Annotated in this window: 115 protein-coding genes and 1 pseudogene (2 of these 116 only partly in view); 64 read left to right on the plus strand and 52 right to left on the minus strand. The window is 64.5% G+C overall.

Features of this window, described 5'->3' with window-relative positions:
- Window positions 1-1,523, plus strand: partial view of a M1 family metallopeptidase gene (locus tag Q9K01_RS02475; protein ID WP_305928618.1) — the 3' portion only. The gene continues 370 nt to the left of window position 1, outside the view; only the last 1,523 of its 1,893 coding nucleotides appear in the window; its start codon lies beyond the left edge, outside the window; its stop codon occupies window positions 1,521-1,523.
- Window positions 1,524-2,312: 789 nt separating this feature from the next.
- Entirely contained in the window at window positions 2,313-4,166 is a 1,854-nt protein-coding gene (locus tag Q9K01_RS02480; protein ID WP_305928619.1) for a M2 family metallopeptidase, read from the plus strand.
- Between the two features lie 460 nt (window positions 4,167-4,626).
- Here Q9K01_RS02480 and Q9K01_RS02485 read toward each other — a convergent pair whose 3' ends face one another.
- Window positions 4,627-6,204, minus strand: a complete 1,578-nt coding sequence (locus Q9K01_RS02485; protein ID WP_305928620.1) for a L,D-transpeptidase family protein — start codon at window positions 6,202-6,204, stop codon at window positions 4,627-4,629.
- A 120-nt stretch (window positions 6,205-6,324) separates the two neighbouring features.
- Between Q9K01_RS02485 and Q9K01_RS02490 the strand changes: the two genes are divergently transcribed.
- Complete coding sequence (locus Q9K01_RS02490; RefSeq protein ID WP_305928621.1) at window positions 6,325-7,038, plus strand: hypothetical protein; 714 nt, start codon at window positions 6,325-6,327, stop codon at window positions 7,036-7,038.
- A gap of 37 nt (window positions 7,039-7,075) precedes the next feature.
- Here the strand turns inward: Q9K01_RS02490 and Q9K01_RS02495 are convergent, their stop codons facing one another.
- Complete coding sequence (locus tag Q9K01_RS02495; protein WP_305928622.1) at window positions 7,076-7,555, minus strand: hypothetical protein; 480 nt, start codon at window positions 7,553-7,555, stop codon at window positions 7,076-7,078.
- Window positions 7,556-7,821: 266 nt separating this feature from the next.
- Here Q9K01_RS02495 and Q9K01_RS02500 point away from each other — a divergent pair, with 266 nt between their 5' ends.
- Window positions 7,822-8,943: a serine hydrolase gene (locus Q9K01_RS02500; RefSeq protein WP_305928623.1), complete on the plus strand. Its 1,122-nt coding sequence runs from the start codon at window positions 7,822-7,824 to the stop codon at window positions 8,941-8,943.
- Window positions 8,944-9,045: 102 nt separating this feature from the next.
- On the plus strand, window positions 9,046-9,636 hold the full coding sequence (locus Q9K01_RS02505) for an exopolysaccharide biosynthesis protein (RefSeq protein WP_305928624.1): 591 nt from the start codon (window positions 9,046-9,048) through the stop codon (window positions 9,634-9,636).
- Between the two features lie 214 nt (window positions 9,637-9,850).
- Here Q9K01_RS02505 and Q9K01_RS02510 read toward each other — a convergent pair whose 3' ends face one another.
- Entirely contained in the window at window positions 9,851-10,915 is a 1,065-nt protein-coding gene (locus tag Q9K01_RS02510; protein ID WP_305928625.1) for a class I SAM-dependent methyltransferase, read from the minus strand.
- A 291-nt stretch (window positions 10,916-11,206) separates the two neighbouring features.
- Between Q9K01_RS02510 and Q9K01_RS02515 the strand changes: the two genes are divergently transcribed.
- Window positions 11,207-12,463 (plus strand): M24 family metallopeptidase, encoded by a 1,257-nt coding sequence (locus Q9K01_RS02515; RefSeq protein WP_305928626.1) that lies wholly within the window; start codon window positions 11,207-11,209, stop codon window positions 12,461-12,463.
- 921 nt (window positions 12,464-13,384) lie between these two features.
- Here the strand turns inward: Q9K01_RS02515 and Q9K01_RS02520 are convergent.
- Genes Q9K01_RS02520 through Q9K01_RS02530 form a run of 3 tightly spaced genes read right to left on the minus strand, consistent with a single transcriptional unit; the run spans window position 13,385 to window position 15,290 of the window.
- Complete coding sequence (locus Q9K01_RS02520; RefSeq protein WP_305928627.1) at window positions 13,385-14,260, minus strand: DUF3618 domain-containing protein; 876 nt, start codon at window positions 14,258-14,260, stop codon at window positions 13,385-13,387.
- Window positions 14,257-14,715, minus strand: a complete 459-nt coding sequence (locus Q9K01_RS02525) for a phage holin family protein (protein WP_305928628.1) — start codon at window positions 14,713-14,715, stop codon at window positions 14,257-14,259. Before Q9K01_RS02525 ends, Q9K01_RS02520 begins: the two co-directional genes overlap by 4 nt.
- A complete protein-coding gene (locus tag Q9K01_RS02530; protein WP_305928629.1) occupies window positions 14,712-15,290 on the minus strand; it encodes a hypothetical protein in 579 nt (192 codons plus the stop codon). The genes Q9K01_RS02525 and Q9K01_RS02530 overlap by 4 nt, the downstream gene beginning before the upstream one ends.
- A 935-nt stretch (window positions 15,291-16,225) precedes the next feature.
- Here Q9K01_RS02530 and Q9K01_RS02535 point away from each other — a divergent pair.
- A complete protein-coding gene (locus Q9K01_RS02535; protein ID WP_305928630.1) occupies window positions 16,226-17,413 on the plus strand; it encodes an Nramp family divalent metal transporter in 1,188 nt (395 codons plus the stop codon).
- 11 nt (window positions 17,414-17,424) lie between these two features.
- On the opposite strand, the gene Q9K01_RS02540 is transcribed toward Q9K01_RS02535, so the two are convergent.
- Entirely contained in the window at window positions 17,425-18,264 is an 840-nt protein-coding gene (locus Q9K01_RS02540; RefSeq protein ID WP_305928631.1) for a S1/P1 nuclease, read from the minus strand.
- Window positions 18,265-18,290: 26 nt separating this feature from the next.
- On the opposite strand from Q9K01_RS02540, the gene Q9K01_RS02545 reads away from it, so the two are divergent.
- The 3 genes from Q9K01_RS02545 (at window position 18,291) to Q9K01_RS02555 (ending at window position 19,104) form a co-directional block, all read left to right on the plus strand.
- Window positions 18,291-18,413 carry a hypothetical protein gene (locus Q9K01_RS02545; RefSeq protein ID WP_305928632.1) on the plus strand — a complete coding sequence of 41 codons (123 nt, stop codon included), beginning with the start codon at window positions 18,291-18,293 and terminating at the stop codon, window positions 18,411-18,413.
- Between the two features lie 13 nt (window positions 18,414-18,426).
- Complete coding sequence (locus Q9K01_RS02550; RefSeq protein WP_305928633.1) at window positions 18,427-18,618, plus strand: DUF6961 family protein; 192 nt, start codon at window positions 18,427-18,429, stop codon at window positions 18,616-18,618.
- A gap of 267 nt (window positions 18,619-18,885) precedes the next feature.
- A complete protein-coding gene (locus tag Q9K01_RS02555) occupies window positions 18,886-19,104 on the plus strand; it encodes a hypothetical protein (protein WP_305928634.1) in 219 nt (72 codons plus the stop codon).
- Window positions 19,105-19,299: 195 nt separating this feature from the next.
- On the opposite strand, the gene Q9K01_RS02560 is transcribed toward Q9K01_RS02555, so the two are convergent.
- Window positions 19,300-19,656, minus strand: coding sequence for a PilZ domain-containing protein (locus tag Q9K01_RS02560; RefSeq protein WP_305928635.1), 357 nt, complete (start codon window positions 19,654-19,656; stop codon window positions 19,300-19,302).
- 678 nt (window positions 19,657-20,334) lie between these two features.
- On the opposite strand from Q9K01_RS02560, the gene Q9K01_RS02565 reads away from it, so the two are divergent.
- Window positions 20,335-20,928, plus strand: a complete 594-nt coding sequence (locus tag Q9K01_RS02565; protein ID WP_305928636.1) for a thermonuclease family protein — start codon at window positions 20,335-20,337, stop codon at window positions 20,926-20,928.
- A 539-nt stretch (window positions 20,929-21,467) separates the two neighbouring features.
- Here Q9K01_RS02565 and Q9K01_RS02570 read toward each other — a convergent pair.
- Genes Q9K01_RS02570 through Q9K01_RS02585 form a run of 4 tightly spaced genes read right to left on the minus strand, consistent with a single transcriptional unit; the run spans window position 21,468 to window position 23,388 of the window.
- The gene (locus Q9K01_RS02570; RefSeq protein ID WP_305928637.1) at window positions 21,468-21,965 is read right to left on the minus strand and encodes a group III truncated hemoglobin; all 498 of its coding nucleotides are present in this window, start codon (window positions 21,963-21,965) and stop codon (window positions 21,468-21,470) included.
- Complete coding sequence (locus Q9K01_RS02575) at window positions 21,962-22,303, minus strand: TehB family protein (RefSeq protein ID WP_305928638.1); 342 nt, start codon at window positions 22,301-22,303, stop codon at window positions 21,962-21,964. The genes Q9K01_RS02570 and Q9K01_RS02575 overlap by 4 nt, the downstream gene beginning before the upstream one ends.
- Before the next feature lies 1 nt (window position 22,304).
- Entirely contained in the window at window positions 22,305-22,673 is a 369-nt protein-coding gene (locus Q9K01_RS02580; protein ID WP_305928639.1) for a response regulator transcription factor family protein, read from the minus strand.
- 25 nt (window positions 22,674-22,698) lie between these two features.
- Window positions 22,699-23,388, minus strand: coding sequence for an alternative oxidase (locus tag Q9K01_RS02585; protein WP_305928640.1), 690 nt, complete (start codon window positions 23,386-23,388; stop codon window positions 22,699-22,701).
- A gap of 126 nt (window positions 23,389-23,514) precedes the next feature.
- Here Q9K01_RS02585 and Q9K01_RS02590 point away from each other — a divergent pair, with 126 nt between their 5' ends.
- The 3 genes from Q9K01_RS02590 (at window position 23,515) to Q9K01_RS02600 (ending at window position 26,447) form a co-directional block, all read left to right on the plus strand.
- A complete protein-coding gene (locus tag Q9K01_RS02590; RefSeq protein WP_305928641.1) occupies window positions 23,515-25,017 on the plus strand; it encodes a sensor histidine kinase in 1,503 nt (500 codons plus the stop codon).
- Complete coding sequence (gene fixJ / locus Q9K01_RS02595) at window positions 25,007-25,630, plus strand: response regulator FixJ (protein WP_305928642.1); 624 nt, start codon at window positions 25,007-25,009, stop codon at window positions 25,628-25,630. The genes Q9K01_RS02590 and fixJ overlap by 11 nt, the downstream gene beginning before the upstream one ends.
- Before the next feature lie 238 nt (window positions 25,631-25,868).
- The gene (locus tag Q9K01_RS02600) at window positions 25,869-26,447 is read left to right on the plus strand and encodes a hypothetical protein (RefSeq protein WP_305928643.1); all 579 of its coding nucleotides are present in this window, start codon (window positions 25,869-25,871) and stop codon (window positions 26,445-26,447) included.
- 330 nt (window positions 26,448-26,777) lie between these two features.
- Here Q9K01_RS02600 and Q9K01_RS02605 read toward each other — a convergent pair whose 3' ends face one another.
- A complete protein-coding gene (locus Q9K01_RS02605; protein ID WP_305928644.1) occupies window positions 26,778-27,206 on the minus strand; it encodes a nuclear transport factor 2 family protein in 429 nt (142 codons plus the stop codon).
- Window positions 27,207-27,789: 583 nt separating this feature from the next.
- Here Q9K01_RS02605 and Q9K01_RS02610 point away from each other — a divergent pair.
- Entirely contained in the window at window positions 27,790-27,981 is a 192-nt protein-coding gene (locus Q9K01_RS02610) for a MerR family transcriptional regulator (RefSeq protein ID WP_305928645.1), read from the plus strand.
- Window positions 27,982-28,299: 318 nt separating this feature from the next.
- On the opposite strand, the gene Q9K01_RS02615 is transcribed toward Q9K01_RS02610, so the two are convergent.
- The 13 genes from Q9K01_RS02615 to Q9K01_RS02675 form a co-directional block, all read right to left on the minus strand.
- Window positions 28,300-28,527: a hypothetical protein gene (locus tag Q9K01_RS02615; protein ID WP_305928646.1), complete on the minus strand. Its 228-nt coding sequence runs from the start codon at window positions 28,525-28,527 to the stop codon at window positions 28,300-28,302.
- A 2-nt stretch (window positions 28,528-28,529) separates the two neighbouring features.
- A complete protein-coding gene (locus tag Q9K01_RS02620; RefSeq protein WP_305928647.1) occupies window positions 28,530-29,045 on the minus strand; it encodes a hypothetical protein in 516 nt (171 codons plus the stop codon).
- Between the two features lie 2 nt (window positions 29,046-29,047).
- A complete protein-coding gene (locus Q9K01_RS02625) occupies window positions 29,048-31,036 on the minus strand; it encodes a BCCT family transporter (protein ID WP_305928648.1) in 1,989 nt (662 codons plus the stop codon).
- Between the two features lie 77 nt (window positions 31,037-31,113).
- Window positions 31,114-32,340 carry an MFS transporter gene (locus tag Q9K01_RS02630; RefSeq protein ID WP_422785276.1) on the minus strand — a complete coding sequence of 409 codons (1,227 nt, stop codon included), beginning with the start codon at window positions 32,338-32,340 and terminating at the stop codon, window positions 31,114-31,116.
- A complete protein-coding gene (locus tag Q9K01_RS02635; RefSeq protein ID WP_305928650.1) occupies window positions 32,333-32,848 on the minus strand; it encodes an L-lactate permease in 516 nt (171 codons plus the stop codon). The genes Q9K01_RS02630 and Q9K01_RS02635 overlap by 8 nt, the downstream gene beginning before the upstream one ends.
- 3 nt (window positions 32,849-32,851) lie before the next feature.
- Window positions 32,852-33,862: a 2-hydroxyacid dehydrogenase gene (locus Q9K01_RS02640; RefSeq protein ID WP_305928651.1), complete on the minus strand. Its 1,011-nt coding sequence runs from the start codon at window positions 33,860-33,862 to the stop codon at window positions 32,852-32,854.
- 652 nt (window positions 33,863-34,514) lie between these two features.
- The gene (locus Q9K01_RS02645; RefSeq protein WP_305928652.1) at window positions 34,515-35,588 is read right to left on the minus strand and encodes a UDP-glucuronic acid decarboxylase family protein; all 1,074 of its coding nucleotides are present in this window, start codon (window positions 35,586-35,588) and stop codon (window positions 34,515-34,517) included.
- Window positions 35,575-36,666 carry a CgeB family protein gene (locus tag Q9K01_RS02650; RefSeq protein WP_305928653.1) on the minus strand — a complete coding sequence of 364 codons (1,092 nt, stop codon included), beginning with the start codon at window positions 36,664-36,666 and terminating at the stop codon, window positions 35,575-35,577. Before Q9K01_RS02650 ends, Q9K01_RS02645 begins: the two co-directional genes overlap by 14 nt.
- Window positions 36,663-37,748, minus strand: a complete 1,086-nt coding sequence (locus tag Q9K01_RS02655; protein ID WP_305928654.1) for a CgeB family protein — start codon at window positions 37,746-37,748, stop codon at window positions 36,663-36,665. The genes Q9K01_RS02650 and Q9K01_RS02655 overlap by 4 nt, the downstream gene beginning before the upstream one ends.
- Entirely contained in the window at window positions 37,745-38,857 is a 1,113-nt protein-coding gene (locus tag Q9K01_RS02660) for a CgeB family protein (RefSeq protein WP_305928655.1), read from the minus strand. Before Q9K01_RS02660 ends, Q9K01_RS02655 begins: the two co-directional genes overlap by 4 nt.
- On the minus strand, window positions 38,854-39,960 hold the full coding sequence (locus Q9K01_RS02665; protein ID WP_305928656.1) for a glycosyltransferase family 4 protein: 1,107 nt from the start codon (window positions 39,958-39,960) through the stop codon (window positions 38,854-38,856). The genes Q9K01_RS02660 and Q9K01_RS02665 overlap by 4 nt, the downstream gene beginning before the upstream one ends.
- Entirely contained in the window at window positions 39,957-41,039 is a 1,083-nt protein-coding gene (locus tag Q9K01_RS02670) for an SDR family NAD(P)-dependent oxidoreductase (protein WP_305928657.1), read from the minus strand. The genes Q9K01_RS02665 and Q9K01_RS02670 overlap by 4 nt, the downstream gene beginning before the upstream one ends.
- Window positions 41,036-42,151, minus strand: a complete 1,116-nt coding sequence (locus Q9K01_RS02675; protein WP_305928658.1) for an SDR family NAD(P)-dependent oxidoreductase — start codon at window positions 42,149-42,151, stop codon at window positions 41,036-41,038. Before Q9K01_RS02675 ends, Q9K01_RS02670 begins: the two co-directional genes overlap by 4 nt.
- Window positions 42,152-42,435: 284 nt before the next feature.
- Between Q9K01_RS02675 and Q9K01_RS02680 the strand changes: the two genes are divergently transcribed.
- Genes Q9K01_RS02680 through Q9K01_RS02705 form a run of 6 tightly spaced genes read left to right on the plus strand, consistent with a single transcriptional unit; the run spans window position 42,436 to window position 47,870 of the window.
- Window positions 42,436-43,032, plus strand: coding sequence for a histidine phosphatase family protein (locus Q9K01_RS02680; RefSeq protein WP_305928659.1), 597 nt, complete (start codon window positions 42,436-42,438; stop codon window positions 43,030-43,032).
- On the plus strand, window positions 43,029-43,868 hold the full coding sequence (locus Q9K01_RS02685; protein WP_305928660.1) for a TIGR04290 family methyltransferase: 840 nt from the start codon (window positions 43,029-43,031) through the stop codon (window positions 43,866-43,868). The genes Q9K01_RS02680 and Q9K01_RS02685 overlap by 4 nt, the downstream gene beginning before the upstream one ends.
- Window positions 43,865-44,782 carry a glycoside hydrolase 5 family protein gene (locus Q9K01_RS02690; protein WP_305928661.1) on the plus strand — a complete coding sequence of 306 codons (918 nt, stop codon included), beginning with the start codon at window positions 43,865-43,867 and terminating at the stop codon, window positions 44,780-44,782. The genes Q9K01_RS02685 and Q9K01_RS02690 overlap by 4 nt, the downstream gene beginning before the upstream one ends.
- A 23-nt stretch (window positions 44,783-44,805) precedes the next feature.
- Window positions 44,806-45,912 carry an inositol-3-phosphate synthase gene (locus Q9K01_RS02695; protein ID WP_305928662.1) on the plus strand — a complete coding sequence of 369 codons (1,107 nt, stop codon included), beginning with the start codon at window positions 44,806-44,808 and terminating at the stop codon, window positions 45,910-45,912.
- A gap of 6 nt (window positions 45,913-45,918) precedes the next feature.
- Window positions 45,919-46,884, plus strand: a complete 966-nt coding sequence (locus tag Q9K01_RS02700) for an MDR/zinc-dependent alcohol dehydrogenase-like family protein (RefSeq protein ID WP_305928663.1) — start codon at window positions 45,919-45,921, stop codon at window positions 46,882-46,884.
- The gene (locus Q9K01_RS02705) at window positions 46,881-47,870 is read left to right on the plus strand and encodes a Gfo/Idh/MocA family protein (protein WP_305928664.1); all 990 of its coding nucleotides are present in this window, start codon (window positions 46,881-46,883) and stop codon (window positions 47,868-47,870) included. The genes Q9K01_RS02700 and Q9K01_RS02705 overlap by 4 nt, the downstream gene beginning before the upstream one ends.
- Before the next feature lie 40 nt (window positions 47,871-47,910).
- Here the strand turns inward: Q9K01_RS02705 and Q9K01_RS02710 are convergent, their stop codons facing one another.
- Entirely contained in the window at window positions 47,911-48,273 is a 363-nt protein-coding gene (locus tag Q9K01_RS02710; RefSeq protein ID WP_305928665.1) for a flagellar biosynthesis regulator FlaF, read from the minus strand.
- 173 nt (window positions 48,274-48,446) lie between these two features.
- Here Q9K01_RS02710 and motA (Q9K01_RS02715) point away from each other — a divergent pair, with 173 nt between their 5' ends.
- From motA (Q9K01_RS02715) to Q9K01_RS02725, 3 genes and pseudogenes are all read left to right on the plus strand, one after another.
- Entirely contained in the window at window positions 48,447-49,328 is an 882-nt protein-coding gene (motA, locus tag Q9K01_RS02715) for a flagellar motor stator protein MotA (RefSeq protein WP_305928666.1), read from the plus strand.
- Window positions 49,306-49,548 carry a hypothetical protein gene (locus Q9K01_RS02720; protein WP_305928667.1) on the plus strand — a complete coding sequence of 81 codons (243 nt, stop codon included), beginning with the start codon at window positions 49,306-49,308 and terminating at the stop codon, window positions 49,546-49,548. The genes motA (Q9K01_RS02715) and Q9K01_RS02720 overlap by 23 nt, the downstream gene beginning before the upstream one ends.
- A pseudogene (locus tag Q9K01_RS02725) lies at window positions 49,434-50,333 on the plus strand (methyl-accepting chemotaxis protein); the annotation flags it as partial. The gene Q9K01_RS02720 and the pseudogene Q9K01_RS02725, both read left to right, overlap by 115 nt.
- Before the next feature lie 28 nt (window positions 50,334-50,361).
- Here Q9K01_RS02725 and Q9K01_RS02730 read toward each other — a convergent pair.
- Entirely contained in the window at window positions 50,362-51,636 is a 1,275-nt protein-coding gene (locus Q9K01_RS02730) for an MFS transporter (RefSeq protein WP_305928668.1), read from the minus strand.
- 253 nt (window positions 51,637-51,889) lie between these two features.
- Window positions 51,890-52,729 carry a flagellin N-terminal helical domain-containing protein gene (locus Q9K01_RS02735; protein ID WP_305928669.1) on the minus strand — a complete coding sequence of 280 codons (840 nt, stop codon included), beginning with the start codon at window positions 52,727-52,729 and terminating at the stop codon, window positions 51,890-51,892.
- Between the two features lie 221 nt (window positions 52,730-52,950).
- Here Q9K01_RS02735 and Q9K01_RS02740 point away from each other — a divergent pair, with 221 nt between their 5' ends.
- The 19 genes from Q9K01_RS02740 (at window position 52,951) to Q9K01_RS02830 (ending at window position 68,748) form a co-directional block, all read left to right on the plus strand.
- Window positions 52,951-54,207, plus strand: coding sequence for a sigma-54 interaction domain-containing protein (locus Q9K01_RS02740; RefSeq protein WP_422785277.1), 1,257 nt, complete (start codon window positions 52,951-52,953; stop codon window positions 54,205-54,207).
- Window positions 54,204-54,569: a flagellar hook-basal body complex protein FliE gene (fliE, locus tag Q9K01_RS02745; RefSeq protein WP_305928671.1), complete on the plus strand. Its 366-nt coding sequence runs from the start codon at window positions 54,204-54,206 to the stop codon at window positions 54,567-54,569. Before Q9K01_RS02740 ends, fliE begins: the two co-directional genes overlap by 4 nt.
- Window positions 54,570-54,572: 3 nt before the next feature.
- Window positions 54,573-56,189, plus strand: a complete 1,617-nt coding sequence (gene fliF / locus Q9K01_RS02750) for a flagellar basal-body MS-ring/collar protein FliF (RefSeq protein WP_305928672.1) — start codon at window positions 54,573-54,575, stop codon at window positions 56,187-56,189.
- Window positions 56,186-57,199: a flagellar motor switch protein FliG gene (fliG, locus tag Q9K01_RS02755; RefSeq protein ID WP_305928673.1), complete on the plus strand. Its 1,014-nt coding sequence runs from the start codon at window positions 56,186-56,188 to the stop codon at window positions 57,197-57,199. The genes fliF and fliG overlap by 4 nt, the downstream gene beginning before the upstream one ends.
- Window positions 57,192-57,767 (plus strand): FliH/SctL family protein, encoded by a 576-nt coding sequence (locus Q9K01_RS02760; protein WP_305928674.1) that lies wholly within the window; start codon window positions 57,192-57,194, stop codon window positions 57,765-57,767. The genes fliG and Q9K01_RS02760 overlap by 8 nt, the downstream gene beginning before the upstream one ends.
- Window positions 57,755-59,086 (plus strand): FliI/YscN family ATPase, encoded by a 1,332-nt coding sequence (locus Q9K01_RS02765; RefSeq protein ID WP_305928675.1) that lies wholly within the window; start codon window positions 57,755-57,757, stop codon window positions 59,084-59,086. The genes Q9K01_RS02760 and Q9K01_RS02765 overlap by 13 nt, the downstream gene beginning before the upstream one ends.
- Complete coding sequence (locus Q9K01_RS02770; RefSeq protein ID WP_305928676.1) at window positions 59,076-59,459, plus strand: hypothetical protein; 384 nt, start codon at window positions 59,076-59,078, stop codon at window positions 59,457-59,459. Before Q9K01_RS02765 ends, Q9K01_RS02770 begins: the two co-directional genes overlap by 11 nt.
- Before the next feature lie 53 nt (window positions 59,460-59,512).
- A complete protein-coding gene (locus tag Q9K01_RS02775; RefSeq protein ID WP_305928677.1) occupies window positions 59,513-60,967 on the plus strand; it encodes a hypothetical protein in 1,455 nt (484 codons plus the stop codon).
- Window positions 60,968-61,002: 35 nt separating this feature from the next.
- A complete protein-coding gene (locus Q9K01_RS02780; RefSeq protein WP_305928678.1) occupies window positions 61,003-61,584 on the plus strand; it encodes a flagellar basal body-associated FliL family protein in 582 nt (193 codons plus the stop codon).
- Window positions 61,581-62,483: a FliM/FliN family flagellar motor C-terminal domain-containing protein gene (locus tag Q9K01_RS02785; protein ID WP_305928679.1), complete on the plus strand. Its 903-nt coding sequence runs from the start codon at window positions 61,581-61,583 to the stop codon at window positions 62,481-62,483. Before Q9K01_RS02780 ends, Q9K01_RS02785 begins: the two co-directional genes overlap by 4 nt.
- 1 nt (window position 62,484) lies before the next feature.
- A complete protein-coding gene (gene fliN, locus Q9K01_RS02790) occupies window positions 62,485-62,793 on the plus strand; it encodes a flagellar motor switch protein FliN (RefSeq protein ID WP_305928680.1) in 309 nt (102 codons plus the stop codon).
- Window positions 62,793-63,092 (plus strand): flagellar biosynthetic protein FliO, encoded by a 300-nt coding sequence (locus Q9K01_RS02795; RefSeq protein WP_305928681.1) that lies wholly within the window; start codon window positions 62,793-62,795, stop codon window positions 63,090-63,092. The genes fliN and Q9K01_RS02795 overlap by 1 nt, the downstream gene beginning before the upstream one ends.
- Window positions 63,093-63,130: 38 nt before the next feature.
- Window positions 63,131-63,859, plus strand: coding sequence for a flagellar type III secretion system pore protein FliP (fliP, locus tag Q9K01_RS02800; protein ID WP_305929162.1), 729 nt, complete (start codon window positions 63,131-63,133; stop codon window positions 63,857-63,859).
- Between the two features lie 5 nt (window positions 63,860-63,864).
- Complete coding sequence (locus tag Q9K01_RS02805) at window positions 63,865-64,137, plus strand: flagellar biosynthetic protein FliQ (protein WP_305928682.1); 273 nt, start codon at window positions 63,865-63,867, stop codon at window positions 64,135-64,137.
- Window positions 64,134-64,919, plus strand: coding sequence for a flagellar biosynthetic protein FliR (gene fliR / locus Q9K01_RS02810; protein ID WP_305928683.1), 786 nt, complete (start codon window positions 64,134-64,136; stop codon window positions 64,917-64,919). The genes Q9K01_RS02805 and fliR overlap by 4 nt, the downstream gene beginning before the upstream one ends.
- Window positions 64,916-66,079 carry an EscU/YscU/HrcU family type III secretion system export apparatus switch protein gene (locus Q9K01_RS02815; protein WP_305928684.1) on the plus strand — a complete coding sequence of 388 codons (1,164 nt, stop codon included), beginning with the start codon at window positions 64,916-64,918 and terminating at the stop codon, window positions 66,077-66,079. The genes fliR and Q9K01_RS02815 overlap by 4 nt, the downstream gene beginning before the upstream one ends.
- Window positions 66,076-67,494, plus strand: a complete 1,419-nt coding sequence (gene fliD / locus Q9K01_RS02820) for a flagellar filament capping protein FliD (RefSeq protein WP_305928685.1) — start codon at window positions 66,076-66,078, stop codon at window positions 67,492-67,494. The genes Q9K01_RS02815 and fliD overlap by 4 nt, the downstream gene beginning before the upstream one ends.
- 1 nt (window position 67,495) lies before the next feature.
- The gene (locus Q9K01_RS02825) at window positions 67,496-67,876 is read left to right on the plus strand and encodes a flagellar protein FliS (protein WP_305928686.1); all 381 of its coding nucleotides are present in this window, start codon (window positions 67,496-67,498) and stop codon (window positions 67,874-67,876) included.
- Window positions 67,877-68,097: 221 nt separating this feature from the next.
- On the plus strand, window positions 68,098-68,748 hold the full coding sequence (locus Q9K01_RS02830; protein ID WP_305928687.1) for a response regulator transcription factor: 651 nt from the start codon (window positions 68,098-68,100) through the stop codon (window positions 68,746-68,748).
- Window positions 68,749-68,812: 64 nt separating this feature from the next.
- Here the strand turns inward: Q9K01_RS02830 and Q9K01_RS02835 are convergent, their stop codons facing one another.
- From Q9K01_RS02835 to Q9K01_RS02870, 8 genes are all read right to left on the minus strand, one after another.
- Complete coding sequence (locus tag Q9K01_RS02835; protein WP_305928688.1) at window positions 68,813-69,538, minus strand: sigma-70 family RNA polymerase sigma factor; 726 nt, start codon at window positions 69,536-69,538, stop codon at window positions 68,813-68,815.
- A complete protein-coding gene (locus Q9K01_RS02840; protein WP_305928689.1) occupies window positions 69,535-71,637 on the minus strand; it encodes a flagellar biosynthesis protein FlhA in 2,103 nt (700 codons plus the stop codon). Before Q9K01_RS02840 ends, Q9K01_RS02835 begins: the two co-directional genes overlap by 4 nt.
- Window positions 71,634-72,488 carry a transglycosylase SLT domain-containing protein gene (locus Q9K01_RS02845; RefSeq protein WP_305928690.1) on the minus strand — a complete coding sequence of 285 codons (855 nt, stop codon included), beginning with the start codon at window positions 72,486-72,488 and terminating at the stop codon, window positions 71,634-71,636. The genes Q9K01_RS02840 and Q9K01_RS02845 overlap by 4 nt, the downstream gene beginning before the upstream one ends.
- 79 nt (window positions 72,489-72,567) lie before the next feature.
- Window positions 72,568-72,903, minus strand: coding sequence for a hypothetical protein (locus tag Q9K01_RS02850; RefSeq protein ID WP_305928691.1), 336 nt, complete (start codon window positions 72,901-72,903; stop codon window positions 72,568-72,570).
- Window positions 72,900-73,184 carry a flagellar biosynthesis anti-sigma factor FlgM gene (locus Q9K01_RS02855; RefSeq protein ID WP_305928692.1) on the minus strand — a complete coding sequence of 95 codons (285 nt, stop codon included), beginning with the start codon at window positions 73,182-73,184 and terminating at the stop codon, window positions 72,900-72,902. The genes Q9K01_RS02850 and Q9K01_RS02855 overlap by 4 nt, the downstream gene beginning before the upstream one ends.
- Before the next feature lie 80 nt (window positions 73,185-73,264).
- Complete coding sequence (locus Q9K01_RS02860; RefSeq protein ID WP_305928693.1) at window positions 73,265-73,777, minus strand: flagella basal body P-ring formation protein FlgA; 513 nt, start codon at window positions 73,775-73,777, stop codon at window positions 73,265-73,267.
- A gap of 25 nt (window positions 73,778-73,802) precedes the next feature.
- Window positions 73,803-74,234 carry a hypothetical protein gene (locus Q9K01_RS02865; RefSeq protein WP_305928694.1) on the minus strand — a complete coding sequence of 144 codons (432 nt, stop codon included), beginning with the start codon at window positions 74,232-74,234 and terminating at the stop codon, window positions 73,803-73,805.
- Window positions 74,231-74,887, minus strand: coding sequence for a MotA/TolQ/ExbB proton channel family protein (locus tag Q9K01_RS02870; RefSeq protein ID WP_305928695.1), 657 nt, complete (start codon window positions 74,885-74,887; stop codon window positions 74,231-74,233). Before Q9K01_RS02870 ends, Q9K01_RS02865 begins: the two co-directional genes overlap by 4 nt.
- A 184-nt stretch (window positions 74,888-75,071) precedes the next feature.
- On the opposite strand from Q9K01_RS02870, the gene Q9K01_RS02875 reads away from it, so the two are divergent.
- The 14 genes from Q9K01_RS02875 (at window position 75,072) to Q9K01_RS02940 (ending at window position 87,983) form a co-directional block, all read left to right on the plus strand.
- Entirely contained in the window at window positions 75,072-75,419 is a 348-nt protein-coding gene (locus tag Q9K01_RS02875) for a flagellar basal body rod protein FlgB (protein ID WP_305928696.1), read from the plus strand.
- A gap of 2 nt (window positions 75,420-75,421) precedes the next feature.
- A complete protein-coding gene (flgC, locus tag Q9K01_RS02880) occupies window positions 75,422-75,826 on the plus strand; it encodes a flagellar basal body rod protein FlgC (protein ID WP_422785278.1) in 405 nt (134 codons plus the stop codon).
- Entirely contained in the window at window positions 75,823-76,113 is a 291-nt protein-coding gene (locus Q9K01_RS02885; RefSeq protein WP_305928698.1) for a flagellar hook assembly protein FlgD, read from the plus strand. The genes flgC and Q9K01_RS02885 overlap by 4 nt, the downstream gene beginning before the upstream one ends.
- Window positions 76,113-76,925, plus strand: coding sequence for a flagellar hook-basal body complex protein (locus Q9K01_RS02890; protein ID WP_305928699.1), 813 nt, complete (start codon window positions 76,113-76,115; stop codon window positions 76,923-76,925). Before Q9K01_RS02885 ends, Q9K01_RS02890 begins: the two co-directional genes overlap by 1 nt.
- A gap of 5 nt (window positions 76,926-76,930) precedes the next feature.
- The gene (locus Q9K01_RS02895; RefSeq protein ID WP_305928700.1) at window positions 76,931-77,671 is read left to right on the plus strand and encodes a flagellar basal body rod protein FlgF; all 741 of its coding nucleotides are present in this window, start codon (window positions 76,931-76,933) and stop codon (window positions 77,669-77,671) included.
- Between the two features lie 22 nt (window positions 77,672-77,693).
- Window positions 77,694-78,482 carry a flagellar basal-body rod protein FlgG gene (gene flgG, locus Q9K01_RS02900; protein WP_305928701.1) on the plus strand — a complete coding sequence of 263 codons (789 nt, stop codon included), beginning with the start codon at window positions 77,694-77,696 and terminating at the stop codon, window positions 78,480-78,482.
- An 11-nt stretch (window positions 78,483-78,493) separates the two neighbouring features.
- On the plus strand, window positions 78,494-79,147 hold the full coding sequence (locus tag Q9K01_RS02905; RefSeq protein WP_305928702.1) for a flagellar basal body L-ring protein FlgH: 654 nt from the start codon (window positions 78,494-78,496) through the stop codon (window positions 79,145-79,147).
- An 11-nt stretch (window positions 79,148-79,158) separates the two neighbouring features.
- Window positions 79,159-80,256: a flagellar basal body P-ring protein FlgI gene (locus Q9K01_RS02910; RefSeq protein ID WP_305928703.1), complete on the plus strand. Its 1,098-nt coding sequence runs from the start codon at window positions 79,159-79,161 to the stop codon at window positions 80,254-80,256.
- Window positions 80,256-80,573 (plus strand): rod-binding protein, encoded by a 318-nt coding sequence (locus Q9K01_RS02915; RefSeq protein ID WP_305928704.1) that lies wholly within the window; start codon window positions 80,256-80,258, stop codon window positions 80,571-80,573. The genes Q9K01_RS02910 and Q9K01_RS02915 overlap by 1 nt, the downstream gene beginning before the upstream one ends.
- Window positions 80,573-81,913 carry a flagellar hook-associated protein FlgK gene (flgK, locus tag Q9K01_RS02920; RefSeq protein ID WP_305928705.1) on the plus strand — a complete coding sequence of 447 codons (1,341 nt, stop codon included), beginning with the start codon at window positions 80,573-80,575 and terminating at the stop codon, window positions 81,911-81,913. Before Q9K01_RS02915 ends, flgK begins: the two co-directional genes overlap by 1 nt.
- Window positions 81,910-82,821: a flagellin N-terminal helical domain-containing protein gene (locus Q9K01_RS02925; RefSeq protein WP_305928706.1), complete on the plus strand. Its 912-nt coding sequence runs from the start codon at window positions 81,910-81,912 to the stop codon at window positions 82,819-82,821. The genes flgK and Q9K01_RS02925 overlap by 4 nt, the downstream gene beginning before the upstream one ends.
- Window positions 82,822-82,849: 28 nt before the next feature.
- Entirely contained in the window at window positions 82,850-83,713 is an 864-nt protein-coding gene (gene motA / locus Q9K01_RS02930; protein ID WP_305928707.1) for a flagellar motor stator protein MotA, read from the plus strand.
- A 1-nt stretch (window position 83,714) separates the two neighbouring features.
- Complete coding sequence (locus tag Q9K01_RS02935) at window positions 83,715-84,539, plus strand: flagellar motor protein MotB (protein WP_305928708.1); 825 nt, start codon at window positions 83,715-83,717, stop codon at window positions 84,537-84,539.
- A 111-nt stretch (window positions 84,540-84,650) separates the two neighbouring features.
- Entirely contained in the window at window positions 84,651-87,983 is a 3,333-nt protein-coding gene (locus Q9K01_RS02940) for an amidohydrolase family protein (protein WP_305928709.1), read from the plus strand.
- 24 nt (window positions 87,984-88,007) lie between these two features.
- Here the strand turns inward: Q9K01_RS02940 and Q9K01_RS02945 are convergent, their stop codons facing one another.
- The 8 genes from Q9K01_RS02945 to Q9K01_RS02980 form a co-directional block, all read right to left on the minus strand.
- Window positions 88,008-89,876, minus strand: coding sequence for a methyl-accepting chemotaxis protein (locus Q9K01_RS02945; protein ID WP_305928710.1), 1,869 nt, complete (start codon window positions 89,874-89,876; stop codon window positions 88,008-88,010).
- Complete coding sequence (locus Q9K01_RS02950) at window positions 89,873-91,411, minus strand: putative bifunctional diguanylate cyclase/phosphodiesterase (protein ID WP_305929163.1); 1,539 nt, start codon at window positions 91,409-91,411, stop codon at window positions 89,873-89,875. The genes Q9K01_RS02945 and Q9K01_RS02950 overlap by 4 nt, the downstream gene beginning before the upstream one ends.
- A gap of 139 nt (window positions 91,412-91,550) precedes the next feature.
- Window positions 91,551-92,429: a CheR family methyltransferase gene (locus Q9K01_RS02955; protein ID WP_305928711.1), complete on the minus strand. Its 879-nt coding sequence runs from the start codon at window positions 92,427-92,429 to the stop codon at window positions 91,551-91,553.
- The gene (cheB, locus tag Q9K01_RS02960) at window positions 92,420-93,562 is read right to left on the minus strand and encodes a chemotaxis-specific protein-glutamate methyltransferase CheB (RefSeq protein WP_305928712.1); all 1,143 of its coding nucleotides are present in this window, start codon (window positions 93,560-93,562) and stop codon (window positions 92,420-92,422) included. The genes Q9K01_RS02955 and cheB overlap by 10 nt, the downstream gene beginning before the upstream one ends.
- A gap of 14 nt (window positions 93,563-93,576) precedes the next feature.
- Window positions 93,577-93,942: a response regulator gene (locus tag Q9K01_RS02965; protein WP_305928713.1), complete on the minus strand. Its 366-nt coding sequence runs from the start codon at window positions 93,940-93,942 to the stop codon at window positions 93,577-93,579.
- Window positions 93,943-94,004: 62 nt separating this feature from the next.
- Window positions 94,005-94,439, minus strand: a complete 435-nt coding sequence (locus tag Q9K01_RS02970; RefSeq protein ID WP_305928714.1) for a chemotaxis protein CheW — start codon at window positions 94,437-94,439, stop codon at window positions 94,005-94,007.
- Complete coding sequence (locus Q9K01_RS02975) at window positions 94,436-96,553, minus strand: chemotaxis protein CheA (RefSeq protein WP_305928715.1); 2,118 nt, start codon at window positions 96,551-96,553, stop codon at window positions 94,436-94,438. Before Q9K01_RS02975 ends, Q9K01_RS02970 begins: the two co-directional genes overlap by 4 nt.
- Before the next feature lie 63 nt (window positions 96,554-96,616).
- On the minus strand, window positions 96,617-97,960 hold the full coding sequence (locus tag Q9K01_RS02980) for an MATE family efflux transporter (protein WP_305928716.1): 1,344 nt from the start codon (window positions 97,958-97,960) through the stop codon (window positions 96,617-96,619).
- A gap of 145 nt (window positions 97,961-98,105) precedes the next feature.
- Here Q9K01_RS02980 and Q9K01_RS02985 point away from each other — a divergent pair, with 145 nt between their 5' ends.
- Together Q9K01_RS02985 and arsC are read left to right on the plus strand one after the other, a co-directional pair.
- Complete coding sequence (locus Q9K01_RS02985; RefSeq protein ID WP_305928717.1) at window positions 98,106-98,654, plus strand: (2Fe-2S)-binding protein; 549 nt, start codon at window positions 98,106-98,108, stop codon at window positions 98,652-98,654.
- Window positions 98,655-98,739: 85 nt separating this feature from the next.
- Window positions 98,740-99,084, plus strand: coding sequence for an arsenate reductase (glutaredoxin) (gene arsC / locus Q9K01_RS02990; protein WP_305928718.1), 345 nt, complete (start codon window positions 98,740-98,742; stop codon window positions 99,082-99,084).
- A 10-nt stretch (window positions 99,085-99,094) separates the two neighbouring features.
- On the opposite strand, the gene Q9K01_RS02995 is transcribed toward arsC, so the two are convergent.
- On the minus strand, window positions 99,095-100,477 hold the full coding sequence (locus Q9K01_RS02995; RefSeq protein ID WP_305928719.1) for an MFS transporter: 1,383 nt from the start codon (window positions 100,475-100,477) through the stop codon (window positions 99,095-99,097).
- Between the two features lie 144 nt (window positions 100,478-100,621).
- Here Q9K01_RS02995 and Q9K01_RS03000 point away from each other — a divergent pair, with 144 nt between their 5' ends.
- Window positions 100,622-101,215, plus strand: a complete 594-nt coding sequence (locus Q9K01_RS03000) for a class I SAM-dependent methyltransferase (protein WP_305929164.1) — start codon at window positions 100,622-100,624, stop codon at window positions 101,213-101,215.
- Between the two features lie 3 nt (window positions 101,216-101,218).
- On the opposite strand, the gene Q9K01_RS03005 is transcribed toward Q9K01_RS03000, so the two are convergent.
- Window positions 101,219-102,049, minus strand: a complete 831-nt coding sequence (locus tag Q9K01_RS03005; RefSeq protein WP_305928720.1) for a glycerophosphoryl diester phosphodiesterase membrane domain-containing protein — start codon at window positions 102,047-102,049, stop codon at window positions 101,219-101,221.
- Between the two features lie 67 nt (window positions 102,050-102,116).
- On the opposite strand from Q9K01_RS03005, the gene lipB reads away from it, so the two are divergent.
- Both lipB and Q9K01_RS03015 read left to right on the plus strand, forming a co-directional pair.
- Window positions 102,117-102,788 carry a lipoyl(octanoyl) transferase LipB gene (gene lipB / locus Q9K01_RS03010; RefSeq protein WP_305928721.1) on the plus strand — a complete coding sequence of 224 codons (672 nt, stop codon included), beginning with the start codon at window positions 102,117-102,119 and terminating at the stop codon, window positions 102,786-102,788.
- Window positions 102,785-103,093 (plus strand): hypothetical protein, encoded by a 309-nt coding sequence (locus Q9K01_RS03015; protein ID WP_305928722.1) that lies wholly within the window; start codon window positions 102,785-102,787, stop codon window positions 103,091-103,093. Before lipB ends, Q9K01_RS03015 begins: the two co-directional genes overlap by 4 nt.
- A gap of 26 nt (window positions 103,094-103,119) precedes the next feature.
- Here the strand turns inward: Q9K01_RS03015 and Q9K01_RS03020 are convergent, their stop codons facing one another.
- Window positions 103,120-104,211: an alkene reductase gene (locus Q9K01_RS03020; RefSeq protein WP_305928723.1), complete on the minus strand. Its 1,092-nt coding sequence runs from the start codon at window positions 104,209-104,211 to the stop codon at window positions 103,120-103,122.
- A gap of 54 nt (window positions 104,212-104,265) precedes the next feature.
- Here Q9K01_RS03020 and Q9K01_RS03025 point away from each other — a divergent pair, with 54 nt between their 5' ends.
- Entirely contained in the window at window positions 104,266-105,171 is a 906-nt protein-coding gene (locus Q9K01_RS03025; RefSeq protein WP_305928724.1) for a DMT family transporter, read from the plus strand.
- Here the strand turns inward: Q9K01_RS03025 and Q9K01_RS03030 are convergent.
- From Q9K01_RS03030 to Q9K01_RS03045, 4 genes are all read right to left on the minus strand, one after another.
- On the minus strand, window positions 105,168-106,478 hold the full coding sequence (locus Q9K01_RS03030; RefSeq protein ID WP_305928725.1) for a DUF2254 domain-containing protein: 1,311 nt from the start codon (window positions 106,476-106,478) through the stop codon (window positions 105,168-105,170). The two genes, Q9K01_RS03025 and Q9K01_RS03030, sit on opposite strands and share 4 nt — an antisense overlap.
- Window positions 106,479-106,712: 234 nt before the next feature.
- Window positions 106,713-107,699, minus strand: coding sequence for a quinolinate synthase NadA (gene nadA, locus Q9K01_RS03035; RefSeq protein WP_305928726.1), 987 nt, complete (start codon window positions 107,697-107,699; stop codon window positions 106,713-106,715).
- 71 nt (window positions 107,700-107,770) lie between these two features.
- Window positions 107,771-108,463 carry a DUF4230 domain-containing protein gene (locus Q9K01_RS03040; protein ID WP_305928727.1) on the minus strand — a complete coding sequence of 231 codons (693 nt, stop codon included), beginning with the start codon at window positions 108,461-108,463 and terminating at the stop codon, window positions 107,771-107,773.
- Window positions 108,448-109,320, minus strand: a complete 873-nt coding sequence (locus Q9K01_RS03045; protein ID WP_305928728.1) for an MBL fold metallo-hydrolase — start codon at window positions 109,318-109,320, stop codon at window positions 108,448-108,450. The genes Q9K01_RS03040 and Q9K01_RS03045 overlap by 16 nt, the downstream gene beginning before the upstream one ends.
- A gap of 89 nt (window positions 109,321-109,409) precedes the next feature.
- Between Q9K01_RS03045 and Q9K01_RS03050 the strand changes: the two genes are divergently transcribed.
- Window positions 109,410-110,789, plus strand: partial view of a glycerol kinase gene (locus Q9K01_RS03050; protein ID WP_305928729.1) — the 5' portion only. The gene runs 84 nt beyond the window's last position; the window shows 1,380 of its 1,464 coding nt (coding positions 1-1,380); the start codon lies at window positions 109,410-109,412; its stop codon lies beyond the right edge, outside the window.

The raw sequence follows: 110,789 nt of genomic DNA on the forward strand, positions 1-110,789 counted from the left end.
GCGAGGCGCGTCGTATCACGATCGATTACAAGTCTGCGCCACAGGCCGATGCGCTGCAATGGCTTGCGCCTGAGCAGACGGCGGGCGGCGAGCATCCCTTCGTCTTCAGTCAAGGCCAGGCAATCAATAACCGCACCTGGATTCCTACGCAGGACAGCCCCGGTATCCGCCAGACCTGGCAGGCGCGGATCACCGCGCCCGCGCCGCTTGACGTCGTGATGTCGGGCATCCTGCAAGGGGAGCCGATCGATGCGGGCGGAAGCCGGCGTGCCTTTAGCTTCGAGATGGACAAGCCCGTGGCGCCCTATCTCATCGCCATCGCTGCAGGAGAAATTGATTTCCGCGCCCTCGGTCCGCGCTCGGGCGTATGGGCCGAGCCCGCGACCTTGGACCGCGCCGCGGCCGAGCTGGTCGATACCGAGGCGATGATCGATGCCGCCGAGGAACTCTACGGCGAGTATCGTTGGGGTCGCTATGACATGATCGTGTTGCCTCCTGCCTTCCCCTATGGCGGCATGGAAAACCCGGTTATGACCTTTCTCACCCCCACGTTCATCGCCGGGGATCGCTCGCTGACCGGGTTGGTGGCGCACGAGTTGGCGCACAGCTGGTCGGGCAATCTGGTCACCTACGCCAGCTGGCGCGATGGCTGGCTGAATGAAGGCGTGACCTCCTACCTCGAAAACCGGATTTCCGAGGTGGTGTTCGGCGAGACTCGCGCCGCGCAGGAACGGGCGCTGAGCTATGCCGGAGTGATAGAAGCGGTGGAAGAGTTGGGCACCCAAGCGCCTGAAACCACGCTACTGACCCCAGAGGCACTCGATCCGCTGAACTACAATTCCGCAATCACCTACGACAAGGGCGCGCTGTTTTTGCACACTGTGGAGAGCATCGTCGGACGCGAGCGGTTCGATCCGTGGCTGCGTAGCTGGTTCGACCGGCACGCTTTCGAGCCGGCGACCTCTGCCATGTTCCTGGCTGACATGCGTGCAAATCTCATCGGGGACGACCGGGCGCTGGAACAGCGGCTGATGCTCGACCAGTGGGTCTATGGAACCGGCATTCCGGCCAATGTGAAGCGGCCCGATCCGCAGGCCTTCGCCACAAGCGATGCAGCGGCCCGCGCCTATCTGGCCGATCGCACCCTCGACGCACGAGCATGGCAGGGCTGGAGCGCGGCCGAGCAGATGCGGTTCCTGCGCAGCCTGCCCGAAGCGCTTTCGGCCGAAGAGCTGGCGCTGCTGGACCGGACTTTGAGCCTGTCGACCACTGGCAACAACGAGATCAAATTCCTGTGGCTAGAGGCAGCGCTGCGCAATCGCTACGATCCCGCGGTTGCTCAGGCGGAGGCTTTTCTTTCCACCGTGGGACGCAACAAGTTTGTCGAGCCGTTGTTCAAGGCGCTCGTGGATGAGGGCGATTGGGGCTTTCCGATCGCCCGCCGCATCTATGACCGCACCCGGCCCTCTTATCATTCCTACACTCGCAGCAAGGTCGATCAGGTCCTGAAGGTCAAGGACTGAGCGATGAGGGCATCGGCCCATTTGTAGCGGGTGGCTGGAACTGTAGCCAGGCCAACTCCTGACGGGCGTGCTCCGCCGGTCAAAGGCTCCTCGTTTCTTCCGAGGGAAAACTTGAGCGGACATCGGTGATTTCGCAAGAGGATTTCGGCAGTGGTAACCTCTCCAGCTCCGATCGAGTGAATCTCTGGAAGCATCGTTGGCTATGCGCCTCACACCGCCGATAGCGGATGGGCAGCTTCCGCTCCGATTGCTGCCGGTCCGAATTGCGCCCCAAATTGCGGTCGTCGACGGAGCCGGCTAAAAATCCCGATTTTGGGACACGACTATCGATTACGGCCCGCCCGCTATCGGACAGTGCCCCAAAATAACTGCCGTTCATTTATTGCATCGATCACGGGAGCTGGGATTTACCTGCTGGTGAATAGCGAGAGGTAATGGACGAATATGCCGCTCGATGAATTGCAGCGTGTGACAATGCCGACGCTGGTGGTTTGCAGCGAGGAGGTCCGCGACAACGGCTCGGCGCAATAGTTGGCCGATATGCTTCCCGAGGCGACGTATGTCGAGGTGCCGGGAACCCAGATGAGCTCCGTGACCAAGCCCGATCCGGGAGAGGCGTTCGCAGAGTGGCTGGGCACGGCCTGATAGGTTGGTCTGCGGGGTCACGGCGCGCCGGCCGAAGGCGAGAATCAGCCCGAAGAGCTTGATTAAGCGCGGCCTCAGGGGCAATCCGGTAGTCAAAGTTACCAACCCACTCCCCCCGAGAGAATCGAACGAGAGGACGCCATTATGAAATTCGCACCGGTCGCGCTGTCCGCGCTCGCCATTGCCCTGGCCGCACCCGCCATGGCGCAGGGCGTCTCCGACGCGCCCGTCGCCGCCGAGCCGGGGCCGAGCTTCCCGATGACTCCCGCGGGTGCCGCCGCCTTCGTCGATGCAGTGGAAAAGGACCTGTTCGACTACTCGGTCGAGGCGGGCCAGGTCTATTGGGTCAACGCGACCTATATCACCCCTGACACGAACGCGATGGCCGCGCGGGTCGGTGCGCTCGGTACCGAAAAGTCCGTCGAATACGCGCTCGCTGCGGCCCAATACGCGCAAGTCGAGGGACTCTCCCCCGATGTCGAGCGCAAGCTCAATATCCTGCGCAACGGCCTCGTGCTACCCGCGCCGACCACCCCCGGCGCGGCTGAGGAACTCAACACGATCGCGACCGACCTCCAAGCGCAATATGGCGCAGGCAAGGGCACGCTCAATGGTCAGCCGATCAGCGGCTCCGACATCGAGGCCGAGATGGGCAACCTCGAGCACACGCCCGAGGAATACAAGGAAATGTGGGTCAGCTGGCACGACAATGTCGGCACGCCGATGAAGGAAGATTACGTCCGTCTGGTCGAGATCGCCAATCTCGGCGCGACCGAGCTGGGCTTTCCCGACACCGGCGCGATGTGGCGGTCAGGCTACGACATGGAGCCCGACGCCTTCGCCGCCGAGACCGAGCGGTTGTGGCAGGAAGTGAAGCCGCTCTACATGGCGCTCCACACGTATGTCCGCAGCCAACTCAACGAGAAATATGGCGATGCCGTCCAGCCCGCCACCGGCCCGATCCGCGCCGATTTGCTCGGCAATATGTGGGCGCAGGAGTGGGGCAACATCTATCCGCTGGTCGCGCCCGAAGGCGCGGGCGACATCGGCTATGATTTGACCGAGCTCATCGCGGCGAAAGATCTCGACGCCAAGGAAATGGTCAATATCGGCGAGGGTTTCTTCTCCTCGCTCGGGTTCAAACCGCTGCCTGAGACGTTCTGGGAGCGCTCGATGTTCCTGAAACCCGAGGACCGTGAGGTGGTATGCCATGCAAGCGCTTGGAACATCGACAATGTCGACGACCTCCGCATCAAGATGTGCATCAAGCCCAACGCGGACGATTTCATCACTATCCACCACGAGCTGGGTCACAACTACTACCAGCGAGCCTACAACGATCAGCCCTATCTCTATCTGAACGGCGCCAACGATGGGTTCCACGAGGCGATCGGCGACATGGTCGCGCTGTCGATCACGCCGCAATACCTGGTCCAGATCGACATGCTCGAGGAGGCCCAGGTGCCGAGCGCGGACAAGGATATCGGCCTGCTTCTGCGCCAGGCGATGGACAAAGTCGCCTTCCTGCCGTTCGGCCTGCTGGTCGATCGCTGGCGCTGGGGCGTGTTCGACGGTTCGATCACCCCCGCAGAATACAACAATGCCTGGACCGACATGCGGCTGGAATATCAGGGCATCGTTCCGCCCGCGACGCGGCCGGTCGATGCCTTCGATGCGGGAGCAAAGTACCACATCCCTGGGAACACGCCCTACACGCGCTATTTCCTTGCGCGGATCCTGCAGTTCCAGTTCTACAAGTCGGCATGCGAGCAGGCGGGATGGGACGGGCCGCTGCACCGCTGCTCGTTCTACGGCAACAAGGAAGTGGGCGAGAACCTCAACGCCATGCTCGAGCTGGGCGCGAGCGAGCCGTGGCCCGACGCGCTCGAAGCGTTCACCGGCACCCGCGAGATGAGCGCCAAGCCGATGCTCGAATACTTCGCCCCGCTGATGGAGTGGCTCGAAGAACAGAACGAGGGCGAGAAAGCGGGCTGGTAAGACGCTCGTGATGAGAGAGCTCGCGCATGGCCGGCAACGGGAAGAACCTTCCGTCGTCGGCTGGCGCGAGCTCGTTTCGATGTCGGAGTTGGGGCCGACCGGGGTGCCGGCGAAGATCGACACGGGGGCGCGGACGATCGCGCGCGTTTGCGGCAGGACCCCGGCAGCACTGTACTTCAACCATGCGCAGATTATCAGGCTTCCCCCTCTGGCAAGACAGGATCAGTGTACCCGCCAACCACCCAGATGAAGCTCCACAGGTCGATGATGTCCACAGGATGCAGATTGTGCAACACCCTCAGGAGTTCCGCTTCGCGCCCTGATTTCGGTCATCCCGATGAACACTGCGTGCTCCCAGAAGCTGCCGTTCGCGACGCGAATTGAAGTGGTGATAACCGACGCCTGCGCATGCAGCTGACGCTTTCAACCGGGTAACAATAGCGCTGCACGCTCAAGCACATTAAGGGCCAACGGCACTGATGTGGGTCTGCAATGTGGGCGATTGGCGCGGTTCGTATCCGAGCGCCTCGGCAACGCGGTCGTCCCAGCCGTAAGGGTCGGTACGGAACCGCACTTCACCCGAAGGCTCGACGAAGGCGGTGTGATAAAGCAGCCTAACGGGGATGTTCTGCGGGAGATCGACGAAGGTTTCTTCGCCGCTCGCCCGCGCCTGGTTGAATTCGCCCGACACACCCGCCTCGCGCGCCAGCATTCGGGCGAATTCGGGGGCGTTCTCGACCCTGATGCAGCCGTGGCTGAGGTGGCGCTGGTTGCGATCGAACAGCTGCTCGGCCGCGGTGTCGTGAAGATAAATCGCATGTTCGTTCTTCATGTCGAACTTGACGACTCCCAGCGCGTTTTCCGGACCCGGCAGCTGGACGACCCATCCGTCGCGCCGGACCATGTTGTTCCGCCGCAGATAGCCGGGGCCGCGAGGCTGTATCTCCTCTTCCTCGATCGATTTGGGAACTGTCCATGTTGGATTTGCAACCAGCCGATAGATCGGCGACGCGAGCTGCGGCGTTTCCCATCCGGGCTGCCCCACCACCACCACGCGCCGGTCGCGGTGTTCGCCGTTTAGATAGTAATCCAGCGCAGCGGCCGCGATGTTCACATCGACGCGGGTGTCGGGCCGGTTGCGTTCGAGCCAGCGCCGCCGCTCCATGTTCACCGCGAGCAGGCGCGAGCGTTCCTCCGCTCCGGTGTTGAGGACTGCCAGTGTCTCCGGCCCGACCACGCCGTCCGAGGTAATCCCGAAATCCTGCTGCATCTCCTCTACCGCATGCGCCAGTTCGGCGTTGTAGCGCTGCTGCGTGCCGGGATCGCGCCGGCCTTCCCCCTGTCCGAGATAGCCGTTGCTGCGAAGAACCTGTGCGATCTGCTGCACGCGCGGATCGCTATCGCCTTCGCGGATCAGCTCGCCGCTTCCGATGGTGCTGCCCTCGCTCCCCGCCGCGCGCTTGGCATAGCGCAGATAGGCTTGCGAAAGGGCGCGATATTCCGCGTCGGAAGGCGCCAGGCTCTCGATCCATTCGCCCGCGCGCCCCTGGGTTACAGCCTGGCTCAGCCCCCCGACCAGGTCGAAGTTCGGTCGCGGCAGGGTGTAGATCGTGAACAGGTCGTTCGGGTTCGCCCTGCCGTCGGCCAGTGCGTCGGCCAGCTCAAGCGCCGCCCCGGTCAGAGCGGCTTCGCGCGCGGCGGGACCGCTCGCCTGCTCAACCGAAGCGATAAATTCGCCGGGATCCAGCCCGTGCCGGCCTGCGCCCCGCAGCGCTTCGACCAGACCCGGCGCAGTAGCGCTCGTCCAGGCCGGTGCCCAATTTCGGTTTTGATAGAACTGCCGCACGCGTTCGTCGGAAACCGCCACTTTCAAATCGGCCTCGCCGACGGCTTGCGGCTCCACCATCGCGGCGGCCTCGATCCGGTTTTCAGAACCGGCCTCCGACCGGTTCGCCTGTGTCGTCGCCTCGCCCGCGTTCCCGCAGGCCGACAACAGCGCCAGCGCTGCGACCGAGCTTAATGCAAAATTTCTGTTCACTGGACCTTCTTCTGTTTGCGACCATATAGCCTTTTGCCCTCAACGCCTTGCAGGCCGCTGCGGTCCGAGAATTTTCGTCGTGACCTGCTTTCCGGCCCGCCGCCGGCGTGGCGCACTCTCGTGAACCCCGCAGGTTTCCATGCGTTGTTTCGTCGAGAACCCATTTTTGCAGGCAGGAGAATTCTGTCGGATTACGAGGCAAGACCCATGCTCAAGCACATCGCATCGCTCACCGCCGCGGCGCTCGCCCTGCTGGCTACCACCGCCGCAAGCGGGCAGAGCACGGCACCCGGCCAGGAGAAGGCCGATTATCACGCCTGGCTCGCTCAATCGCCGCAGAACCGCGACCGCGTGCTCGCGTTTCAGGCCTTCCTCGCGCAGAAACGCGCAAGGAACGTCCTGCCGACATGGCAGCTGGTGCGCACCTCCTCCTCGTGGCGCGAATGTTCTGCCGAGCGCTTCGAGGTCGCCCCGGTTCAGCAATGGCAGAACATCGTGAACACGCTTGCCTTTGTGAAGAACGAAATCGTGCCGGCAGTGGGAGAGGTCGAGGCCTTGTCGGCGTTTCGCAACGAGGAACTGAACACGTGTTCGGGTGGAAGGCCGGGCTCAGCCCACCGCATGTTTTTCGCCATGGATCTGGTTCCGGCAAGCGACATTAATCGCGGCGAACTGATTTCGGAGCTGTGCGGCGCCCATGCCGAACGGGGCGAAGCATACAAGGCGGGGCTGGGTTTCTACAGCGGCTTGCGCTTCCACGTCGACAGCAACGGATACCGCCGTTGGGGTGCCGACGGCCGCGGGTCGAGCTCGCCGTGCAACCGGGTGTTGTAGACCCGATAGCGCCTGTTCTTGCCCGCAGAGCGGGCCCTTACCTGCAGAGCGGATTTCCGACCAGATCGTCGGCGCTCATGGCGCCTTCCAGGCTGTCCTGCGTCTTCTCGAAGGATTTGCCCGCCAGCATCGCACCGGGACCGCAGTAATAGGAGCAGCCTTCGGGGACGCTCGCGGCCAGTGTGACCCGGGTGCCCGAGACGCTGGCCGGAACCACGCAATCCTCCTCGCCGGCCATGACTAGTCGCAGTTCGGCGCCAGATTGTTCCACGCGGCCCTGTTCAATGCGGCCGATCCCGCTGCACGCCGCCCGGTCGAGTTCCAGAGTGACGATGCCGAAGCGAACGGCACCCGAAGGAGCCTTGACCATGCATATGCGATCCTGCTGCTTGCCCTCGCCATCGCCGAGATAGAGACCGGTGAGTTCGGCCGTGCCGACCGGATCAACGGCTTCTTTGCCCCCGCAGGCGGCGAGCAAGAGGATCAGCAGCGGGGCCGTAATTCTCAGATAGGGCATGGGTCTAGACAAAGCACGAGAACGGCGATGGTTCACGCAAGCGACCATTCCTGCCCAATATCGCAGCCGGTTACGCCGGAACATCGCCCCGTGCCGGCGGTTCGAACTGCACATCCTGCACATAGGCCAGCGCCTGAGCTGCCCGAGCCGACAAGCCGACCACCTGCCGAGTTTCCTTGCATCCACTCACCGATCCCGACCGACTAAAGAAGTCCAGCCCCTCGCTTCCTGCCGCGCGAAAATGGCTTTGTCCGCTTGCCTTGGCCTTGCCGATCCTGATCGGCGGATGTTCGCAAGGCGATGGGTCCGGCAAGCCGGATTCGCAGCCGACGGTTGGCACCGCCGGCGATGCTGCAGGCAAGACCGCGACCGGGCGCGAAGCCAATGCGAAGGCAGAGCAAGCGTCACCGGAGCCGCCCGCCGTGCCGTCCCCGCGCGCGCCGGAGATCGAGGCGGGAAAGCAGCTGGATGAGACGATCCGGCAGCTTGGCGATGGTTTTGCGGGCCATCTCGGCATTGCGGTGCGAGATCTCGCAAGCGGCTGGACGGCGCACTTCGGAGGCGACGATTTCTTCCCGCAGCAAAGCGTGAGCAAGCTGTGGGTGGCGGTTACCGTGCTCGATCAGGTGGACAACGGCTGGCTGGATCTGTCGGAAGAAGTCACGCTGGAGCGCGACGATCTGACAGTATTCTACCAGCCGGTCCGCACGCTCGTGCTGCGCAACGACGGCTACACGACCACTCTTGGCGACCTGCTGGAGCGGGCGATCGTGCGCAGCGACAACACGGCGAACGACTTCCTGCTGCGCCGCGCCGGCGGACCCGATGCGGTGCGTCGGACGCTGGCGCAAAAGGACCTCGGCGGGATCAGGTTCGGGCCGGGAGAACGGGAATTGCAGAGCGAGATCGCCGGGCTCGAATGGAAGCCCGAGTATTCCATCGGACCCGCCTTCATCAACGCGCGCGCCGAAGTGCCGCTCGAAGAGCGCCGCGCGGCTTTCAAGGACTATCTGGACGAGCCAATGGACGGGGCAAAGCCGATCGGTATCGTGCATGCGCTGGCCAGGCTGGAGAAGGGGCAACTCCTCTCGCCGTCAACAACCCGCCGCTTGCTCGAGCTGATGGCAAGATCGGCCACGGGGGAACGGCGACTGGGCGGCGGAGTGCCCGCGAGCTGGTCGATCGCGCACAAGACGGGCACCGGGCAGATCCTCGAAGGCACGCAGACCGGTTACAACGACGTCGGTCTGATCAGCGCGCCCGACGGGCAAACCTATGCGGTCGCGGTGCTGATCGGCCGAACCAGCCGCCCGCGCGCCGAACGCAGGCGATTGATGCAGGCCGCGGTCGAGGCGGCGGTCGCCTACCACCGGGCTACGGACCAGTGATGCCACGAGATGCGGTCTGAAGACGGCTCCGGCGGGACGAGCACAGCTCTGGCAAGGAACGGGCCGATGGGGTGCCCCGTTAGAGCTGCGAAGGAGTGGCGAATGCCGAGCGAGCGTACACGGGCGTTGAGCGATGTCCTCGATCAGCTGGAAAGCGTGGCCGGAGGCGAGAGCATACGAGTGGGTGAGGTTGTCGAGCATCTGGGTCGCAAGTCCTTCGCCTCCTTGATGCTGGTCTTCGCGCTGATCTCGACTTCGCCGGCGAGCGGCATCCCCGGCATCACCGCGACCGTTGCGTTTCTCGTCTTCATCCTCGCCGTTCAGCTGATCATCGGACGCAAATGCGTGTGGTTGCCCGGCTTCGTGGTCCGGCGCTCGATGTCGACCGCCAAGCTGTGCAAGGGGGTCGGCTGGCTTCGCAAGCCCGTGCATTTCGTCGAGCGGTTCCTGCGTCCGCGATTCACCTTCCTGCTCCACCGGCCGTGGATCCTGCTGCCGCTCGTGCTAATCCTGGCGCTCACCATGGTCATGCCGCTACTCGAAGCCATCCCGACATCGGGTTCGATCGCGTCTGCCGTGATCGCGCTGTTCGCCGCGGCGCTTCTCACGCGCGACGGTGCGCTGGTGCTTGTCTCGCTTGCACTGCTGCTCGCCCTGCCGGTCGCAGTTTGGCAATTCGGCCCGAGCATCTGATGAGCCATAAGCCCTCCCTTCAGCATGTGACGCAGCGATATTAGCGGCTAGTCGAATGCTCGAACCCTGAAGGTGTGGCGCTGCTCTTGTATGCGAAGAACTGCCGGCAGCTTTGCCAAAATCGGTGTGTCCGCCAGCGGCAGTTTTCGAACTCGGCTCCCGAATAGCGGACTGGCAGCTAACGGCCCAGAAGCTGCCTCCATCTCAAGGGTTGCTATAGGCGCGCTTCGAGGACCATGTTGAAGGGGCCTTCGGTGGCCCTCCGCACGCTTCCAAACCCGGCTCCCGTTAGAAGCTGTGTCAGCTTCTCCTGACCTGCTTGTGCGCCTACCGCCTCTCCGACCTCCTGTGCCAGTGAGGTTGGCACACAGATCATGGTCGAGGCATTGTAGTAGAGGCGACTGACCGGGTTGCCGATGTTCTCGCCCGGGCTGTTTCCTGCGATCGGCTCCACTATCATCCAGGAGCCGTCCTCCTTCAGCAGCTGCCGCATGTGCTCTGCGCAGCCGCGAGGATCGCCCATGTCGTGCAGACAATCGAACATGGTGATCAGGTCGAAGTCGGTTTCTGCGATCTGCTTGGCGGGTGCTGTCTTGAAGCTGACCCTGTCACTCAGTCCGTGAGCTGCCGCATGGGCCGTCGCCTGCTCGATCGACGGTTCGTGGAAATCGTAGCCGATAAATTGGCTGTTCGGGAAAGCCTCGGCCATGACCAATGTAGAAAAGCCGACGCCGCAACCGACGTCGGCGATCTTTGCTCCCGCCTTCAGTCGCGGCATCATGCCATTGAGGGCAGGAAGCCAAGCCTGGACAATGCCGTTGACGTAGCCGGGTCGAAAGAACGCACCCACCGCACAGAAGAGGCATCCTGCGCTTTCGCCCCAGGCAACCCCCTCTCCGGTTCGGAAGCCTTGCTCGACCTTTGGCTCGCCTTCGATCATAGCAGCCGCCAGTTCGAAGGCTCCTTCCAGATAGACCGGGCTGTCCTTGATCGCGAACACCATCGCCTGCTCAGGTGAGAGGCTGAACTGCTCGGTCGCGGGGGCGAACTGGATGTAGCCATTGACTGTCTGCGCCATCGCCCACTCGCGGACATATCTCTCCGCCAGCCCTAGCCTCCCGGCCAGCTCTGCTGCTGTTGCTGGTCCATCCGAGTGAAGAGAGTTGAAGAGGCCCAGCCTCATCCCGATACGGACGGTCGGCACACTGAAGGCACCTCCCAAGTCCCCGAGCATCTTGCCTACGAGTTGGTTGAGTGTGTCTGGATCTGGTTCGTTCATGATGGCGCTCCGCCTGGCAGTGATGATGTGCCGCGGGCATCCATGCCAGCCACCATCGAGAGCGACCCGAGACTTGCCGTTTTAGTTTGTCTGAAGCGCTGTAGGTTCTGCCTCAATCGTCTTGCTGTCAAGGAGGCCGTTGGCCCCCAGATGCTCTGCTCTCACCTGTTCGCCCAACGGCAGCTGAGCGCGCCTGCAGCTTCAAAGCAGAACGTCCGGAGCCGACCGAAGTCCGGACCTTCGCCGCGGTTGCCGGTTGCGCAGTGCGGATGAACCGGCCATCCGGCAGGCATGATCTTCACCGCTTCCCGACGCGCCGTTCTTAGCGCCTCGCTCGCCATTCCCGCGCTCGCCTACGCGCCGATCCTGCGCGCCGCACAGTCCGATCTGTCGCAGCTGTCGGACATGACCGGCGCGGCCAAGCCCATCACCTCAGCGGAACGGCTGGAGCGGATCGCCCGTGCGCAGGCGCTGATGGAAGCGAACGACATTGCCGCCGTAGTAATCGAACCGGGCGCCTCGCTGACCTATTTCACCGGCGTCGAGTGGGGCCGCAGCGAGCGCGTGACAGGCGCGGTCCTGCCTCGCGAGGGTGAGCCGCTGATCGTGACGCCGTTCTTCGAAGAACCCTCCGTGCGCGAGACGCTGGATATTCCGGCCCAGCTGCGCGTCTGGCAGGAAGACGAAAGCCCGCTGGCGCTGATCGCCGACTGGCTGCACGAGCGCGACCTTGCAAGCGGGCTGCTGGGGATCGAGGAGACCGCGCGCTTCTTCGTGGCCGACGGTCTGGTGGCCCGCCTGCCGCAGATGCGCACGGTGTCCGCCGATCCGGTGGTGCGCACGCTGCGGATGCACAAGAGCGCGTCGGAAATCGCTTTGATGCAGCTCGCAACCGACGTGACGATGGCGGCCTATCGCTGGACCTGGCCGCGCGTCGAGGCCGGAATGACTGGTGCGCAGATTTCTGCACTGATGAGCGGTGCGACGCGGGCGCTGGGCGGCACACCGCAATTCTCGCTCGCGCTGGTGGGCGAGGCGTCCGCCTATCCCCACGGCTCGCGGCAGGTCCATAGCATTGCCGACGGCGAGGTGCTGCTGATGGATTGCGGCTGTGCAGTCCACGGCTACGAAAGCGATGTCTCGCGCACCTTTTCTTACGGATCGGTCCGCGCAGACGTGGCGCGCGTGTGGGAGACCGCAGCACGCGGACAAGGCATTGTGTTCGACGAGGCGCAGATCGGCAGGCCCGCGGGCCGCGTGGACGATGCGGTTCGCGCCTTTTACGATAGCATGGGCTACGGTCCCGGCTACACGCTGCCTGGTCTCTCCCACCGCACCGGCCACGGCATCGGCATGGACGGGCACGAACCGATCAATCTGGTGCGAGGAGAGGAAACTCCGTTGGCTCCTGGCATGTGTTTCTCAAACGAGCCTGGCATCTACCTACCGGGCCGGTTCGGTGTTCGGCTGGAGGACTGCATCTATATGACCGAAAGCGGACCCAACTGGTTCAGCCAGCCCGCCGCTTCGATCGAAAATCCAATCTAAGCCAGAAATCTTTTTCCTGCTCCTCGTCCTGAAAAGTAGGCCGACCGGACGCGGGGTGAGTATCGTAGGAATGGCCGCCTCCATAGCTTGCTCGCCGGAAAGCAGACAGTCAGCAATCGGCCCAGAAGCGGCCCTAGAATTGATTGTTTTGAAATGAAAATCATGTGACCTTGCCCAATCTCAACGGATCGAGGATGCGAGGGGTTCGAGGTACTGAATGACCGAAAAACCACGACGGGGGCGATGCCCTCAATGCGGGACAAGGGTCAGCGCACTGCAAGCAGCCATGTTCGGCACGAGAAAGCCTTTTGAATGCCGTGATTGTGGCAGAAGTATTCAGAAGGCAGCGTCAGAAGCTATTCTTGCAACGGTTGCGTTTATCACATTTTGGTTCGCTAAATCTTAAACAGATAGCTGGCTTGTATTAGTCGTGGCTTTTCGTAGTCTTTGCATATCAATCGTCCTTAAGTCTCAGCACCGCACGATAACCGAACTGCGATCAGAATAAGCGACATTCCGCGCTCCACCCCAATTTCGGACGTTCGCGCCTCGGTCGCTGTTCACCGAAAGCGGACTGGCGGCTTTCTGCGATTCTGTGCCAAAAGCTGCATGGCAGCTTACGACCCAATAGCGGCCATTGGCCGGACGCTTCTGCTTCCCGGAACCTGCCGTTAGTTCAGCCCACCCCTTTTAGCCGTCTTTCGGAACGGAAGGAGCCAAAATTACTCCAAGGCGTCGCGACGACTGAGGCTGGCAGCATAATCCCCGCACCACGACGGCGCGGGGATTCTGATTGCTCACCAAAAGGGAGGCTTACGTTTTGGCCGACGTCTTGCGACCGGTTGTCGTTCGGTTCGTTGCGTTGGGGGCGCACCACGCTGGCATTACTTCGCCACGGCCGCGCTTTCTCCTCTAAGCGGCTCAGGTGGTTTCAAAAGTGCGAGTGCGAGTGGAGCTTGCCTCATCCGTGCCGTCTGAGCGATCGGACTGCTTCATTTTCTGATCAGCCTGATCGACCATTTCGTCCTTCTTATCGCGCACTTTCTGCCCTGCCTGCCGGGCCTCATCTTCGGCGGCATCGATGGCTTCGCTGCCATACTCGCCCAGCTGCTCTTCCTCGAACCGGGTGGCGGGGAAAGCGGCGCCTGCGACGGCCCCCACCATGGCTGCCGCGAGGCCGCCGAGAAGGGGGTTTTCTTCGTAGAGGCGCTCTGTTTTTCCGGCGAGACCCTTGGCGGTCCGGCGTGACTTGCTGCCCAGTTCGCGAGCCTTCTGCGCCACCTGATCGCGCTGATCGCGCATTTGGTCGGTCGCTTCGTCGAGCCGCTTGCGGAAGCTGCTTTCATCCTCGTCGTGCCGCTGCTCGATCATCAGATAGCTGGCACGGGCACAATCGCGCCGCCAACGATACGTCTCGTGATCTTCATCGGCACGGGGCTCAACCTTGGCCATATGCGAAACAAAGCCCTGATGGTGGGAATGATCCCATTCATCGCCAGGGGCAGGCTCGCCGCCGCCGAACTGGTCGGTCAGCGTCTTGGCGCGCGCATCACTATCGCTAACCAGCCAAAGGCCGCCGATGGCGATCATCCCGAGCGCAAGCGGATTGCGCCGCGCGGTGTCGAGCAGATAACGGGCATCAATCCCATTCTCATCGGCCTTGACCATTACGGCATCGAGCAGGTTGCTCGGGCTCATCTGCTCACCGATGCGACCGGCCGTGCGGCTCATATCGCTTTGGGTGCGGCGGATTTCGGCTTCGATTTCAGCCGGGTTTCGTGTGTCGGTCTGGGTCATAGGGTCCTCCTTTTGGTGGACATGTTTCCGGTCACAGCGTCGGGCGTGTCTTCGGCGGTCCGGATAGAACGTTCGGGTTTGAGGCTGGTGGCGCTTATCTTCGACTTGCCGCTAGAATAAAGGATGGCGGCAATGACCAGCGTGAGGACACCGACGATTAGGGTTCCGCCCCAAAGGCTTTCGACCCATTCGCTGACCAGATAGGCCAACCCCATCAGGGTCACGCCGAGACCTGCGATGCCGACAACTGCGGCACCGGCATAGGCGCCGACTGCCTGCTTGGTGTCGTGGGCGGTCTCGCGCACTTCGGCTTGCATCAGACTGACCTGCTCCTCGGCCAAGTGGGCACCCTGGCGGGTCAGCTTGCTGATGAGGTCGACGACGTTCTCGTCATGCGGATGCGGGTCGCGCAGTTCCTCTCCGGGTGCAGCGGTTATCTTGCTCTGCTCGTTCATCGCACCATACCTCCCTGGGTTTTGCCGAAGCCCCGCTGAGTGGCGTAGGCTTCGCTGGCGAAGCGTCCCTCGGCCATCTCGCCGGAGCGGCTGCCGCCGGTCATGTTTTCAGAGCCACTGCTGCTGGAGCCATCCTGGGGATGATGCTCGCGGTAATCGGCTCCGGCGCGCAGGAACCGCGCTGCGGCGAAGCCTGCGGCGGCAGAAGCAGCAAGGAAGCTGCCGGGATGTTGGCGCGCGAAGCGCGATGCCTCGCGGCCGATCTGTTCCGGGCTGCGGCCATCGACGCTTCCGGCGAAGCGCTCGACGCTTTTGGCGGTCTCGCGAAACGCAGAGCTGAGCCAGCCCGGTGCGTTCTCGTCGCGCTCCAGTTCGCCCGCAGCTTTTTCAAGCGCGTCGGAGGCAGAACGAGCGGTTTGCGTCGCCTGCGATTTACGCTTCTTCGCCTCGTCGCTCACGCGACCCTGGGCGGTGTCCTTTAATCGATCGGCATCGGCCTTCAGCTCCTCCTTATTCAGAGAACCGGAAGCGCCCGACGACGACACGCCGGAACGGGTTGTTTCGGCTGTAGTCATGGTCATCTCCTGTCTGGTTGCAATTCCCTAACCAACGCAGGAGCGGTCCAAAGTTCCGGCAAAGTGACGGGTCTCGCGCCGAGACGCGGCGTAGTTGGGATGACCCGCAAAGCGGGAATGATTTCAATGACAAATGTTTGCCGAGCAGAATTCGCAATCGATCATTCTCCCCAGCGATGAACCTGCTTCGCCTCAAGCCAAACTGCATGGTCTCGGTTTCGCACAATCGCATGCAATTTCGACTTTCGCGCGATATGATTACAGTCACGAATGTTCGAAATTGGGCGCGTAGCTGCCAACCCTGCTGGTCGCCTCAAGGTTTGCTTTCTCGCTTTAGCCTCCTGAAAGCGGACCGGAAGCTTTCCACCCCAGTTGCAGCCATGGAATGCATCGGGGCGGTGAACTGAAAGCCGACCTGCAGCTTTGCCCCGTCCCCCAGCCAGGAATTGCCTGTCCGCTACCGGCCCAACTCCGGTCATTCCCGCCGCTCCGATCTTCGTATCCACAGGGTTCAAGCCTTTGGGTGTAGGTCTATCGAACCTGATAGTGCCCGCGTATTTTTCTGACATAGATGGGGTTTTGTAGGATGTTGTAGACCCACCCTGGACTCATCGGCCTCCCACCTCGTACGGTCCCGCTGCGGACGATATTGGGCGCAATAGTGCGCGAGCGAAACTACTCCATGGGAGGGACGCGGCTCTCGATCTTTGGGGGCGCGTACCGGCGCTGGATCGGCGGGTAATTTACGGCAACGATAGCTTGCCGAGGGAGGCTGCAACAGCTTCAAGCTCAGGATAGCCCTTTGGAGTTTACGGATGTCCGATAGAGAACTGCGCTCGCCAGCGCATAGCGAGGCTCGCGTCGAGACGTCGGACCGTCCGCCCACTGAGCTTCCAGCGCGTTCTGCGCGCTGGAAGCTCATCGGGCCCGGGATCGTGGCCGCCGCGACCGGCGTTGGTGCCGGCGACCTGGTCGCGACGCTTATTGCAGGCTCGCGCTTCGGCTATGCCTTGCTCTGGGCGGCCCTGCTCGGATGTATCGTGAAGATTGCGCTGTCCGAGGGGGCCGCGCGCTACCACCTTTCGACCGAAACGACGATCTTCGAAGGCTGGCGCTCCCTTGGCGCATGGACGAGCTGGTACTTCGGGATCTACATTCTCATCTGGGGCTTCATCTACGGCGCGACGGCGATGAGTGCGACAGCCTTGCCGCTCGCTGCACTGTTTCCGATCCTGCCACTCCCGGCGTGGGCGGTCGTCGCCGGGGTGACCAGCTTCCTGTTCGTCGCGCTCAACAGATACGAGACCTTCGAGCGGGTGATGAAGGTGCTCGTCGCGATCATGTTCGTGGTCATGGCGGGCCTCGCCATTCTGGTGGCCCCGCGCTTCGGCGATGTGGTCGGTGGCCTGGTCCCCTCACTGCCGGAGGGTTCGATCTTCTTCACGCTCGGACTGATCGGCGGTGTCGGTGGGACGATAACCACCGCCGCCTACGGCTATTGGGTGAACACCAAGGGCTGGCACGGTCCGACGTGGATTCCGATGATGCGGCTGGACAATTACGTCGCCTATACGATGACCGGGATTTTCGTCGTCTCGATGTTGATCGTAGGGGCGGAGCTCTTGCACAGCGCTCAGATCGCACTTGCGGCTGGTGACCGGGGATTGCTCAACCTGACCGATGTGCTGGAAGCACGGTTCGGGCGGCCGATCGCGCTGGCGTTTCTCCTCGGGTTTGCCGCGACCGCGATGTCGTCCCTGTTCGGCGTATGGCACGGTGTCAGCCTGCTCTTCTCCGACTTCGTGGAACATGTTCGCGGACGCAGCGAGCGTAGCTCGCGTCCCGATCGCGAATGGCCGTTCCGCGCCTATCTGGTGTGGCTCACCTTTCCGCCGATGACGCTGCTGTTCTTCGAGGAGCCGTTCCTCCTCGTCATCGTCTATGGCGTCGTAGGCGCGTTCTTTATGCCGTTCCTCGCAGTGACCCTGCTGCTGCTGCTGAACTCGAAGCGAGTGCCGTCCGCCGATCGGAACGGCTGGTTGTCGAACACAGTTCTGAGCGCGGCCGCATTGCTGTTTCTCATTTTGTGTGCGCAGCAGATCTGGTCGTTTTTGAGAGGTTGAAGGGCGCGCGTTTACCCGGGAAGCACGGCTACGCCAAACAACCAGTCCAGATACGCTGCAAGCCTGACACCGGCTTGTTGCATGCGCTTCTCGGCCGTTCCGAGATGCTCATATTGATAGGCGTAGCCGAGGTTCGGCACCTCTTCATCAGCGGCAGGATAGATCGTGTCGCGGATCCGGGTGCTCTCGCCGATCCAGACCTGCGGGTTCGCATCCCACCAGGCGATCGTCTCGATGGGCTCGATCTGGCGGTTCAGCCAGGTGGCATACTCGGTGTAGGACAGGTTCTGTCCTTCGATCATCTTGCTGTCCCAGACCGAGTGCAGATTGGTGTTGTCGCCGAACCAGCGCACCTTCACATCGTTGCCGCCGCGATCGTCTCCACTGCCGGCATGCAGCGGCTGGTGAACGTCGCCGACGATGTGGACGATGAAGCGCAGCGCGAGAGCCTTGTCCTCGCGAGAGGCATCGGGGTCGCGGATCGTGGCAACGAACCGGTCCAGCGCGCTCAAGGCGTCGCCCTCTTCCGGTGCGCCAACTTCGGCGTAGGTCTGACCTTCGGGCACCGTCACATAATGATAGGGGCCGGCTTCGCGCTGCCAGAACACAGCCGGGTTGGAGCGCTCTTCATCGGCCCAGGTCGAAGCTTCGGCCAGATCTTCTTCACCAAGAATAAGCTCGATCTCGGCACGGGTCTTGCCGCTGGTCCGCTCGTCGGCAATCTCACCGATGACGCGATGGCCCAACTGACCCCATGCGGCAGCAGGGGAGGGTAGCGATGCGGCGACGGTAGCGGCGATCAGGACGGCTTTGTAGGTCATCTCAACTCCTCGACTGGGCTTGCCATTCACCACCGCCAGATGACAATGTCGCGGAGATGAAGGACTGGGAGCCACACGATCCGAAAGAAGAGCGCCGAGCCTCGCTGGAAGCGACGCTGCTCGGCGTTCTCATGATCTTCTCGGCTGGTGGCTTGCTGCTGTTTCTGTTCCGCGGATGATCTTGCAATGGCGGTGACCCGGAAGCAAGAAATCTGGGCTTTGGCGCTGTGGGTGGAGCGGACGCACGGAGAGCTTGGTGCCTCTTTCATCGCCGAGCGGATTATCCACTTCGAAGCAGAGGGCTCAACCCAGGCAGTCGCACTTTGGGAGCGGGTGGCTCGCAGCTACGAGCAGATCGGCGAGCGTTCAAAACCGCCAGATTGAACCTGAGGGTCTGTCTGTCGGCAAATGGGCGATGGTCACCATGCCCTCTCTGGCCTCCATCACGGCCATTATGCCCGCAGCTTTGGCAACGCGTGAGCAAAAACAGCATTCGTCGCAGCTCCGTGAGTTTTCACAGAACACAGTTCCGGCGTGATCTAATCGTGCTAGAACCCTGACAAGTCGCCAAGGTCTAGGCGGAAGGGCCGAGCGATGCGTGTCGCGACCGTTAAGAAACCGTCATTTTAACGCAATCCTTGGAGGTCCAATATGAAAAAGGCTGCAACATTTCTTGGTGCTGCCGCCGCCGCTGCGATGATCGCTGCGCCGGTTGCCGCTACCGAGCGTCTTTCGGCTCCGATCGCTGATGAAAGCGAAATGGGCGGAGGTTCGACACTCCTTTTCGCGGTTGTCTCTGGACTTGCCCTTATTGGCGCATTCATTCTCATCACTGAAGATGATGACGATGACCTGGCGGTCAGCCCGTAAGCTTACGCGCTAACGAAATCAGGGGCGGAGGGGCGACTCTCTGCCTCTTTTTTATGGATCTAGAGCTCGCGCGCATCTCGGGCATCGAATGCGGAGATCGTAGCCCCGGCGCTAAAAGTCACTGACAAAGTCGAGCTGGCGACGCGCTATTCGCTATATGGAGCATGGCGGGCCCAAACGTCAAAAGGATGCACGCTACACCGGACGCATCAAACTGCGTCGTTCGGGCGCCTCTTCTGCCCCCGCTAGAATCGTTCTGATATTCTCGAACACTGGACCGTAAAGCGGCTGGTGAAACTCAAGGCCGATCTCTCCTTTTTTAGCCCACCGCACCGTCGCATAGATCGGATCAAGTCTGCCGACGCGGATGGACACGCTAGAGCCTTCCTTGATCCATTCGCTCGAATCGATGACACGGCAGCCCCCTTCGGAGAGGTCGGTTATTGCTACGTGGTGCGGAACACCCCGACCCGTTCTAATCTTTCCGGGAACTGAGATGATTTTGCGCGACTTTTCGCGCCTTCCGATATTCTTGTCCGCTGACCTGGCCACGGCGCTTGGCTCCCCCTTTGTGCAAGGACGAAACAAATCGGACGGGAGGTGACAATTCATTGCGCCCTTGCGGGACTTCAATGCGAGGGGGACATTTGGGTGCCAAAATTAGCATATATATATCTTGAGCTTAGGCGACCCTTGGCGCCACGCCGTCCCGACCTATAGCTGCCATACCGCTGGCAAGTGACCATCATTCCATGCCGAAGATTTGCGACGCGCAGCGGCCGCGCTTGCGGCTCTCGCTGCCGTCATCACCGCCTGCTCGGCGCTCATCTGGTCCATCCGGCGCAAGCCATGAACTCGAAGCGTCCCGACACTATCTCGGATTACACGAGGCACGGTTACACCCTGCGGGTAGATTGCAGAGCCTGCAAGCGCTTGGCCATTATCGATCCGCTCAAGATCACATTGCTGTGTCAGCGGCGAAACTGGTCCAAGCAGATCGGCGCGGTGGAGCGACGGTTGCGCTGCTCGAGTTGCGGCAGCCGAGATGTGCGGATGGGGCCGGGATTCAAGTCTTGATCGCTGCGATGGAGGCTTACCGACCCTTCACCATTTCGCGGTAGTTCTGCGCGGATGCGAAGCTTTGCCGTTGCAGCTCTGTTGATCCTTTCGGCTCCCGCCAGCGGGCAGGATGTCGCCGGAACCGCTCGGGTGGTTGACGGGGATTCGCTGGTGATCGCCGAGACCCGAGTGCGATTGGTAGGCATCGATGCTCCGGAGCTTGATCAGAGTTGCACACGTGACGGGCAAGAATGGGCATGCGGCGAAGCCGCCGCAGCCCAATTGCGCTCGCTGACCGAGAATCAGACCGTGACCTGCTTTGAGCAAGGCAACGACGCTCACGGGCGCGTGTTAGCGACCTGTCATGCGAACGGTCTCGAACTGGGCGGAACGATGGTGGAATATGGCTGGGCGACCGCCTATCGCAGCTACAGCAGCGCCTACATCGGACACGAGCATCGTGCAAAGGCGGCAGGGCAGGGCATCTGGCGATCGGAGTTCGTTCTGCCCGAGCATCATCGTCTTGCGAAAGCCGAGGCAGCCGCACCAGTTGTCTTGGAGGACCGGCCAATCTCTCCGCAAGGGCGCTCGCAGGCTGCGGATCAAGGTTACCGCGGTTGCAGGATCAAGGGAAACCGAAGCCGGCGCGGAGATTGGATTTACCATCTGCCAGGCATGCAATACTACGAAGAAACCCGGGCCGAAGAGATATTCTGTTCTGAGACAGAGGCACGCGCAGCTGGTTACCGGCGGTCCAAGATTTAGCTGAGAGCTCTTCCCGAACTCTGTCGATTGGCTTCCGCATGGTGCCGGTCCGATAATCAATCGGTCCCAATTAAACAATGCGACCAATGGCCGACTTCACTAAGCTATGGACCGCGACCGTTCCTCGCTAAAGGCTTCACATAAATGGTGTTATGGTTCTGAGCGGCTGGTTTGCGCCCTAATCTCGTTCATTACCGATCATGCTTCGACTTCCCGGAAGCAGACATAGGTTCGCCAAAGCTCGAATGGCGGCGATGGGTTCGCACGAGGATCAAAAATCAGTTCATCCTGTGGAGCCCACTGGGCGTGTTCAACAAAATCTCTGCTGACTAAAAACATGCTCGGCAAACTCAGGGACCGGCGCCGCATCCACACTCGCTACAACCGCTGCGCCCCAACCTTCAGGTCGCCCTCTGCATCGCCGCAACCGTTATATTCTAGCTCGATCAATAAATACTGAGCGTATGCCCGCGGAGAACGCGTTCCAGCGTTCGTTGTGCGGCTAACGGTGTCCAGAGGCAAGATGCAAGGCACCAACATCAGACATGAGGCAAATCCTCGCCTCCGCAACCTCCGCCCAGGCCGTCGCGGCGGATCGTAATTGCCGTCAACAGGCTGTCGGCGATCATCCTCGCCCTGCCACCGATCAGCTCGGTTGCCGCACTCTGGCTTTGAAGGTCCCGCAGCGTCTCGTAGAATAGATCAAGCCAGTGCGCGAAGTGCCTGAATCCCAAGTCCGGAATCGCGAGGTGCTTGAGCATGGGATTGCCGGAAAACTCGCCGCTGTTGTGCAGCACCGAACGCCAGAAGGCCTTCATCCGCGAGAGGTGCGGTGGCCAATCGGCGATGTGCTGGGCGAAGATCGGTCCGAGCAGGGCGTCCTCGCGGATCCTGCCGTAGAAACCCTCGACCAACCGGTCGATGAATTCTGCATCGACGCCGATTTCCTCTGCCGCGGTGCGCTTCTCGGCTCTTTTCTGCTGTGCGTAGGCGCGGGCTTCGGCGGCCGTCCTCTCGTTGTGGAGGGCTCCTGTCATACCGTATTCCCTCTATGAGCAGGATTAGCCTGCTGGCTTTCGTGCTGCGGACGGCGCAGGAATTCGACATGGAACTTCACCGGCCCGATCGGCTCCACCCGGTGGAGGATCGTAGGTTCGACGACGCCGGGTGCAGTCTCGGTCGTGAGGATCTCGTCGGTCGGAGCGCGGCGGGGATCGGTCACAAGATACCGCAGCTTCCCCTCTTCTAGGTGAATCAGACCCCAGACCCCCTCCTTGGTTGAATGGTCGGCGAGCAATCCAGCCGGTATGGTGTCTTGCGTGAACGTGGCCGTCCGCTTGTAGGTTTCGAGGTTTCGCACGAGATCGGCGTTCATGTCAGGCGGCCTTTCGGTTTTCGAGCAGGGCGCGGATCGCATAGCTGAGATCGTCGCCCATAAGCGGCTTCTCGATCAACTCGGCGCCGAGTGCCGCGGCGCTGGCACGCAGCGAGACCGTCGGATTGGTGGCAAGAGTGATCGCCGGCAACTCGCAGCCCTGCAGTCGCAGGCTGCGAAGCGCCGCCAGTCCATCCTCGAGGTAGCTCTGGTCGATGACTAGGGCGGCGGCGAGCGAGGGATGAAATGCCTCTGCCTCGCCTGCCGTCCCGTCGACGACCTCGAAGCCTTCGATCGCCAGAGAGAACTGGAGCGAAGACAGGAGCGGCCGATCCTCGACGAACAGCAGGATGGCGTTTTGCTCCGTCATGCCCAGTTCCCCCGCGACGACCGAGTCAGGCCGCCTTCTTCCAGTTGGGCTCGAGCGTCACATGGGGCGGACACTCGGCAATCCGGCCCACCGGGATCCCGGCAAGCTCGTTGGCGAAGCCGTGGTTGACGTCGCGGTGGTGTGCTTCGTCAGCCCGGACCACCAGCACCACGTCGCGCAAGGTGGCGTCCTCGGGTAGGCCCCAGTACTTCTTAGCGATCTCGGGTGCCGGGACATTCGGGCTGCGCCCCTCGTCGATTTCCGCGAGGTAATGCGTGTAGCTGATGACGGCTTCTTCCTCGAAATAACCCACCACGCGGTGCGCTGTCTTCGAGCTGATCAGGTAAAGCGCGAAGAAGAACAGGTAGAACACCCATTGCACCCCGATGATCACCGCGCGCTCGAAGCGGGTCGGCTGCGACACTTCGATGAAGGTCATCAGATGCATCCGCTCGTTCTCTGCTTCGTCCATGAGCGTCTTGATCCAGCCTTTGTCGTCACAGATGCGGCGAAGGCAAGCCAGATGGTTGATCGTCGCTCCGACCATGCCCGGAACGGCCGCCACCGTCTCGAGCACCACCGCACGGTGGCCGTAGCGCTCGGCGAAGAAGGTATCGGCAGACCAGCGCAGGGCCTTGGTAAAACCGAAGGCGACGCGGTCCGACAGACCGCGAGGGTTGTGATGAACGCCCAAATCGATGAGAGGTGCAGTCATTGAATTCACTCCGCTTGGCAGCGCGTTGGATGGAGCGCCGCCGTTGGCCCTGATCTACGGCTATGAACGGACATGCGAAATTTGGATGATCACCCTACTGTGAGCTCCCTAAGGGCCTTACCGGAGGTGGGGCGACCCAGTTTCGTCAGCCGTTTCCTGCCCCGCCTTTCGTTTCCGACGGCGCTGCTGCTCGCGCTGCTGGCGATCGGCGGAGCGGTGGCAGTGCGACTGCTATTCGCCGATGAGCTCGGCCAACGCGCCACGTTTATTTTCTTCGTACCAGGGGTCGTTGTAGCGAGTGCGCTTTCCGGTCTTCGCGCAGGCGCTTTCGCGGCGTTGGCGGGCGCTGCTGCCGGGCTGTGGTGCGACAGTCTCGTCGGCCCGGTCGCGGGAGGCAGTCTGATCGCAGCGGCGGCATTCGTGCTCATCGGGATCGCGGTGGCGGTGGGGGGAGAATGGTTCCAGCACGCCCGGGCCGAGACAGAGGCCGCGGCGGCGGCGCTGACGCGCCGAGAGGCCCATCTGCGCTCGATCCTCGATACGGTGCCCGATGCGATGGTGGTGATCGACGAAGCTGGTCTGATCCGCGATTTCAGCCTCGCGGCCGAACGCATGTTCGGCTGGCGGTCCGATGAAGTCGCCGGTCGCAATGTCAGCCTGCTGATGCCCGATCCCTATCGCAGCGCTCATGACGGCTATCTGGAGCGCTACTATCGCACGGACGAACGGCGGATCATCGGTAAGGGGCGCGTTGTCGTCGGCGAGCGGAAGGACGAGTCCACCTTTCCGCTCGAGCTGGCGGTGGGCGAGATGAAGGCCGAAGGACAGCGCTTCTTCACCGGTTTCATCCGCGACCTGACCGAACGTCAGCAGGCGGAAGCGAGGTTGCAGGAATTGCAGAGCGAGTTGGTTCACGTCTCGCGTCTTACGGCGCTCGGCGAAATGGCGTCGGCACTCGCGCATGAAATCAATCAGCCGCTCTCGGCGATCGCGAATTACCTCAAGGGCAGTCGGATGCTTCTTGCACGCGAAGATGTACCCCAGGAACGCGTCGCAGACGCCGTCGATCGCGCCGCCAACGAGGCCCTGCGCGCAGGCGAGATCATCCGCCGGCTTCGCGACTTCGTGGCCCGCGGCGAGACCGAGCGAACGATCGAAAGCCTGCCGAAACTGGTCGAGGAGGCAAGCGCACTGGCGCTGGTGGGAGCCAAGGAACACGGCATCCGCGTGCAATACGCGTTCAGTTCCGAGGTCGACCTCGCACTGGCGGACAAGGTGCAGATCCAGCAGGTCGTGCTCAATTTGGTTCGCAATGCCGTCGATGCCATGGCGGGGTCCGCATCCTCGCAGCGCTTGCTGACGATAGCCATTGAACCGGTCGGTAACGAGATGGCGTCTGTCGTGGTGACCGATACAGGACCCGGGATCGATCCCGACGTCGCCGAAAAGCTGTTCCAGCCGTTCATCACGACCAAGCGAACGGGTATGGGTGTGGGTCTTTCGATCTCGCGCACGATCGTCGAGGCGCATGGCGGGCGCATCTGGGCCCAGCAGGCACCCGGCGGGGGTGCGGAGTTCGGCTTCACCTTGCAACGCGTCACAAGTGAGGAACTGTACGATGGCGACTAGCAGTGCAAAGGATCCGATCGTCTATGTGATCGACGATGATGAGGGCGCCCGGCATTCGCTCGAATTCCTGCTAGACGTCGCCGAGATCCGGGTGCGCTCTTTCGCGTCGGCCGATGCTTTCTTGCAATCCTCGCCGCCGCTGACAGGTGCCTGCGTCGTCACCGATGTGCGCATGCCTGGCACCAGCGGCGTCGAGCTTGCGGCCAAACTGAAACAGCGCGACGCCGCGGTGCCAGTCATCGTCATCACCGGGCATGCAGACGTGCCGCTGGCGATCCAGGCCATGAAGGCAGGTGCCGCCGACTTCATCGAGAAGCCGTTCGACGACGAGACGATACTGTCCTCGATCCGCAAATCGCTCGCAGAGAAGACGGGCGACGACCAGCTTCAGGCTGAGCGGAACGAAGTGATCGAGCGCATCGAACTGCTGTCGGCAAGAGAGCGCGAGGTGGTCGACGGCCTCGTGGCCGGCAAGGCCAACAAGGTGATCGCCTTCGATCTCGAAATCAGCCCGCGAACGGTCGAAGTCTATCGCGCCAACGCGATGATGAAGATGCAGGCCAAGACGCTTTCGGATCTCGTACGAATGATGACGATCGCACAGTTTAGCTGATTAGCCTTCCTAGTCGGCTTGATCAGCCGCCACGCCAAAACCGGCCCTTCTGCTACCGGCCCAATTGCGGCCAGTACAGCCTATGGACGCAAGTCCGGTAGGTTGTCGCCACGGGAGAATGGGAATGTGGCCGCAGGCGTCGCTCTCACGAGCCGATTTCACCGATTGCTCACATCTTACTCATGATTCCCAGCGACAGCGCCTCTAGCTGTGGCGCTGGCAATTGAGGAGACGAGCTATGAAGGAAGCTGCGGAACATAGAGCCCATTGGAACAGCAAGCCATGGCGGGTCGCGGCTTGGTCAACGGCGGCGGCACTCATGCTGGTGCCGATAGCAGTGCAGCTTACACGCGGTCACTTCGGATGGAGTATCGGCGATTTCGTCGGTGTCGCGATGATCCTTCTTTTCGGCAGCGCCATTTTCGATCTCGCTGCTCGCAGAGCTCAAAATTTTTCCTACATTGCAGGGGCGGCAGCGGCTCTTGCGGCGACCTTCGGATTGTTTGTCGTGAATGGTGCGGTTGGGCTCGTCGGGTCCGAGGACGAAGCACACAACCTTTTCTTCTTCACCGTCCTGGTAGTTGCATTCTTTGGTAGCATTCTTGCGGGCGGCCGGCCCGAGCCAATGGCGAAGGTGATGCTCGCAGCGGCAGGCACCCACATAGCTGTCAGCACAGTCCTGCTGATCGATGCCAACGGTGTGTCAGATGGAGACCCGGAGATGGAGTTGGTCGGACTGGGTCTCTTCACCATCCTGTGGCTGGCCTCGGCATGGCTCTTTCGGAGTGCATCGGATCGCAAGTCTGGCCTGCCTTAGCGAGCCTCGATCCGACGAGCAGAACGGAGAGAAATGTCCGCTTCCCACGCAATTCAAGCCATCCCCAGCTACCCTACGCGGCGTCGAAAACTGCTTAGCAGCTGTAGCGGCTTCGCCGCCGAACGCCGAGATTCTCTTGTCGGCCTAACAGGCCATTCGCATGGCTCAGTCACACTTCGGCTTCACGTCTTTCTCTAGCGGGTAAGCCCACCAAAGCTTGGTGGGGAGAAGCGATAGCTGTGCCTGTCGAGCGACTTGAAGTTCCCGGTCTGAAAGTTTCCACCTCGATCACGCCGGCTTTGCCGATAGTAAGACCATAATACCGAAGGCTTATCGCCAGTGCTGCATGGAACGAACCGCTTTTGGCAGGTGAGCATCGTCATTCCGGCTCGTTACTATGCGCTCGGTCAGCTGCCACTTCCGCCTCAGTGGAGAACGCATCCACATTGAGGAGAGGAAAGATTTCGATAGGACAGCATTGCCATCGATGGTGGCTTCGAGATCGACGGGAGCAGCGAAGATTGCGATTTTACCCTGCTTCCGCACATAAACGTTGCCGAAGTGGTAGCTCTTGCAGCGCAAGCGGGTTTCGGCGGCGTCGAGCCAACTCGGGCGATCCAGTAGCGCCGGCGTATCGGCACCGAACAAAATGATGAGATCGCGAGATGAGAGAATCTTCATGTCCGTTCGGTTGCTGGCAATCCATGCCCGCATCCAGCGGTGCTCCAGCGCTTCGATCTTTGACGCGAAGTTGTTCATTCTGAAGGCCTTACACCGGTCCAGTTACGGCGCAAGTGACATCAATTATATCAGTTCTTAGTCGTTGCGCGAGAACCAGCTTTTCATTTCTCTGTGGGCCAAAGCTGCCAGTCAGCTAACGGCCCAAGGGGCCGCCACTAGGATGATGCTGGGCGGATGGCTGCTTTCCACCCAGTTGCAGCCATGGAATGCCTCGGGGCGGTGAACTGAAAGCCGACCTGCGGCTTTGCCCCGTCCCCCGCCAAGACTTGCCTTTCAGCAACCGGCCCAAGAGCTGCCGCTAAGACCGACGGCTGGCGCCAGACCCACCGGTCCGAAATTTCCCGTGTGACCGCTGGGCAGTCGATTTCGCATAATCGCCGTTATCCCGTCACGGCGCTGATCGCGAGTGACAATATTTTCCGATAAGTAGGGGCATTTTCGATCAGCTAAAGGCTTCCAGCGTCCTCAATTTATACCCAGCGGTCCCATTAGTATCGAGTTCGTCGATTAAATGTGACCGTTGGGCTATTTATACTCTAATGACTGCATTTACGTCGTTTTTAACTTACCTCTAATTACCTCCTTATCGTAGGAGGCACTCTTGAGAACTAAAGTTTTTCTGACCCAGAGAGAATTGTCCGACCGCTGGAGTGTGAGCCCGCGCACTCTGGAAGGTTGGCGTGACAAGGGCATCGGAATTGCTTGGACGAAAATCGGCAGTCGTGTTCGTTATCACGTCGACGACATCGAGGATTGCGAGCGCCGCTGGCGATCGAAGGGAGAGCTGTCGTGACCCCCAGCTTTGTTCCGCTAACTTGTGCGACTGCATCTAAGACGATCGTCGCGGGCTCGAAGCGCGATCGCAATGCCCGGGAGTGGGCCATACGGTGAGAGACACCGTCGCACTTCGACCGTAGATCCCGACATCCAGCCGCCGCTTGCCGGCTCGGGCGCTGAAGGACTGCCCACTGGGTGCGGGCGGGCCTTTTTCCTCTGGCCGCTTCAGACCTACCCGGCGCAAATGCTCTGCATAGAGGGTACTATCGGTCCGAGCAGCTGGTTTGCGCCCGAACTCGGGCCTTCGACTGCCCGGTCATCGGTCATGACCTCTTCAATCCGCCGTTTGCTTCCTGTCGTTCGCCAGGACGAGAACAGCCTCTTCCTCATCCATCAGCATCAGACGCGGCGGCGTTCTGATGCCGAGTTTGCATGCCATCTCGTTCTCGGCGCGGGTAAGATCGTCGCAGACCAGTCCAAGCCGCTGCCGCGTCCGTCGAGGAAGCGCAGAGAAGCGCGGTACGGTCCGGCGGCGAGTGAAGAGCGTTCCAAGAATTGCCATCGCTAAAAGCCGCCGCGATGAAACGGAAGGATTGCGAAAGCCACTGCCTGGAGCAGAAGAGCCAACAGGATCAAACGCAGCGCCCATGTTCGGCGCATTGCGCTGATTGCATTGCCTTTGAGTTGCTCTTCATAGGCGATGGCATAGCTGGCGGCGAGAACGCTCCTCGCTTGCGCGTCGCGGTCGTGGTCCTGGTCGTGCGTCTCTTCTCCGGCGACGAAATCCGCAAGCCGCGGAGGCTCGTGATAGACGAACAACCACTCCGACAGCAGCACCTGATAGGCCGAAGCGAACAGCGCGGCCACCGAACACAGCGCGAGGAGCAGGATGGCCACGGTCGTGCCATGCTCCAACCCTCCGACATCGATCTCCACGCTGAGCGTACCCAGAGCGAACACCGCGAAGGAGATTGCGGCCACCGGTGTGCTGAGGCTGCCTCGAATTGCCTCACGCCGCGCGCGCTCGGCCAGAAACATCTGCCGGGCGTGCTCCAGATGGAGGTCGGTAACTTTGGCCATCGTCAGGTGATCCGGCGCGTATGGCGAAAGCGCGCATAGCGATTGAGCAGATCGTTGATCAGCTGGTCTTGGTTGAACCCGGTGACATCGTGCGGCTGGTCGCCTTCGGAACTGTGCGCCATCGCGCGGAAGTGGCGCTGCTCTCCGTCGGCAGACTTGCGTCTCTCCACCCAGATGAAGCTTGGCGACAGAAAACTGCGGGACCGCACCGTGTACTGGAACACGCCTCTCTCGCCGTGAGGAATCTTCAGGTCGAGCCGGCCTGCTTCCTCCGAGATTTCGGGCGAGAAGCCGCTCTCGCGCATCTGCGCGGCTACCGCTTCCAGCGCAGGTCTGGCGGTCGCACCGATGAAGCCGGCGATCTGGTCGGCGCTGAAGTGCTGCATCAGCGAGGTCAGGCGTTGCTGCCAGTTGAGTTCGGGATCGGCGGCGGCAGTTTCGGCCGCGGAAAGATCGATCGTCGAGCCGTCCTTCTCCATCTGCAGCGCTCGCAGCAGGCCGACGCAGATGAAGATCATGATGACCGCGAACGGCAGGGCGCTGGCGATCGCTGCAGTCTGCAGCGCCTGGAGACCGCCCGCAAGAAGCAGCACTCCGGCGATCGTACCCGCGCAAACGGCCCAGAAGATGCGCTGCCACACCGGCGGGTTTTCGGCGGCACCCGATGTGATCGTGTCCATGACCAAAGCGCCCGAATCCGCGGAAGTCACGAAGAAGGTGATCACCAGAAGTGTCGCGACAAAGGAAGTGACGGCACCGAACGGCAGCGCCGCCAGCGTCTCGAACAGCGCCACAGGGAGATTGGTGAGAGCGGTCTCGGCGATGGGCGCAATCCCGCCCATGTCGAGAGCGATGGCCGTGTTGCCGAACACGGTCATCCACAGGAAGCTGAACAACACCGGCACCAGCAGCACCCCGCCGATGAATTCGCGGATCGTCCGCCCCCGGGATATCCGGGCGATGAACATGCCTACGAAGGGCGACCAGGCGATCCACCAGCCCCAGTAGAACAGGGTCCAGTCGCCGAGCCAGGGGTTCGGCTCGTAGGCGTAGAGGCGGAAGGTGCGCTGGACGAGCGAATCGAGGTAGGCTCCGATGTTCTGAAGATAGGCATCGAGCAGGAATATCGTCGGCCCGGCGAACATGACGAAGCCGAGCAGCACCACGGCGAGGATGATGTTGAGTTCCGAAAGGCGCTTCACCCCCTTGTCGAGACCGAGAAAGACCGACAGGGTCGCTATGGTCGTTATCACTGCGATCAGCAGCAATTGGGTGGTCACCGAAACGGAAACGCCGAACAGGTAATCGAGACCTGCGTTCACCTGGAGAACGCCCAGGCCGAGCGAGGTCGCCACCCCGAACATCGTTCCGATGACTGCAAAGATATCGACCGAATGGCCGATCGGCCCATAGATTCGGCGCCCGATCAGCGGATAGAGCGGCGAGCGCAGGGCGAGTGGCAGGCCCCGACGGAACGAGAAATACGCCAGCGCAAGACCCACCACGATGTAGATCGCCCACGCATGAAGGCCCCAGTGCAGGAAGGTCAGAACCATCGCCTGCCGCGCGGCCTCGACCGTGCCGCCTTCGCCGCTCGGCGGGGCGGCATAATGCTGGATGGGTTCCGCAACGCCGAAGAAGACCAAGCCGATGCCCATTCCGGCGCTGAACAGCATCGCGAACCATGAAAGATAGCTGTAGTCGGGTTCGCTCTCGTCCGGGCCGAGCTTCACATCGCCATGGCGGCTGAACATCAGATAGATGACGAAGACCAGAAACCCGGCGACGGCGGCGACGTAGAACCAGCCGAAGTCCGAGACGATAGTCGCCTGCAGGCGGGTGAACAGCACCGCAGCCGGCTCCGCAAACACGGCGCCGAACACGGCGAAGAGCAGGATCAGTCCGGCCGAGATGTAGAAGACGGGTGGGTTGACCTGAATTCGCGCGCTTTTCTGCAATGGGGCGGCTTCCTTCAGAACGGGATCGGACAAGACATCTTCCTGCTGGCGCTTGGTACACTCTCTCGAACGCGGCGGACGGCGGTCGGTTGCATGTGCCAGCGCAGAGGCTAGTCGGCGGTCCGGGGGAGCCGGTCGAGCTCGGCAGCCGCAGGGGTGGTACGCGGCAGTATCTGATAGGGTTGCTGCAGTTCGCTCGGCACAGGCTCGCGGCGAAGCTGCCGCCAGATCGCGAAGACCAGGGTCAGCAGGGCGCAGGCGCCGATAAACAGGAACAGCCCCCCTACGCCTGCGGCCATCATTACCCCTGAGCCTGCGGTCGGGCCGACCGCAGCGCCGATCGAATAGGTGAGCACCAGACCGCCGCTTGCGCTCACCCGTTGCTCGGCACTCAGATGATCGTTCGTATGCGCGACGCAGAGGGGATAGAGGGCGAAGCTCAACCCGCCGAATACCGCGCCGAGCACCAGAAGCAGGGGACCGGGCCCTGCGATCCAGGCCAGGCCGGCGCAAACGCCTGTCGCTCCCAGCAGCGTTGCGACGATCACGGTTCGCCGGTCGAAACGGTCGGACAGCCAACCGACCGGCCATTGCAACGCAACCCCGCCGGCGATCACCACGCTCATGAAAAGAGCTATTTGCGACATTTCCAACCCGATCCGACGAGCATAGACGGCACCCAGGCCATAAAAGGCGCCGAGCATCAGACCGATCATGCCGCATCCCACAACTCCCAGCGGCGATGCTGCGTAGAGGCCGCGGACCGACAGCGGTGCCTGTTGCGTCACTGCCGGTTCCTTCAGGCGCGTGAGCGCGATTGGCAGAACGGAGAGCGAAACCAGCAAAGAGGATGCGATGAATGGCGCGGCGGGCGCTCCATCGAGGTTCAGCAGGAACTGCGCCAGCGCCTGTCCGGCATAGAGCGAGATCATGTAGGCAGCCAATACGGAGCCGCGGGTGCTGGGCTCCGCCCTCTCGTTCAACCAGCTCTCGAGACAGACGAAGACTGCTGCGACGCATAATCCGTCCACGAAGCGCAGCAGAGCCCAAAAGGCGGTGCCCTGAAACAGCGTATAGGCAAGCGTGGTGGCGGAAAGCAGGGAAACCGCGGCGGCGAAGGTGCGGATATGGCCAACCCGGCGGATGATGGGCGAGGCGCGCAGAGCTCCGATGGTCAAGCCGACGAAATAGGCGGTCGCCACCAGCCCGATCAAGCCTGCGCGCGTTCCCGCGCTTTCCAGCCGAAAGCTGACCAAGGTCGACATGACGCCATTGCCCGCCATGAGGATGAAGATGGCGAGCAGCATGCTACGAGTGGAGATGAATGAGCTAAGCACGAACAACGAATTTCTCCTCGGACGCTCGGTTCCTTGAGCTGTGGCATTCGGGTAGTCGGAATGAAAATCGGCCGGGCCGATCCATTCGTTTAGGACTGGCGACGAGCGAGTTTGCTGACAGGCAACACCAGCTCGGCACCAAGGCGGACTCATCGTTTCGGCGTAGCTCCATCGCTCGAGCGGCTAAAATCGCCCTTACGAATGAAGGCTGCTTGGGAGAGAGGGTTCGACGCCAGGTGCCGATCGCCTCGGTCGCGCCGGTGCCAGTCTGGAATTCGTAGATGCCGGGGGCGGGAAAGATGATCCAGAGGATCGCCGCCGAAGTGAAAGCCGCTTCGAAGAGGGGAACAAGCAAAGTGACGGGAGTTACCGGGTAATCGAAGCATGCAACCGCCAGCGTGGCTGCAAGAGCGGCGGCGATCAACCCGGGCGTTGTTGCTGTCCGGTGCAGGCCTGCGAGCAGCAGGACGAACAGGAGGGGCGGCAGGAGCGCGAGCAGATACTGCACCGCTCAGGCCAGTTTCTCGACCGAAACCTCATGATCCGCCCTGCCGGTCATCTCGAAGCTCGTGATGTTGCCGATCGTCGTTTGCGCAATCGCCGTCATCGCCTCGCGGGTGAAGAACGCCTGGTGCCCGGTGATCAGCACGTTGGGAAAGGTGAGCAGCCGCGCGAACACGTCGTCCTGGATCATCTTGTCGGACAAATTCTCGAAGAACAGATCGCCCTCCTCTTCGTAGACGTCCAGCCCGACCGAGCCGATCTTGCCGCTCTTGAGCCCGGATATGAGAGCCCGTGCATCGACCACTGCGCCGCGGCTGGTGTTGATCAACATCACGCCTGGCTTCATCTGCTTGATCGCCGCGCTATCGATCAGATGAAACGTCTTCGGGGTGAGCGGGCAGTGAAGCGTCAGGATGTCCGCGCCTGCGAGAAGATCGGGCAAGTCGACCATGACGCCGCCGATCTGCTCCAACTCGGGTGAGGGGCGGGGGTCGAAGGCTTCCACGCGGCAACCGAAACCGCGCAGGATGCGCGCCACGACGAGACCGATCGTCCCGGTTCCGACGATCCCCACCGTCTTGCCTTCGAGGTCGAAGCCCAACAGCCCATCGAGCGCGAAATTGCCGTCGCGTACCCGCGAATACGCCTTGTGGATCTTGCGGTTGAGCGAAAGGGTCAGCGCGACCGTGTGCTCCGCGACGGAAGCCGGCGAATAGGCGGGCACCCGGGCGATGGTAATCCCCAGCCTGCATGCGGCCTCGAGATCGACATGATTGAAACCGGCGCTGCGAAGAGCCACCAGCTTGATCCCGTCTGCCGCAAGCTTCTCCAACACAGTCCGGTCGAGCTGGTCGTTGACGAAGGCGCAGACCGCCTCCTGACCCTTGGCGAGCTGCGCGGTATCGGAGTCCAGTCGGATTTCGAAGAAGGTGAGGTCGTGCCCGGCACCTGCAGCCTCGTTCGCGCCTCTCAAGAAGTGGCGATCATATTCTCGGGAACTGAATACCGCCGTCTTCAAATCTTCCCTCGCTCAGCAAATCGCGTCCGGTTGACGTCAGTGCCACGCGTAGTCGGGGCTCGCTTCGCCCCTGCTTCGCTATCGATCGCCTGTTCACAACTCTCTTCGACTGCGACAGCACGCTGTATTTCCCAATACCCGCGGCGGGTCGCGGCCGTGCTTACCAGAACGGTGTGCCGCCCGATAGGCGCTTGTGCGCGTTCTACAGCAGCCGAGTCGCACTCCCGCAACGACTGCGATAAAGCTAACCGGCCGTTTGCCCGAGAAGATGATCCACCGGAAAGGGAGTAGAATTCACCAGGCTCCAGCCGTCGCCCACGAGCTTCTTGCGAAGGGACCGGCCCGGTTCGACGTCCCTTTCGATTTGTCTTTCGAAGGCCTTCCGTCCCATTGCAGCCAAGGAGAGGAACAGGCGCAGTCCGCGAGAGGGGCGCGACCACGACGAGGATGTCGAATAGAAATCATGACCTCCTTCGGTTGCCGCAGGCATGTAGCTGGTGCTGCATGCGCTGGTCCGGGACGAAGCTCTGAGCGGCGCCTGCCTCGCAGCGTGGCGCGACCGCTGTGCGCGACTGTTCGGGGATGCTTCTCCCTTGCGATGTGCGGGCGCGAGCCGCGATGAGGCCGCCCGAATGATTGCTACGAAGCCAAGTTAGGACGGGACTTGCAAGGGCACCCGTTCGACACGATCCTCGCCCATCGCGGAGCGCAGAACCCGTTCGTAGCCGTGACGCTCGACCAGCCGCCGCGCGTGGTTGGTCTTGAGTTCGTGCGCGAACCAGGCGAGCGTCTTTTCAAGTCCCTGATCGAGCGCAGTGGTCGGTTGCCAGCCGAGCAATTCCTTGGCCCGTGCGATGACCGGCCGCCGCCGCTTGGGGTCGTCGGTGGGCAGTTCGCGATATTCCAGCTCGAGCGGGTGGCCGATGATCGCCGCCAGCGCATTGACCAATTGCTTGATGGTGATCTCCTCCGGATTGCCGATATTGACCGGCTGCAGCTCGGCAAGCGGCGATTCCATCAATCTGCGAAGCCCGTCCACCGTATCGGCAACATAGCAGAAGCTGCGGGTCTGACTGCCGTCCCCATAGACCGTGAGCGGTTCACCCGAAAGCGCCTGACAGACCAGGTTGGAAATGACCCTGCCATCGTCCATCCGCATGTTCGGTCCGTAGGTATTGAAAATGCGGGCCACGCGGACTTCGGCACGTCCCGCCCGCGCGAAATCGAAGGCCAGCGATTCGGCGGCACGCTTGCCTTCGTCGTAGCAGGCGCGCGGACCGGTGCAGTTGACGTGGCCGCGGTAGTCCTCCGGCTGCGGGTGGACCTCCGGATCGCCATAGACCTCGCTGGTGGAGGCCAGCAGGAGCCGGGCTCCCGACTGCTCCGCCAGCCGCAGCAGCCGGTTGGTGCCGAGCACGCTGGTGAGCATCGTATGCTCCGGATTCTCCTGGTAGAGCGGCGGCGAGGCGGCGCAGGCGAGATTGTAGATCCGGGTGAACTCGCCCGCGCGCTCCATCACCTCGGCGGGGAGCGGCTCGGTGATATCTGCGCGGACGAAACGGAAGTTCGCATGGTTCTGCAGCCCGAGCAGATTGGTCTCGCGCGACGTCTGGAGATTGTCGACGCACATCACCCGCTCCCCCGCGTCGAGCAGCGCCCGGCCAAGATGCGAACCGACGAAGCCGGCACCGCCAGCGACCAGCGTCAAACCTCTACGACCATTCATACTGCGACACCTTTCCTGTGGTTGGCGAACGGGCCGTACCGATCCGTTCGAGATCCTGTTCGAGTTGTTCGGCGCGGCGCTCGGCGCTGTGGTGCGCCAGCACCGCCTCGCGCGCGGCCATGCCGATCCCGCGGGCCGATGCGTCGAGCGCCGCGAGGACGTCTTCGGCGCCATCGGCGAGGACGATCTGCTCGCCCGGCTCGAAGATGCTGTCGATACCTTGCCAGCGGTCCGAGATGATCGGCGTGGCGCAGGCGCCCGCCTCGAACAATCGCACGGAGGGCGACCATCCGGCTGCGATCATGTCCGCGCGGGTGACGTTCAGCGTGAAGCGCGAAGCGGCGTAGAACTCCGGATGTTCCGAGGGCGGAAGATGCGCGATCCGCTCGACATTGGCGGGCCATTCGAGGCTGTCGGGATATTGCGGACCGGCGATCACAAAGCGCAAGTCGGGGCGCCGGCGGGCCGGTTCGAGCAGCAGGCGATCGAGCGTGGGTTGCCGGTCGGGGCTGTAGGTGCCGAGATAGGACAGATCCCAGCGCGTCGGTACGTCGAGCGGACGGTACCGCCGCGTGTCGACCGAGCAGTAGAGCGGCCGAGCGCATGGCGAGCCGAATTCTTCCTCCAGCCGGGCCAGTGTCGGTCCGCCGGTGAAGGAGAAGTAGATGTCGTAGCCTGGGATGATCTCGGGCGACAGATATTCGTAATCGCCGCGTGCTAGCTTGGCGAGGGTTACCGGCGTGTCGATATCGTAAAAACAGGTCGTCCCGCGAGCGGTATTCTGGACCCAGCGGCCGACCTCCACGCCGTCCGGAACATAGGAGCCGACCATCACGGCGTCGGCCGCGCTCACCTGTTCGCGCCAACGAGCGAGTGCGGCGAGGTCGTCGTAATAGGCCAGCCGGCAAAAATCCGGGTCGCTCAGATCGCGGTTCTCGGCGTACCAGGGCTGGGTGCGTTCGAGGAACAGAACCTCATGCCCCAGCGCCGCGAATGCGCCGAGCAGGGCGCGGAATGTGGTTGCGTGGCCGTTTCCCCATGAAGAGGACAGGCTGAGGCCGAGCACGACGAGCTTCATGCCACCGTCTCCCGGGCGTGCAATTCGTCGAAGGCGGCATCGACCTCGACAGCGCGCAGTTCATAGGTGTGTTCGGCCAGAACCCGATCCAGGGCGGCCGCCCCTATGCTTTCGGCGCGCTCTCGCTCCAGGCTGGCGAGGATTTCGGCGACATCCTTGCCGTCGCGGGCAACCAAGACTTCTTCTCCGGGTTGGAGGAACATTTCGATCCCCTCCCATGCGTCGGTGATGAGGCATGCTCCCGCACCCGCCGCCTCGAACACGCGTGTTGCGGGCGAAAAGCCGACGTCGGCCATGGAATCGCGTGCCACGTTGAGCACCGCGCGCGGCGTGCAGTTGAAGGCGTTGTGATCGCCGGTTCCGACATGGCCGATCGCCTGCACATTGGCGGGCAGCGCCTTGTCGCTCCAGCCATTGCCGCCGAGCAGGAAGCGGCTTTGCGGCAGTAGCTGGGCGGGCCGCAGGAAGAACTCCTCGACCCGCGCCTCGCGGTCGGGCAGCCGGTTGGCGAGAAATCCCAGGTCGCAGGCGAACTGCGGCTTGGCGGGGACGGGGTGGTGGGTCACCGGGTCGAGCGCGTTGTAGATCGGCACGCAGCGCTTCGCGCCGAACCCGCGATAGGCCTCGACCACCGGCGGCCCCCCGCCATAGGTGAAGACGGCGTCGAGCCGCGGCAGCGCCTCGCGGACCGGGTGCGAGGGATCGCGTCGCATCTCGTCGAGCGTCGCCGCGGCATCGACGTCCCAATAGATCGTCAGCGCGCGGCGATTGGCATGCCGCAACACCCCTTCGAGCAGTTCACGGTCGAACACCCCGACGCCGTTCGCCTTGACCACGATATCGGCCCCGCCGGCTTCGGCGAGAACGCTGTCGAGACCCGCTTGGGTCGCGGGATAGACCACCGAGCGAAGCCATTCGGGCGGCTCGATGTCGCGATGCTGCTGGCGGTCGAAGGCATCGGGCTCGTAGAAGGTAATCGTATGGCCGCGATCGGCCAGAGCCCGCAGGATTCCGCGGTAGTAGGTGGCCGCGCCGTTCCAGTAGGCGGACAGGATGCTGGATCCGTAGAATGCTATCTTCATGCAATCATCCTCGCATCGCCGTGCGAGCCCAGCTCGTCGGCGATGTTCAACAATCCGTCTGCGCGATGGGCGCAGGTGTGATGGCGGCGGATGGTTTCCAGGCCGCTCGCGAGAAGGGTGCGGCGCAGATCGGGATCTTCCTGCAGCGCGCGCAGGTGCCGGGCCATTTCGGCACCGTCGCGCGCGACCAGATAGTCCTCGCCGGGGCGGAACAGATGCTCGGCATCGTCCCACGGGGCGGAGACCAGCGGGATGCCGCAGGCCAGCGCCTCGAAGACGCGGATGGTCGGGATGCCGGGGAGAGTTTGGGCGTAGTACCGCCGGGGGACGTGGACGGTCGCCAGATGGCGCGCGAAGATCGTCGGCGCCTGCGCGTTGGGCGCCCAGCCGCGATAGCGGGCGCCGTAGCGCTCCAGCATCTCCAGCGCTTCCCGCGGATAGCGCACTCCGTAGATGTCCAGCCCGAGCCCGACTGACTGTGCCGGCTCCAGCAGGAAACGGGCGAGCTCTTCGCTGCGTTCGTCGTCGCCCCAATTGCCGATCCAGACGAGCCCTTCGCGCTCCACTTCCTGCGCTGGGGGATGAAACCGGCGGGTGTCGGCGGCTTCGTGCCAGGTCCACACCCGGTCGCCCCAGCCCCAGCCGCGATAAACCTCGGACAGCGCTTCCCCGAAGGCGAGCACGCCGTCGAAACCCGAAAGATCGAAGGCGCGCATCTCCTCGGGCGCGCTTACTGCGCGGTGATGCGTGTCGTGGAACAGCAGGCGGAAGCCGGCACCGCGCTTGCGCGCCGATCCCAGCCGCGCGATCAAAGCCGGATCGTTCCACTCGTGAACGATCACCAGATCGGCATCGGCAGCCAGTTCGGCGGGATCGGCATCCTCGCAATAGACCGAGGACGAGAGACGAGGATAGCTTTTGCGCCACGCAGCGAGACCTTCGTCGCCGTGATCGCGAAGCAGATTCTCCAGGCTCCACGCGCCTTGCGGTTCAAAGGCTTCCACCGCGTGCCCGCGCATCGTCAGCTCGTCGAGCAGTCCACGCAGGAAATGCGCATTGCCGTGATTCCAGCACGATTGCAGCGAATGGGTGAAATAGGCGATCTTCATGCCGCCACCTCTTGGGCAGCCAGCGCCGCCTGGTAGATCGCGATCATCCGCTCGGCACTGGCGGCAGGGGTGTAGTGGGCGCTCCGCTCGCGCGCCGCCGCGCCCACCGCATTGCGCCGTTCGCGATCATTCATCAGCGAGGCGATCGCGGCGGCGAAGCCCGCCGAATCCTCGCTGTCGACGAACAGCGCCGCTCCCTCCCACAATTCGCGGAACGTCGGGATGTCGGACAGCACCAATGCGCAACCCGCCGAGGCCGCCTCCAGCACCGCCAGCCCGAACGGCTCGAAGCTCGCCGCCGAGACGAAGACGGGCTTCAAATCCAGCAATCGCGCGAGGGCCGCTTCGCTCTGGTAACCCAGGCACTGGAGGTTCTGCGGCGCGTATTCCTCGCCATGCGGACCGCGCAGGGTACCCGCAGCCAGAAACGCGCCCTCGATCTGTGCGGCGGCGCGATCGAGAACGCGGGCGTTCTTCACCGGGTCCCACAGCCGACCGACGGTCAGCGCTGCATCGAGCTGGTGCATGCGGTCGCCGGTGCCGAGCGGCGCGCGCCCGTTGTGGACGACGATCGGCACCTGCGAGAGGCCGTAGGTCTCGCGAAGGGTCTGCCCGAAGCTGTCGCTCGGGGCCACCACGGCATCCGCCGCGCGAAGTCCCGCGCGCATCATCCGCGCGTGCCAGTCGAATTGCGGGTCTAGGGGCTCGTCACGGGCGGCGCGCCACCAGGTGGCGACGCAGCCATGCGCCACCGCCACAATTGGAACCGGGAAGGGGGCGGCCGCCATCACCGCGGGACTGTTGCAATGAACGAGATCGACACCGCGCCGCCTCGCCAGATCGGCGAGCTCGCAGGCCGCTTGCTCGACCGGCTCGGGTCCATCGGCCAGCCAGTCCAGCGCGAGGCCCGTTTCCAGCAGGGACAGGCCGGAGATTACAGCCGCCTGCTCACGCTGCTCGACGCTGACAGCCGGGCCGAGCACCGCGAGCGTGATGCGGTGGCCGCAGTCCGCCAGTTCGGAAGCCAGCGTAAGCGCATACTGCCATACGCCGCCAACGGCATCGGCGGTCATGAGGATATGGAGGGGATAGGCCGCTTTCATGCGGTCGCTCGCGCCGCTGCGGAGGAGGCGATCTGGGCATTCGCCGCAGCGCGGGACCGCTGCAGCCAGTCCGCGAGATCGCGCACCCCGTCGCGCCAGCCAATTCGCGGCCCGAGGCCGAGAGCGCGCTCGGCGCGGCGCGTGTCGGCGACGAACCACAGCTGATCGCCCGGGCGGGTCGGTGCGAAGTCCACCGGTGGGCGTCGCCCGGTGATCCGGCCGATCTCCTCGATGAGAGTAAGCAGGCTGATCGCATTGTCGGGCCCGCCGCCCCAGTTGAAGGCGCGGCCCGCGACCGCATCGATGCGATCCAGCATGGCGAAGTAGGCGTCGCAGGTATCGCGGATGTCGCAGACGTCGCGCACCTGCTCGCCATCGCCGAACAGGGTGATGGTCTCGCCGGCAAGCGCGCGGATCAGGAAATGCGCGACCCATCCCTGGTCCTCGGTGCCCATCTGCCGCTCGCCATAGATGCAACTCATCCGCAGCACTGCCGTGCGCATCGCGAAGCTCCGACCATAGTCGAGGACGTACTGGTCCGCGGCACCCTTCGAGCAGCCGTAGGGCGTGTGGAAGGCGAGCGGCTGATCTTCCGACACGCCGTGCCGGCGGATGGCGGCATCGACGGGAGCATAGCCATGCTCGCCGGCGCAGACCGCGAGCGAGCCGAGATCGCCATAGACCTTGTTGGTCGACGCATAGATGACCGGCACGGAGGGGTTCGCGGCGCGGATAGCCTCGAGCAGATTGAAAGTGCCGGCCACGTTGACCTCGAGATCGTCGCGCGGATCGACCATGCTGGTGGTCACCGCGACCTGCGCGGCAAGATGGTAGACCGCATTTGCGCCGCGAACAGCCTTGGCGACCGCCGTCCGGTCGCGGACATCGCCGATCACCGGCTCGATCCGGTCGCCATGTGCGGCGCAGAGCCAGTCGAGGTTCTGCTCGACCCCCGCTCGGCCCAGCGTGTCCAGCACGCGGACGCGGTGGCCGCGCTGCGCAAGGCGATGAGCAAGGTTCGAACCGACGAAGCCCGCGCCCCCGGTGACCAGAACGGTGTCGTTCCCTCCGCCGCTCATGCCACCAGCCCGCGCCGTTCGAGTTCGCTGCGCGCTTCGCCGACCCGGTCCTCGGCACTTTGCTCGGCGACCCATTGCGCCAGTTCGGTCAGGCGCTCGGTGAAGCCTTCGCGCGCCTCGAAGCCAAGCGTTTCGCGCGCCAGCGTCGTGTCGCAGAAGCAGTGCCGGATATCGCCCGTGCGGGCCTTGCCGACGATCTCCGCCTCCAGCCCCTCGCGACCCATGGCCTGCGCAAGGTCGCGCGCGACGCTGGCGATCGAACGGTCGTGGCCCGATCCGATGTTGAAGGTGCCGCCCGCAGCATCGGGATGGAACAGCGCATCGGCGAAACCCCGCGCCACATCGCGCACATGCACGAAGTCGCGGCGTTGCTCGCCGTCCTCGAAGATCATCGGCGGCTGCCCGTTGAGCAGCCGCGAGGCGAAGATCGCGAGTACGCCGGTATAGGGGTTGGAGAGCGCCTGGCCCGGGCCATAGACGTTGAACAATCGCAGGCAGACGCTTTCGATGCCGTAAGGCGCACCCATGATATGGGTGATCTGCTCCTGCACGTATTTGTTGAGCGCGTAGATCGACGAGAGGTTCGGCCGCTTCCATTCGGGCGTGGCCATCGGCGAGAGCGATCGCCCCTGCGCGTCCAGCGGTTCCCAATTGGCCTGCCCGTCGCGTAGCGTGCTGCGCGCGGCGTCTTCGACCATCGCTCCGTCGGCGTTGCGATAGAGGCCTTCGCCGTAGATGCTCATCGAAGAGGCGGTGACCACCCTGCGGACCGGATGATCGATCAGCCTTTCGAACAGCACGGCGGTGCCGACGTCGTTGGTGGAAGTATAGCGCTCCACCTCGTACATCGACTGGCCGACGCCGACTTCGGCGGCGAGATGGATCACACTGTCGCTGCCCTCGAGCGCGCTGGCGACCGCGTCGCCGTCGCGCACGTCGGCGTGGACGAATTCGACCTCGTCTGGAAGCGGAGCGGTTCGGGCGTCCTTGCCGTGCACCTGCTCGATCAGGCTGTCGAGCACCCGGACCCGATGGCCCCGCTCGAGAAGTTCGCGGCAGACTGCCCTGCCGATGAATCCGGCACCGCCGGTGACCAGAATACGCTCAGTCAATCCTCTCTCCCACAGAATTCGTAGTTCGCGTCTTGCCAATAGCTACCCTGTTACGGGCCGCTATTGGGCCTACTACCTGCCGGGATAACAAAATAACAAATGTTAATTAACATTGGCTATTTTTGCCTTCGCCTTCAGGTGGCGTTATCATGACGCTCGAATGACCCTTCTTCTTGTTTGTTCCCGCTGATGCTTGAAATTTTCGTTTCGGAAGGGAACCTTGACTGGCGGCGAAGCATTCGGAAGGAAGCTTCTACTTAGCCAAGGGGAACCATCGAGCGCCAATGACAGTCACCATCCTACTGATCAGGCATGCGGCGCATGCACACCTCGGGCATATTCTATCCGGCCGGACCGCAGGCGGCTCTCTGACAGCCGACGGGGTGCTGCAGGCTCGGCACATCGCACGGCACCTGGCGGATCAACCCATCGCCGAGGTGCATTCGAGCCCGGTGCTGCGGGCGCAGGAAACCGCCGGAGAGATCGCCGCCGCGCAGGGGCTGGATCTCTCGTCCGAGCCCGCGCTCGACGAAGTGGATTTCGGCGAGTGGACCGGCAAGCGTTTCGACGAACTGGCCCGCGATCCGGCGTGGCAAAGCTGGAATGACAACCGCGCGCAGGCGCGCGCACCGGAAGGAGAAACAATGTTGGAAGTGCAGCAGCGGATCGAACGCCATTTCAAGGAGACGGCGGAGCGCCTGGCGGGCGGGATCGTCGCCATGGTGAGCCATTGCGACACAATTCGTGCCGCCATCGCCGGAATTTTGGGTCTATCGCTCGATCACCTGCTGCGCTTCGATATCGCCCCGGCTTCCGTCAGCCGGATCGAGGTTGGTGATTGGGGCGCGCGGGTCCTGTCGCTGAACGAGCGTGCGGCATGAGCCGCTCCGGTGCCCGGGCCCGCCTCGTCGCCGGCGACCCGACCGATAGCTTGCGCGAGCGCGTGGATGCGCTGGGGCCATGGTTTCAGAACATCGATCTGGGTCGCGGCGTGCGCACCGCCCCCGATCATTTCCTCGGCGATTACCCCGCGTTCAAGTTCCGGCGCTTCGCCGATGCCATCCCCGCCGATCTGGAAGGCCGATCGGTGCTCGACATCGGCTGCAACGCCGGCTTTTACTCGATCGAGATGAAGAAGCGCGGGGCGGGGCGGGTGCTCGGCATCGACAGCGACGAGCGCTATCTCGAACAGGCGCGGCTCGCCTCCCAGACGCTCGGCTTTCCCGATATCGAATATCGCAATTTGTCGGTCTACGACGTCGGTGCGTTGGGCGAGAAATTCGATCTCGTGATCTTCATGGGCGTGCTCTACCATCTGCGGCATCCGCTGCTCGCGCTCGACCTCGTTCGCGAACATGTCGCCGGCGACATGATGCTGTTCCAGACGATGCAGCAGGGCACCGAGGCCGTGCTCCAGGTTCCCGAGGATCATCCCTTTCACAAGCCGGGGACGACCCAGCCACCCGACTATTTCGACAATCCGGCCTATCCCAGGATGCATTTCATCGAGCGCGAGTTCGCGCATGACTGGACCAATTGGTGGGCGCCCAATGCCGCCTGCAGCCAAGCGATGCTGCGCGCCGCGGGTTTCACCATCGAAGAGCAGCCCGAACCGGAGGTCTACCTCTGCCGCGTGAGCGAGGTTCCCTATGCGCAGCATGGGCCGGCCGCGGTCTATCCGGCGGGCGGAAACCAGGAAAAAGGAGGCACGCCATGATCGAAGCGGCGATGATCTGGAACGAGCCGAACAACAAGAGTCACTGGAACCCCGAGCTCGATCCCGACTGGTCGATCTATGCCGATACGGTGATCCGTACCGGCGGCGCCATCGCGGATATCAACCCCGGTCTCACCCGGGTGCTCGGCGGCATGTCGCCGATCGATCCGCACTGGATCGAGCGCATGCGCGGACACGGGGCTCTCGAAGAGGTCGATGTCGTTGCGGTGCACGGCTTTCCGCTCGACTGGAACCTGTGGCCGATCCATTCCTGGCCCGACAGGATCGCCGAGATCGAGGCGGTCGTCCCCGACAAGCCGATCTGGGCGACCGAAGTGGGCGTGGGCAGTTTCGGCGCGGAAGAAGTGCAGGTCTTCGGCATCGACAAGACCGCCGAGCTGCTGCTCGACCGTGTGCCTAACGTCTACTGGTACTCGCTGTTCGACCTGCCGCACAGCTGGGGCGCGGAAACCCGCCATCGCGAGGCCGAGGGATCGAGCTATTACCGCCATTTCTACATGGGGCTGATCCGCGAGGACGGCTCTCCCAAGCCGGCGCTGGACCACTATCGCAGATATGCCGACCGGATGGGACTGATGCAGTGGTTCCATTTCGAGGATCCGCGGCTCGACGATGCGGTGCGCTGGATGAAGGACCTAGGCGTCAAGAAGCTGCGTACCGGCCTGTCGTGGGCCGACAGCTTTCGCCCCGGTGCGCTCGACTGGTTCGACCGGCAGATGGAGGCGCTCGCCGATTTCGAGGTGCTGGTGACCTTCTGCTTCACCCCCGAGCACCTGGGGGTCGAGGCGCACCACACCTCCTGCGCCAAGGACCCGCAGGCCTTCGCCGATTTCTGCGCCTGGATGACCGAGCGGTACGCGCCGGCGCAGAACAAGAACCAGGCCCGCCTTTGACCCCCGCGCGAGGAGTTTCGAACATGCTTTCCCCTACCCCCTCCGGCATCAATCTGGCGCTTGTCGGCGTCGGCAATTGCGCCAGTTCGCTCGTCCAGGGCATCGCGCATTATCGCACCGGCGCCAATGACCTGACCGGCCTGATGCACGCCGAAGTGGGCGGGTATCGTCCCGAGGACATCCGCGTCGTGGCTGCATGGGACGTGGATCGCCGCAAGGTCGGGCACGATGTCGCTGAAGCCATCTTCGCCCCGCCCAATTGCACGCAGACGTTCTGCGACAAGGTCGAGCCGACCGGGACGAGAGTCCGCATGGGCCGCGTCCTCGACGGAGTGGCCGAGCATATGGCTGCCTATCCCGATGCGCGCACCTTCCAGACCGCCGACGAAGCCGAGCCCGACAAGGACGCGGTGATCGAGGTGCTGCGCGCGACCCGAGCCGACGTGCTGGTGAACTATCTTCCCGTGGGATCGCAGCAGGCCACCGAATTCTACGCAGAATGCGCACTCGAGGCCGGCGTGTCCTTCGTCAACAACATCCCGGTGTTCATCGCCAGCGACGAAACCTGGGCCAGTCGGTTCCGCGAGGCGGGGGTCCCGATCATCGGCGACGATATCAAGTCGCAACTGGGCGCCACCATCGTCCACCGGGTGTTGACCGATCTGTTCAAGAAACGTGGGGTCAAGCTGGAGCGAACCTACCAGCTCAACACCGGCGGCAACACCGACTTCCTCAACATGCTCGAGCGCAATCGCCTGGCTTCCAAGAAGCTTTCGAAGACCGAGGCGGTGCAATCGGTCGCGGCCGCGAGGCTGGGCGACGAGAACATCCACGTCGGCCCGTCAGATTATGTCCCTTGGCAGAACGACAACAAGGTCGCCTTCATCCGCATGGAAGGCCAGCTGTTCGGCGGCGTGCCGATGAACCTCGAGATGCGACTGTCGGTCGAGGACAGCCCCAATTCCGCGGGCGTGGCGATCGATATGATCCGCTGCGCCAAGCTTGCGAGCGACCGGGGGCTGGCCGGGCCGGTCGATCCTGCGGCCTCCTATTTCTGTAAGCATCCGCCGCACCAGATGACCGACGATGAAGCCTGGTCCGCGCTCGAAACCTTCATCGCGCAGGATTGAAGAACCATGGTTGGAATCAAAGCGGCCGCGGTGACCGGCCCGGGCAGCGTCGCCCTGAAGGAAGTGGAAAGGCCGCGTCCCGGCGAAGGAGAGGTCCGTATCCGGCTCGAGGGCTGCGGGGTGTGCGCTTCCAATCTGGGGCCGTGGGCCGGCCCAGAATGGATGGAGTTTCCGCTGCCCCCCGGCGATCTGGGCCATGAAGGCTGGGGTGTGGTCGATGCGATCGGTCCTGGAGTGGCCAATGTGGGGATGGGCGACCGGGTCGCGGCCTTGACTTATCGCGCCTATGCCGAAGCCGATATCGCCCAGGCCGATGCGGTGCTCCGGCTGCCCCCGGAACTGGACGGCAAGCCGTTTCCCGGCGAACCGCTCGGCTGCGCATTCAACATCTTCCGTCGCAGCGACATCCGGCCGGGGCAGACCGTCGCGATCATCGGGATAGGTTTTCTGGGCGCGGTGTTGACCAAGCTCGCCAGCGATGCCGGAGCGCGGGTGATCGCCATCTCGCGGCGATCGGAATCGCTCGAGCTCGCCCGCTCGTACGGTGCCGCCGAAACCATCCCGATGGACGATCACCAGGCGATCGTCGACAGGGTCGGGCAGCTTACCGGCGGCGCGCTGTGCGAGCGAGTGATCGAATGCGTCGGCAAGCAATGGCCGCTCGATCTGGCGGGCGAGCTTATCGGCTTCGGGGGAAAGCTCGTCGTCGCCGGCTATCATCAGGACGGGCCCCGCCAGGTCAGCATGCAGAGCTGGAACTGGAAGGGCATCGACGTCGTGAATGCTCACGAGCGCGATCTCGCCGTGCAGATGCAGGGCATGCGCGAGGCGGCCGAGGCGGTCGCCAGCGGGCGGCTCGATCCCGCGCCGCTCTACACCCATGCCTACCCGCTCGACCGGCTGGCCGAAGCGCTCGATGCGACCCGCGACAAGCCCGAGGGTTTCGTCAAGGCGCTGGTGCTCTTCGAATGAGCCTTCCGCGTGTAGGGTTTCTCGGCACCGGCTGGATCGGCCGCCACCGGATGGAGGCGATCGTCGCCGAAGGAGTGGTGTCTGCGGCGGCGCTGTGCGATCCGTCGCCCGACTGTGTCGAAACCGCCCTGGAAGTCGCCCCTTCGGCGCAGGTCACGGGTTCGCTCGACGAGATGCTCGATTGCGAGCTCGATGGCCTCGTCATCGCCACGCCGAGCGCGTTGCACGCGTCGCAGGCGATCGCGGCTCTCGAGCGGGGGATCGCAGTGTTCTGCCAGAAGCCGCTGGGGCGCAACGAGGCCGAAGCGCGCGCGGTGATCGAGGCGGCGCAGAAGGCGGACCGCCTGCTCGGAGTGGACCTCTCCTATCGCCATACGGCAGCAACCCGGGCGATCGCCGAACTGATAGGCAAGGGCGGGCTCGGCGAAGTGTTCGCGGCGGACCTTACCTTCCACAATGCCTACGGCCCCGACAAACCGTGGTTCTACCGGCGCGAGGAGGCGGGTGGCGGCTGCGTGATGGATCTCGGGGTCCATCTGGTCGACCTGGCGCTCTGGTTGCTCGATTTCCCCGCGGTCGAAGGAGTTTCTTCGCGGCTCTATTCGCAGGGCGATCGGCTCGACGCCGGGACGACGAAGGTGGAGGACTATGCCATCGCGCAGCTCGACCTCGCAGGCGGCGCGATCGTGCGCCTCGCCTGCTCATGGAACCTGAATGCCGGCAGGGAAGCGGCAATCGAGGCGAGCTTCTACGGCTCGCAAGCCGCCGCGGGTTTTCGAAATGTGGGCGGCAGCTTCTACGACTTCGAGGCCTTCGTGAACCGCGGCACCGAGCAAGAACCTCTGTCCGCGCCCCCCGACGAATGGGGGGGACGGGCCGCCTGCGGTTGGGCTCGCCGGCTGGCGAAGGATCGTGGTTTCGATCCAGAGGCCCACCGGCTGGCGGAGGTTTCTGCCGTGCTCGACAAAATCTACAGCTGCGCCTGATCCGAGCGCCTGAGCCAGCGTTGATTGCTGTGCGGCCGGTTCAGGCGGCGGCGGCCTGTTCGGGCGCGAGACCTTCGAGGATCAGCCGGTTTACGGCGATCAGCTCGTCGATCGGCTCGCGGCCGGTGATCACTTCGCTGGTGAAGCGGTCCACCCACAGTGCGAGCGAAATGATGCCGGCGCGCAGTTCGTCCGGCAGCGCGTTGCCCGCGGTTCCGCAAGCGGTGCTGAAGGCACCCCACATCTCGCGATTGCGGTGAAGCGCGGATACGAGTTCGCTCCCCTTGAGGCCCGCGTCGCGCGCCGCGATCATGTCGCCGGTGATCTGGCTCACCAGCCGGAACTCGGTGTTGCGAGGGGATTCGGCGATCGTTTGCACGCGCTGATAATTGGCAAGTGACATGCAATGGCTCCTGTCGTTTCCCCTATTCTAGACAATAAAGAGGCGCTGCGGCGCATGTGGTCTTTGCACCCGAGCCATAGGCACGAAGTGATGCGGTAAAAGAGCGAGGCCCGCTCCGGATGCCCGCATTCCATCCTATAATCTTCATGTCCCGATCAAGGGCTGGAAAGATTATGATCAACGGCATCGGCTTCCTCATTATCGTGGTCTGCGTGTTCGGCAGCTTCATGCTCGCCGGCGGCAAGATGGAGATCGTGCTCCATGCGCTGCCCCACGAGTTCATGGCGATCGGCGGGGCCGCCGCCGGTGCCTTCATCGTCGGCAATTCGATGGCCACGGTGAAGAACGCCGGCAGGGGTATCAAGCGCGCCTTCAAGGGCTCGCGCTGGAGCGATGGCGACTATCGCGATCTGCTGACCCTGCTGTTCGGTCTCCTCACGACCTTCAGGAACGGCGGTGCCACCGCCATCGAACCTCATCTCGACCAGCCGGAAGAAAGCACCATCTTCTCGCGCTATCCCCGCCTGCTCGCCGATCACCACCTGGTCGAGTTCATCTCCGACTACCTGCGGATGATGACCGTCAATTTCGAGGACCCGCACCAGCTCGAAGCGGCCATGGAGGCGGATATCGAGAAGCACCATCACGAGGAGTTGGCTGCCCAGCACGCTCTCCAGATCATGGCCGACGGTCTGCCGGCGCTCGGCATTGTGGCGGCCGTTCTGGGCGTGATCAAGACCATGGCATCGATCGACCAGCCCACCGAAATCCTCGGTGCGATGATCGGGGGTGCGCTCGTCGGTACGTTCCTGGGCGTGCTGCTGTCCTACTGCGTCGTCGGACCGCTGGCGACCAAGCTGCTCGCCATCATCGAGGACGACAGCAAGCCGTTCGACATCGCGAAGACCGCGATCGTCGCCTACGCCCAGAACATGCCCGTGCAGGTGGCGATCGAGATCGCGCGCCGGATGACTCCCACGGTCCACGCCCCTTCCTTCCAACAGCTCGAAGCTGCTCTCGACGAGGCCAAAGATGATCTCACCGTCCGCATCTGAACCCACCGAAGACCGCTCGCTGCGCCTTCCCGTCCACGGCAACACCATCGCCGCGGAAGATCTGAAGGTGCGGCTGGTACTCGCCGCCGACCTCGACGAGCAGATGAAAGCGCGGACTCGCTTCGTGCCGGATCGGGCGAGATCGCTCAGGCGTCCGAAGATCTGGCGCGCCGTACCGAGAGCAATGCGGCCAGCCTGGAAGAAACATCCGCCGCCCTGACGCAGATCGACGGTCGGATCAAGGCGACCGCCGAAGCGGCCAAACGCACCGTGACGCGCGCCGATCAGGCGATCTCGACGGTCAGCAGCGGTCGGAGCACCGCCGATGGTGCAGTCGCGGCCATGAGCCGGGTCCGCGAAAGCGCCAAGGGCATCGACGAGGTGATCGAAGGCGTCGACAAGATTGCGTTCCAGACCCGCGTGCTGGCCATGAATGCCGCCGTCGAGGCCGGACGTGCGGGCGATGCCGGGCGCGGATTTGCGGTGGTTGCCGATCTCGTTTCGGCACTTGCGATGCGTGCCGAAGAAGAAGCGCAGAAGGCGCGCGACCAGCTCACCGTCACCCAGGACGATATCGTTACCGCCGTCGAAGCTGTGCAGAAGGTCGATGGGGCGCTTGTCGATATTTCGGAAGGCGTGGGCGAGGTGCACGAATTGCTCGGCACGATGGCTTCCGACAATCAGGCGCAGGCCTCGGCGATCACCCAGATCAGCGCGGCGATCGGCCAGATGGACCAGTCGACCCAGCAGAACGCGGCGATGGTGGAGGAGACTTCCGCCGCCGCGCGCAATCTCAACACCGAGGTCGAGTCTCTGGCCGACAAAGCCGGGCACTTCCATCTGGAAAACAGAGCGGCGAAGCGTCCCGCAAGAATCGTCGAGCAGCCCGCTAAGCGATCGGATGACTATGTCTCGCCCGTAAAGGCGCTGCCGGTTGCCGCGATGGCGAAGGCGAATGGCAATGCCGCGCTGAAACTGGACGCGTCGGACTGGAAGGACTTCTAGCCGCTGCCGGGGCTAGTTGCGCGTCCCGCTAGCGCGCGTCGCGCGGGATCGCGAGATAGGCGATCAGGGCGAAGGCGAGTCCCCCCGCAGCGAGACCCAAGGCCAGATCGTAGGACAGCGTCGCATCGTAGACCATTCCAAAGCCGACCACGCCCAGTGCGGTGCCGAGGAGCGAAATCGTGAGCAGCATCCCGAACATCAGTCCGAATTCCTCGCGGTCGAAATGGCGACCGACGAAATAGGCGATCGCATCGAGTTCCAGTCCCTGCATGAGGCCGACGCAGACGATCGCAAGTATCACCATCCACGCTGGCGCGCCGGAGTGGAACATCAAGCAGCCCCCCGCCGCTGCCATGGTGACGAGAGCCGCCACGTAGCGGGCGTCGGTGCGATCGAACAGCCATCCGATCGCGATGCGCGCGATCAACACGACAGCGGAGTACATCGCGATCAACGGCGCGGTTCGTTCTATTCCATTGTGACGGAGGAGCGGTTCTAGCTGGGTCAGAATTCCCGAGGTGGGGATATTGGTTGCGAAAACCGCCAGGGCGAGCGCGACGAAGCTGCGACTGCGCAGAGAAGCCCAGACCTTTGCGCTGTTCGCAGGGGCAGGGCGTTCGGCGACGGCGAGCGGCAGGAGCGCGTCGCGGTCGCGGGACAGTTCGTCTTCGCAACCCTCGACCGCGGCCGGCCTGTCTCTGAGCCCGAGCAGGACGATGGGTGCTCCCACGAAGGCAGCAAGCGCCGCAAGGGTGAGCAGCCCGCCTTCGGGGCCATATTGCCAGATCATGTGCGCGATCAGCGGCGTGAACAGGAGCGCACCGATCGATGCGCCTGCCGCCATGATGCCCAGCGCCTGCCCGCGCGCGCGCTCGAACCATCCGGTCACCGCGCGCGAAAAAGTCATGCCCGTGGCGCCGGGGGCGACAATCCCGAACACTGCGGAGAGCAGTACGAAATGGAAATACGGGCCCGGCATTTGCGACATTGCCGCGAACACCGCAGCCATCAGCAGGAAGCTTGTCGCGGCGATCAGCCGGGCGCCGAAGCGGTCCGTCATCCGGCCGATCAGCGGGGCGGTGAGCGAGCCGAGCAGGCCGAGCGCGGCACCCATGGCGATATCGCCGCGGCTCCAGCCATATTGTTCGGAGAGCGGAATGACGAAGAGGCTGGAGGTGTAGAAATAGAGCCCGGCCCCGGTGGCCATCCCGACATGCGCGCTCGCCACCACCGAGCCGCCGCGCTTCCATTCCTCGAGAGCGGTGGGTCTGACAGCGGAGACGTACAGTGGCTGCCGGTTCACGGCCCGGCAGGCTCGATCGTCAAAGGCAAGCCTGTCGCTCCCGCTCCGCCAGTCGACCGCCGAACCGGGACCCGACCGCACTGCTGCGTCTCGTCTGGAAGCTAAACCGGTAGGCCTCGTTGAGCAAGCAGAAGCGTGAGGCCGATTTCCGGTCGCAATGGCACTGGCAGCATCACCCTTGGCAGCATGAACGGACAAGGCCCGCCGTCCCAGGGGACGACGGGCCTCGCCGCGTTCGCTTGTTGTCTCGAAATTAGCGAAGCAGCGAAAGAACGTTCTGCTGGCTCTGGTTGGCCTGTGCGAGCATCGCGCTCGAAGCCTGGCTGAGGATCTGCGACTTGGCGAGCGCGGTCGTTTCGGCCGAGTAATCGGTGTCTTCGATCCGCGAACGCGCGTCGGAGAGGTTGGTGATGTTGTTGCTGAGGTTATTCACCGCAGATTCCAGACGGCTTTGTCCAGCGCCGAGCGTTGCACGAGCGGTCGAAATGCTTTCAAGTTCGAGATCGACGGCACCGATTGTGGCGCCATCAGCCGCAGATATATTATAGACGTCTGTAACCGGAGTGGCGTTGTCTGGGTCATACGTATCCGCCGCGAGAGTGGTTAGGTCAGCCATTCCGAGATCAATAGTATCTACTGCGTTGGCACCCGCTTGAATCGAGACCTCTGCAACTGAGCTGTCAAATAGTTTCACGCCGTTAAACTCGGAATTGTCGATGATCTGTTTGATCTGGCCCGTCAATTCGTTGACCTCGGTCTGCATATTTGCACGGTCTTCGGTGCCATAGGTACCCGAGGCGCCCTGAACTGCAAGTTCGCGGACGCGCTGCAGCATGTTGGTGACTTCGTTGAGCGCGCCTTCGGCGGTCTGCGCCAGCGAGATGCCGTCGTTGGCGTTGCGAATGCCCTGATTCATGCCGCGAACCTGCGAGGTCATCGAGGTGGCGATGGCGAGGCCGGCCGCGTCGTCCTTGGCGGAGTTGATGCGCTTGCCGGTCGACAGGCGTTCCATGGCGGTAGCAAGCGACTTGCCGGCAGCGTTCGAAGCGTTGGAGGCCTTCAGTGCCCCGATGTTGGTATTGATGACGTTCATGACAGATATCCCTCTTGGTCTACGATCACTGCCCCTGGTCAGGATGCGGCAGCCGATACCCAGACCGACCGGATCGAGCAGGAATTAAGAGAAAAAGCGTTTCGGCCGCAGGGATCCGTTAACCATATCCGTAATTCTACGGGGTCTAAATTTATCCATTTGTTCGACGTCCCGGGTGCATTTCACCTCCCGTCGGTAAGACATGCCACCAGGGGGCGGTGATGGACGGGATTACGAAGACCACGAATTTTACGAGGCGGCACTCGACGATCGAGTCACGGCTGGCGGGAATTGCGTCGTCACTCTTCATGGATCGACCGGTGACCCTGGCCGATGCCGACGAACCCGCAGCGAACCGCGATGCCCGGACCATTACGCTCGCCCGCGGCGAGATGGCCGAATTGGCGTTCGCCGGGACTGGCGGCGCGCTTACCTATCAGGATCCGATCGCCGAAAGCAGCATCGCGGCGCTGGTCGCGATGATCTACGCCGGACATGGTCCGGTCGCGGCCGATCCCGCTTCGCTGTCGGTGATCGCGCTGGCCGACCGTCTCGCGCGGACCGACATCCCGGTGCTGATCAACGGTCCCACCGGCACCGGAAAGGAAGTCCTCTCCAATTTCATTCATCGCCGCAGCGACCGCCGCGACAAGCCGTTCATCGCGCTCAACTGTGCCGCGATCCCCGAGACGATGCTCGAAGCCATGCTGTTCGGGCACGAGAAGGGTTCCTTCACCGGTGCCAGCGCGGCAGCCGAGGGCTTCTTCCGCGCTGCCGATGGCGGCACGCTGCTGCTCGACGAGATTGCCGAAATGCCGCTCTCGCTCCAGGCGAAACTGCTGCGCACGCTTCAGGAGGGCGAGGTCGTCCCGATCGGCGCGACCCGGCCGATCAAGGTCGATGTCCGGATCATCGCCTGCGCCAACCGCGACCTGCCGCTCGAGGTGGCCGAGGGCCGCTTCCGCGCCGACCTTTACTATCGCCTCAATGTCTTTCCGATCGCGATGCTGCCGCTGCGCGAGCGCCAGGCCGATATCGCGCCGCTCGCCTTCACCATGCTCATGCGCCATTCGGCCAAGGGCGACCGGGTGCCGTGGATCGACGAGGCGGCGCTTGCCACGCTGCGCAGCTATCCATGGCCCGGCAATGTCCGCGAGCTCGAGAACGTGATGCGGCGCGCGCTGCTGCTGTCGCAGGGCGAAGCCGTGATCGGGCCGCAGCACATCATCTTCGACATGACCGCACGCGCCGTCGCGCCGACCGCACCGGTGGAGACCGAGACGGTCGCCGAGGAAGCGCCTGCCAAATTGTCCAAGATCGTCAAGCTCTCCGAGGCACGCGCCATCATGGAGACGCTGGATTCGGTCGGCGGGCACCGCGCCAATGCGGCCCGCGCGCTCGGCATCAGCGAGCGAACCTTGCGTTACCGTCTGGCTTCCTTCCGTGAAGCCGGCATTGCAGTGGGAGGCACACGATGAACCCCGTAGGCGGCATCGGCGGAGGCGGATCGATCGACCAGATCATCGCGCTGCGCCAGCAGATCATCGATCGTTCGAAAGTCCTGCAGGAACTGCACGAGGCCAAGCCGGCGTCACCGGTAGAAGGCGCGGCATCGCAGCCGGCGGACTTCGGCAATTCGCTGCGCGACGCGCTCGACAATGTGAACGCGACCCAGGCCCGCGCCAGCGGAATCACCGAGGCTTACGAGCGCGGTGAAGTGACCGATATCGCCAAGGTAATGCTGGCCCGGCAGGAAGCCGGCGTCGCCTTCGAGGCAACCCTCCAGGTGCGCAACAAGCTGTTGTCCGCGTACCAGGAAACCATGCGGATGGGCATCTAAGCCATGACCGGACTCGTTCCCACCGCGCCTACAGGCGGCGGCGCGCTTTCGACGCTGACAAGCGGCACGGGCACCTTCACCGAACGCGCCCGTGCCTTCGCGGCGCAACCCTCGGTGCGCAAGATGCTGCCGTGGTTCGCGGGTACGGCAGGCCTCGGCCTGCTGGCGCTGACCTGGGCGACGCTCTCGCCCGCGCCGCAGCGCGTCCTCTATTCCTCGCTCGACGATGCCGGGCGGGCGGGCGTGGTCGCTTCGCTAGATCAGGCGGGCATTGCCTACCAGATCGACAACGGCTCGGGTACGCTCACCGTCAACGAAGACGATGTCTACCGCGCCCGGATGCTGGTCGCTGCCGACGGTTCGCTGGCAGCGCCCGCCAGCGGGACCGACCTGATCGACAATCTGCCGATGGGTGCCAGCCGCACCCTCGAAGGCGATCGCCTGCGCGCCGCGCAGGAACGCGAACTCGTTCTTACCATCATGGAGATCGACGGGGTCGAGGCGGTCCGCGTCCATATAGCCAAGGCCGAGAGATCGGTCTTCGTGCGCGATGATGTCTCGCCCTCCGCTTCGATCATGGTGCGCATGGCGCGCGGGCGCCAGCTCGCCGACAGCCAGGTCAGCGCGATCACCAATCTCGTCGCCGGTTCGGTTTCGGGTCTGGCGATCGATGCGGTCAAGGTCGTCGATCAGCACGGCAAATTGCTGACCCAGGCGCGCGATCCCAACAGCGGACGGCTCGATCTGCAAGCCCAGATGGAAGCCAAGCTCAACGCGCAGGTCGACCAGTTGTTGGCGCCGATGTTCGGCAGCGGCGCGTTTTCGTCGCAGGTGCAGGTCGAACTCAATATGGACGAGGTCACCTCGGCACGCGAGAGCTACGACAAGGATGGTTCGGTTCGGCGCGAGACGACGCAGGAATCGCAGAATGTCGCAACCCCGGCCATCGGCATACCCGGCGTGCTCGCAAATACTCCGCCCGCCGACGCGGCAGCGCGCGATGGCGCGCCGCAAGATACTCAGCAAGCCGCAGCCGCAAACGGCATCGGCGAGCGAAGCGCCACCCGGGTATTCGAGATGGGCCGCGAGGTGTCGGTTTCGAACCTCAGCCCCGGCTCGATCAAATATCTCTCGGTGGCTGTCGCCATCGACCAGGCCGCGCTGGCCAAGGCGAGCGCCGCCGATATCACCAAGGTGAAGGAGCTGGTCTCGGCTGCGGTCGGAGCGAGAACCGATCGCGGCGATCAGGTCACTGTGGTGATGCGGCCGTTCGAGAAGGTCGAAGCCGAGGGGATCCCCTTCTATGAAACCAGCTGGTTCGGCATGGCAGTGCGCAACGGCGTGGCCATTCTTGCTGTCCTGCTGGTCCTGCTGCTCGCCGTGCGACCGGCGATCAAGGCCTTGCGCGGCCCTGCAAGCAAGGACGACCCAACCGTAGGCGGCGAAGATGTACCCGCACTGCCCGGATCGTCGCAAGCGCTGGTCGCCTACGACCGCGAGGCGCTCGATAGCCAGATCGAACTCGCGCAGCGGATCGCACGTGAAAATCCCGACGATGCGGTGCTTGCGCTGCGGCGGCTGCTCGCCGAAGACGCCAGGTTGGCAGGAGAAGCGGCATGAGCACGCCCCTGCCGCTCGGCGGCACCGACAAGGCGGCGATCATGGTGATGCTGCTCGCCGAAGAGGATGCCTCGAAAATCCTTTCGCAGCTGACCCCGGACGAGTTGCGCCAGCTAGCCGGCACCATGTGCGGGATCGGCGAGGTGCAGCCACAGTCGATCATCGATGCGATTTCGGGCTTTTCACGCTCGACGCAGGACAGCGGAATCGGCGATCATGGCCGCGTGGCCAGCGTCCGGCGCCTGCTCTCGAGCGCGGTGGGTGAGGTGAAAACCGAAAACCTCATGCGCCAGATCGCGCCCGAGGCGGAAGAGGAGGGGCAACCGGCGCTGGGCCTGCTGCGCTGGCTCGATCCTCAGATCATCGGCGAGATTCTTGCGGACGAACATCCGCAGGCGATCGCGGTGCTGCTGCTCCAGCTCGACACCGAAGTGGCGGCGGCCGCGCTCGCGGCGCTGCCCGAGCATCTGCACACCCCGGTCCTTCACCGCGTGGCGCGGCTCGGGCCCGTTTCCCGCCAGGCGATCACCATTCTCGAGCAGACGCTCAATGCCAAGATCGAGAAGCTGCATGGCACGATCCCGCTCTCGATGGGCGGGATCAAACAGGCGGCGGAAATCATCAATCGCTCTCATCGCAGCGTCGAGAAGCGGGTAATCCCGTCGATCGGCAAGGTGGACAAGAAGCTCGCCAAGGAGCTCGAGAACGAGATGTTCAAGTTCGAGCATCTGTTCGCTCTCGATGTGAAGATGACCGGTGTCCTGCTGCGCGAGATCGAAAACGACACGCTGATCCTGGCTTTGAAGGGCATCGAGCCGGAACAGCGCGAACAGTTCTTCGGCGCCATGTCCTCGCGCGCGGCGGATGGGCTGCGCGACGATATCGAAGGTCGCGGCCGGGTTAAGAAGACCGAAGTCGAACAGGCGCAGAAGGATGTGGTCGCGATCGCCAAGCGCTTGATGGCGGACGGCGAGATCATCATGGGCGATGGCGACGAGGATTATGTCTAGGGTCGCCTATTCCGCTTTGGGTAGACCGGGGGGGTTCACCCCCAGTGCCCGCTACGCGCCGGTCGTCGTCGAGGAGGCGCCGCCCGTCGCGGTCGATGCTGCGGCGGAGGCGTATCGCAGCGGCTTCGAGGATGGCCAGGACTCGGCCAGGGCCGATGCCGAGGCGCAGCTCGCCCGCGAACGCGCCGAGCGCAACGCGATCGAGCTGGCCTTCGCCCGCTTCGATGTGGAAAGCGCGCAGAGCTTGCGCGAATTATTGCGCGCCACCGTCCATGCCCTGTGCGACGATGCGGTGCTACCGCTGGCGCTCGATAGCAAGGCGCTTGCGGCTCGGATCGAACTGGCGGCGGCCATGCTCCAGCGCAAGCACGACCAGAGGATCATCCATATCCATCCCGACGATCTCGCACTGGTGCGCGACAGCGTGGCGCCCGAGCTCGAACTCCTGCCCGATGCGTCGGTCGAACGCGGCGGTCTGCGTGTCGAGACCGAAGATGGCGGGGTGGAGGACGGCCCCCAGCAATGGCGCCGCGCCATCGCCGAAGCCCTCGATTCATGCGTGCCCTGATCGACAGCGTTCTGAGCGAAGCCGCCATGGCGCCGATCGATCTGGCCCCGCGGCGGTTCGGACGGGTGGTGGCTTGCGACGGTGGCCTGATCGAAGTCTCGGGGCTGGGTGTGCCGATCGGCAGCCTATGCCGCATCGCGCAAGGCAATGGCACCGAACACCGGGCCGAAGCGATCGGCTTCCGCAACGGCCACACCATGATGATGATGCTAGGCGATACCGTCCTGCTGCGCCCCGGCGCGATAGTCCGCCCCGAGGGACAGCCGGGCATGCTCTATGTCGGCGAGGAATTCCTTGGGCGTGCCGTGGATGGTTCGGGCAGTCCGATCGATGGGCGCGGACCGGTTGGTTCAACCACCGCCTGGCCCGCGGGCGGGCACCGCGTAGGCGCGCTCGACCGTTCCCGGGTGACCCAGCCTTTCGACACCGGAATTCGCTCGCTCAACGCGCTGACCACCTTCGGGATCGGTCAGCGGATCGGGATCATGGCGGGTTCGGGCGTCGGCAAATCGGTGCTGATGGACATGATCGTCGAGGGTGCGCAGGCGGATGCTGTGGTCGTCGGCCTGATCGGCGAGCGCGCCCGCGAGGTGTCCGACTTCGTCGGCCGCCACATGTCCGGGCCACGCGCCGCCACGACCGCGATCGTCGCGGTTCCGGCGGATCATGCCGCCAACTTGCGGATGCGCGGCGCGCTGCTGGCGACATCGCTGGCGGAGCATCTGCGCGGTCAGGGAAAACGCGTCCTGCTGATCCTCGACAGCCTGACCCGCGTCGCGCATGCGGCGCGCGAGATCGGCATCCTGCTCGGCGAACCCGGCGCGGCGCGGGGCTATCCGCCCTCCGCGCTGGCCACCATCACCAAGCTGATCGAGCGGGCGGGCAATTCCGGGGAAACGGGCGGGGCGGTGACCGGCGTCTACACGGTGCTGGCCGATGGCGACGATCAGAACGATCCCGTCGTCGACACTGCGCGCGCGATCCTCGACGGCCACATCGTGCTGTCGCGCGAGATCGCGCAGCGCGGGCAATACCCTGCGGTCGATGTCGGTGCGTCGCTGAGCCGGGTGATGAACGATATCGTCGCGCCCGACCATGCCATGGCCGCTCGCCGCTTCCGCGCGCTGAGCGCGACCTACGAAGCGAACCGCGATCTGGTGATGATGGGGGCCTATCGCAAAGGCACCGATCCGCTGCTTGACGAAGCCATCGCCCTCAATTCGAGGATGGTCGAGTTCCTGTCTCAGGAGGGCGGCAGCCATGTCGATATCTCCGCCGCCGCGCTGCAGATGAGGGAGCTCGTCAGCGGTGAGGACTGATCCTCGCAAACTCAAACGCGCTCGTTTGCTGGAACGGATTCGCACCGTCGAACGCAGCCGTTCGGCGCTGGCCGCCTCTGAAGCCGAGGAAACGCGCCGCCGCCTGTTCGGAGTGGCGGAGCGGACGCGCTCGCTGGCGCGGCACTATGCCCAGCAGGGCGATGCGGCGATCGGCACCGATCTGCGCGGCGCGAAGGCGATGCAGGGCCAGCTGCAGCAGCTTTGCGCCGTGAGCGAACAGCACGCGCAGGAGGCCGGCCAACGCTCCGATGCGAGCCTGGAAGAACTCGCCACCGCCGAACGCCGGATGCGCCGCGCGGCGGAAGACCGGCGAAGCCTCGCCCGCGCCATCATCGCCGATCTGGAGCGCTGAGTCCGAAACTGGCACGGTTCTTGAAGGGAGGGCCGTGAACAGCAGACGGACCCATGATGATCGCTCCTCCTTCTTTCCTCGCCGCAATCGACATGCCGCAGGCCAAGTCCGTCTCGGGCGAGAATGCGGCATCGGAAAGCTCGGGAAACTCCGGAATCGATGGTTTCGCGGCCCTCATAGCGCAACTCATGCAGATACTGCCGACGCCGAACGGGTCATCAGCCGACGCGCCGGTGGGGGAAGAAGACGGGGCCGGCAATCTGCCGACCGGCAAGATTTTGCCGGTTGATGGCGGCAACCTTGCCGCTGCCACCGCAGGTCAGATCGTCGGCGAAGCGGCCACCGGTCCTGTGCCGCGCCCTGGCGCCGCCGGTTCGATGCATTCTTCCGCCACGATCATTTCCTTTCAGCAGGCGCAGACGGCGCTTCCTGTGCAGCAGAGCGTGCGGCGTGCGCTGGGGACAGCTGACGCCGAGGGGACGCAGGTTGCAGCCAAGGAAGGCGCTGCTGCCGCATCTGTCAGCCCCACGCCGCGCTCGGATCAAATCCGCATGACGGTGTCGCTCGCTCCGCTCGAGACGACAGCGCTCCGCGTCGCCGCACCGCAAGATGTATTCGCGCCCGTCGAGAAGCAGCTTTCGGCGGCGATCGGGTCCATTCCGAAGACCGCGGGGGAGCCGGTCCCAGCGTCTCCGCAACCGCACCTCGCCAGCCTTGCGGATCGCGCGCCTCGTTCCGATGGCCGGATGGCCGCAACGCTCGCCGCGGAGCCGAAGCAGGCGGGCCGCGACGCGCAGCCACCTGCTGCCATCTCTTCCGAACGCACTCAGCCGGTCCGGTCGTCATCGCTTGAGAAGGATGCGAGTTCGGGTGATCGGTCGGGCCAGGCATCCGGCCCGGAAAGCGCGACTGGCGCCGCACGCACGCTGGCATCGCCGGAAAGTGCCAAGCCCTTCGCAATGCCGGCCTTCGCTCCGCTCGAGGCCGCTGCGGCAAACAGGGGCGATGGGCTGCGGGTTGCAGCTGCAACCACGGCCAGCGCCATGAGTTCGGTCGAGGGGATCGAACGTCTGGTGGAGCGTCTCTCGGTGGCGCGCGAGTTCGACATGACGAAATCCGCCAGTATTGCCGTCACGCATCGCGAGTTCGGGGCGCTGACGGTCACCTTCGACCACGCTCGCAACGGTCTCGACGTCGAGATCGCAGCGAAGGACAACGACATGCAGCGCGCGCTGGCTCTCGCCGTCGCCGCCGATCGGCCAACGGGTCGTGCAGGCGAGCCGCCGCAGCAGTCGCTCCCGCCGACGTCTCAGACGAACTTCGCCGCATCGGAGCGTGGCGCCGGCACGGCGGGGCAGGGTGCCAACTCCTCGGGCACCGCTTCTTCCGATGGCCGTGCGCAGGGCGAGGGTTCGCACCATCAGCGGGATCGTCAGCTGGCCTCTTCGGCGCAGGACCCTCGCAATCCCGCGCGACCCGCGCCCGGCGATGACGCCCTTTACGCCTGATCCCATTCAACGTTTCGAACCAATAGGACTGCTCAATGTCGGACGACCAATCCACTACCGATCCCAAGACCAAGAAGAAGGGCGGCTTCATCAAAGCGGTGCTTTTGGGCATCGTCCTGCTCGGTGCAGGTGGCGGCGGCACCTATGCCGCCTTCGCCAGCGGCCTGTTGGGCCAGCACGCCGAGAAGGCGGAAGACATGCAGCCCAAGCTCGTACTCAAGGGAATGGAGGATCCGTTTCCCTATGCGGACGACGGCAAGGACAAGGTCGAAATCGTCCACGGAACAGGCGGAAGCAAATACCGCACGGCCTACTACAATTTTGGCGAGGAGTTCACTTCCAACCTCGCCGATGGTTCGGCGCTGATCCAGATCAGCCTCGCCGCCTCGACCCATCATGATGGGCGCGTACTCATGTGGTTGCACGAGCATGAAACGGCACTGCGCTCTAGGGTTCTCGTCGAACTCGCTTCCACCGATGAAGCCGAGCTCATGGGCGTGGCGGGCAAGCAGCAGCTGCAGAAGCGCCTGGCCGCGGCAATCAACCAAGTGCTCGAAGAACGCGAGGGCTTCGGCGGGGTCGCAAACGTCTATTTCCGTTCGCTCATCATCCAATGATCAGCGCCACTTTCCCTAAGACCGCCGCGCGCGCCGCGCGTCACTGCGACGAGCTGCTCAGCCGCGCGGCGAGCCCGCCGGACTTCGCCAATGAGTTCGAGCGCTTCGCCGGCCAGTTCGCCGAGCACGCGCGCACCTCGCTCGGAGAGCTGTGCGATTGCCGTGCGCTGCGGGTGGAAGCGGGCGAGCTGGATCAACTGCCGGCGAGCGAGTGGCTGTCACAGGTCGCCACCGCCAATGTCCATTCCTTCTATGCCCTCGGCCAGGACCGGTGCGGCATCCTCGTGTCCACCCCGGTGGCCGATCTGGTTGCCCAATTCGAGCGCATCCTGGGGGGGACCGGCGAGATCGACGAGGACTATGCGGTCCTGCCGGCGTCGGCGGCGCGGTTCGCACAGCAATTCGAGGATCGCATCGCCGAGACGCTGCGGCAGGCCTGCGACCGAAGCGAAATCGCCGCTTCGGCCAGCGGCAGCGTGGTCGACCAGGTCGCGCCCTTCGAACCGAGCGAGCGCATCTGGACGGCCACGCTTTCGGTAGCGCTTGCGGGCAATGCGCGAATTTGGCGGGTTCGCCTCGCCGCGAGCGAGGCGATGCTGGCGAAGCTCGTCGGCTCGCGCGCGGTGTCGCCCGCCACCGGACGCAAGATCGGGGCGCGCGGCCTCGAAGGCTCGGCGGTCGCGGAGGTCGAGATGCCGCTGCGTGCGGTGCTGGTAGATGTGCCGATGTCGATCGCGCGTCTGGCCCAGCTGGCGCCCGGCGCGCTGATCCCCGTCGCGATCCACCGCAACGTGCCGCTGCTGATCGGCGACACCATCATCGCCCATGGAACCGTCGGGGAAATCGACGACCGCGTGGCACTCGAACTCACCCAGACATCAATCGCAAAGGATCACTGACATGTCGCTTCACGCCGATGGCTTCGGCCTCATCCAGGATATCGACGTCCGCCTCACGGTCGAACTCGGCCGCAAGCAGATGCGCCTGCGCGACGTGCTGGCGCTCGGGGAATCCAGCTTCATCGAACTCGATCGCCTGACCGACGAACCGCTCGATATCCTCGTCAACGGCAAGATGATCGCGCGCGGCGAGGTGGTCGCTCAGGGCAACCGCTTCGCCATCCGCGTGCTCGAGCTCGTGGGAGCCTCCAGCAGCGGCGGTGCTGCGCCGACTGCGATCGCCGAACCCAAAGTGGAAGCCCTGCAGTAATGTTCTGGTACGTCCTCAAGCTGTTAATCCTGCTCCCGGTCATCTGCGCGATGATCTGGGGCACGCTCAAGCTCGCCAAGCGGCTGCAAGGTCAGTTCGGCGCTCCTGCGGGCAGCGAAAAGTCGGTCAAGATCATTGAGACGACCATGCTGTCTCCCACGCTGCGGCTCGCGGTGATCGAATTCCATGGCCGTGAGATACTCGTGTCGACATCGCGCAACGGCCTGACGCGGCTCGCCGAGGCGCCGGCCCGGGTTCGCGAAGCCGCACCTGCGGTGGTCGTGGAGCCCGCGGCGTGATCGCCCGGCTTCTCAAGTTCGGCGCGACGCTCGCCGCAATGACCTATCCGGCCATCGTGACCGCGCAGACTGCAGCTGAAGGAGCCGTTCCGGGCGCTCTCGATCGCGCTTTCGGCCAGCTCTCGGGCGCCGGTGGCGAGCCGCTGAGCCTGTCGCTCCAGCTGCTGCTGGTGATGGGGCTGCTGACGATCCTGCCGGCGCTGCTGCTGATGATGACCAGCTTCACGCGGATCATCATCGTGCTGGCGATCCTGCGACAGGCGCTCGGGCTGCAGCAGTCGCCCCCCAACCAGGTGCTGATCGGGATCAGCCTGTTCCTCTCGCTGTTCATCATGGCGCCGACGCTAGAGCGCGTGAACGAAGCGGCGATCGCCCCCTATTCGGCGGGCGAGATCGGCGCCGAAGTCGCCATCGAGCGGGCCGGCGACCAGTTCCATGCCTTCATGATCCGCCAGACCCGGGAGTACGACCTCAGGATGTTCGCCGATATCGCCGATACGCCGCAATTCGCCAGCCCGCAGGAAGTGCCGTTCTCGATCCTGCTTCCTGCCTTCGTGACCAGCGAACTCAAGACCGCGTTCCAGATCGGCTTTATGCTGTTCCTCCCCTTCCTCGTGATCGATCTCGTCATCGCTAGTGTCCTGATGAGCCTTGGCATGATGATGATGAGCCCGATGATCGTCTCGCTTCCCTTCAAGCTGCTGCTGTTCGTCCTCGTCGACGGCTGGGCGCTGCTGATGGGTTCCCTTGCCTCCAGTTTCGCGTAGCCGCCATGGATGAAGCCTCCGTCCTTCTGTCGCTCGCCGACCGCATGCTGTGGATCGCCGCTCTGGTGGCGGCGCCGGTTCTGCTCGCCAGCCTCGCCATCGGTCTGGTGATCGGGCTCGTTCAAGCCGCCACGTCTGTCAACGAGCAGACGCTCACCTTCGTGCCGAAACTGGCTGCGGTGGCCTTCGTGCTGGTCGTGTTCGGTGCCTCGATGATGGCGCTGGTGAACGATTTCATGCTCGATATCTTCGCCGAAATCGCGCGGATGGGCGGGTGACAGGGCTCGACTTCGGCTTCGGTGCGCTCGAGCAGGACATGTGGCGCGTCGTCTTTCTGATGACCCGCATCGGTGCCGCGCTGCTCGCGGCGCCCTTCTTCGGCGCATCCTCGGTGCCGATGACGGTGCGGATCTCGCTGACCGGCGCGCTGGCGATCTTCACCTCGATCTGGCTGCCCGAGATCGCGACTCCACCCGCGCTGTTTTCGCTCGAAGGACTGATGGCGGTCGCCGGGGAAGTGGCCGTCGGTCTCGCGCTCGGCTTCGTGCTGCAACTGGCCTTTGCGGCTCCGACCATCGCGGCCGAACTGATCGGCGGCGGGATGGGGATGAGCATGGCGATGTCGAGCGATCCCATGGGGGGCGGCACGACCACTGCCTTCGGCCAGTACTTCATCATCGTCCTCACCCTGATTTTCCTCGCTACGGGAGCGCATCTGCACTGGATCGCGCTGGTCACCGAAAGCTATCGGGCCTTCCCGCCGGGAGAGACCTGGCTCGGGGCGGAGCGGTTCGGAATGATTGCGAGCTTCGCCACCAGCATGTTCGAAACCGCGCTGCGCATCGCACTCCCGGTCACGCTCATCCTGTTCCTGGTTCAGGTTCTGACCGGCATTCTCAGCCGTTCGGCGCCCTCGCTCAACCTCTTTGCGCTGGGCCTGCCCGCCGGCGTTCTGGCAGGGCTCGTCGCGCTCGTGATCTCGGCGCCGCTGATCTACGACCAGTTCCTCGGCATCGTCGAGGGATCGCTCGAACAGGCCGAAGGCGTGCTGGTCCGATGAGCGAGGAAACCGCCGGCGAAAAGACCTTCGCACCAACCGAGAAGCGCCTCGCAGACGCTGCCAAGAAGGGCGACGTCCTGCGCTCGAAGGAATCGGGCACGGCCGCCGTGATGCTGCTGGGCGGGGTGTGGCTGGTGTTCGCGGGGCCCTGGCTGCTCGAAGGTCTCGCCGGCTTGATGAGCGAGGCGTTCCGCTTCGATGCGCGCGACATGAACGACTACAATGTCGGGCTGCTCATGATGGAAGGACTGTTCCTTTCGGTTCTCGCCATCCTGACGCTCGCCGTTCCGGTGATCCTGGTGACGCTGCTGACCCAATTGGGTTTCGGGCGCGGCCGATGGGTGGGGGCGAATCTCGCAGCCAAGGGATCGCGGATCAATCCGCTGTCCGGGCTGAAGCGGATGTTCGGGCCGACCGGGCTCATCGAGATGGGGAAGGGGCTGCTCAAGATCGTCCTGCTGGGCGCGATCGCCTTTGCCTGGTGGTGGTCGAGCATCGACATGATCATCGGGCTGGGCCGCGGCTCGCTCTCGGTCCAGCTGGGTGCGGCCTGGGACGCGATCGTCTCGCTGGTCTTCGCGCTCTCGGGAGGGCTGGTGGTGATCGCGATGGTCGATCTGCCGATCATGTGGCTGCGCCAGCAAAAGCGGCTCAAGATGAGTCACCAGGAAATGCGCGACGAGAGCAAGGAGAGCGAAGGCTCGCCCGAAATGCGCTCCGCGCGCCGCCAGCGCCAGCGCGATATCGCGACCGGCTCGGTGATGGGCGCGATGCGCGAAGCGCAATTCGTCATCACCAACCCGAGCCATTTCGCGGTTGCACTGACCTACGATCAAACCAAGGCATCGGCGCCGATCGTGCTCGCCAAGGGCAGGGGCGACAAGGCGATGGCGATGAAGGAACTCGCCCGCGAGATGGATCTGCCCACGCTCGAATTTCCGCAGCTGGCACGGTCGGTCTATTTCACTACCCGCGAGCGGCAGGTGATCTGCGAGGATCTCTACGGCGCGATCGCATCGGTTCTGGCCTATGTCCTGTCGCTGAAACGAGGGGAGTCGCCCCCGCGTCCGCAGATCGACGTGCCGGTGGCACTGCGTTTCGACGCCGAGGGTCGGCTGGCCGTTAATCCCGCAGCCACCGCGCCGTTCTCAGAGCGATGAATGTTTCACCTTCCTCGATCGCCACGACGCTCGGTATCGGCAGCGGTATCGACATGGCCGGCCTTGCGGTCCAGCTCGCCGAAGCGCAATTCGCGGGTCGCAACGAGCGCCTGACCGCCAGATCCGAGACGCTCGAACGCCAGATCTCGCTTGCCGGATCGATCCGCAGTTCGTTCTCGCTCTTCGCCAGCGCGCTGGGCGACCGCTTGCGCACCGGCGATCTCGCGCCGGTTCCGACGATCAGCAATGCATCGGTAGCCAGCGTCTCTACCCCGCTGGGGGCCCTTGGAAAGGGCACCTATTCGCTCGAGGTCAACAGCCTGGCGAGCAACCAGACGCTGACCGGGCCAGTCTATGCTTCGGCGAGCGATACGGTCGGGGCGGGCACGCTGACGATCCGCTTCGGTGCGACGTCGAATGCCGCCTTCACCGAGAATACGGAGCGCCCGCCGCTGGCGCTCGACATCGTACCCGGCTCCACCCTCGCGGATGTGGCGAATGCGATCAATTCCGGAAACGCGGGTCTGACCGCCTATGTCGCGCAGACGGCGGCGGGCGCGCAACTGGTGATGAAAGGAGCAGAGGGCCTCGAGAACGGCTTCGTCATCGAAGCGACCGAGGACGGCGCAAATCCGGGACTGTCGGCGCTGGCCTGGCAGCCCGGCGGCGATCCCGCGCGATTGGTGAAAGCATCGGCGGACGCCGAATATCTGCTGGACGGCCTGCTCAGGCGCACAAGCAGCAACACCATCCCCAACGCCGCGCCCGGACTTTCGCTCTCGCTGACCGGTACCAACGCCGGCGCACCCGCTACGATCGGCTTCGCCAATTCCAATGGCGCGATCTCCGGCGTGATGCAGGACATCACCGGGGCCCTCAACGAGATTATCTCCGAATTGCGCACAGCGACCAACCCGCTCGGGGGCGATCTGTCACGAGATCCGGGGGCTCGGGCGCTCAGCCGCAATCTCTCGGCACTGGGTTCGACGGTCATCCTCCCGAATGCTCCCGAAGGCTCGCCGCGCACGCTGGCGGAACTCGGCCTCGCGATCGAGCGCGACGGCAGCTTCCGGTTCGACAGCGCCAAGCTGACGCAAGCACTCGAGCGCGATCCTGCCGGGGTGGCCGCCATGTTCACCACCGGGATCAATGGTGTCTATTCCACCATCGATCGCCTGGCGCGGTCGAGCAGCAGTTCGAGCGATCCCGGTTCGCTCGCCGGATCGATCGTGCGCTATCAGTCGCAGTCGCAGCAGATATCGAGCGATCTGACCAAATTGGCCGAACAGCAGGAAACCCTGCGCGCCAGTATGGTCGCCCGGTTCGCCCAGGCGGACAGCCGTGTCGCCGCCTCCAAGTCGACACTGTCCTTCCTCCAGTCGCAGATCGATGCGTGGAACGCGCAGAGCAACTGACATGCTGGCCCGCACGCAACCTGCCGATGCCTATCGCGAGGCAAATTTCGACGCTCGCCTGATGGGCGGAAGTCGGGACGATCTGGTGATCTTCTGCATCGAAGACCTGATCGCCAATCTTGGTGCACTCGAGATCGCCGAAGCTCGCGGAGACCGGGCGGCCCGAAGCAAGGCACTCACCCGCTGCGTAACGGCGCTGACCGCGCTGGAGTTGGGTATTGACCGCCAGGCGGAACTTGCGAGCAGTCTGCTGCATTTCTACGGCGCCGCCAAGGTCTCGCTGCTCGAGTCCGTTCGCGAAACCGACCTGACCAACATCGCCGCCATGAAACAGGATTTCCACGATATCGGCAAGGCGATGCAGGCGGTGCGGTTCGCCTAACCCGCAGAATAAATCCCAATCAGAAACTTTATCATTGCGGTGCCTGAATCGCTTCGGCTAACGATTGTTAACGAAGGTGGTTAACAACTTCGTGATGCGTTGCCTCCGAGTGCTAAGCTGTTCGCGGTAACATACTGAAAAAGTTATAGTTGGGTTTATTGAACGGGGTAGTCGGGGGCGTTTCATCGATGTCGAAAGTTTACGTCGTCGATGACGACGCAGTGCGGCGCGCGCAAATCTGCCGGCTTCTGACTGGCGAGGATATCCACCCTGAGCCTTTCGATTCAATCGACGAGCTCATTCGATTCATGCCTTCTGAGGGGTTCATCCTCGTCCACGACGAGGGTGAGGGGGTCTTCGAGCTGATCCAACGCCTGGAGAGCGAGATCTGGCTGCCGGTCATCGCCTATAGCGACGAACCGCAAACCGCACGGATTGTCAGCGCGATGCAATCGGGTGTCTCCTCCTACGTCACCTACCCGCTGAAAGCCGCCGAATTTCGGCGCGAGTACGACAAGCTCAAAGGCGCCCTCGCAAACCGATTCGCGAAAAGGCAGCGCTCGACCGCCGCACGTAAAATGCTCGAAATGCTGAGCAATCGCGAGCGCGAGATTCTCTCCTGCATGCTCGATCATGGCACCAGCAAAGCGATCGCGCGCCATCTCGGGATAAGTCCGCGTACCGTGGAGGCGCATCGCGCCAGTCTCATGGCTCGCCTCGAGGTGCGCACTGCGGCGCAGGCAATCCGCATCGCGGTCGAAGGGGATGCATTCGGCCTGCCCACAGAGGTTTCGACGCGTCAGGACAATGCAACATTGGGGATTGCCTGCGACGATCGCTATGAAGAGCTGGTTCAGCAAGCATCCGCCTAGCTTCGAGATCCAGGGGCGCTCAGCGGAAACTCTGTGAATTTCCCAGGGCCAGGGGCGTCAGCCCTCAGTCCCGAGCCGCCGCCGCGATCGTCAGACGCAGCTTGTCCAACGCTGCGGATTTGAGTTGATGCACGCGCGGCACGCTGACTTCCAGAACCGCTGCGATCTCGGTCAGATTGAGCTCTTCGACGAAGTGGAGCTTTATCACCAACTGCAACCGGTCTGGCAGTGCAGCGATCGCATCCGCCAGGCCGGCGCGATCCTCGATCTGCAGCAGACTCGCTTCGGCATCCGGATCTTCGGATCGGAAGGCGGGATCGCTGTCGGAATAGCAATCCTCGATCGAGCTCATCGATATATACAGCTGGCGGCGAATATCGTGCAATTCGTCGGTCGAAATGTGAACCGCACTCGCGAGCTCGGCCGCAGAGGGTTCGCGCCCGAGTTCGCTGCGCAAGATGTCGGTCGCCCGCTCCAGCTTGCGTCGCATCTGCAACGCCCCGCGCGTGTGATGCGATTGCGAGCGCAGCAGGTCGATCATCGCCCCCCGCACGCGCATCTTGGCATAGGCGGCAAAGCCGTCGTCGCTTGGCCGATCATGGCGCTGGGCGCATTCGGTGAGCGCGATCAGCCCGGATTGCATCAGATCGTCGACGTCGATCGAGCCGCTGCAGCTGCCGCCATAATACCATGCCAGCTTGCGCACCATGGGCAGGAATTGCGCAACCCGGTCGTCGATTCTGCTGGCATAGGCGCGGCGCGCGTTGAAGTTCGAGTGGTCGTGTTTCATGCCGCGAGAGCCTCCGTGTCATGGCCAAGTGCCGCGGGTTCTTCATGGGTTTCGCCGCCCACCACCGCGATCACCTCGATCGGCTGCGTGGGAGGCAATTCGGTGATGGAGAGCACCGTGCAGCCCGGCGCGCGCATCTTGAGCAACGCGGCGAGCGCCCGGCGCGCGCGCGGCTGGACGATCAGCGCGGGCTGGGTCGAGCCCGGTTCGCGTGCGCCCACGATGGCGGCGATGCGTTCGCCGATCGAGCGGCCGAGATCGGGTTCGATGATGAGTTCGCCGCTGGCGGGATCCTGCATTCCGTTCACGACCATCTCCTCGAGCTGCGCCGCCAGGGTGATCACCGGCAGTTTGGTGTCGGGGGAACAGGTCTCGCCCAACAGCATGGCGCCCAGATCGGCGCGGATGATGTCGATCAGGCGATCGTGCTCGCCGGTCTGCTGAGCGGCCAGCGAGAGGCTGGAGAAGATCGGCAGGGCATGGCGTAGCGAGATGCCGTCGGCGAGCAGCGCTTTGAGCACACGCGTCACCGCGGCGAGCGAGAGCGGCTGGGGCGTGATCGTCTCGATCAGTTGACCATGGCGCCCGCGCAGGTGATCGACGAGATCGCGAACCTGATCCGGCCCGAGCAGATCCTGCGCGCGGGTCGCGATCAGCTGGTGGAGCTGGGTGGCGATCACGCTTTCGGGATCGACGACGAGATAGCCTTCGGCGACCGCGAGATCGCGCGAGCCCGGATCGATCCACAGCGCGGGGCAGCCGAAGCTGGGATCGACCGTGGCCTCGCCCGGCACCGCATGCGCCTGCATCACCTCGCCGGTGTCGATCGCCAGCAGCGAATCCGGTTTGAGCCTGCCGCTGCCGATCGGGCTGCCGCCCAGCGTGATGCGGTAGCCGTCGGGATCGATCTCGAATGTGTCTTCGATCCGAAACGGTGGGATCACGAAGCCGAAGGCCTGGCACATCTGGCGCCGCAAGCCGGTCAGCCGCGCAATCAGCGTCGCGCCGTGGCGCTCGTCGGTCAGATGGATCAGGCCATAGCCCAGCTGAATGGTGACCAGCGTCTGATCGGTGACGTCGTCGATCGAGATTTTGGAAGGATCGGGCGCAGCAACGGGTTCGACGAAGTTCTCCACCGCCTCGCGCCGAGTCTTGAGCGTGCGCCAGAGCAGGAAGGCGCCCGCGGCGAGCGGCAGGAAGATCGCCTGCGGCATCGCCGGAATGCAGCCGATCGCAAACAGAATGCAGGCGACCGGCAGCCAGATCTTGGGATCGGCCAGCTGACCGCCGATCTGTCCGGTGAGGTCGCGGGTATCCGATACGCGGGTGACGATGACCGCCGCGGCGATCGAGAGCAGCAGCGCCGGGACCGAGGCGACCAGCGCGTCGCCGATCGCCAGTGTGATGTAGTGCTGGCCTGCCTCGGCGATCGACAGACCGTGCGTGGTCATGCCGAGCACCAGCCCGGCGATGATGTTGATGAACAGGATCAGCAGCGCCGCGACGGCGTCGCCCTTCACGAACTTGCTGGCGCCGTCCATCGAGCCGTAGAAATCGGCCTCGGTGGCGATCTCGCGGCGCCGCGCCTTGGCTTCGTCGGCGGTGAGCAACCCGGCGGCGAGATCGGCGTCGATCGCCATCTGCTTGCCTGGCAGTGCATCGAGGGTGAAGCGCGCAGAGACCTCGGACACGCGGCCCGCGCCCTTGGTGACCACCATCAGATTGATGATCATCAGGATCAGGAAGACGAAGATGCCGACGGTGAAATTGCCCCCGATCAGGAAGGCGCCGAAAGCCTCGATCACCATCCCTGCGGCGGCTTCGCCCTCGTGGCCGTTCATCAGCACGATCCGCGTCGAGGCGACGTTGAGCGCAAGCCGCAGCAGCGTGGCGAACAGCAGGACCGAGGGGAAGGACGAGAAATCGAGCGGCTTCTGCGCGTTCATCGCCGCCATCAGCACAGAAACCGAGAGGGCGATGTTGAGCACGAAGAACAGGTCGAGAAGGATCACCGGGATCGGCATGACCATCAGCAGGATGATCGTGAGGATGCCGATCGGCAGCGCGAGGGCGGGGCTGAAGATCTGTCGTGCGTTCACAGGCCGAATGCTTTCAATTTGCCATAGGCGGTGGCGATGGTCTCACTCGCGCGCCCGCCCATCGGGGCGCCCGCGCCGCCGAAGGTGGATTTGAGCGTGTCGGACATCGAAGGCCGCGATGCGGCGGTCGGCAGCGGGTGGGATGAGATCGTCGAACCCGAGAAGTCGTGCTGGGCGAAATTACGCTGCGCGGCAAAAGCGGCGAAGCGTTCGGGAGTGCCGCTCGCCCCAGCAGGCATCGCGCCGTCGCCATAGGCCGAGGCGACCTTGTCGCGCATCACGCTCATGACCTCGCCGAGCGATCTCGCGCGGCCGCCCTCATAGAAGATAGGACGGTTGGCGCGCGCGGCCTGCGGCATCATCGCCGCCGCCGAGCGCCCGGGATCGGCGCCCAATGCGCCGAGGAATTGTTGCGCTCCGCCGAGCCCGAGAAAGTGCGCGAGATAGAGTTCGGCGGGCTCGGGTTCGCGGCCCAGCGAAAGGCGCAGTCCGTCGGCGTTCTCGCGGGTGAGCTCGGCGGCCATCAGCGAAGAGGCGTCTGCATCGTAGCGCAGCGACATGACTCGCGCGCGAGTGGCGGGATCGGCGATCCCTCCGCCGGGGCCGATGGCCTGGTCGGCCCATTCCATCCCGTGTTTAGAGCCATGGCGATCGACCATGCGCATCCAGGTGGAATCGATGAACTGATAGAGCCCGGTGGCGCTGGAGGTCCCCGCCTTGGCACGCGGGTCGAGACCCGATTCCAGCTTCGCCTGCGCCAGCAGATAATCGAAATCGACCCCCGTGCGCAGCGAAGCGCGCGCGATGGCGGCCTTGACCTCGGTGTTCTGGACGGGATTGACGGTGGGCACGAAACCTCCGGGAATTGCCTTCCCGGATGTTCAGCAAGCTTTGTGCCAAACCCGCAGCGCGGGCCAGGCCGTTCTGCCGTCAGGCGAGCGCAACGCCTCCGCTGCGGCGCGGCAGCGCAGTGTAGGCATCGCCGGTTTGGGTCAGCGTGCCCAGGCGGTTCTGGACGTTGGAGGCGATCAGGTTGCGCAGGCGGCGGTTGATCTCGTTGAGCCGTCGGACCGCGTCGAGTGCGCCGAGGCATTCCTCGTCGAGCTGCGAGCGCTCGACCGCCTCGAGTTTCGCGCACAGGTCGAGCTTGCCGGCAGTGGACTGAACGATCGCGTCGAGGTCGAGGGCGGCAAGCGCCTGCCGTTCGCCTTCGAGCAGGGCAACCATTTGCCGCAGGGTGGCAAGCGGACTGGAGGTCAGGGTCATTGGCCGATCGTCCCATAGAGGCCGGCCGCGATGATCGCGTCGGCGATTTCGGTGGGAATGAGGGGATAACGGTCGTTGGCAAGCGCTTCGCGGATTGCGGCGACGCGCTCGTGATCGACGCCGCTCTCACCAGCTGTGACCCGTGCGGTAGAGACCGGAGGTTCGGACTCACGCGTCTCGGCAGCGGCCTTGTGCGAGGCGGATAACCGCTGCGCCGGTGCGACGGTCGCGCTCGCGCGCTGTACCGCTCCTGCAATTTCCGGCAATCCGACAATACGCATCGTTTCGCTCCACTATCTGGTCGATATGTAGAACGGCGGATGCTGCGCGGATTTAACGGGCCGGCAACAAATTTTGCCGCCTATGGCAATTGGATGCCGACCTGGCCGGGGCGGATCACCATCGCGCGCAGCGTATCCGAACGCTTGCCGTCGGCGCGCACCTGGATCCATTCGCCCTGCGCGCCGTCTTCCACGGCTTCGCCCTGGCGGGTGAGGGTGAAGCCGTGACCGCGCACTAGAATGCTGACGGATTCCCCGCGGCGCACCAGCATCTCGGCCGGCGCTTGTGTCTCGCGCGACTGGCCTACGGGACCGCCATCGACCGCGACATAGATCTTCCAGCCCGCGCTGGGGCAGGCGACCTGAACCGAGCGCTGATCACGCCCGAACCACGAAAGGTCGAGCGGGGTTGAGCAGGAGGAGAGCTTGAGGCGCCGATCGACGGGCAAGCGGGCGCCGCCGGGCTGGCCGATCTGCGAACCGGTGAAATCCACGACTGCGCGGTCGATCATGCCGAGATCGGTCGTCGCTGCGGCCGCTGCGGTGGCAAATGCGGCGGAGCCGATCAGTCCGAGAACAACAAGCTGGCGCATGGCGATTTCCTTGGCGGTGAGAGTTTCAACGTTTCTCAGCAAGCATCGTGCCAGTCTCCGGATTGCCCTCATAGCCGATCGTCACCAGGGTTTCGGCCCTTGTGCCGGGCTCGAGTACGAGCCGAGCGGTCGAGCCCTTCGACTCGATCTGCTCGAGCAATGCGGACCCGTCGCGGAATGCGGCCTCGCGTTGGCCACCGGGATACCGGACGACCACGCTTGCGCCCTGCCGGTCGTCGGTCATCGTCATATCGAGCCACTGGCCCAGGTTCGTCTCGGGGCCGGGGCGAAACACCGCCAGCCCCGCGCCGCTGCTGTCCGAAATGGCTGTCGCGACTGGCTCCACCTGCTGCGGCACAGCCGGAGTATCGCGGCTGGCCTGCGCGGTGACGAGGAACAGGATCAGAGCGAGATCCGCAGTAACCGTCTGCCAGCCGGAACCGGCGCGCAGGATCATGCCGCCACCTGCGGAGCGTTCTCGACCGGCGCAGCGCTGCCGGCCTTGCGCACCCCTTCGGCCAGCCATTCGAGAACCGCGTCGCGGTCGCGCTCCTCCTGCCGCGAGCGGCGGGCAATTGCGGCCGCGATAGGCGCGAACAGGAAATTGGCGGCCAGCAGCCCATAGAGCGTGGTGACGACGGCGATCGCGACCGCATCGACGAGGCTTTCGCCTTGCGGGGTTGCGCCCGGGGCCTGTCCCAGCGCGAACAGTGTGCCGGCGAGGCCGAGCACCGGGGCGAGCTCGGCCGCGCTTTCGAAAGTTCGCGCCGCGCGCTGCGCTTTGTCGAGCCGCTGTTGCTTATACCGCCGATGCGCCCCGTGGATCGATTCGATCGACCGCTGCCCAATCATGATGTCGGTGATGCTGTCGAATTCGACATCGCCGAAATGATGCGGCGCGGCGCGGAAAAAGCCGTCGTCGGCGATCTCGCGGATCTGTTTCGATAGTTCGGCCTTGGCCTTTGCGACATCGAAGGCGGGCTCGAACGTGCCGCGGAGCGCAGCCAGCGTCACGCGCATATCCGCGACGCCGCAGCGCAGCAGCGTCGCCGCCACGGTTCCTGCGAATACGATGGCGATCGCGACGGGATCGATCCAGTTTTCCAGCATGGGTTGCGCTACTCCTCGGATCGCAGAACGGTCGGGTGCGAGGCGTGTTTACCCCGTGGAAGAACTTTGCCGCCCACCGGCAGAAGCTTGCCGCAAATTGCCGCAACCGGTGCTTCCGACGAGCTTCAGCGAGTTTGGCACGCCACTTGCTAACCCGGTTCCGTAGTTTTTTGCGGAGGCTCACATGAGCAACGGTTTGTTCGGCATTCACGGTGCAGCGCTGGAGATCAGATCGCAGCGCATGGGTGTGCTCAGTTCGAATATCGCGAACGCCGCAACACCCAATTACAAGGCGCGCGACGTCGATTTCGCGGCGGCGCTCGAAGCGCGGCTGGGCGGGGTCGACAGCGAACGCGCCGCCGGTTCCGTCGCAAGCTATCGCATTCCCACCATGGCCAGCCTCGACGGCAACACCGTCGAGATGGCGACCGAGCAAGCCGCCTTCGCCGAGAATGCGGTCGCCTATTCGGCGACGCTCGGTTTCTTGCGCGGACGGGTCGAGACCCTCACCCGCGCGATCAGGGGCGAATGAGCATGGCCGGTCCGTCATCTCTCTTCGAAGTGGGGCACCGCGCAATGTCTGCACAGCTCGTGCGGATGAACACCGCGGCGTCCAACCTGGCAAATGCCGGTTCCGTCGCGGGCAGCGAGGAAGCCGCCTACCGCCCGATGCGCACCGTCTTTGCGCAGGAACTCGACCGCGCCAGCGGCTTGTCCTCCGTGCGCGTAGACGGCGTCGTGCGCGAGGATGTCGCCCCGATCCGCCGCCACGACCCCGGTCACCCGCTTGCCGATGAGAATGGCGACGTCTGGGAAAGTCCGGTCGATGAGAATGCCGAGATGGTCGAGATGCTCGAGGCCTCGCGCCAATATCGCAACATGGTCGAGGCGCTCTCGACCGCCAAGCAGCTGATGCTCGAAACGATGAGGATGAAATGATCACACCAGTCACCAATCAGCCGGCTGCCTCCGCAGCACCCGTCGCGGGGCGCGGGATGGACCAGCTGGGGCAGGGGGATTTCCTCCGTCTGCTTACCGTCCAGATGCAGCAGCAGGATCCGATGGATCCGGTCGATAACAAGGAGATGCTGGCGCAGATGGCGCAGTTCTCCTCGCTCGCAGGCGTCGCCGAGACCAATTCCATGCTCGAACGGATTTCGGACAAGCTCGATCAGCTGATCGTGTCCACCGAGACCGCCCACGATCTTCGCAACGGAGAAAATTGATGTCCTTCTACACTTCGCTCAACGGCATGAAGAACGCGCAGACCTCGCTCGGCGTGATCTCGCACAACATTGCCAACTCCGAGACCTTCGGTTTCAAGCGCAGCCGTACCGAGTTCTCGGAGCTCGTCGCCGGATCGGCGCTCAGCAATCCGCGGATGATCCAGGGCATCGGCGCCTCGGTGAAATCGATCACCCAGAATTTCTCGCTCGGCCCCGTCGAACAGACCGGTTCCGCGCTCGACCTCGCGATCACCGGCGACGGCTTTTTCACCACCCGTTCGGCTATCGACGGCTCGACGCTCTACACCCGCGCCGGGTCCTTCACGCTGAGTGGCGCCGGCAACATCGTCGACAGCAGCGGCAATCGCCTGCAGCTTTTCCCGGTCGATGCCAATGGCCAGATCACCGGTAACACGCTGTCCGATGCCAACCTGCCGACGCAGAATGCTGCCGGGGCGGAGTTCGTAGGCGTCACCATCGACGAAGTGGGGGTCGTCTCGGCGTCCTATGCCGACGGATCGACCGATCCGGTCGGTGCGGTGGCGCTCGCGACGTTCATCTCGCCCACCGGGCTCAAGAAAGTGGGCCAGGCAAACTGGGAAGGCACCGGCCTGTCCGGGGCCGCCACCTACGGTGCTGCCGGTTCGGGCGCCTACGGTTCGCTCCTCTCGGGTTCGCTCGAGCGCTCGAATGTAGACATTGCGGAAGAACTGGTCGGGCTGATCACCGCCCAGCGCAATTTCCAGGCGAATGCCAAAGCGATCGATACCGCCACCCAGATCTCGCAGACCGTCATCAACCTGCGGAGCTGATCGCGATGGACCGCCTTATCCACACTGCGCTTTCGGGCATGCGGGCGTCGATGGACAGCCAGCGCGTCATCGCGAGCAATATGGCCAATGCCAATACGCTCGGGTTTCGCGCCGAACTGGTCGATGCGCGTGCGGTCACCATCGAGGGTCTCCCCAACGAGGCGCGCGCGATGCAGACCGTGCAGGTGCGCGGTGCGGATATGAAGGCGGGCGAGATGATCGACACCGGGCGATCGCTCGATCTCGCCATCGAGACCGAGGCGCTGATGGCGGTGCAGGCCGAAGGCGGCACCGAAGCCTACACCAGGCGCGGCGATCTCTCGATCTCGGCGACCGGGCTGCTGGTCAACGGCGAGGGGCGTCCAGTGCTGGGCGACACCGGCCCGATCACCGTCCCCCCCACCGGCATCCCGGCGATTGCACCCGACGGGACGATCACGATCACCGACCCCGCGGTGCCCGACCAGCCCCCGGCCGAGATCGGTCGGATCAAGCTGGCCGGCTGGCAGGGTTCGCCGATCCAGAAGGGTCTCGACGGCCTGTTCCGGGTCGAGGGCGGCGGCGTGCTGCCGCTCGATGAAACCGCCACCGTCAAAACCGGCGCGCTCGAGCAATCCAACGTCAGCACCACCGAAGTCCTGGTCGAGATGATCGATGCGCAGCGCCTGTTCGCGATGCGCAGCAAGATGATCGCGACCGCCCGTGAAATCGACGAAAGCGGCGCACAATTGATGCGCCTCGGCTAATCCAGGAAAAAGGATCCAGCACATGCCCACCTCAGCTCTCCAGGTCGCCCGGACCGGACTCGAAGCGCAGGACGCGCGGATGAGGGTCATCGCCAACAATCTCGCCAACGTCGGCACCACCGGCTTCAAGCGCGACCGCGCCAATTTCGCGACACTCGCCTATCAGGATGCTCGAGTGGCGGGGCAGCGTTCCTCGGGCGAAACCGCTTACGCCACCGGGCTCAACCTGGGTACCGGCGTAGCGGTCCAGTCCACCAGCCAGATCATGACCCAGGGCGCGCTGGCGACGACCGGCAATGCCTTCGACCTCGCGCTCGATGCCGATGGCTATTTCCAGATCGAGATGCCGGGCGGGCGCACAGCCTACACCCGTGCGGGCAATTTCACGGTTTCCGCCGAAGGACAGCTGGTCACCCAGCAGGGCTTCGCGGTGCAGCCGGCGATCACCGTGCCCGAAGGCGCGACCGCGATCACCGTCGCTTCCGACGGGACGGTATCGGCGACGCTGGCAGGGGAAGCCGAGCCGGCCGAACTCGGCCAGATCCAGGTCGCGCGCTTCACCAACCCTTCCGGCCTGCAGGCGATCGGCGACAACTTCCTGGTCGAGACCGCCGCGAGCGGCGCTGCCGAACTGGGCCCCGGCGGCGAGAATGGCCGCGGCAACATCCGCCAGGGAATGCTGGAATCCTCCAACGTCAACATCGTCGAGGAACTGGTATCGATGATCGAAACCCAGCGCGCCTATGAAATCAGCTCCAAGATGGTTTCGGCCGTCGACGAGATGCTGCGCAACGCCAATCAGACGCTGTGAGGATGAACAGCATGAAGTCTCTCGCGCTCCTCCTGCCTCTCGCTCTGATGTGCGGCGCTTGCGGCACCGGAGGCGCGCGACCCGCAGGGTTCGCGGCCGCGCTGCCGCCGCCGCCGCCGCCCTATCAGCCTCAGCCTGCGGATGGCGCCATCTTCCAGGTCAGCCAGGGCTATGCCCCGCTCTACTACGGCAACCGCGCCTCGCAGGTGGGAGATCTGGTCACGGTGGTTCTGGTCGAGCGGACGCAGACCTCCAAATCGACCAGCGGCTCGACAGATCGCGAGGGCAATCTCGGATTGTCGCTGCCGCGCTTCGTCGGGATCGACGATGCAGACCTTAATGCTTCGGGCGGAGGGTCGTTCAATGGTTCGGGCAATGCAGCGCAGGCGAGTTCGATCCGAGCCGATCTCACCGTCACTATCGCCGAGGTCCGTCCCAACGGCACGGCCCTGATACGCGGAGAGAAGGTCATGCATTTGAGCCAGGGCGAGGAATGGGTCCAGCTGGCGGGAATTATCCGGCTCGCCGATATCGATCAGGACAACCGCATCCTGTCGATCCGCGTCGCCGATGCGCGCATCTCCTACTCCGGCGCCGGTTCGATCCAGCGTGCGGGCCGCGAAGGGTGGCTCTCGCGCTTCTTCGGTGCGGTCTCCCCCTTCTGAGGAATGCCATCATGATCCGCCGCCTCGCTCTTCTCTTCGTCGCGCTGCTCGCGCTGCTGCCGCTTCCGGCCGCGGCCGAGCGGGTGCGCGATCTCGGCCAGTTCCAGTCGGTCCGTTCCAACCAGCTGACCGGCTATGGCATCGTCGTCGGTCTCGACGGATCGGGCGACGACAATTTCGCCTATCTGACGCAGGCCATGCGCGGTGTCTCGGGGCGGCTCGGCCTGCAGCTGGCGCCGGGCGTGAATCCGGCGCTCAAGAACGCAGCCGCCGTCATCATCACCGCCGAACTTCCGGCTTTCGCCAAGCCCGGGCAGCGCATTCCTGTCACCGTCTCGACCATGGGCAAGGCCAAGTCGCTGCGTGGTGGCGCGCTGGTGCTCACACCGCTCTACGGCGCCGACGGGCAGATCTATGCCATGGCGCAGGGCAATCTGGCCGTCGGCGGGCTCGGCGTCTCGGGCAAGGATGGCTCGAAGCTGACGGTCAACGTGCCGACAGTGGGCCGGATCGCCGATGGCGCGACCGTCGAACAGGCGGTGGCTAGCAATTTCGACTTTTCCGAGGTGCTGCGCTGGAACCTCTACCGCGCCGATTTCCTCACTATCTCGCGGGTTCGCGATGCGATCAACGCCTTCTATCCGGGCATGGCCCAGATCGAGGACGGGGTGACCCTCGCGCTGTTCCTGCCCCCTGGGGCCAATTCGCGCGCCGAAATCATGGCACGGATCGAGATGCTCGATATTCAGCCCGCGGAGCGCGCGGCCAAGGTTGTGGTGAACAGCCGTACCGGGACGATCGTAATCTCAAGCGCGGTCCGTCTCTCCCCGGCGGCGATCAGCCACGGAAGCCTGGTGGTGCGGATCGACGAGGACCCGCTCGTGGTCCAGCCCGCACCATTCGCCAACGGTCGTACGGCAATCGAACCCGATAGCGCGATCAGCGCCAGCCAGATGGATAGCGTCGTCACGCAGGTCGGCCCTGCGGCTTCGCTCGCCGAGGTGGTCGATGCACTGAACGCGCTGGGTGCGAGCCCGGCGGATTTGGTGGCCATCCTCGAGGCCCTCAAGCAGGCAGGTTCGCTCAACGCGGAGTTGGAGATCATCTGATGGTCGCTTCCATTCCTATCGGCGGGCCCTCGGGTGCCGTCGCGCCAGACAAGCCGAATGGTAAGGTGGACCCGGCCCGCGCCGAGCTGCGCGAAACGGCGCAGCAGTTCGAAGCGATCTTGCTACGCCAGATGCTCGCCAGCGCCCGCAATGTCGATTTCGGCGGCAATGATCTGTTCGGCGGCGAAAGCGACAAGACTTTCCACGAGATGCGCGACGCGCAATTCGCCGAGATCACCGCGAAATCCGGCCAGTTCGGCTTTGCTGCGGCGATCGAGCAGCAACTCGAGCGGTTCCTGCCGCAGGGTAGCGACTGATGGCTTCCGATCTCCTCTCGATCGCGGCGAGCGGCGCACGGGCGGCGCGCGGAGCGCTCGATGTCACAGCACAGAACATCGCCAATGCCTCGAGCGACGGCTATGTGCGGCGCAGCCTCAGGATCGCGGAGGTCGCCGCTTCGGGCGGCGCCGGGCGGCAGGCCGATATCTCGCTGTCGGGGGCGCGGATTGCCGAGATCCGGCGCAATGCCGATCCGTTCCTGCAAGGCGAAGTGCGCCGGACGGATGGCGATCTCCAGCGGGCGAACACCGAATTGTCGGGTCTGCGCAACATCGAGAGCGCGATCGAACAATCGGGCATTTTTACCTCGATCGTGGAATTCGAGGCTTCTTTACAGCAGCTTGCGGGCGATCCCTCGGACCCGTCGCGACGCGCGGCAGTGCTAGCCGAAGCGAATACGATGGCAAGCAAGTTCGAGATCACTGCAGCCGGACTCGACTCCGTTGGCGCGGGTCTTCGCTTCGATGCCGATGCGCAGCTTAGCGAAGCAAATATCATCGGCAGCGAACTGGGGCGGGTTAACCTGCGGCTGGCGCGCGCCGGCAGCGGCAGCAGCGATCGCGCGGCGCTGCTCGATCAGCGCGATCAGCTGCTCGAGCGCCTGGCCGGGTTCAGCGCGGTCACGACCTCTTTCGCCAGCGACGGCACCGTGGCGGTCTCTTTGGGTTCGATGCCTGCGCGCAGCTTCGTGCAGGGAGGGTCCTCGGGGGTGCTTTCGTCCGCGCAGGCCGCCGACGGAACCTTGAGCTTCGCGGTCGACGGCCTGGCGACCAATCCGGGTTCCGGCAGCCTGGCCGGCGCCGGGCTGGCGCTCACCTCGCTGGCAGCTACGCGCGAGCGGTTGGATGTGATGGCGAACCGCCTGGCCGATGCGGTCAATGCCGCGCAGGCTGCGGGTGTCGGCCTGGACGGAGCGCCGGGGCAGCCGATGTTCTCAGGAACCGGCGCGGGCGATCTGAAAGTCGTGCTCGCCAGCGGACAGGGGATCGCCACCGCACCGGCAGGAGCCGCGGCGGGCAGCCGCGATACGCAAAACCTCGCCAATCTGCGCCAGGCGCTGACGATCGAGAACCCGGCGCAAAAGCTAAGCAGCCTGTTGTTCGATGTATCCAGCACCGTCGCGGGGCGCAATGTGACGCAAAGCGCGCTCGAGACGATCGCTTCATCGGCGCGGGTCTCGCTCGAACAGCAATCGAGCGTCAACCTCGACAACGAAGCCACCAATTTGATCCGTTTTCAGCAGGCCTTCCAGGCTTCGGGCCGGGCGATGCAGGTGGCGAGCGATATTTTCGATACTCTTCTGGGGATCGGGCGATGATCAACCTGAGCACGGGTGCCTTCTTTGAACGCAGCACGCAGCAGATCGGGGTGCTGCGTTCGCGCGCCGAGACGCTGCAGCAGCAGATCGGGACGGGCAACCGGATCGAGCGGTCTTCCGACGATCCCGTCGCGGCGGCGCGGCTGCGGATGCTGGCGCGCAGCGAGCGCATCGCCGCGGTCGATACGCGCAATTCGCAATTGGCCGAGGCGGATCTCGCGCTGACCGATCAGTCGCTGGGTTCGATCGCCGATCTGGTGATCCGCGCGCGCGAACTGGCGGTGCAAGGCACCGCGCCGACGCTGAGCGATGCGCAGCGCGAAGCGATCGGCATCGAGATGAAGGGGCTACGAGAAAATCTGGTCATGCTGGCCAATAGCCGGAACATCGCCGGCCATGCCCTGCTCGGCGGCCAGGCCACCGGTGCAGCCTATGTCGTTGACGGCACGATTGCGCAGTTCGTCGGTACCGCTGCGGTGGACCCGCTCGAGATCGGCGAGGGCCAGTCGGTGGTTCCAGGGCTGACCGGTCCCGAGGTCTTCGAGTTCGCAACAGCGGGCGGCCCGACAGACCTGTTCAGCGTGCTCGGCAACCTGGCCGCGGCGCTCACGACCGGGGGCGATGCCGCGACGCAGGCGAGTTCGGACGCCCTGTCAGCGCTCGACACCGGGCTGGAAAAGGTCACCACCGCGCAGACCGTGATCGGCGCGCGGCTCAACTGGGTCGATTTGATGACCGAGCGGCGCGAAAACAATGCCGAGCGGGCCGCCGAAGAGCGCGCCGATGTCGGCGGCGCCGATATCGCCACCACCATGAGCCGTCTCCAGGAGACGCTCACCGTGCTCGAAGCGACGCAGGCCAGCTTCGTCCGTCTCGCCAATCTGTCCCTGTTTTCGATGTTGCGCTGATCGCGCAATCAGCTGGAGTACGCATTCAATGTTCGCGATCATCGGAATCATCGTCCTGCTCGTCATGGTTTTTGGCGGGTTTACGCTGAGCGGTGGCGCGCTCGGTCCGGTTCTGGTCGCGATGCCCTTCGAGATGCTGATCATCGGCGGCGCGGCGATCGGCGCGATCGTAGCGGGCAATTCGATGGATGGGCTCAAGGCGATCGGCGGCGCGTTCGGCAAGATCTTCAAGGGACCCAAGCACACCAAGCAGGATCACATCGATGCGATCGCGCTGACGACGCAATTGATGAAGACGCTCAAGAACGAGGGGCCGGTGGCGCTCGAAAGCCATCTCGAAAACCCCGCCGATTCGACCATCTTCGGCGCCTATCCCGGCCTGCTCAAGAACACCGCTCTGATCGGCCTGATCAGCGACACGCTGACCTTGCTGGTGGTCTCTTCGGGCACGCTGGAAACCCATGCGGTCGAGGAGGTGATGGACAATGCTATGAAAACGCATTTCCACGAACTGCACGAGCCGCAGCATGCGCTGCAGTCGCTCGCCGATGCCTTGCCCGCGCTGGGGATCGTCGCCGCCGTGCTCGGCGTGGTCAAGACGATGGGCTCGATCAACGAACCGCCCGAGGTTCTCGGCAAGATGATCGGCGCGGCGCTTGTTGGCACTTTCCTCGGGGTGCTGCTTGCCTATGGCATCGTCTCTCCGCTCGCAGGCCGGCTGAAGCAGGTGCTCGAACAGGATGAGATGATCTTCCATGCGGTGAAGCAGGTCATCATCGCTTCGCTCTACGGCCACCCGCAGCCGCTGGTCGTGGAATCGGCGAGATCGGGCCTCGGCCACGCGGTGCGGCCGGGATTGACCGAACTCCTCGACGCCTTGCGGGGCCGCTGACATGGCCAGCAAGGCAGCTCGCAACGATCCCGTTCCGATCATCGTCAAGAAGGTCACGATCGTCGAGGCGGGACACCATGGCGGTGCCTGGAAAGTGGCTTATGCCGATTTCGTCACTGCGATGATGGCCTTCTTCCTGCTGCTTTGGCTGCTCGGTTCGACCACCGAGGACCAGCGCAAGGGGCTCGCCGACTATTTCACCCCGACGCTGGTCAAGACCAAGGAACAGAGCGCGGGGGCTTACGGGCTGCTGGGCGGCTCTTCGTTGACCGATGTCGATAGTTACCCACATGCTGCCGGCCAGACGGGCACCAAGACCCTGACCGTCCCACGCGATGCGACCGGGGGTCCGCGCGAGGGGGCGGCGATGATCAAGCGCATCCAGCAGCGGATCGAAAGCAAGATCGCGGAAGAGGAGCGGCTTCGTCGGCTGATGCGCCAGGTGCGGATGGTGGATACCACCAAGGGCATCCGCATCGATCTCGTGGACGATGCCGATTTTTCGATGTTTGCGCTGGGGACAACCGCGCTGACGGGCGATGCCCGCGACCTGCTGCAGGTCATCTCCACCTCGATCGGCCCGGAGCCCAGCAAGATCACCGTTCGTGGCCACACCGACGCCTTGCGCTGGCGCGATCCGCAGCGGGTCAACAATTGGTCGCTCTCAGCCGGTCGGGCCGAAGCGACGCGACAGATGCTCATGCAGCACGGAATTGCGATCGAGCGGTTCCGCCGGATCGAGGGCGTCGCCGACACCGAACCGCTGATCAGCGCGGATCCGACAGATCCGCGCAACCGCCGGATTTCGCTGACCTTGGCGGACTAGCGCGGGCGGTCGATTTTCAGTTCGGGCGACCCGCTAGCGCGGCAATTATGCAGCGGCTTTGACTCTCGCGAATCTGCGCCTAAACCGGCGTCGATCCGGGAGATTCAATCCATGAAATTCACTGTCGCATCCGTCCTCGCCTCGCTGTTCCTCGCGCAGGCCGCCGCTGCCCAATCCGACGCCCCCCCGCCTTCGCCCAATCCGGTAGAGGAGCAGGAAGTGGACGCGTCGCAATCCGACGAAGCATTGCCCAAGGAGGGCACCGGGGAAGCGGTCCAGGCTGCGCCCGCCCTTGTCCAGCCAGGCACAGGAGCAGAAGAGGCCTCTTGGGACATCACCGCGCCCCGGGGCGCGACGCTGCGCCAGGTGCCGATCCGCACCGACGAAGGCACCTGGATGGATGTCGACGTATCCCCCGATGGCCGCAGACTCGCCTTCGCCTTGCTCGGCGATATCTACACCATGCCGATCTCCGGCGGCACGCCAACACGCGTCGCGGAAGGGCTCGCCTGGGAAATCCAGCCGCGCTTTTCGCCCGACGGACGACGGATCGCCTTCACGTCCGACCGCGGCGGGGCCGACAATATTTGGGTGATGAACGCCGATGGTTCGGACAAGCGGCAGGTCACCAAGGAAGACTTCCGCCTGCTCAACCAGCCGACCTGGAGTCCGGACGGGCGCTATATCGCCGCCAAGAAGCATTTCACCACCCAGCGGTCTGCCGGGACGGGCGAAGTCTGGCTCTATCACGTCTCGGGCGGTGGCGGCGTCGCGCTGGTCGAACGGGAGAACGAAGCCGCTCAGAAGGAGCTGGGCGAACCGGTCTATTCCGCGGATGGCGGATCGATCTTCTACACCCGCAACGTCTCGCCCGGTGCGGTGTTCGAATATGCGCAGGATTCCACCCAGAGCCTGTTCGAGATCGAGCGCTACGATATCGCCACGGGTGAAGTGACGACCGCCGTCTCCGGCTATGGCGGATCGGTCCGTCCGCAGCCGTCGCCCGATGGCAAATATCTGTCCTTCGTCCGGCGCGACAAGGATCAGTCGCAATTGTGGATCAAGGATCTTTCGACCGGTGTCGAACGGATGATCTACGATGAGCTCGATCTCGACATGCAGGAGACCTGGGCCGTCTATGGCGTCTATCCGCTTATGGACTGGACCCCCGACAGCCGGGAGATCGTGTTCTGGGCGGGCGGCAAGCTCAACCGCATCGGACTCGATGGCGGCGCGGCGCGGGTGATCCCTTTCCGGATCGACGACACGCGCACCGTCGCCGACGCACCGCACCCGGTCATCCCGGTGGCGCCCGACAGCTTCGAGACCAAGATTCCCAAATTCGCCGCCCTGTCACCCGATGGCCGACGGATCGTCTTCGAAAGCCTGGGCAAGCTCTACGTCAAGAACGCTGCAGGGGGTGAGCCGCGCCGACTGACCGGCGAAGGCGATGCGCTGGAATTGTGGCCGACTTGGTCGCGCGATGGCGAACAGATCGCTTTCGTGCGCTGGACGGACCAGGGGCTGGGCCAGATCGTCGTCGCGGGCAGCGACGGGCGCAATGCGCGGACCGTGACGGCCATGCCGGGACATTACGCGGTTCCGCAATTCTCGCCCGACGGCCGCACGCTGGTGTTCGAGAAGCGCAGCGGCGGCTATCTCACCTCGCCCGAATATTCCGAGAATGCCGGGGTCTATACCGTCCCGGTGTCGGGCGGCGCACCCAGGCTCGTCTCGCGCGGCAATCGGGTGCCGCAATATGGTGCCGACAACGACCGCATCTTCATGATGGGCAATTCGGACGGCAAGCTGCAGCTGCTTTCCACCGATCTCAATGGCGAGGCGGTGCGTGTCCACGCCGAGGGCGAGCTAGCCAATGATTTCCGCGTCGCGCCGGACGGCGACTTTGTCGCCTTCCGGCAGAATTACGAAGTCTTCGCCATGCCGCTGCTGCCCGGCGGCCAAGCGGTCACTGTCGGCGAGAAGGCGAGCTCGTTGCCGGTGGTGCGCGCAAGTCAGGGCGGGGCGGATTACATCGGCTGGGCCAACGGCGGCGATACGCTCTACTGGTCGATGGGCCCCACGCTCTACACGGCCGGCACGGCGGCGATGTTCCGCACCGCACCCGCGGGCGAAGATGTGCCCAAATTCGCGCAGCCCGAGACGGGCATCTCGCTGGCCCGAACCGTCAGGGCCGCCAAGCCGACCGGCACCTATGCGCTCACCAACGCGCGCATCCTCACCATGACGGGTGACGCCGCGGGAGCGATTGAGAGCGGGACAGTGGTCATTCGCGGCGACCGGATCGTTGCAGTCGGCCCTTCGGCCAGCACGCAGGTGCCCGCCGGCGCCACGGTGATCGACGCCAGCGGCAAGACCATCCTGCCCGGCCTGGTCGACGCGCACGCCCACGGCCCGCAGGGCGTGGGCGATCTGGTGCCGCAGCAGAATTGGGCGGCGGTTCAGGAACTGGCGATGGGGGTGACCACGATCCACGATCCCTCCTCCAGCGCCAGTTCGATCTTCGCGGCGTCCGAGCGGCAGCGGGCGGGCACGCTGCTCGCGCCGCGCATCTTCTCGACCGGCGAGATCATCTACGGGGCCAAGGCGCCGAGCGTCTATGCCCGGATCGACGGCTATGAGGATGCTCTCGCCCATGTCCGCCGGATCAAGGCGCAGGGCGGAATTTCGGTCAAGAACTACAACCAGCCGCGCCGCGAACAGCGTCAGCAGGTGGTTGCCGCAGCCCGCGCGGAAAACATGCTGGTGGTCGCCGAGGGCGGGTCGCTGTTCGGGATGGACATGAACCTCGTCGCGGACGGCAATTCCACGCTTGAGCACAACGTCCCGGTAGATGTGATGTACGAGGATGTGCTGCAGTTCTTCGGCCAGAGCCAGACGAATTACACGCCCACGCTGGTGGTGACCTATGGCGGGCTGGCGGCCGACCCCTACTGGCGTCAGGCCACCGATGTGTTCGACAATCCGCTGCTGGTCCACACCCCGCCGCGGATGCTGCTGGCCGAAACCGCGCGTCGCACCAAGGCTCCCGACTGGGCCTATGTCGACGACAATTCCGCGCGCGAGGCGAAGAAGCTGGCCGAGCGGAACGTCAAGGTCAGTATCGGCGCGCACGGGCAGCAGCCCGGGATCGCAGCGCATTGGGAGCTGTGGAGCTTCGTGCGTGGAGGGATGAGCCCGGTCGAGGCATTGCGTGCCGGAACGATCGAATCCGCCCAGTCGCTGGGAATGGATCGCGATATCGGCAGCATCGAGCCGGGCAAGCTGGCCGATCTCGTCATCCTCTCGGCCGATCCGGCGCAGGATATCCGCAATTCTGACGATATCGAGCGGGTGATGATCGGCGGGCGTCTCTACGATGCGCGCACGATGAACGAGGTCGTCACCGGCGATGCTCGCCGCATGCCTTATTGGTGGGAATGATCGCTCGAAGGTGAAGGGCGGAAGTCAGGCTTCCGCCCTGACTTTCTCGAGAAACGACTTAACCTGCTGGCGCAGCGCGCTGGCCTGGCTTTCGAGTTCGGTCGACGAGTTGAGAACCTGGCTGGCGGCTGCTCCGGTAACCAGGCTGCTCTCGCGGACCTGGTCGATGTTGGCGGAAACCTCGCCCGACGCTCGGGCGGCGAGATCGATGCTGCGCGCCAGATCCTGGCCTGCGACCGATTGCTGATCGACCGCGCTGGCAATCGAGACGGCGGTCGTCTCCAACTGCTTGATATGCTCGCCGATCGAGCGCAGCGCATCGACGCTGGCTCCCGTCGAGTTCTGCATCGTACGGATCTGCTCGGCGACCTGTTCGGTCGCGCGGCTGGTCTGATTGGCCAGCTCCTTGACTTCGCTGGCGACCACCGCGAAGCCTCGTCCGGCCTCGCCGCCGCGCGCAGCCTCGATCGAGGCGTTGAGCGCAAGCAAATTGGTGCGCTGGGCGATCGACTGGATCAACTCCACGATCTTCCCGACCTGATCGGCCGAGGTGGAGAGAGCGGAAATCGTCTCGTCGGCGTCGCCCGCAGCCTCGGTCGCCTGGCGGGCGAGCGAAGCGGAGCTGGCTGCCTGACGGCTGATCTCGCCGATCGACATGGCGAATTCGTCCGATGCGGCAGCCGCGGCAGTGACCCCGGCGCTGGCCTGTTCCATGGATTGCGCGACCTGCGTGCTCTGCCTGCTGGACTGGTCGGCGACGCTGGCCATCGAACCGGCAGTGGCCTGTAGCTGGGTGGCCGCGGCGGCGACGCTGCCGACCACATTGCCGACCGTGGTTTCGAAATTCTGCGCCAGCTTGAGCAGAGTGCGCTCCTTCTGCAGGCGGATGTCTTCGCGCTCCTGCTCGAGGGCGGCGCGTTCCTGCAGTTCTTGCTCGGCACGTCCCGCCTTCTCGGAAATGAGCTTCTCGAAGCGCCAGGCAACCCGCAGGAAGATGTGCAAGGCATTGGCCAAACCACCGATTTCGTCTTTGCGATCGCGCCCGGGAATGGAGATCGCCTTGTCTCCGCTGGCGAGCTTTTCGGCGGCCGAGGTCAGCTCGACGAGAATTTCCGACAGATCGCGCGTCAGATATCGCGAGCTGAAGAAAATCACTGCCACCATCAAGGCGCTGACCAGCGCCAGGATTGCGATAATCCAGACGATTGCGTTCGCCGAACCGGCGTCGATAGCATGGCCTTCCTCGATCAGTTCCCCGCTTATGGCTTCGGCCTGCTCGGCAAAGCTGGCGCCGCTCAGGAAGATGGCGTCGGCGATCGTCTGGGTGCGCTCACCCGAGCCGTAGCGCAAGAAGGACGATCGCAACGCTTGCAGTTCGCGGTCATAACCCTCCAGCTGTTCGCCCAGATAGTCGATCTCGACCGTGGTATCCGGCGAATATTCTGCTGCTGTGGTGCGGATCGTGTCCAGCAAGCCACCGGTCGCACCGAGCGCTTCATGCGCAGCGACCAGATCGGCCTGGTCGCCGGTAACGGCATAGCGCTGGCTGTGAAGTCGCGCTTGTTCGATGTTCTTGGTCAGATTGGCAGCTGCGACCTGCGTTTCCGAAACCGCAAGCCGGGCATCGCGCATGTCGAGCGCGATCACGCCTGCAATCGCAGTGGCGAACATTATGACGAACACCGCCGCCAAGTTCGCCGAAGACAAGGTGCGCAATTTCCCGGCGATGGACATACGACGAAAGATCGCGCCAAATCGACCAAGCAAAGCTTCGCTCGCTGGCACCTCGCCTTCCGCCGTGCGGGTCGGAGCGGCCTCCGAGCCGGTCGCTTCGCGTTCGGAGATCTCGCTTTGGGCGACGAGCTCGTTCGCCACATCCTTTAGAGCGCTCATGCTACCCTGCTTTCCTTGTTCGCCATCGTTGCCGTTGTATCGGTGGCAGCGATATCGATCGGTCTGTCGAGATATTGCGGAATTTCAGCGGCCGGCATGGCCTTGAAATAGAGCCACCCCTGAATCTGGTCGCAACCTGCGGCACGAACCATCTGGGCCTGTTCCTCGGTTTCGACGCCCTCGGCGGTCACGCGCATCTTCATCGCGCGGGCCACCGTGATGCTGGAAAGCATCATCGCCCGGCTGCCGTCGTCCTGCCCGGCCTGCGACACCAGGCTGCGATCGATCTTGAGCTTTTCGAAGCGGAACTGCCGCAGGAAACCGATCGAGGCGTATCCGGTCCCGAAATCGTCGAGCACGATGCTGACGCCGAAATTGCGGATCACCGAAAGACTGCGCCCGGCGACGACCGGATCGAGCACCAGGCAGGTTTCGGTGATCTCGAGCTCGAGCCGTTCCGGAGCGAAGCCGGTCTCCTCGAGAATATGGCCGAGCTGGATCGGGAATTCGGGGTTGCGAAGCTGCGCGGCCGAAAGATTGACCGAAAGCGTGATGCCGTTCCATTCGCGCGCATCGAGACAGGCGCGGCGCAGCACCAGCAGGCCGATCGGATTGATCAGGCCCGATTCCTCGGCCACCGGAATGAAAGTGTCGGGTGCGGTGAAAGTCCCATCCGGGCGCGGCCAGCGGATCAGTGCCTCAACGGCCACGATCTTGCTCGAACTGCAATCGATCAGCGGTTGATAATGAAGCGCGAAGTCCCCGTTTGCCAGAGCCGAGCGCAACTCCTCGTCCATTTCGCGCATCTGCTCGCGGTTGGCGTCGAATTCCTGGCTGAACCAGGTGCAGCGCGCCTTGCCGCCGCGCTTCGAGGCATACATGGCGACATCGGCCTGCCGCAGCAGTTCGGGCGAGCCGAGCCGCTGCGCCTGCGTCGTTCTCGCCAAGCCGATGCTGGCGCCCAGCGTCAGACGGCGTTCTTCCACCTGGAGGGGTTTGGCGAGCCTCTCGACAATCCTGCGACACAGACCTTCGAGCAGCGTCGCGGCGACCGGTCCGGACTTGAGAACCGCGAATTCGTCTCCCCCGAGCCGATAAATTCGTGCCTCGTCCTTGCATATCTCGCAGATGATCTGCGCCGACGCGCGGATGGTTCGATCGCCGATCGCATGCCCGTAGTGATCGTTGACGAGCATGAAGCCGTCGAGATCGATCAGCGCGACGGCGAGTTCCTGCTCGTGCCGGGAGATGCGAGCGTAGTCGAGATGCAGGGCACGACGGTTGGGCAAGCCGGTGAGTGTATCCGTCAGGCTCGCCATTTCGAGATGGCGGGCGTGCCGCAACCCGTGCCTCACGAGCGCGGCGACCGCGGCGGCATAGGTCGCGAGCCCGAGGGAGACAAACACCGAGGTGGAAACCAGCGGACCCGAGAGACTTGCGGTATAGGCCAGCAGGAGAGCGGCGAACACGCAAGACAGAATCGCGAGCGGGGCAAGAACCATGACCTGCGGCGAGAACTCTCCCTTGCCCGGCATATCCGTCACACTATCCCCCAACAGAAGTCGAACCGACGCTGCCTGAAGGGTTTTAGGCGGCGAGGTGCTAAGAATGGGTAAAGCGCCGGTTTACCTTCTTTGCGGCCGATCGCCGCGGCATCGAGCACTCGTGGCACGATCAGGCAGGCAGGCCGGCAAATGCCTGTTTGACTGGCCCGTTCGCCGCGGCCGGGCGGCGGCTGCCGACCGGTTGATAGAGCGTAGCACCGCAAGGGGCGGGGACGAAGAGATCGGTCTGGCCGATAACGGTCTCGCCGGCGCCCAGCATCAGCCAGCCATCCGCTGCGGTCGCCTGTGAGAGGCGTTCGAACACGGCCCGACGGGTCGGAGGGTCGAAATAGAGCAACACATTGCGGCACAGCACGAGATCGAAATTTCCCGGAGACGGCGGCGCAGCAAGCACGCTCGCCTGCTTGAACCGCGCCAACGCGCGGATCGTGTCATTGGCTTGCCAGCCCTGCGGCGTCTCGCTGAAGAACTGCAGCATTTGGCCGATGCTGATGCCGCGCTGGATCTCGAATTGCGAATAGAGGCCGGAATTGGCCACCGCGAGCGCCTTGATCGAGATATCGGTGCCCAATATCTCGATATCCCAGTCGGCCCAGCGTTGGGGTTGTCCGGCAAACAGCATCGCCAGCGACAACACTTCCTGCCCGGTCGAACAACCTGCCGACCAGATACGGATGCGTTTGCTTGCCGCGCGCCTGCTGGCGATATCGGGCAGGACGGTGTCGGCCAGGATCGAGAAGTAGGCACGATCGCGGAAGAAATACGTCTCGTTGTTGAGCAGCGCCTCGACGACCTGGGTAGCCAGTTCGGCCTGGTCCCCATCGCCGAGCAGGCAGACCAGCTGGTCGAGATTGGAAAGCCCATGTTCGCGAAAGAGTCCAGCCAGGGCCGAGGAAACCCGCCAGAGGCGGCTATCCGTCAGTTGCTGGCCTGTCCGGGCGCAAAGGAGATCGGCGACGATACGATGCGACGCGTCGTTCAAACCCACGCCGCTGCTCCGCCCGCCTCATCCGCCGCCGCTGCGATCACCGCGTCGGCGAGCTGTTCGGGCGGCAGCACTGCAGTGGCAATTCCGCTTTCGGTCACGCCGCGCGGCATGCCCCACACGGCGCAGCTTGCTTCGTCCTGCGCGAACACTGCTCCGCCGGCCCGCGCAACCGCGCCGGCTCCCTCGGTCCCGTCGCGGCCCATGCCGGACAGCAAGACCGCCGCGACATGACCGTCGAAGCAATCGGCCAGGCTTTCGAACATCGGGTCGACCGAGGGCATACAACCGCTGGTGGCGCGGTGATGCGCCAGGCCGGTGACCGTACCGGTGCCTGAGATGACACCCGGGTGGGCGCGTCGGACCACCATATGTCCGTAGCCGGGAGCGATCACGATCCGACCCCGCTCGATGTTGGTTCCCTCGTCGGCGAGCACGGCCTGGCGGCGGGCAGCAGCTTCCACCTGGCGGGCGAAAACGGGCATGAAGCTCTCGGGCAAATGCTGGGTGATGAGGATCGGAAGGTCGAACTCTCGCGGCAGGCGATGCAGAAAGAGATTGAGCGCGTGGATGCCGCCGGTCGAGGCGCCGATGGCCACGACATGGGGTACTTTGGTGCGGCGCCGCAGCGGGACCGCGGCTGGCTCGCTTCCGTCAGTCTCGGACTCTTGTGCCTGCCCCCCCAGAGCCCGAATCTTGGCGAGCAGCGCGTCGCGATACTGATCGTTGAACCCGCCGGGGCGCGGCTTGAGCATGGTGTCCGCAGCGCCCATCGACAGCGCGGTGAGCGTATGTTCGGCTCCGTCCTGAGTCAGCGAGGACACGACCAGAACCTGCGCCTTCGCCGCTCGCTCGAGCAGTCTGGGCAGCGCCTCGATCCCGCCCATGCCGGGCATTTCGAGATCGAGCAAGATGACGTCGACATCGGTGGAGCGCAACGCGAGCAGCGCCTTTTCGGCCGTGTCCGCATCCGCGACCACGGCGAGATCGTCCTCGCGGCCGATCATCCGCGAGAACACCGTGCGTACGGTCAGCGAATCGTCGACGATCATGACGCGGATCGTATCCGCATTCCTCGCGGGCGATCGCGGCGCCGCGGCTTGAGCAAAGCGTTCGGGACGAAGGACGGCGGCCATGAGAGAGCTCCGCCTCAAACCATGCCGACGAGCTGAAGCTTGATCTGCAGCGTTTCGTGATCGAAGGGCTTCATCACATATTCGTCCGCACCGGCGCTGATCGCCTCGCGGATATGTGCGACATCGTTTTCGGTGGTGCAGAACACGACCTTGGGTTTGTCGCCCCCTTCGCGCTGGCGCAGCTGAGTAATGAATTCGATCCCCGTCATGACCGGCATGTTCCAGTCCAGCAGGACGACGTCGGGCATCGCTTCCTCGCATTTGTCGAGACCGAGCTTGCCGTTCTCCGCTTCATCGACAGCGAAGCCGAGGGTTTCCAATATGTGCCGGGAAACCTTGCGGATCACCCGGGAGTCATCGACGACCAGACATTTCTTCATTGCACGCGCCCTTCGGGTTTCTTTTGCGAATCGCACATATATCGGGACGGGTAAGGATTCACTTAAACCGCCAGCGTCTGCTGCCCGGCGATGAGCTTCTCGATCGCCATCAGCAGAGTGGGGCCGGTCGCGGTCTCGACCATGCCGGTCGCCGCTTCGGCCCAAGCCTCGCCGAAGCCGCCAGGGACCGTCGCGGTTTCGCCCAGAGCTTCGACGACGTCGAATGCCTGGTCGACCACCAGCGCATAGGAATGGCCTTGGTGATCGACCACCGCGGCACGGCTGCCGACCGGGTCGCCCAAGCCAGGGAAGCCGAGCGCCACCCGGCAGTCGATCACGGTCAGCGCCTGACTGCGCAGCGCGGTGATCCCGGCGATGTGCGGTGCAGTGCGTGGGATCGGAGTGATCCGCTCGATCTCGATCACCGAGCGCACTTCCACTGCGGGAAAGGCGACCCGCCGTTCGGCGATCAGGCACATGAGCAGGGCCTGGGTCACAGCGCGTTGACCTTGTGGGCAGTGGCCGGTTCGACGCACACGGGGTTGCCGTGCGCGGCGAACAGCCGGTGGACGTCGAGGACCGGGACCGGTCGTCCGCTGAGCAGCGCCACGCCCGCATACCGCGGGTCGCCGCCATCGGCATGCAAGTCCTGGTCGATCTCGGCGGCGTCGAGCACTTCGGCGACGATCATAGCGATCTCGCTTTCGCCGTCGGAAAGCCGCAAGAGACGACAGCGCCCCTCGGGGAGCGCGCCGCTGTCGTGACCTACCAGAGCGAAGAGCCGGTCTTCGATCACCACTTGGGCCCTTGCGCCCTCGAGATCGATCGCCTCGCGCTCGACGGTGTCGATCCGTTGCACCAGATCCAGCCGAACGGCGCGGCGGCGCTGGTCGAGTCCGGTGAACAGCATCACCGGAACTCTGGGCTTGTCGGGTTCTGCGCTTGCTTCCTCGACCAGAGATTCCGGTCCGGCGCGCAAATCGTCCAGCATCCCGCAATCGCTCGCGATGTTCGGCACGTCGAGCAGCATCATCGGGCGCCCGTCGTCGAGCAGGGTGGTCCCGGCGTAGATTCCGGTGTCCATGATCGCCGGCGGGATGGGTTTGACCACCACATCCTCGTGATCGTGGACCCGATCCACTGCGAGCGCGAAAATCTCGTCGGTGGCGAGGCGGATCAGGACCAGCGTCGTGTCCCGCCAGGGGACGGGCTGTGCCTCGCTCCCGGCCAGCACATGCGCGAGTGCAATGCATGGCACCCGCCGCTGGCGGAAAGTCATCAATTGACGCTCGCCGGCACGCGCGAGTTCGACGTCGCGCGATCGGGCAAAGACGATTTCCTCGATGTAGGACCGGGGGAGCGCATAGAGCTGACCGTGCGATTCCACGGTTAGCGCAGGCATGATCGACAGAGTAAGCGGCAGCTGGAGGTAGAAGGTCGTGCCTTCGCCGGGCTGGCTGAAGACATCGATCGAGCCGCCGACCTTCTCGATATTGGCGCGCACGACATCCATGCCCACGCCGCGTCCGGAGACCGAACTCACGGCATCGGCGGTGGAGAGGCCGGGTTCGAAGATCAACAAGCGCTTCTTACGCTCGTCCATGCGCTCGAGCTCGGCGCGGGTATAGACTCCCGCCGCCGCCGCCTTGGCCTCCAGCCGCGCGATATCGATCCCGCGGCCGTCGTCGGAGATCGCCAGCGAGATGCGGTTGCCCGACTGGCGGGCGACGAATTTGAGCAGGCCGGCGTCGCGCTTGCCCGTTGCGCGGCGCTTGTCCGGCGGTTCGATCCCGTGGTCGATGGCGTTGCGGATGATGTGGGTGAGCGGGTCGCGCACCATTTCGAGCATCTCGCGGTCGAGTTCGACATCTCCGCCTTCGAATTCGACTGCCACCTCCTTGCCGAGCTCGTGGGCGAGATCGCGCACAAGGCGTGGAAGCGAGCCGAACAGATGTTCGAGCCGCTGCATCCGCATCCGCGTGGTTGCGCTGCGAACATCGGCGAGGATCGCGGACAGCCGCTCGAAGGGACCGTCGATGGTCGGTTGTTCGCCGGCCTCCCGCAGACGCCTTGCCAGATCGTTGCGCGCCAGGACCATGTCCGACACGCCTTTCATCACCTCGTCGAGGAGATCGACGGGGAGGCGGATCGAGCGTTGGACGGGGGCAGTCCGGGCATTCCGGGGGGCGTCCTCATCGTCGCGCGGCGCGACCGGGCGAGCCTCTTCAGCGTCGGTGCTGGCGGCCCCCGGCTCCAACGCCGCGATGAGCGCATCGTCGCCGCCGACGGGGTATTCCTCACCGGCTTCGATCGTGTCGTTCATCTGGCCGATGCGATCCATGATCGCGAGCACGGCCGAAACCAGCGCCCGGTCGGGTGCGCGCCGTCCCGCGCGGCATTCGGCGAGCGCATCTTCTGCCGCGTGACTCAGTCGCTCGAGACGCGGGAAATCGAAGAAACCGCAATTGCCTTTGACGGTGTGGACGAAGCGGAAAATCGTGTCGAGCCGCGCCTTGTCCGAAGGATCGGCTTCCCAGGCGACGATTTCTTCGCTGCTCGCGTCGAGCATTTCGCGGGTTTCGGCGACGAAGTCCGCCAGCAGATCATCCATTTCGTCACCACCCCTTCGCGTATCGGAGCAGCTATGCCGCAGGATGGTTAAGGATCGGTAAGGTCAGGCGTGTGGTTTATCGCGCAAGATCCGCCACACGATCAGCGCCGCCAGTGCGCCGCCCGCCAAGTTGGCGACCAGTTCCGCCGCGTAGATCGCCTCGGCACCCCAGCTGTCGCGCAGCAGCCAGGCGAAGGGCAGCATGACCAGGAAGACGCGTGCGGCGCTCTGGAGCAGTGCGAGCGGGGCGCGATCGACGGCGTTGAGCACGCCGTTCCCCGTGATCAGCAGGCCGAAGCCGGCATAGCCCCAGACGGCGATCGCGAGATAGGAGGCGAATTGCTCGATCACCGCCGGCTCGTCGCTGAACAGGCTGGCGAACCGCTCGCCGAAAGCGAACAGCAGCACCGCCACCGCCAGTCCGTAGAGAAGACAGAAACCGCCCGCATAGGCGACCGCGCCGCGCGCCCGGCGGGGCAGGTCGGCGCCCCAGTTCTGGCCCACGATCGCCCCGATAGAACCCGATAGCGCCAGCAGGGGAACCAGGGCGAAGCTCTGCAGCCGGCCTGCCGCGCCGAATCCCGCAACCGCCGCCTGCCCTTCGACGGCCGCCATCGCGGTGAGGACCGAAAGGCCGATCGGATTGATCGAATTCGAGAAACTCGCCGGTCCCGCCACCCGCAGGATCGCGGTCAGCGGCTCGATTACCGCGCTGTGGCGGATCATCATCGGCTTGAACGGCAGCGCGGTGCTCCGGATCAGCCACAGACCCAGCAGGATGGCGATGCCCCATCCCGAAAGCGTCGCATAGGCCGCGCCGACGATGCCGAACCCCTCGAATCCGAACGCGCCGGTGATCAGGATCGGGTCGAGCACCCAATTGGCGGCGGCATAGCAGATCGAGATATAGCTGGTCTTGCGCGCCTCGCCCTGTCCGCGCAGCACGCCGTTGAACCCCATGATCGTCATCAGCAGCGGGAAGCCCAGCGCGAAGGGCTGCATATAGGCGCGGATGAAGGGCCGGGTCTGGTCGTCGGCATTCATCAGCGTGAACAGCGGATCGAGCAATGCGTAGAGCGCGAGCCCCATGAGGATGCCCAAACTCACCGCGAATACGATGCCGAGATTTGCGCGCCGGGCGGCCATGGCGCTGTCGCCGCTGCCCAGCGCCCTTGCGACCACCGAATTGATCCCGACCATCACGCCCACGCCCATGCTGGTGAGCGCCACGCTGATGGGAAAGATGAAGGCGATCGCCGCGAGTTCGGTGCTGCCCAGCTGGCCGATGAAATAGGCGTCGACCAGTCCGATCGACATAATGGCTGCAACCCCGATGATCATCGGGGTCGTCTGCGTCACGAGATGGCCGCGGATGCCCCCGCGCGTCAGTTTGGCCGTGTCGCTCATCGCTGCGAGCCCCTATAGCGGGCGGGATGGCTTGGGAAGCGCGGCTTGCCGCTCGGCGGCGATCCGTGCGATGGACCGTTACCTTGAGCTCCATTCCCGACCCCCAATTATCCGCCTCCAATTACCCGTCCGAGGAGACCGCGATTTGCCCCGCATGACCGTCAACGGAAGGCCGGTCGAATATCTGATGGAGCCGGACACGCCGCTGCTCTGGGCGCTGCGCGACGCCTCCAATCTCACCGGCACGAAATACGGCTGCGGGGTCGGCGATTGCGGTGCCTGCATGGTCCATGTCGATGGCGAGGCGCTGCGCAGCTGCCTGATCACCATCGCCGAGGCCGAAGGCCGCTTCGTCACCACCATCGAAGCGCTGTCGCGCGACCGGTCGCACCCGGTGCAACAGGCGCTGGTCGCCGAACAGGCGATCCAGTGCGGGTTCTGCACGCCGGGCATCGCCATGGCGGCGAGCGCGCTGCTGGAGCGCAATTCCGCTCCGAGCGAGGCGGAGATCGTCGCGGCGATCCCCAATCTGTGCCGCTGCGGTGTCTATCCCCGCCTGATCAGGGCCATCGAGCGGGCGGGCAGGGTCGCGCGGCGGGAGGAGACGATCAGCGCTGCGCCGGCACCCGGCATCAGCGCCGAAGACGCGGCGCGCCGGGTGCCCGCAATAACCCCGCCGACCGACGCGGAATGATCCGCGCGAGTGCTGGTATCGGCCCATTTGTGCCGCCGACGCATTCGGCTAAGCCGCCCGGCGCAACCCACAGGAGACCGAACCGATGAAGGCGACGATCTGGCACAATCCGAAATGCGGCACTTCGCGCAAGACGCTGGCGATTCTCGAGAATCTCTCCACGGTCGAGCTGACCGTGGTCGAATATCTCAAGCATCCTCCGAGCCGCGCCACGCTCGAAAAGCTCTATGAGGATGCCGGGATCGCGCCGCAGGACGGCTTGCGACTGCGCGGTACCGATGCCCGGGAGCGCGGCCTGCCTGAGGCGGACGCCGCAACCGTGCTCGATGCGATGGCGGCGGACCCGGCCTTGATCGAACGTCCGCTGGTCGAGACCGAGAAGGGCGTGCGGCTGTGCCGTCCGCAGGACAAGGTGCTCGAAATCCTCTAGCTGCGATCCCCTAGCCGCGATCCTGAGTCAGAGTCTCGTCGGCCTGCAGCGTGCGCCAGCCGATCAGGAACACCACCAGGCAGAGCAGCAGGATGAGCCCGAAGCCAAGCCAGTCGGAGCGGTTGTAGAGAAACACGCCAAGCGCGGGCGCGTAGATGAAGCTCGCTCCCGCTACCGAGGCGGTAACCCCGCCGGCACGCCCCTGTTCGGCCCGGCTGACCGCCAGCGAAGTGCCTGCCGTGGTGCCGGGGCGGAACAGGCCGAACCCCAGCGAGGCGATGGCATAGCCGAGCGCAATGGTGTGCAGATCCTGCGCCGCGCCGAGCAGCGCGGTACCCAGTCCGGCGACCGCGATGCCCCACAACGAGGCGGCGCGCGGCCCCAGATGGAGGCGCGGGATCAGGCCCCACTGGGCCAGCAGCGTCGCCAGCGCGCCGCTCATCAGCACCAGCCCGACCGGCCCCGTTCCTTCGGCCGGGGTGTCGCGCAGACCCAGCCGGTCCAGCACCAGAAAGCCCGAAATCCCCAGGATCATCGCCTGCGCGTGACCGCCGAGCAGACCGACAGCGACCCATGGGCGCAAGCGGGTGTCCGTCCAGCGCAGCTTGCCCTCGGGGAGGCTTTCTTCGTCTTCTTCGTCCTGGCTGGCGACCGTCTCCGTCGAGGCGGCATCATGGCGGTGTCCCGCGGTGGAGCCGCCGGCATAGGGCGCATCATAGGCATTGCCTCGGGCCGGAAACTGGGGTTGATCGTTTGGCAGTCGCAACCGCAGCGTCACCAGCGCCACCATCCCGATCAGCGCGAAGATGATGAAGGGTCCGGTCAGCCCGAGGAACGGCAGCACCATCAGCGGCGCCAGCGCCGGGCCGATCACCGTTCCCAGTCCGAAGCTCGAGGCGATCAGCGACAGCGCCTGCGTCCGCTGCGAACGCGGGGTCCGGCTCGCGACATAGGCCTGCACCGCGGGCGGTGCCGCGCTGCCGAAACCGCCGTAGAGGCTGCGCGCCGCCGCGAAGGCGATCAGCGCCCAGACCGCTGGCAATGCATTGGTGAGCCCGAGCCACAGCGCGAGGCCGCAAAGCCCCATCGAGACGATGAAGCCCGACAGTCCCAGCGCCATCATCGCCTTGCGGCCGCGCTGGTCGGAGCGGTCCGCCCAGATCGGGGCGCAGACCACCCACAGCAGCGCCGACCAGCTGTAGGCGAGGCTGATCCACACATCGGCGACTCCCAGCGCGGTGCCGATCGAGGGCATCACCGATTGCATCGCGGTGTTGCCTGCCGCGGTGACCAGCATGACCGTGAACAGCAGCGCCATACGCTCGCGCGGGATTGCCTGCGCGAGCGCGGGGGCCGGAGGCATTTGCGGGAGGGAGGGGTCGCTTTCGGCCATGCCGCTTCCGCGCTAGGCCCGCCCTCGACGGGTTGCAATGCTCCAACGAAGCTGTAACCCGTCCAGCCTCGTGGGTCGTGGACCACAAACAAGGGTCGAATGGTGAACGATTATCAAGGCACAAGAGCGCTCGATCGCAACGATCTGAAGGCGCGGACCGGACGATTGTTTGGCCAGTGGGGCGTATTCTTCCGGGGTTTTCTGGAACATCCCAAAATGGTCGGTTCGATCATTCCCTCGTCGCGGTTCACGATCGAGAAGATGCTGGCACCGGTCGAATGGGACGATTGCAAGCTGTTCGTCGAATATGGACCGGGTGTCGGGACCTTCTGCCAGCCGGTGCTCGACCGGCTGCGTCGCGACGGCACGCTGATCGTGATCGACACGAACCCGCTCTATATCGACTATCTGCGCAAGACCATCACCGACAGCCGCTTCCACGCGGTGCTGGGTTCGGCCGCCGAAGTGGAGGACATCGTCGCGAGGCACGGCTTCGAGCAGGCCGATTACGTCCTGTCGGGCCTTCCGTTCTCGACGCTTCCCGATGGGGTTGCGCCGGCGATCGCCGAGGCCACGCACCGCGTGCTGCGACCGGGCGGAGCCTTCCTGGTCTATCAGTTCACGGCCCGTGCGCGCGACTACATGGCCCCCCATTTCAAGCGCATCGACGATGGGTTCGAATGGCTCAACGTGCTGCCTTGCAAGCTGTTCTGGGGCTGGAAGAGCGACGCGGACTAGGTCCTAGTCCTCCTTGCCCGCCACCGGAACCGATACGCTGGCTTGCCCTGCCAGCCGCTGGTGGACCGAAGCCAGCACCGCGTAGGCCACGACCGAGAAGATCGCGTTGATCAGCGCCCCCGCGATCGCCAGCCCGATCAGCTGCAATGCCTCTCCCAGCAGGGCGAGCACCAGACCGATGATCAGGTTGAGGACCGTCGAGACCACCACGAAGGCGACGATCAGCAGCAGAAAGAAGAAGAACAGGCGGAAACTGTTCCCCTTGGTCATCCGCCACGAGTGCGCCAGCGCCGCCAGCGGGTTGCGGATTTGATCGACCGCGACGACTGGCGAACTGAGCGAAAACTTGACCATGATGTAGATCATGACCGGCAGACTGATCAGCGTGAGCAGTCCGATCACCCCGGCCGATCCAGTTGCCGCGCCGATGCCCGATGCCAGCACGATGGGTGCGAATATGGCCAAAGCGGCGACGATCTGCGCGCCCAGCAGGGTCGGCAGCAGCGATAGGCCGCGCCGGAGCGCATCGCCGACGGTCGGGCGTCCGCCATCGCCCAGGACCGCAAGGCTGGCGATCGCGCCGATCATCTGAATCAGCGCCAGCAGCAACAGCGCCCACCAATATTGGGCGTAGAAATCCTGGATAACCGCAGCCATGGCTTCCCAGTCCGATTGCGCGGCGGAGGCCTCGGCCAACCCGGCATCGGGCAGGAACAACGAGAATGCGAGATTGGGCAGGAAGAAGAATACGCCTGCCAGCACTGTCACGACCTCGCGATTGGCGCGGATCATGGTCATGGCGCCATCCCATGCGGCGCTGAGGTCCAGTTTCATTCGCTTCGCTCCCCGATCCGGATCTTTCGTCCTTGATAACCGCCGCGCCACTCGCCACGCAATCGCCATGAGCCCCGCGTCCCCCGAAACCGTCGAAATCCGCCGCAGCGCGAACCGCATCCCCTACCGCGAGGCGCTGGCGACCATGGCGGCGCGCAACGACGCGATCGGCCGGGGCGAGGCGAAGGAGCTGGTCTGGCTGCTGGAGCACCCCCCGGTCTACACCGCGGGGACCAGCGCGGCGGCGGGGGAACTGCTCGATCCGCGCTTCGAGGTGGTCGAGGCGGGACGCGGCGGGCGCTACACCTATCACGGGCCGGGCCAGCGGATCGGTTATGTGATGCTGGACCTCAGGGAGCGCGGTCGCGACGTCCGCCGCTTCGTCCAGGCGATCGAGGGCTGGGTGATCGCCACGCTGGGCGATATCGGGGTCGAGGCGTGGCGCGCCGAGGGCCGGATCGGCATCTGGACGAAGGACGTAGACGGGCGCGAGGCGAAGATCGGCGCAATCGGGGTGCGGGTGCGGCGCTGGGTGACGATGCACGGCTTCTCGGTCAATTTGGCGCCCGATCTGGCGCATTTCACCGGCATCGTACCCTGCGGCATCGAGGAATTCGGCGTCACCAGCCTGGCGAAGCTCGGCAAACCGCTTGCCCCCGAGAGCTGGGATGAGGCATTGCTGGCGCGTCTCGACGATTTCCTCGCCGCCCTGAACGGAAAGATGAGCGCCCTGCCATGAATTACCGCCTGCCTGCCGCCCTGATCGCGCTCGCCCTGCTGGCGGGCTGCGGCGAGGAACCCGTCGCGGAACCGAGCGACAATGACGGCCGCGCCGCCGAGGGGGAGGTGATAGGCGGGACCATCAGCGATTCTATGCTGCCGCTCGACACGGTGCGTTCGCAGGGCGCATCCGCGCTCGTCGCGACCGATACGGAGGCGGGAGAAGCGGCCAGCGATGCTCCGACGCCAGCAGCCCAGCAGGCAGAGCCTGCCGCCGCCGAGGAGCCGGAACCCGAAAGCGATGCGGACGAAGACGCCGCCTGACGGATCAGGCGGCGCCTCCGGTCGGTCTATTCCCCCAGTCTGGGGTAATCCACATAGCCCTCGGGCCCGCTGCCGTACCAGCTGCGCGGGACATCGACATTGGGTGCGATCTCCGCGCCGGTGCGGATGCGCTCGGGCAGGTCGGGGTTGGAGATGAACCACCGGCCCCAGGCGACGGCGTCGCAGCGGCCTGCCGCGATATCGGCGACGGCTTCCTCGGCGGTATAGTCCGAATTGAGCACCAGCGGCCCGGTGTAGATCGTGCGGATCAGCGGGCTCTGCTTGGGGACATCGGTCTGGCCGAAGGTGCCGTCAGGGCCGGGTTCGCGCAATTCGAGGAAGCCCAGCTTGAGCTCCTCGACCACGCGCGCCGCGGCGCCGAAAGTCGCCGCCGGATCGCTGTCGTCGCAGCCCTGCGTCTCGCCATTGGGCGACAGCCGCACGGACACCCGATCGGCACCCCAGACGTCGATCAGCGCCTCGAGCACTTCGCGCAGGAAGCGCACCCGGTTTTCGGGCGAGCCGCCGTATTCGTCCTCGCGCAGATTGGTGCTGTCGCGCAGGAACTGGTCGACCAGATAGCCATTCGCGCCGTGCAGCTGCACGCCGTCGAAGCCGGCCCTCTTGGCGTTTTCGGCAGCATGGCGATAGTCGCCGACCACGCGTGCGATTTCCTCGATACCCAGCGCACGCGCCGGCTCGTAATCCTTGCGCCCCTCGAAGGTGTGGGCGTGGCCCGGCGCCTGGGTGGCGCTGGCGGAAACGGGCGGTTCGCCGCCCAGGAACAGCGGGTGGACCAGCCGGCCCATGTGCCACATCTGCAGCACGATCTTGCCGCCCTCCTCGTGCACCGCCTCGGTGACTTCCTTCCAGCCTTCGACCTGCTCGTCGCTCCAGATGCCCGGTGCAGCGGGCCAGCCGAGACCTTCGACGCTGATCCCGGTCGCTTCGCTGATGATCAGCCCCGCGCCCGCGCGCTGGCGGTAGTAGGTGGCCATCATCGCGTTCGGCACCGAACCGGGCTGACTCGAGCGGCCGCGCGTGAGCGGCGCCATGATGATGCGGTTCCTGGCCTCGATGGCTCCCAGTTTCAGCGGTTCGAAAAGCGTGTCGTTCATAAGCGGGCATCCAATTTTACTGGTGTGACGTGGCATGCGAGCTAGGGAGCGGCCATGGTGGTGACAAGCGCGGCTCCGGCAAAGAAAGCCTATCAGGCGAGTGGCTGGCACTTCGCCGCGCTGCTGGCGGGCAATGCCGCGCTGGCGTTCGGGCCGTGGTTCGTCCGGCTTGCCGATACCGGGCCCGTCAGCGCCGGGTTCTGGCGGCTGGCGCTGCCGATCCCGCTGATCGCGCTGCTCGCGTGGCGGGAGCGCGGCGCCGGGCCGCTCGACCGGCGGCTGCTGTGGCTGGCGGCCCTGGCGGGGGTGTTCTTCGCGATTGATCTGGCGAGCTGGCATATCGGGATCGAGATGACGCGGCTGGGCAATGCGGTGCTGTTCGGCAATTCGGGGAGCGTCATTCTGGTGCTCTGGGGGCTGGTCGCGCTGCGCCGCAGGCCGCTCCCGCGCGAAGCTCTGGCGGTGCTCGCGGCGCTGTCGGGCGCGGCGATCCTGCTGGGCCGCAGCCTCGAGATTTCCGCCGCCAGCGCGCTGGGCGATCTGTTCTGCCTGTTCGCCGGCCTTTGCTATGCCTTTTACCTGCTGCCCGCGCAGCGCGCCCGCGCAGAGCTGGGTGCCTGGACCGTGCTGTTGCTGGTCTGCTGCGTGGCCGCGCCGATCATGCTGGCGATGGCCTTCGCGATCGGCGAGCCGGTGCTGCCCGGTGCCGCCGGGTGGAGCCCGGTGATCGGTCTTGCGGTGTCGAGCCAGCTGATCGGGCAGGGATTGCTGGTGTTCGCGCTGCGCCATTTTCCGCCGCTGGTGATCGGCATGGCGCTGCTGACCCAGCCCGCGATCGCCGCCGGCATCGGCTGGTTCGCTTTCGGAGAGTTGCTGACGGCGATGGATATTGCCGGGATGGCGCTGCTGGCGGGGGCGCTGGTGCTGGCGCGCTCCGCTCCGCCGCCAAGGCTCGCCTAACGTTCAATCCGCTGGAGGAATTGCTGGTAGCGCGCTTCGACGGCATCGAGTTCGGGCCCGACCAGATGACGGCGCGCTTGCTGCACCAGCAGCTCGCCTTCCTTGCGGATCGCGGCGCGCCGGGTCTCGTCGTCGATCATGGTCGCGGAATCGACCAGCGCGTCGAAGGTCACCTGCGCCGCAATCCGGTTGGTGGCGATGCCCCCGCGAACCGCGCCGAAACCGCGCGCCAGATAGTGCTCGAAATCATCCTCAAGCAGGACCAGATGGGGTTCTTCGCCATCGAGGGCGAAGGTGCGGGTGAGGTCGCGCTTGCCCAGCTCGGCGGTGGCCGCACCCAGCCAGTGGACCGCAGTCACCGCGGTAAAGGGGTCGTTGATGCCGGGCGACAGCGCCCGCAGCGCGATTTCGACCAGTTCGTCGATGAGGAACCTTGTGTCCTGGTTCGGTGTGCGCATGCTGCCGAGCGTAAAGCATTCGCGCACTTCGTCGTCGGGACGATCCTGGACCGCGTCCATGTCGGCCCAGAAGGCGATCGTCACCTCCGGGTGAATGAAATCCCCGATCCGCACCGCCAGTTTGAGTTTGCCGTGCTCGCGCCGGGCGATCTCTTCGAGGCGCTTGAAGGCGATCGCCTGGATGTAGCCGGTCTTGGTGGCGACGAGCGGCGTTCCCGTGGGCGCGGCTAGCGCGGGTTCGCCGGAGTTCCGCTCGGGGAAGCGCTCGCCGATATCGTGTAGCAGACGCGCACCGATGCCGCTGAGCACCGAATTCACGCGGATGGAGGCGGGGATGTGGTTCAGGAAATAGACCAGCACCGCCACCGATGCGCCCATCAGCGCGAAGGCGACCAGCAGCGACAATTGCGGCACGAAGCCGGCAGCTTCCGCCAGGCCGAGACCCGGGGCTGCATCCTCTCGGGCGCGCACGGTTCGCAGCACGGTGATCGCGTAGACGAAGGTGCCGATGAACGTCGCGAGGCTGAACTGATTGCCGCGATTCTCCATGAAATTGGTCAGCAGCCGCGGTCCGTAATTGCCGCTGGCATAGGCTACCGCCGCGATGGTGATGGAGAAGACCGTCGAAGCCACACCGATCATCGCGCCCGCTATGACGGTGAGCATATTGCTCGCACCTTCGGGCATGGCCGGTTCGAGCCACGGCATTTCATCAAGGAACTGCGCCATGCCGCTGCGATCGAGCCAAGTCGTGAGCAGCGCGAGGACCAGCGCAGAGACCGAGAAGATCGCGGGCAGGAACCAATAGCTGGCGTTTATGCTTTGCCAGAACACGCGCAGCCGGGTCATCGGCTAGCCCCCTGTCGCACCAGCGCCGCACTTCCATATCTCGACCGGCGCTTGGCCGGCAATCGCCGGATGGCTCGATCTGTAAATCTCAAAACCCGAATTTTTGCAGTCAACTGCCGATGCCCCCGCTGAACTTTGAACACCGCCGTATGCACGCGGTTGGAGCGTGCGTTCGACCTTCCGGTGCCGTGCTACCTACCTCTCACGATCGGGCAAGCAGGCGGGCAAGCACGCTCATATCTTGCCCAGATCGCCATGGCCAATCGTCCCGCTGGCGAGTTCGAGCATGCGATCGAGGCTGCGTTTGGCCTGCAGCCGCAAGCCTTCCTCGATCTCGATCCGCGGTTCCAGATCGCGCAGGCAGGCGTAGAGCTTCTCCAGCGTGTTGAGCGCCATATAGGGGCAGATGTTGCAGCTGCAGTTTCCGTCCGCACCGGGGGCGCCGATGAAGTTCTTGGACGGCAGCGCCTTTTCCATCTGGTGGATGATGTGCGGTTCGGTGGCGACGATCAGCGTGTCGCCTTCGAAGGTTTCCGCGAACTGAAGGATGCCGCTGGTGGAACCCACGTAATCCGCGTGATCGACGATCGTCGGCGGGCATTCGGGATGCGCCGCGATCGGCGCGCCGGGATATTGTTGCTTGAGCTTGAGCAGCTCGGTCTCGCTGAAGGCCTCGTGGACGATGCAAACCCCGGGCCACAGCAGCATCTCGCGGTCGAACTTGCGGCTGAGATAGCCGCCCAGATGGCGGTCGGGGCCGAAGATGATCTTCTGGTCCTTGGGGATCTGGCTCAGGATCGTCTCGGCGCTGGAGCTGGTGACGATCACGTCGGAGAGCGCCTTCACCTCGGTCGAGCAATTGATGTAGGTCAGCGCGATGTGATCGGGATGCGCCTCGCGGAAGGCCTTGAACTTCTCGGGCGGGCAGCTGTCTTCAAGGCTGCAGCCGGCATCCATGTCGGGCAACACCACGATCTTCTCGGGCGACAGGATCTTGGCGGTGTCGGCCATGAACTTGACGCCGCAGAAGGCGATCACATCGGCATCGGTCTCGGCCGCCATCTGGCTGAGCTGGAGCGAATCGCCGACGAAATCGGCGAGATCCTGGATCTGCGGGCTCTGATAGTAATGCGCCAGGATCACCGCGTTGCGCTCCTTGCGCAGGCGCTCGATCTCGGCGAGCAGGTCGGTGCCGGTGGGCGGGGTGGTCTGGGCAGTCATGAGGGCCCCCTTCGGGTCTTGGATTGTCATTGAGTACGGTGTGTTCGCGCCGGTGCTGCGGTTCGGGCCGGCTAGCTCGCCTCGGTCTCGTCTTCGAAGCGGACCCGCACGCGGACGTCGCCATAGCCGGCCACCTGGAGCGGAATGGCGAGGTTCTGGCGCACCGCAGCCTTGGCCGCTTGGCGCGCCAGCGCGACGACTTCGGGGTTTCTGGCGAAAGCGCTGGCCTTGGCCTGCGCCTGCCGCGAATTGTTGCGCGCCAGATCCTGCGAGGCGTCGCGGGTCACCCAGGAGCCTTCGGTGAAGACGCGTGCCCGCGCTTCGTCGAGATTGGGCGTGGTGGTCCGGATCGGGGGCAGGGTCACGTCGAGCGTCTCGCCCTCGGCATCCCAGGCGAAATCGCCGCGATCCATCCCCGACAGGTCGAGCCGGTATTCGACCGAGGCGGGAATGATCGTCGCCTGGCGCGAGCGCAGCACGGGCACCCCCAGCACTCCGCGGGTGTCCTCGCTCTCGGCGACCACTTCGAAGCGCGAGCTGAACACGGTGAGCGCGTTCTGCCGCTCGAACGCCAACATGGCGCTGCCCACCGGATCGCCTTCCTCCTGATAGAGGAACGCGCGCCAGCCGAGCCAGACCACGGCGGCGAGAAGGACGAACACCACCAGCCAGGGCGCGCCTTTTGCAAGGCCGCGCCGCGCAACCGGTGCATCGCGCGTCACCTGCGGTTCGAGCGTCCGGCCGGTCTTCAACTGGTCTGCCATATATCCTCCGAACGGACGACGAGGCCGCGCCGTTCCAGATCGATGAGGTGCGCAGTCACCGACAGCGCCGCCGCCTTGGTGAGCTTGGGGTCGAGCCCCTTGTACATCTGCGCCACCAGCTCGCCGACCTGCTGGCGGGCTTCGCCCAGCAGCCGCAGGATCTGGTTCTCGCGCTGGCGGCGATGGCCGATCATCGAACGCACCAGCTGGCGCGGCTTGGTTACTGCGGGGCCGTGCGCGGGGTAGAGTACGCGGTCGTCGCGTTCGTGGAGCAATTGCAGGCTCGCCATGTAATCGCCCATGTCGCCATCGGGCGGGACCACCACGCTGGTCGACCAGCCCATCACGTGATCGCCGCTGAACAGCGCGCCGCTTTCCTCCAGCGCGAAGCACAGATGGTTGGAGACATGGCCCGGGGTGGCGAGCGCGGTGAGCGTCCAGCCCGGTCCGGACATCGCCTCGCCATCCGCCAGCACCCGGTCGGGTGCGTATTCGGGGTCGAAGCCCTCGTCGGCGCGCGGCCCGGCGGTGTCGAAAGCGAGCGGCGCACAGCCGACGATGGGGGCACCGGTGCGGCGGGCGAGCGGGCGCGAGCCGGGCGAATGATCGCGGTGGGTGTGGGTGCACATGATCGCGCAGACATGCTCGCCGCCGATCGCCGCTTCGAGCGCGGCGAGATGCGCGGGCTCGTCGGGACCCGGATCGATCACCGCGCAGCCGTCACCCAGCCCGACGATATAGGTCTGGGTGCCGGTGTAGGTGAAGGGCGAGGGATTGGGCGCGAGCACGCGGCGCACCAGCGGCTCGATCTGCTCGGCCTCTCCGGTGGGCCAGGGTTTGGGCGGTGCCTTTGCCATGGAGGGCATATGGGGATGCGCGCCGCGTTAGTCGAGCATACACTGTGCCGGCTCGACTTGGCGCGCCGCCTCGGGATAAGGCTGGCGCCATGGGAGAGACAATTCTGGTCCTCGATGAGGGCACCACATCCACGCGGGCGATGATCTTCGCTCCCGACGGGACGATGCAACGGGTCGTCCAGGCCGAGATCACGCAGCATTATCCACGCCCCGGCTGGGTCGAGCACGATGCGGGCGAGATCTGGGACAAAACGCTGCGTTGCGCGCGCGAGGCGATCGGCGGGGATGCCTCGGCCATCGCCGCGATCGGCATCACCAACCAGCGCGAGACCGTGGTCGCCTGGGACAAGGCGACCGGCGAACCGCTGGCGCGCGCGATCGTGTGGCAGGACCGGCGGACCAGCTTCTTCTGCTCAGAACTGAAGCAGGCGGGGCACGAGACCGAGATCCAGCGACGCACGGGTCTGCTGCTCGATCCCTATTTCTCGGGCACCAAGATGCGCTGGCTGCTCGACAATGACGAGGCGGTACGCGGCGCGGCACAGGCCGGGACGCTGGCCTTCGGAACGGTCGAGAGTTGGCTGGTCTTCAAGCTGACCGGAGGCGCGCATCTCAGCGATGCCAGCAACGCCAGCCGCACCCAATTGTTGCCGCTCGATGGGGCACAGTACGATCCTGCGCTGTGCGATCTGATGGGGGTGCCGCTGGCGGCGCTGCCGCAGGTCACCGATACCCATGGCGAGCTGGCGCACTGCGACGCAACCTGGTTCGGGCGGGCAATTCCGATCTGCGGGCTGGTCGGCGACCAGCAATCGGCGACCGTGGGACAGGGGTGCCTGTCCTTCGGCGAGACCAAGGCGACCTATGGCACCGGCGCTTTCGTGCTGACCAACAAGGGCAGCGCCATCCCGCGTTCGGACCACCGCCTGCTCGGCACCGTGCTCAACCAGCGCGACGGCAAAAGGACCTATGCGCTCGAAGGTTCGGTCTTCGTTGCCGGAAGCCTGGTCCAGTGGCTGCGCGACACGCTGGGACTGATCGAGACCTCGGGACAGACCGAGGAACTGGCGCGCTCGGTGGCGGATAGCGGCGAGGTGGTGATCGTGCCGGCATTGTCGGGTCTGGGGGCGCCGCATTGGCAGCCCGAGGCGCGCGGGGTGATCGCCGGGCTCAGCTTCGCCAGCGGCAGGGCGCAGATCGCGCGCGCCGCGCTCGAGGCGATGGCGCACCAGACCTACGATCTGGCGCAAGCCTTCGCCGCCGATGGCGCGGCCTGGACCGCGCTGCGGATCGATGGCGGGATGAGCGCCAATGACTGGATGGCGCAGGATCTGGCCGACATGCTGGATATCGCGGTCGAGCGACCCGATTTCGTCGAGACCACGGCGCTCGGGGCAGCGCTGTGCGCAGCGGTGGGGGCGGGTCTCTACGCCACGCTCGAGGAAGCGGCGGGGGCGATGCGCGGTCCC

It is taken from the genome of Qipengyuania benthica, assembly GCF_030717865.1.
Lineage (GTDB): Bacteria > Pseudomonadota > Alphaproteobacteria > Sphingomonadales > Sphingomonadaceae > Qipengyuania > Qipengyuania benthica.

What these genes read in the sequence shown, in the direction of transcription:
- Q9K01_RS02480 (WP_305928619.1), top strand. Translation starts at nt 2,313, where the DNA reads ATGAAATTCGCACCGGTCGCGCTGTCCGCGCTCGCCATTGCCCTGGCC.
- Q9K01_RS02495 (WP_305928622.1), bottom strand. Translation starts at nt 7,555, where the DNA reads ATGCCCTATCTGAGAATTACGGCCCCGCTGCTGATCCTCTTGCTCGCC.
- Q9K01_RS02505 (WP_305928624.1), top strand. Translation starts at nt 9,046, where the DNA reads ATGCCGAGCGAGCGTACACGGGCGTTGAGCGATGTCCTCGATCAGCTG.
- Q9K01_RS02510 (WP_305928625.1), bottom strand. Translation starts at nt 10,915, where the DNA reads ATGAACGAACCAGATCCAGACACACTCAACCAACTCGTAGGCAAGATG.
- Q9K01_RS02515 (WP_305928626.1), top strand. Translation starts at nt 11,207, where the DNA reads ATGATCTTCACCGCTTCCCGACGCGCCGTTCTTAGCGCCTCGCTCGCC.
- Q9K01_RS02520 (WP_305928627.1), bottom strand. Translation starts at nt 14,260, where the DNA reads ATGACCCAGACCGACACACGAAACCCGGCTGAAATCGAAGCCGAAATC.
- Q9K01_RS02525 (WP_305928628.1), bottom strand. Translation starts at nt 14,715, where the DNA reads ATGAACGAGCAGAGCAAGATAACCGCTGCACCCGGAGAGGAACTGCGC.
- Q9K01_RS02530 (WP_305928629.1), bottom strand. Translation starts at nt 15,290, where the DNA reads ATGACTACAGCCGAAACAACCCGTTCCGGCGTGTCGTCGTCGGGCGCT.
- Q9K01_RS02545 (WP_305928632.1), top strand. Translation starts at nt 18,291, where the DNA reads ATGAAGGACTGGGAGCCACACGATCCGAAAGAAGAGCGCCGAGCCTCG.
- Q9K01_RS02555 (WP_305928634.1), top strand. Translation starts at nt 18,886, where the DNA reads ATGAAAAAGGCTGCAACATTTCTTGGTGCTGCCGCCGCCGCTGCGATG.
- Q9K01_RS02570 (WP_305928637.1), bottom strand. Translation starts at nt 21,965, where the DNA reads ATGACAGGAGCCCTCCACAACGAGAGGACGGCCGCCGAAGCCCGCGCC.
- Q9K01_RS02575 (WP_305928638.1), bottom strand. Translation starts at nt 22,303, where the DNA reads ATGAACGCCGATCTCGTGCGAAACCTCGAAACCTACAAGCGGACGGCC.
- Q9K01_RS02580 (WP_305928639.1), bottom strand. Translation starts at nt 22,673, where the DNA reads ATGACGGAGCAAAACGCCATCCTGCTGTTCGTCGAGGATCGGCCGCTC.
- Q9K01_RS02585 (WP_305928640.1), bottom strand. Translation starts at nt 23,388, where the DNA reads ATGACTGCACCTCTCATCGATTTGGGCGTTCATCACAACCCTCGCGGT.
- fixJ (WP_305928642.1), top strand. Translation starts at nt 25,007, where the DNA reads ATGGCGACTAGCAGTGCAAAGGATCCGATCGTCTATGTGATCGACGAT.
- Q9K01_RS02600 (WP_305928643.1), top strand. Translation starts at nt 25,869, where the DNA reads ATGAAGGAAGCTGCGGAACATAGAGCCCATTGGAACAGCAAGCCATGG.
- Q9K01_RS02605 (WP_305928644.1), bottom strand. Translation starts at nt 27,206, where the DNA reads ATGAACAACTTCGCGTCAAAGATCGAAGCGCTGGAGCACCGCTGGATG.
- Q9K01_RS02615 (WP_305928646.1), bottom strand. Translation starts at nt 28,527, where the DNA reads ATGGCAATTCTTGGAACGCTCTTCACTCGCCGCCGGACCGTACCGCGC.
- Q9K01_RS02620 (WP_305928647.1), bottom strand. Translation starts at nt 29,045, where the DNA reads ATGGCCAAAGTTACCGACCTCCATCTGGAGCACGCCCGGCAGATGTTT.
- Q9K01_RS02645 (WP_305928652.1), bottom strand. Translation starts at nt 35,588, where the DNA reads ATGAATGGTCGTAGAGGTTTGACGCTGGTCGCTGGCGGTGCCGGCTTC.
- Q9K01_RS02650 (WP_305928653.1), bottom strand. Translation starts at nt 36,666, where the DNA reads ATGAAGCTCGTCGTGCTCGGCCTCAGCCTGTCCTCTTCATGGGGAAAC.
- Q9K01_RS02655 (WP_305928654.1), bottom strand. Translation starts at nt 37,748, where the DNA reads ATGAAGATAGCATTCTACGGATCCAGCATCCTGTCCGCCTACTGGAAC.
- Q9K01_RS02660 (WP_305928655.1), bottom strand. Translation starts at nt 38,857, where the DNA reads ATGAAGATCGCCTATTTCACCCATTCGCTGCAATCGTGCTGGAATCAC.
- Q9K01_RS02665 (WP_305928656.1), bottom strand. Translation starts at nt 39,960, where the DNA reads ATGAAAGCGGCCTATCCCCTCCATATCCTCATGACCGCCGATGCCGTT.
- Q9K01_RS02670 (WP_305928657.1), bottom strand. Translation starts at nt 41,039, where the DNA reads ATGAGCGGCGGAGGGAACGACACCGTTCTGGTCACCGGGGGCGCGGGC.
- Q9K01_RS02680 (WP_305928659.1), top strand. Translation starts at nt 42,436, where the DNA reads ATGACAGTCACCATCCTACTGATCAGGCATGCGGCGCATGCACACCTC.
- Q9K01_RS02685 (WP_305928660.1), top strand. Translation starts at nt 43,029, where the DNA reads ATGAGCCGCTCCGGTGCCCGGGCCCGCCTCGTCGCCGGCGACCCGACC.
- Q9K01_RS02690 (WP_305928661.1), top strand. Translation starts at nt 43,865, where the DNA reads ATGATCGAAGCGGCGATGATCTGGAACGAGCCGAACAACAAGAGTCAC.
- Q9K01_RS02695 (WP_305928662.1), top strand. Translation starts at nt 44,806, where the DNA reads ATGCTTTCCCCTACCCCCTCCGGCATCAATCTGGCGCTTGTCGGCGTC.
- Q9K01_RS02700 (WP_305928663.1), top strand. Translation starts at nt 45,919, where the DNA reads ATGGTTGGAATCAAAGCGGCCGCGGTGACCGGCCCGGGCAGCGTCGCC.
- Q9K01_RS02705 (WP_305928664.1), top strand. Translation starts at nt 46,881, where the DNA reads ATGAGCCTTCCGCGTGTAGGGTTTCTCGGCACCGGCTGGATCGGCCGC.
- Q9K01_RS02710 (WP_305928665.1), bottom strand. Translation starts at nt 48,273, where the DNA reads ATGTCACTTGCCAATTATCAGCGCGTGCAAACGATCGCCGAATCCCCT.
- motA (WP_305928666.1), top strand. Translation starts at nt 48,447, where the DNA reads ATGATCAACGGCATCGGCTTCCTCATTATCGTGGTCTGCGTGTTCGGC.
- Q9K01_RS02720 (WP_305928667.1), top strand. Translation starts at nt 49,306, where the DNA reads ATGATCTCACCGTCCGCATCTGAACCCACCGAAGACCGCTCGCTGCGC.
- Q9K01_RS02735 (WP_305928669.1), bottom strand. Translation starts at nt 52,729, where the DNA reads ATGAACGTCATCAATACCAACATCGGGGCACTGAAGGCCTCCAACGCT.
- Q9K01_RS02740 (WP_422785277.1), top strand. Translation starts at nt 52,951, where the DNA reads ATGGACGGGATTACGAAGACCACGAATTTTACGAGGCGGCACTCGACG.
- fliE (WP_305928671.1), top strand. Translation starts at nt 54,204, where the DNA reads ATGAACCCCGTAGGCGGCATCGGCGGAGGCGGATCGATCGACCAGATC.
- fliF (WP_305928672.1), top strand. Translation starts at nt 54,573, where the DNA reads ATGACCGGACTCGTTCCCACCGCGCCTACAGGCGGCGGCGCGCTTTCG.
- fliG (WP_305928673.1), top strand. Translation starts at nt 56,186, where the DNA reads ATGAGCACGCCCCTGCCGCTCGGCGGCACCGACAAGGCGGCGATCATG.
- Q9K01_RS02760 (WP_305928674.1), top strand. Translation starts at nt 57,192, where the DNA reads ATGTCTAGGGTCGCCTATTCCGCTTTGGGTAGACCGGGGGGGTTCACC.
- Q9K01_RS02765 (WP_305928675.1), top strand. Translation starts at nt 57,755, where the DNA reads ATGCGTGCCCTGATCGACAGCGTTCTGAGCGAAGCCGCCATGGCGCCG.
- Q9K01_RS02775 (WP_305928677.1), top strand. Translation starts at nt 59,513, where the DNA reads ATGATGATCGCTCCTCCTTCTTTCCTCGCCGCAATCGACATGCCGCAG.
- Q9K01_RS02780 (WP_305928678.1), top strand. Translation starts at nt 61,003, where the DNA reads ATGTCGGACGACCAATCCACTACCGATCCCAAGACCAAGAAGAAGGGC.
- Q9K01_RS02785 (WP_305928679.1), top strand. Translation starts at nt 61,581, where the DNA reads ATGATCAGCGCCACTTTCCCTAAGACCGCCGCGCGCGCCGCGCGTCAC.
- fliN (WP_305928680.1), top strand. Translation starts at nt 62,485, where the DNA reads ATGTCGCTTCACGCCGATGGCTTCGGCCTCATCCAGGATATCGACGTC.
- Q9K01_RS02795 (WP_305928681.1), top strand. Translation starts at nt 62,793, where the DNA reads ATGTTCTGGTACGTCCTCAAGCTGTTAATCCTGCTCCCGGTCATCTGC.
- fliP (WP_305929162.1), top strand. Translation starts at nt 63,131, where the DNA reads ATGACCTATCCGGCCATCGTGACCGCGCAGACTGCAGCTGAAGGAGCC.
- Q9K01_RS02805 (WP_305928682.1), top strand. Translation starts at nt 63,865, where the DNA reads ATGGATGAAGCCTCCGTCCTTCTGTCGCTCGCCGACCGCATGCTGTGG.
- Q9K01_RS02815 (WP_305928684.1), top strand. Translation starts at nt 64,916, where the DNA reads ATGAGCGAGGAAACCGCCGGCGAAAAGACCTTCGCACCAACCGAGAAG.
- fliD (WP_305928685.1), top strand. Translation starts at nt 66,076, where the DNA reads ATGAATGTTTCACCTTCCTCGATCGCCACGACGCTCGGTATCGGCAGC.
- Q9K01_RS02825 (WP_305928686.1), top strand. Translation starts at nt 67,496, where the DNA reads ATGCTGGCCCGCACGCAACCTGCCGATGCCTATCGCGAGGCAAATTTC.
- Q9K01_RS02835 (WP_305928688.1), bottom strand. Translation starts at nt 69,538, where the DNA reads ATGAAACACGACCACTCGAACTTCAACGCGCGCCGCGCCTATGCCAGC.
- Q9K01_RS02850 (WP_305928691.1), bottom strand. Translation starts at nt 72,903, where the DNA reads ATGACCCTGACCTCCAGTCCGCTTGCCACCCTGCGGCAAATGGTTGCC.
- Q9K01_RS02855 (WP_305928692.1), bottom strand. Translation starts at nt 73,184, where the DNA reads ATGCGTATTGTCGGATTGCCGGAAATTGCAGGAGCGGTACAGCGCGCG.
- Q9K01_RS02860 (WP_305928693.1), bottom strand. Translation starts at nt 73,777, where the DNA reads ATGCGCCAGCTTGTTGTTCTCGGACTGATCGGCTCCGCCGCATTTGCC.
- Q9K01_RS02865 (WP_305928694.1), bottom strand. Translation starts at nt 74,234, where the DNA reads ATGATCCTGCGCGCCGGTTCCGGCTGGCAGACGGTTACTGCGGATCTC.
- Q9K01_RS02870 (WP_305928695.1), bottom strand. Translation starts at nt 74,887, where the DNA reads ATGCTGGAAAACTGGATCGATCCCGTCGCGATCGCCATCGTATTCGCA.
- Q9K01_RS02875 (WP_305928696.1), top strand. Translation starts at nt 75,072, where the DNA reads ATGAGCAACGGTTTGTTCGGCATTCACGGTGCAGCGCTGGAGATCAGA.
- flgC (WP_422785278.1), top strand. Translation starts at nt 75,422, where the DNA reads ATGGCCGGTCCGTCATCTCTCTTCGAAGTGGGGCACCGCGCAATGTCT.
- Q9K01_RS02885 (WP_305928698.1), top strand. Translation starts at nt 75,823, where the DNA reads ATGATCACACCAGTCACCAATCAGCCGGCTGCCTCCGCAGCACCCGTC.
- Q9K01_RS02890 (WP_305928699.1), top strand. Translation starts at nt 76,113, where the DNA reads ATGTCCTTCTACACTTCGCTCAACGGCATGAAGAACGCGCAGACCTCG.
- Q9K01_RS02895 (WP_305928700.1), top strand. Translation starts at nt 76,931, where the DNA reads ATGGACCGCCTTATCCACACTGCGCTTTCGGGCATGCGGGCGTCGATG.
- flgG (WP_305928701.1), top strand. Translation starts at nt 77,694, where the DNA reads ATGCCCACCTCAGCTCTCCAGGTCGCCCGGACCGGACTCGAAGCGCAG.
- Q9K01_RS02905 (WP_305928702.1), top strand. Translation starts at nt 78,494, where the DNA reads ATGAAGTCTCTCGCGCTCCTCCTGCCTCTCGCTCTGATGTGCGGCGCT.
- Q9K01_RS02910 (WP_305928703.1), top strand. Translation starts at nt 79,159, where the DNA reads ATGATCCGCCGCCTCGCTCTTCTCTTCGTCGCGCTGCTCGCGCTGCTG.
- Q9K01_RS02915 (WP_305928704.1), top strand. Translation starts at nt 80,256, where the DNA reads ATGGTCGCTTCCATTCCTATCGGCGGGCCCTCGGGTGCCGTCGCGCCA.
- flgK (WP_305928705.1), top strand. Translation starts at nt 80,573, where the DNA reads ATGGCTTCCGATCTCCTCTCGATCGCGGCGAGCGGCGCACGGGCGGCG.
- Q9K01_RS02925 (WP_305928706.1), top strand. Translation starts at nt 81,910, where the DNA reads ATGATCAACCTGAGCACGGGTGCCTTCTTTGAACGCAGCACGCAGCAG.
- motA (WP_305928707.1), top strand. Translation starts at nt 82,850, where the DNA reads ATGTTCGCGATCATCGGAATCATCGTCCTGCTCGTCATGGTTTTTGGC.
- Q9K01_RS02935 (WP_305928708.1), top strand. Translation starts at nt 83,715, where the DNA reads ATGGCCAGCAAGGCAGCTCGCAACGATCCCGTTCCGATCATCGTCAAG.
- Q9K01_RS02940 (WP_305928709.1), top strand. Translation starts at nt 84,651, where the DNA reads ATGAAATTCACTGTCGCATCCGTCCTCGCCTCGCTGTTCCTCGCGCAG.
- Q9K01_RS02945 (WP_305928710.1), bottom strand. Translation starts at nt 89,876, where the DNA reads ATGAGCGCTCTAAAGGATGTGGCGAACGAGCTCGTCGCCCAAAGCGAG.
- Q9K01_RS02950 (WP_305929163.1), bottom strand. Translation starts at nt 91,411, where the DNA reads ATGCCGGGCAAGGGAGAGTTCTCGCCGCAGGTCATGGTTCTTGCCCCG.
- cheB (WP_305928712.1), bottom strand. Translation starts at nt 93,562, where the DNA reads ATGGCCGCCGTCCTTCGTCCCGAACGCTTTGCTCAAGCCGCGGCGCCG.
- Q9K01_RS02965 (WP_305928713.1), bottom strand. Translation starts at nt 93,942, where the DNA reads ATGAAGAAATGTCTGGTCGTCGATGACTCCCGGGTGATCCGCAAGGTT.
- Q9K01_RS02975 (WP_305928715.1), bottom strand. Translation starts at nt 96,553, where the DNA reads ATGGATGATCTGCTGGCGGACTTCGTCGCCGAAACCCGCGAAATGCTC.
- Q9K01_RS02980 (WP_305928716.1), bottom strand. Translation starts at nt 97,960, where the DNA reads ATGAGCGACACGGCCAAACTGACGCGCGGGGGCATCCGCGGCCATCTC.
- arsC (WP_305928718.1), top strand. Translation starts at nt 98,740, where the DNA reads ATGAAGGCGACGATCTGGCACAATCCGAAATGCGGCACTTCGCGCAAG.
- Q9K01_RS02995 (WP_305928719.1), bottom strand. Translation starts at nt 100,477, where the DNA reads ATGGCCGAAAGCGACCCCTCCCTCCCGCAAATGCCTCCGGCCCCCGCG.
- Q9K01_RS03005 (WP_305928720.1), bottom strand. Translation starts at nt 102,049, where the DNA reads ATGAAACTGGACCTCAGCGCCGCATGGGATGGCGCCATGACCATGATC.
- lipB (WP_305928721.1), top strand. Translation starts at nt 102,117, where the DNA reads ATGAGCCCCGCGTCCCCCGAAACCGTCGAAATCCGCCGCAGCGCGAAC.
- Q9K01_RS03015 (WP_305928722.1), top strand. Translation starts at nt 102,785, where the DNA reads ATGAATTACCGCCTGCCTGCCGCCCTGATCGCGCTCGCCCTGCTGGCG.
- Q9K01_RS03020 (WP_305928723.1), bottom strand. Translation starts at nt 104,211, where the DNA reads ATGAACGACACGCTTTTCGAACCGCTGAAACTGGGAGCCATCGAGGCC.
- Q9K01_RS03025 (WP_305928724.1), top strand. Translation starts at nt 104,266, where the DNA reads ATGGTGGTGACAAGCGCGGCTCCGGCAAAGAAAGCCTATCAGGCGAGT.
- Q9K01_RS03030 (WP_305928725.1), bottom strand. Translation starts at nt 106,478, where the DNA reads ATGACCCGGCTGCGCGTGTTCTGGCAAAGCATAAACGCCAGCTATTGG.
- nadA (WP_305928726.1), bottom strand. Translation starts at nt 107,699, where the DNA reads ATGACTGCCCAGACCACCCCGCCCACCGGCACCGACCTGCTCGCCGAG.
- Q9K01_RS03040 (WP_305928727.1), bottom strand. Translation starts at nt 108,463, where the DNA reads ATGGCAGACCAGTTGAAGACCGGCCGGACGCTCGAACCGCAGGTGACG.
- Q9K01_RS03045 (WP_305928728.1), bottom strand. Translation starts at nt 109,320, where the DNA reads ATGGCAAAGGCACCGCCCAAACCCTGGCCCACCGGAGAGGCCGAGCAG.